This window comes from Phyllobacterium sp. A18/5-2 (assembly GCF_025452215.1).
GTDB classification, from domain to species: domain Bacteria; phylum Pseudomonadota; class Alphaproteobacteria; order Rhizobiales; family Rhizobiaceae; genus Phyllobacterium; species Phyllobacterium sophorae.
Genome location: NZ_CP104966.1, coordinates 815,001 through 929,096, shown reverse-complemented (window position 1 = coordinate 929,096; position 114,096 = coordinate 815,001). Strand labels below are relative to the sequence as shown.

Genomic DNA, 114,096 nt, shown 5'->3' with positions numbered 1-114,096 from the left:
TCTGCAGCAAAATGCAGGGCGCTTCCAGGCGGCTGTCACAAGCACCTTTACGGGTCTGAAGGCAGACATGATAGACCTGTTACCTGCAGTTGAAATCGTTTCTTCCTTTGGCGTCGGCACCGATTCCCTGGATGTGGCCTATGCAAACAAGAAGGGGATCAAGGTTGCCAATACACCGGACGTGCTTAATGAGGACACCGCGAACATGGCGATCTCGTTGTTGCTCGCCACGACCCGGGACATTGCCGCCAATGATCGTTTCGTGCGGGATGGGCGTTGGGCCAAAGGCGAAACGCCGCCGCTAGCGCAGGGAATTGAAGGCAAAAGGGTCGGGCTCGTCGGGCTCGGGCGTATCGGTAGCGTTATTGCGGAAAAACTCCTGGCCTTCGGCTGTGAGGTGACCTACCACACTCGCAACAAAAAGCCGGACGTTTCCTACGCTTACTACCCTGATCTGGTTGCTATGGCCCGTGATTGCGCCGCCTTGATCGCGATCCTGCCGGGCGGCGAGCGCAACCCAGGGCATTGTTTCCCGCGAAGTGCTAAAGGCTCTTGGACCGCAGGGCACATTTATCAATATCGCACGCGGAACCGTGGTTGATGAGGTGGCGCTGGTGGAACTGCTGCAATCGGGTGAGCTCGGCCGTGCCGGACTCGACGTATTTGTAGACGAGCCGAATGTTCCCGAAGCTTTATTTGCATTGAGTAACGTTGTTCTGCAACCGCATATGGGCAGCGCGACGGTCGAAACCCGGAAGGCCATGGCCGACCGGGTTGTCTCCAATCTCGAAAAATATTTCGCAGGTCGATAGGACTGCAATGCCGTGATGTTTATCCGAACACCACGGTCTTGTGGCCGTTGAGCATGACGCGGGATTCGAGGTGCTTCTTCACCGCCCGTGCCAGCACCCGGCTTTCGATATCGCGGCCGGTGGCCACAAAATCCTCGGCGCTCATCGCGTGACTGACCCGTTCGGTCTCCTGCTCGATGATCGGACCTTCGTCGAGGTCCGGGGTGACATAATGCGCGGTGGCACCGATCAGCTTGACACCGCGCTCATGCGCCTGGTGATAGGGCTTGGCGCCCTTGAAGCTGGGCAGGAACGAATGGTGGATGTTGATCACCTTGCCGAACAGCCGCTTCGACAGATTGTCGGACAGCACCTGCATGTAGCGGGCGAGGATGACGAGGTCGGCACCGGTGTCCTTGACGATCTGCAGCAGCGCCTCTTCCTGTTCCTTCTTGTTGTCCCTGGATACCGGCAGCACATGATAAGGGATGCCCTCATGCTCGGCAAAGCGGCGGCTGTCCTCGTGGTTGGAGACGATGGCGGCGACATCGGCATCGAGCCAGCCAACCTTGATCTGGTAGAACAGATGCAACAGGGCATGGTCGAACTTCGACACCATGATGATGATCTTCGGCTTCTTCGCCTGATCGACCAAAGTGGTCTTCATGTCGAAGCGGTCGATGGCGGGCTTGAGGGCACGTTCCACATCGTCTTTGGTCGTGCCTTCAGCTGCAGTGAAGGCGATGCGCATGAAGAAGCGGTTGGTCTGCCGGTCCCAGAACTGGTTGCTCTCCGCAATATTGGCGTCCATGCCGGCAAGCTCGGTCGTCACCGAGGCAACGATGCCGGGCTTGTCTTCGCAGGAGAGGGTGAGGACGTAATTCTTGTCTGGCATGGGAACTCCGGATGCAGGCGATCTGATCTCGCTGGATCATAATGAGCAGCGTTGAAACGCGTCGACACAAAAACGAAGCGCTCAGTCCTTTTTCCGGCATCCGTCCGCCCGGTCAAATGATCTTCCTTCAACCGGTGGTGAGTTTTTGACCTCAGACCTCCGGCTTGGTCCCATACCAGCGCGGCGTATAGACCCATTTGCCACCGTCGATACGGTCAAAACTGCGGGTGAGGGAGGAACCAACGATGATCACGGTTCGCATGTCGACCTGTTGCGGGGTCAGCTCTGCGAGTGGAATGACCCGCAAGGATGCCCCGGGCCGGCCGATATCCCGTCCGAGTACGATCGGCGTTTCCGGGCTGCGATACTGGCGCAGGATTTCGATGGCACGTGGCAGTTGCCACGGACGCGGCTTGGAGATCGGGTTGTAGAAGGCCATGGCGAAGTCTGCTTCGGCAGCCAGTGCTAGGCGCTTTTCGATAATGTCCCATGGCTTAAGGTTGTCGGATAGCGACAGGATGCAGAAATCATGACCAAGCGGTGCGCCACTATGACTGGCTGCGGCGAGCGCAGCAGAAACACCTGGCAGGATCTCGAGGTGCACATTGTGCCAGGTGGGATCGTCGGAGTCGTGCAGAGCCTCGATCACAGCCGCCGCCATGGCAAAAACGCCCGGATCGCCGGAAGAAATCATCACGACCGAGCGGCCGGTTGCCGCAAGTTCGAAGGCATGACGTGCGCGCTGCATCTCCTCGCGATTATCGGTCATGTGCACAGTCTGGTCGGGGCGGAAAGGCCCCGCCATACGGACATAGGTCTCGTAGCCAAGGATAATTTCGGCGCGGGCAATCTCCTGTTTGACAACGGGAATCATGAAATCGGGATCGCCGGGACCAAGTCCCACAACTGCAAGTCTGCCCCGCTTGGGTGCGCCAGCGCCGATATCCTCTGAGGTGGCGGCATTGATGACCGGGTCTTTCCTCGGCTGAAAGATCAGCTCGCCTTCTTGTGGTGCAGCATCGGAAGTGGTCACGCGAATGAGAAGTTCGCCACTATCATCCAACGGTAGCCGCGCTTCCTTGAGCCACGGTGCATCTCCTTCAATTCGGACCGTTTTACCCGCAAGCAGATCAGAGATGAAAGTCTTGGCATCCTCTGGATTTTTCAAGATGAATTCCGGAGGCGGATTAAGCAGGCATGTGCCGAAGCGAAGCTCTCCCGACGTCGTGATAGCCGGCGCAACATCGAGAATCTGAGCAATCTGGCGCGCAAGAACGTTAACTCCCGCTGTGCCGCCCAGAAGCGGAACCACGGCGCTCCCATCATCCGCCACTGCAAGAACGGGCGGTTCTGCACCCTTGTTGTCGAGAATCAAAGCCAGTGAGCGAATGGTGATGCCGGCGGCACAAAGTGCAATGATCGTCTGTCCGCTTTGGTAACGCTCACGGATCGTTTCACCAAAATTGCTGAAGCTCACATCGGCGCCCTCGACACGACCCTCAAACCCGTAGATGGCCGCACCGGGTAGGCCTGCCTTGATGCGTAGCGCGGTTTTCATGCCGAGCGCCGAAAGAACCAGAATTACGGTCATTCGCTACCGCCTTGCCATTTTTCACCTGGTACGAGAATGAGCGAAAAATAGGGAGAAGTGTCCGGATCCACCTCGGCAAGCGGAACTATGCGCTGCGCATCCATTGTTGCGCGTTCGACATAGAGCGCCCGGTCCATCAGACCGAGTTCCTCGATCACACCGCGTACCTTTGCAAGATTCTTGCCGAGCTTCATGATAGCGGCCGCTTCCGTGGCCCCTAGCCGTACCTTCAAGTCTTCTGAAGGCAGGACTCCGGAAAGGACGGTCAGCGTCTGATTGCGATAGACAAGGGGCGCGCCGAGCACGGCGGCGCCGCCCAGAATGGAGCACACGCCCGGCACGACTTCGGTTTGATAATCTTCGGCCAGCCGGTCATGGATATACATGAACGAGCCATAGAAGAAGGGATCACCTTCTGCGATTACCGCCACATCCTGCCCCGCATCGAGATGCGCACGCAGGACGCCGGTGATCTCACCATAGAAATCGCTGACAATGGCTTCGTAATTCATGTGTGCAGGCAATATTTCGGTTGTGACCGGATAGATGAGGGGCACCAGCAACTGATTATCGTTGAGATAGCGCTCGACGATGGTCAGTGCATTGCCCTTCTTGCCCTTGGCGGCATGATAGGCGACGACGGGCGCAGCTTGCAGCAGCCGCAACGCCTTCAATGTGATGAGTTCAGGGTCGCCGGGGCCAACGCCCAGCCCGAAAAGCCGGCCTGGTTGCGGCATCATTCTTTCTCCGAAGCAAGCGCGTTGATCGCGGCCGCGGCCATGGCACTGCCGCCGCGCCGTCCATGCACCACGACATAGGGAATGCCTCGGCTGTTTTCGGCAAGCGCGGCCTTGGATTCCATGGCGCCGACGAAGCCGACGGGAAAGCCGAGAATGAGCGCGGGCTTTGGAGCACCTTCATCAATCATTTCCAGCAGGCGAAAGAGAGCAGTCGGGGCGTTGCCAAATGCGACAACCGCTCCGCGCAGACGCGGACGCCACAGCTCCAGCGCCGCGGCCGAGCGAGTATTGCCCATGCCGCGAGCCAACGCCGCAACCGAGGGATCGCTCAATGTGCATATCACATCGTTGTTGGCGGGCAAGCGGGCTCTTGTCACCCCTTCTGCAACCATGTGGGCATCGCAAAGAACAGGTGCGCCGTTCAGCAAAGCGTTGCGGCCCGCCGTGGCTGCATCTTCGGAAAATGCCAGATCCTGGATCACATCCACCATGCCGCAGGCATGGGCGACGCGCACGGCGAGTTTTTCAAGATCGGCCGGAATACGGCTGAGATCGGCTTCGGAACGGATAATGGCGAAGGAGCGATCATAGATCGCCTGACCGTCGCGAATATAGTCAAGCATTGAATGGCCCCCCAGAGCCGGAATTTTTGCCGATCAGTTCGGCGGCTTCCTCGATAGTGACGTTCGCAGCCAATAGCTTGCCAAAACGCGACGGTCCATTGGTCGCGCGCAAAAAGATATCATAATGCCCGGCTGACGTTGCTACCAGTGTAACCGGCGTTGCGGATGGCGAGGCGCAGGATTTGCTGCAACCACTCATGTGAATCTGCGGGACGGCGGTTCTATCGCTTAGCAGTGTAGCGAGCTTCAGCCCGTCCGCTTGGGTCGCCGCCAATCCGGAACCGCATCCCGCGGAACCGGAACAACTCACCATCGTCGCAAGAGGCAGCCGCGGATCGGCGTTAAGACCAAGCGATTCGAGATCGACCAAGGCGCTTGTTGCGCGGTCGCTACGGACCTGAGGCAAGAGAATGCTCTGCCAAGGGGTCAGGCGCAATTTGCCGTTGCTGGATCTGTCGGCGACATCCGCAAGCGATCGCAAAAGATCCGGACCGAGCCGGCCAAGTCGGGGCATGGCACCGACGAGGCAGTTTGAACCATCGAATTCGGGCAGGATGCCAAGATGCCCGTTCTGCCGGGGCAGCGCCCTGCGCCAGCCGGCAGGTTCTTCGCTCGCAACCGGAAAACCAAGGCGTTTTTCAAGCTGCTCGACGAGACCATCGCTCCCGGCATCAGCAACCAGATGGCGCAGGCGGGAAGCGGCAGGATGCGACCTGTTCCAGTCGATAAACAGATCGAGAATCGTGGTGACGAGTTCGTATGCATTCTCGGCAGGGATGATCCCGAGGGCTGGCTGATCGCAGGTCGCCGTTGGCGGCACGCCAGCAACGCCAAAGGCGTAGCGCGGCGATTGGTTGCCGGGATCGATTGGGCTCAACCACAGATCATGGGGGTGTTCAACCATCGCCAGCCACTCGCCACCATCGATGAGCATGCAGAATTTTGGTGACAAAGTTTGGTATGACGGGTTCGTTTGCAGCGTTGACAGCAAACGGGCTGCCATAGGCTTCACATCGACCTTATTCTTGTCGAATCCGGCGATCGGGCTGATCATGATGTTGCGAACGTCGTCCCCCTTGTCGGTCAATGGCCCGAGGCCAGCGTCCAGCAGGGCGGCAATCAATGAATTGCCGGTTTCAGGACGAACACCCCTAATCTGCAGGTTGGCGCGATTGGTAATTTCGATGACGCCACTGCCGAAACGCTTTGCCGCATCAGCCACGCCCCTTGCCTGATCGGCGCTAAGGTCGCCGAAGGTCAGCTTGACCCTGCAAATTGAACCATCGAGCGCATTGGCCATGCGAAACAGCCCTGGACAGGCGGAGCGCCGGTCTTCAATCCTTGATGGCAAGATATGTTTGGATAACAGGTCCATGGTATTCACGGTTTTACAGGATGGCTTGGTGTGTGCCAACCTTCTGATTGCGAGTGGCTTCGTTGACCGATCGAATGCTTTCGGGCATGCATAACACTAAGAATTCATGGAATGATAATGGCGCAGTGGCTGACAATCATTGGGATTGGCGAAGACGGATATGGCGGGCTCGGCCAGAACGCCCGGGAGGCGCTGGGTCGGGCTGAAACCGTTTTTGGCGGTAAACGGCATCTTGAGCTCCTGCCGTCAGATATAATGGCGGAACGCATTGCCTGGCCGATGCCGTTTTCAGATGCCTACCCCATGTTGCGCGCCCTGCGCGGGCAACCTGTTGTTGTACTTGCTAGTGGCGATCCGATGCATTTCGGTATGGGCGCGACGCTGACGCGCTTTATCGAACATGATGAAATGCAGATACTTTCGGCACCCTCGTCATTTTCATTGGCAGCAGCTGCAATGGGCTGGCCGATCCAGGACTTGCAACTTCTGAGTGTTCACGGCAGGCCAGTTGAGTCCCTGTTCAAGGCGTTTGTGCCTGGCGCAAGGCTGCTTGTTCTCAGCAATGACGGGGACACGCCAACGCAAGTGGCGCGAATGCTAAGCCAAAGCGGCTTCCAGTCAGCGCATTTGACCGTATTGGAGCACATGGGCGGTGGCGCTGAACGACGTATCGAGGGCGTTTCCGGTACTTGGAATCATCCGCGCTGCGCCGACCTCAATGTGTTGGCGGTGGATTGCGGTGTGCCCACATCATCCGCTCGCGCCTATTCAGTATTGGCTGGTCTGCCAGATGAGGCTTTTGAAAATGATGGGCAATTGACAAAACGGGATATTCGCGCCGTCACTCTGGCGCATCTTGGGCCGCTACCGGGCGAGTTGCTCTGGGACGTTGGTGCAGGCTGTGGATCGATCAGTATTGAGTGGATGCGGACGCATGCGGCATGCAGGGCACTTGCCATCGAGGCCAATGAAAATCGTCAGGGTCTGATCTTGCGCAACAGCCGGGCCCTCGGCGTGCCGGATCTCCAGATCGTCTGCGGCGAAGCCCCGGCGGCACTGACCGGTCTCGCGGTGCCCGACGCAATTTTCATTGGTGGGGGCGTCACCGATGAAGGCGTGATGCAAACATGCTGGCAAAGTCTGAAGCCCGGCGGCAGGCTCGTGGCCAATGCCGTGACGATCCAGAGTGAAGTGGCGCTGGTCGGCTGGCGGGAGGTCTTTGGCGGCGATCTCACCAAGCTCACGGTGTCGCACGCGCAGCCGCTGGGTAGTTTTGATGCGTGGCGAGCCGCTTTGCCAGTGACGATCTATTCCGTTCGCAAACCGGATTGATCTGATTGTTGATGTCGAGCGCGCGACAGGATGGCGACAGGTTTATGTCGTCTAAGGAGTGCGGGAGATTGCAATTTGATGCGAATTCATATTCAAACGGCGCATAAACCTCGGCCGTCCGAGAGTTATCGCTGCCCTGAATCCCCATCTTCTAAAGCAATCAGGGAGTCTCAAGCAGGATTTAAGTATGGCAACCTATAAATATTTCATCTGGCCGTTTCTTTTTACGTTTGTGGGACTGGCGCTCGGCACATGGATCGGTTTCGTATATTCCGGAACTGTGCAGGGGGCGCTTTCGGTACTGTTTATCTGCGCGGTCCTGGGAATTCTCGAAATCTCACTTTCTTTTGACAATGCGATCGTCAACGCCAAGATATTGCGTGATATGACGCCTGTCTGGCAGCATCGCTTCCTGACCTGGGGTATCATCATTGCTGTATTCGGCATGCGAATCATTTTTCCCCTTGCGATCGTGGCGATCGCCGCCTGGATTGATCCCATATCCGCGCTAAAGCTGGCCATATCCAATCCGGCGGAATATGCCCGCATCATGCAGGAGGCACATGTCGCCATTGCCGCCTTTGGCGGGACGTTCCTGCTGATGGTGGGGCTCAAGTTCTTCTTTGATCATGAAAAGGACGTGCACTGGATCAAGGTGGTTGAAAGCCACGCTTCGCGGTTTGCTTCTGTGCAAGGCATCGAAGTCGCTGTAGCGCTTAGCCTGATCATTTTCTTCTCGCAGCAATTGGAAGGTGAAGAATCCATTACATTCCTGACCTCAGCGATCTATGGACTTCTTACATTCCTCATTGTTGAAGGCTTGGGCGCCATCCTCGATGCGACGCAGGAACAGATGGATTCTATTCACAAGGGCGGCCTTGGGGCGTTCCTCTATCTGGAAATGCTGGATGCCAGCTTCTCATTCGATGGTGTTATCGGCGCATTCGCGCTTTCGACCAATCTGTTCGTGATTGCCATCGGCCTTGGCATTGGGGCATTCTACGTGCGTGCGCTGACTATCATGATGGTGGACAAGGAAACGCTCGGCCAGTACCGCTATCTGGAACACGGCGCTTTTTATGCGATCCTTGTTCTGGCAGTGATCATGTATTGCCAGACGCTCTTCCATATTCCGGAAGTGATAACAGGCGTTATCGGTGCCGCTTTGATCTTTCTCTCGCTTTGGTCGTCGATCGTCTACCGGCGACGCAACGGGGAAACACAGGAGGCTTGAAGAGCTGCCAACGGGATGCAATGAAAAATACGTGATTAGATCCGGAACGCCTTCTAACGGTTGAATTTTCCTGCCGAGAGGAGAATTGTCTTATGGAACTCGATCCCCAGAACGCGTTATCTGCTATCCAGGCGGGCATTCGTCAGGCCAGTGCCCTTATCGTGACCTATTCGTTTTCGGTACTTGGGGCAGTTCTCCTGCTGGTCATCGGATTTGTCGTCGCCGGCCTCGTGGAGCGGTGGATATATGCCGGGCTTGGACAGGTCAGCGGTTTCGACCTGACATTGCGACGCTTCTTCTCGAAGATTGCCCGCTACGTCGTGCTTGGGCTCGTCGTTGTCATGGTACTTGGGCAGTTTGGTATCCAGACAGCTTCCGTTATTGCCGCCATCGGTGCGGTCGGCCTTGCAATCGGTCTGGCGCTGCAGGGCACGCTGCAGAATATCGCAGCCGGGATCATGCTGCTGGCGCTGCGGCCACTTCGGATAGGCGAATATGTGGAAGTGGGCAGTATTACCGGAACGGTTGAAGAGATCGGACTTTTCGCTACGCGATTGCGCGCTGCCGACGGCATCTACGTTCTTGCTCCCAATTCGACCCTGTGGACGCAACCAGTCAAAAACTTCACGCGAAATGGAGTCCGTCGCAACGACATCACGATTACGGTTCCAAACGCCGACAATATTGACGGAATTCAGAAATCCCTGCTCGGCTTGGCGGAACGGGATGTACGGGTTCGGAAGGAGCCGGCCCCGACAGCTTTCGTCGCGGAACTTGGCGATAGCACCATGGACATCACATTGCGCTACTGGACGTCTGTAAGTGATTTCCTGTCAGCCAAAGTGGAATTGAACAAGAGCGTGAGGAACATTCTCAACGGCAGTGCGAAATGAACGGCCAGTGGGCCGCCGGTTCAAAGGCGGATTTCTTCCACTGTGGCTGAATGTAGCATTGCACAATATTCATGCATGCGCAAAAATAAGGCATGAAGGCTGCCTTATCCATCATGATCTTTGACGAAAACCGCATACGCGCCTCCATCATCGAAGAGGGGTTGCGGGAGGCGGGGCATGATCAAGTGGTGGTCCTCAACGATATCGTTGGACTGGCACGCCAGATCGAAGTGATCAGCCCGGATGTCATTGTCATCGATATCGAAACGCCAAACCGCGACATGCTGGAGCATTTGTTTCAGCTGACGCGTTCTGTGCGTAAACCCATCGCCATGTTTGTCGATCGTTCCGATAGTTCGTCTATTGAAGCCGCGGTGGAGGCGGGCGTTTCGGCCTATGTGGTCGATGGCCTGAAGAAAGAGCGCGTAAAGCCCATTCTCGATATGGCCGTTAGCCGCTTCAAGGCATTCAGCCGGCTGCAGCAGGAACTGGCAGATGCCAAAAGCGCGCTTGAAGAGCGGAAAATCATCGAACGCGCCAAGGGCATTCTGATGAAGTCGCGAAAATTGTCGGAAGACGAGGCCTATGCGCTCTTGCGCCAGACAGCAATGAACGAGAAGAAAAAACTTGCCGATATTGCGCAAAGCGTCGTCATGGCCGCGGCAATTCTGGGAAGTTAGGAGCAGTCATGAGTTTCATCCGTACTGGGATTGAAAGAAGCGATGGGGCCCGGCTCGCAATGCCAGCTGCGATACGCAGCGAAGGAACGCGGCTGGTTCGTGCAGGATTCATTCCGCTTGTCGACGCCTCGGTGCTCATAGCAGCCGCGGAATTCGGCTTCGCTGCACGTGAAGGCATTCAGCTTGACCTGGTCAAGGATGTCTCCTGGGCCAATATACGCGACCGGCTGGCGTTCCGGCAGTTCGATATCGCACATATGCTCGCACCCATGCCCGTTGCGTCGGCGCTTGGACTTGGTTCCAACCCCTCGCCGGTGATCACACCCTTTTCCCTTGGCCGTGGTGGCAACGCCATTACACTATCGGTGCAGCTCTATCGCCGCATGCAAGCCAAGGCTGGTTTGACCGGGCATGAGGATGCGCTTGCCAATGCCAAGGCGCTCAAGCTGGTAATCGAGGAAATGCGGGAAAAGTGCGAGGCCCTACCGGTTCTGGGCATGACGTATCCATTTTCGTCGCACAATTACGAATTGCGGTACTGGCTGGCGGCGGGGGCATTCATCCTGATCATGATGTGAAACTCGTCGTCGTTCCGCCGCCGATGACATCGGATGCTTTGTCGGCCGGTGCAATCGATGGGTTCTGCGTGGGAGCGCCGTGGAACATGGTGGCGGTAGCGCGGGATGTCGGCCGGATCGTTGCGGTCAAGGAAGACATCTGGCCATCAAGTCCGGAAAAAGTCATCGGAATGCGGCCCGAATGGGCCGCGCAGAATCCGGAGATCTTGTCACGGTTGCTCGTCGCGCTCGATCGCGCGGCAGCCTGGTGCGATGTTTCCGATAATCGGAGCGAACTGGGGCACGTACTCGCTGAACCGCGCTATCTGGATGCGCCATTCGACATTGTGCACCGCGTCTTGCTCGGCAGATTTACAACAGATCCTGATGGAACCGATCGGACCGTTCCGGAGTATTTTTCCTTCCATCGTGAAGGTGCCAATTTCCCCTGGATCAGTCAGGCGCAATGGATATTCAGCCAGATGGTGCGGTGGGGGCAGGTGGCCTATTCGCCGGAGACCAGCCAGCAAGTGTCCTCAGCCTTTCGTCCAGACCTGTATCGGCATGCTTTGGGCCCGCGTTCCGATATTCCATCCGATGATCTGCGGATCGAGGGCAATGCGACCGATGACGGATTTATCGACGGTGCTGTATTCGATCCGCAGCGTATTGCCGGTTATCTGCAGGGGTTTGATATCGCCAGCCTGGATACACGTTCGGTTGCCCCAAATGAGATTTGAGCGTGGCAAAAAATTGTGCTCTGCACAATAAATTGGCATGGCTTTGATGCAATTGCACAAATGGCTCGCTTTGGATTCCCGACTACGCCACTTAGCCTGACGGCTACTTAGTTAAATAACCATTGAATAACAACAAGTTATATTTTCTCCGTCAAACTGGCACGCGGTTTGCATAACTATTTCTGTTCCGTCAATGATGACAGGAACCGCAGGCACCGGCATCGGGTGCTTCAAAGACATCGACGTCGCTTGGCAAGTTCGTTCCACCAGTCTGGTTCTGGGGAATACGCTTCATCCAGCGGCGTTTTTTTATTGGCTGAACCGGCTGCAAAAGGCCGAAGCGTTTGAGGATCACGATGAAAGACAATCTGCCAATTGGTATTGAAGCAGGAGAGTCGCAGCGAGCCCTGTGGATATCAACTACTGCATTCACGATCTGTTTTGCCGTGTGGACGATCTTTTCGATCATCGGCATTCGTATCAAACAGGAACTCAATCTCAGCGAAGCGGAGTTTGGACTTCTTGTCGGCATGCCGATCTTGACGGGATCGGTCATCCGCGTCGTGCTGGGTGTGTGGACCAGCCGTTATGGTGGACGGGTTGTCTACACGGTAACGATGCTGGCGGCCGCGCTCGCTACGTTCCTCCTCGCCTACGCAAGAACCTATCCAGAAATGCTGATTGCCGGTCTCGGCGTCGGCATTGCGGGTGGGTCATTTGCCGTTGGTGTTGCTTATGTATCTCCCTTCTTTCCGCCGAATAAACAAGGCACCGCGCTTGGCATCTTCGGTGCTGGCAATGTTGGTGCCGCTGTCACCAAGTTTCTCGCCCCACTTGTCCTTGTTGCTTTCGGATGGCAAGCGGTCGCCGAAATATGGGCTGCTGCTCTTGTCGTCATGGCAATCGTATTCTGGTTCACGACGACAGACGATCCGGCTTACCGGGCGCGCGCGCGTGGTAAAGACCGGCCAAAGAGTTTTCTCCATGAGCTGGCACCCCTGAAAGATCTTCGTGTCTGGCGTTTCTCGCTCTATTACTTCTTTGCCTTTGGGGGCTTTGTCGCCCTTGCGCTCTGGCTCCCGCGCTACCTCGTCGGCGTCTATGGATTTGGAATCGAAGCAGCAGGCATGCTCGCTGCAGCCTATTCGATCCCTGGCAGCATTTTCCGCGCCTATGGCGGTGTCCTCTCCGACAAGATCGGCGCGCGCAAGGTTATGTATATGACACTTGCCGCCGGGGGCGTAGCCACTCTCATTCTCTCGCTGCCGGCCGCGCAAGCCTCGCAACCAGTGCCTCTGGCCATAACGCCAACTGTGTTCGTTGCCGTGATCTTTGTCCTCGGCTTTTTCATGAGCCTCGGCAAGGCTGCGGTCTACAAGCATATCCCGGCCTACTACCCCAACAGTGTGGGCGCTGTCGGCGGTGTCGTTGGCATGGTTGGTGGGCTTGGAGGCTTCATCCTCCCGATCGCGTTCGGGCTAATGAAAGACCTGACGGGCCTGTGGTCGAGCTGCTTCATGCTGCTCTTCCTTATCGTCGCGATCTCTCTCATCTGGATGCATGTCTCCATCCGGCAAATGCAACGCCCTGCCTTCGCTTGAATATCGGTATCGGAAACATACTCATGAAAAAACAGAAGCTCATCATTGTCGGCAATGGCATGGCGCCGGGCCGTGCGCTCGAACACCTGTTCGAGCTGGCGCCCGACGCCTATGACGTCACGATTTTCAACGCCGAACCGCGTGTCAATTATGATCGGATCATGCTGTCGCCCGTGCTTTCCGGCGAAAAGGAATTCGAGGAAATCATCATCCACGGGGATGGCTGGTACATCAAGCACGGGATCATGCTGTATAAGGGCCATAAAGTCGTCAATATCGACCGTGCGGCCAAAACGGTTACTTCCGACGCGGGTACAACCGAATCCTACGACAAGCTGCTGATTGCCACCGGTTCTTCTCCCTTTATCCTGCCGGTGCCCGGCAACAATCTCCCCGGTGTTCTGACCTATCGCGATCTCGACGACGTCAGGGCCATGCTGCTCGCTGCGCAGTCGCGGGCTCGGGCCATTGTAATCGGCGGCGGATTGCTTGGCCTCGAAGCGGCTGCGGGCCTCAAATCCCGCGATATGGATGTCACGGTCCTGCACGTCATGCCGACATTGATGGAGCGCCAGCTCGATCCGGCAGCGGGCTACCTCCTGGAAAAGGCAGTCGAACAACGCGGCATCCGAGTCATGACCAAGGCCAGCACCAAGGAGATTATTGGTGAGAAGAAGGTCGAGGGGGTGTTGCTTGCCGATGGCACGGTGCTGCCTGCAGATCTTGTAGTAATGGCCGTCGGTATCCGGCCCAATGGCGCGCTTGCCAAGGAAGCTGGGCTTGAATTCAATCGCGGCATTGTCACCGATGCCGGCATGCGCACTTCCGATCCGGATATCTTTGCCATCGGAGAATGCGCAGAAGTGGGCGGGCAATGCTACGGCCTCGTCGCGCCGCTCTATGAAATGGCGCGAGTCGTGGCGGCGCAGCTTGCAGGAAACGGCGACGCCGCCTTTGTTCATAGCGAGACGCCGACCAAGCTGAAGGTTACCGGCATCAACGTCTTTTCGGTCGGCGATCTCGGCGAGGGCGACGATCGTCAGGAAATCGTATTGCGCGATGCTTCTGCAGGCATTTACAAGCGTCTTGTCCTCAAGGACGACCGTATTATCGGCACTGTCCTTTACGGCGAAACCTCCGATGGTGCATGGTTCCATGATCTCACCAAGAAGCGTACCGATATTTCGGAGATGCGCGACACCCTGATTTTCGGCCAGTCCTATCAGGGAGGGTCCCCACTGGACCCTATGGCGGCCGTTGCAGCCTTGCCAGATGATGCAGAAATCTGCGGTTGCAACGGCGTTTGTAAAGGTAAAATAACCGGTGCAATCACCGGAAAAGGGCTGACGTCGCTCGACGATGTACGCGCCCATACCAAGGCTTCCGCTTCGTGCGGTAGTTGTACGGGTCTCGTCGAGCAGCTTCTGTCGCTCACACTCGGCGATACCTACAATCCCGCTGCAGTCACACCGATGTGCAGTTGCACGAGCCTCAGCCATGACGATGTTCGCCGTTTGATCAAGGCCAAGCAGCTGAAATCGATTCCGGAAGTCATGCAGGAACTTGAATGGAAAACCTCCTGCGGCTGCGCCAAGTGCCGTCCGGCATTGAACTACTATCTTGTGGCTGATTGGCCGGATGAATATGCGGATGATTATCAGTCACGCTTCATCAATGAGCGGGTTCACGCCAATATCCAGAAGGATGGCACTTATTCCGTGGTGCCGCGCATGTGGGGCGGTGTGACCAACTCCAAGGAACTCCGCGCCATAGCCGATGTCGTCGACAAGTTCGACATACCTGCGGTGAAGGTGACGGGCGGTCAGCGTATCGACATGCTGGGCATCAAGAAAGAAGACTTGCCCGCCGTCTGGGCTGATCTCGGCAAGGCCGGATTCGTGTCGGGTCAGGCCTATGCCAAGGGCCTGCGTACCGTGAAGACCTGCGTCGGCACGGACTGGTGCCGTTTCGGTACACAGGATTCTACCGGCCTTGGTATCCGCATAGAGAAGTTCATGTGGGGATCCTGGACGCCAGCCAAGGTCAAGATGGCTGTCTCCGGCTGTCCACGCAATTGCGCCGAAGCTACTTGCAAGGACGTCGGCATTATCTGTGTCGATCTCGGGCTACGAGATCCATTTCGCTGGAGCCGCCGGTCTCGATATCAAGGGGACCGAGGTTCTCGGTCTGGTGAAAACCGAGGATGAGGCCCTGGAGCATGTCGTGGCGTTGACGCAGATGTACCGCGAGCAGGGCCGCTATCTTGAGCGCATCTACAAATGGGCGAAGCGTGTCGGCCTTGATGAAATTCGCCGCCAGATCATGGGTGATGCGCAAAAGCGCAAGGCCTATTTTGACCGGTTTGTTTTCAGCCAGAAGTTCGCCCAGGTCGACCCATGGTCGGAGCGTGTGTCGGGTGTCGACAAACACGAATTCCAGCCCATGGCCACCATCGGCTTTCACCAGGCAGCGGAGTGAGCGTCATGAATGACTGGATTGAAATCGGATCGATTAACGATATTCCGCGCCGGGGCGCGCGCTGCGTAAAGACGCCGCAAGGCAAGATCGCCGTCTTTCGGACCATGGAAGATCAGATTTTCGCCATTGACGACCATTGTCCGCACAAGGGTGGACCACTCAGCCAAGGCATTGTGCACGGAGCCGCCGTGACGTGTCCACTGCACAATTGGGTGATTTCGCTAGAAACCGGCAAGGCTCTCGGCGCCGACGAGGGAAGCGTCAGGACCATTGCCATCAAGCTCGATGGTGACCGGATCCTTGCACTGCTCGAACTTGCCGCCGTAGCGGCGGAATAGACCTTATGGAAAGCGATTCTCCCACCAGCGTTCGCACCACCTGCCCTTATTGCGGGGTAGGCTGCGGCGTTCTCGCCACCAGGGAGGAGAGCGGAGTCATTGGCATTGCGGGCGACCCCCATCACCCCGCCAATTTCGGGCGTCTTTGCTCGAAAGGCTCCGCTCTTGGCGAGACCGTCGATCTGGAAGGAAGGCTGCTCGAACCGCGGATAGACGGCGAGCCTGCAAGCTGGGACACGGCGCTTGATCTGGTAGCAGGCCGTTTCGCCGAAACAATCAGGGAGCATGGGCCGGACAGCGTGGCATTCTACGTTTCCGGCCAGCTTTTGACGGAAGACTACTATGTTGCCAACAAGCTGATGAAAGGTTTCATCGGCTCCGCCAATATCGACACCAACTCGCGTCTGTGCATGTCGTCTTCCGTGGCCGGTCATCGCCGTGCCTTCGGTTCGGATACCGTTCCCGGCACCTATGAGGACTTGGAACTGGCCGATCTCATCGTGCTCACCGGTTCGAATTTGGCCTGGTGTCATCCGGTGCTTTACCAGCGTATCGCGGCAGCCAAGGCCAGGCGTCCGCACATGCGCATTGTACTCATCGATCCACGCCGGACCATGACCGCAGATATTGCGGACATGCATTTGAAGATCAAGCCGGACGGGGATACGGCCCTCTTCGTCGGGTTGCTCGGTTACCTCGCCGCGCAAGGCGCAGTGGATCGAACTTATCTGGACAGGTACACCTCAGGTTTCGACGCAGCGCTGGCAATTGCCAAGAACCATGATCTGCGTAGCATCTCCGCACGCACGGGGCTTTCCCCGGAGGAACTGCGCGAGTTCTTCGCGCTGGTCACGCGGACCGAGCGCTGCGTGACGATCTATAGTCAGGGTGTGAACCAGTCCACAAGTGGAACAGACAAGGTCAACGCCATCATCAACTGTCATCTGGCGACAGGCCGCATCGGCCGTCCGGGCATGGGGCCGTTTTCGGTTACCGGCCAGCCCAATGCCATGGGCGGCCGCGAGGTTGGCGGCCTCGCCAATATGCTGGCAAGCCATATGCATCTGGAAGACGAAGATCACCGTCAGCTGGTTCAGGATTTCTGGGCGTCGCCAACGATAGCCTGCAGGCCGGGGCTGAAGGCCGTCGATCTCTTCGATGCGGTGCGGGAAGGAAAGGTGAAGGCGCTGTGGATCATGGCGACCAATCCCGTCGATTCAATGCCGGAAGCCGATCTCATCGTTGAAGCATTGAAGGCCTGTCCTTTCGTTGTGGTATCTGACATCAACGCGGTGACTGATACGACGCGCCATGGGCATGTGCTTCTCCCCGCAGCCGCTTGGGGCGAAAAGGACGGTACGGTCACCAACTCCGAACGGCGGATCAGCCGGCAGCGTCCCTTCCTGCCGCTACCGGGCGAGGCGAAGCCGGATTGGTGGATCGTCACACAGGTCGCCAGGCGCATGGGTTTTGCGACTAGCTTTGCCTATGAAAACCCCTCGCAGATTTTCGCAGAACATGCGGCACTGTCGGGAACCGGCAATCGTGGCGGTCGTGATTTCGACATCAGCGCACATGCTGCCATATCGGGAGAGGGTTATAATGCTCTGCAGCCATTTCAGTGGCCGCAAGAACGTGGGAAATCAGCATCGGAGCAACGGTTCTTCGCTGACGGGGACTTCTACACGCCGGACCGTCGCGCGCGTCTTGTCGCGGTGCATCCTGCGAATGATGAAGCATCCGACCCCCGATACCCGTTTGTCCTGAATACGGGGCGTGTCAGGGATCACTGGCACACGATGACGCGCACAGGAAAGAGCGCGCGTCTTTCCGGTCATTTCGCCGAGCCCTTTGCCGAAATACACCCCCTCGACGCAGCGGAGCTGGGTATTGGCGACGCGACCCTGGTAAGGCTCGCAAACGACCATGGCGCAATTATCGTCCGGGCTTTGCTTACCGACCGGCAGGCGCGGGGCAATGTCTTCGTGCCAATGCACTGGACCGGGCAATTTGCCAGCAAGGCGCGCGTGGATACGTTGGTGACCGCAAACCTTGATCCGGTATCCGGTCAACCTGCGCTCAAAATGGCAAATGTTGCTGTCAGGTCATTTCAGGCTCGCTGGTATGGCTTTGCAGTCATGCGCGAAAAGCCTGCATCCGTCGAAGACTATTGGGCGCTCGCACGAACACAGGCGGGTTTCCGGCTCGAGCTGGCAAGCTGCGAGCAGCCCAGGGATTGGAGTTCATTCGCTCAGCAACTATTCCAGACCGAGGCCGATGTTCCGCTGCTCGCCTATCACGATCATCGTCAGGGTCAGCACCGCATCGCGGCGTTCGAAGGTGAGACACTTGCAGGTGTGCTCTATGTAGCGCGCGAACCGGTCACCGTTTCGCGTAGTTGGGCGAGCGAACAGTTGATGCAGCAATTCGCTGACGCACACCAGCGGTATCAGCTTCTGGCAGGAAAGCCTGGCAAGAACATGCCTGACAAGGGCGCAATCGTCTGCGCGTGTTTTTCGGTTGGAAAGAACGAGATTGCGGCCGCCGCCCGCGGGGGTTGCCATACGGTGGAAGCCATCGGACAGACGTTGAAGGCCGGAACCAATTGCGGCTCCTGCCGTGCGGAAATCAGGGGTATCATCGATGCAAATATTGTCGAAGCAGCAGAGTAATACCTTACCGGCCAGCATTGGCAGCCTGGCGGTGCTGCCGGTCTTCTTCAATCTTAAAGGCAGGCGCGCGCTTGTCGCTGGCGGCAGTGCGGCCGCGACATGGAAAGCCGAATTGCTGGCGGCTGCAGGCGCAGAGGTTCACGTGTATGCGCGGGTGTTGAGCGAAGAAATGTCAGCGCTGATATCGGCATTGCCGCTCGTTTATCATCCGTGCGGCTGGTCCGCGGCCAGCTTTGAGGATGTGGCAATTGCCGTTGCCGATACGCAGACGGAGGCGAAGCGCATGCCTTTCTTACTGCAGCCATTCAAAGCGGCGTTCCGTGCAACGTGATCGACCGTCCTGAATTTTGCCAGTTCCAATTTGGCTCGATCGTTAGTCGTTCGCCGGTGGTGATCGGTATCTCGACCGGCGGAGCAGCGCCTATTCTCGGTCAGGCAATCAGACGGCGCATTGAAGCACTTTTGCCGGCCTCACTTTCGAGTTGGGCGCAGCTGGCAAAAGCCGTCCGCGGTCAAATCGGTGATCTGTTGAAACCAGGCGCGCAACGCCGCCGCTTCTGGGAAGAATTTGTCGATCGCGCCTTCGCTTCGGCCGATGCACCGGATGAAGTGTCGCTGATGCATTCTGCGGAGAAGATCGCCGCCAGCCCCGCAATTGCGGCCGTGACTGAAATTACGATCGAATCCGATGATCCGGAACTTTTGACGCTAAAATCAGTACGGGTCATGCAGATGGCCGATGCGATACTGTTCGATGCGTCCATCGCTCCTGCAGTCCTGCAGCTTGGCCGTCGCGAAGCGGCAAAGATCAGTCTTACCGGCGACAGGCAGAACGATGAGGGCTTGGCAGAGCAACTGCGGGCTGAAGGCAAAAATATCGTCGTGCTGAAAAGTGGTGATCCCGACTGGATTCTGAACCAGTGGCCTACAGATTAGGAATCTGTCGCTCTATCCTACTGAGCTACGGGACCATATGCCCTGACATACTGTTTTTCGGCGCCGCCGCCAAGTCTGAAGATGCGCAGAAATTTCTGCGTTTTGCCCACAGTCAGGACGAGGGCGGCAGTGCGCTTTCCGCCAATTGAACCCAGTAGCTGATACCGTGCGGGATCGCGTCATCGTTGAAATCGTAGGCGGGATTGTGCAGTGATGCGGTGTCTCCATTGCCGATGAAGATGAAAGCGCCGGGGCGTGCTTCCAGCATATAGGAGAAATCCTCGCCCGCCATCATTGGCGCGACCTCGTCGTTGACTGCGTTAATTCCAGCAACGTTCCGAGCCGTTTGTGCCGCAAAGTCCGTCTCACGACTGTGGTTGAATGTCACCGGGTAGTTGCGCGTATAGTGGACAGTTGCGCTCGCCCCCAGTGCGCCCGCGACACCTTCGGAAACTTCGATCAAGCGCCGTTCGGCAAAATCACGCATTTCCGGGCGCAGGGTGCGGACGGTGCCGGCAAGCTCAGCCCTCTGCGGGATGATGTTATGGGCGTCACCGGAGTGAAACCTGGTGACGGAGAGAACGACAGAATCCAGTGGATCCGTGCCTCGAGAGACGATTGTTTGTAGCGCGTTGACCACCTGGGCACCAATGACAACCGGATCGATTGTCCGGTGCGGCTGTGCCGCATGCCCGCCCCGTCCTTCCACCGTTATCGTGAACTCGTCAGTGGCAGCCATGATCGGCCCTTTGCGAATGGCAAACTCGCCGATCGGCAGGCCGGGGATATTGTGCATCCCATAGATTTCCGAGATGGAAAAGCGTTCCATCAGGCCGTCCGCAACCATTTCGCGGCCACCGCCGCCACCTTCTTCGGCAGGCTGGAAGATCACGGCGACAGACCCCTTGAATTTGCGTGTCTGTGCCAGGTATTGCGCGGCGCCCAATAGCATTGCCGTGTGACCATCATGACCGCAGGCGTGCATCGCGCCGGTTATATGGGAGGCCCAGGGCTTGCCAGTGACTTCCGTCAATGGCAGGGCATCCATGTCGGAGCGAAGGCCGACTGTCTGGCCCTCGCCGTGGCGTCCGCGTATGATGCCGACGACGCCGGTCCGGCCAATACCGGTTTCGACGACGTCACAACCGAACTGGCGAAGTTTGTCAGTGACAAACCGGGCTGTCTCATGCACATCGAACATCAATTCCGGATTCTGATGCAGATGGCGCCGCCATCCGGAAACTTCGTCTTGCATTTCGATCGCGCGATTGAGCAAAGGCATTTCGAAACCAACTCCAATCCAAGCCTAACAATTCGGTGAACAGAATAAAGGTGTTTTGCCTTTTGCCTGCCACATAAGATAGATAAAGGCATTGCCGCCCGGCGTGAAGCGCGGCTTAATGCCTTTCCAGGTTCTTTATACAGACAGGTCGGATTTCAGGAATGCGGAAAACTGTAGCACTCTTTCTTTCGAGCTGCGTGATATCGACAATTGCAGGTCTACCGGCGGCGCTTGCCGGTGCGAACATTACGGTAGACGTCGGTAACGGCGAAATCCTGTCGCAAGAAGATGCTTTCCAGCGCTGGTATCCCGCGTCGACGACCAAATTGATGACGGCCTATGTTGCGTTCCGCATGATTGAGTCTGGACAAGTTACACTCGATACACCGATAAAGATCACCGCTCTTGCTGCCAAACAACCGCCGAGCAAGATGGGATACAAAGTTGGTTCCGAACTCACCCTCGATAATGCATTGAAAATCATGCTCGTGAAATCTACCAATGATATCGCAATGGCAGTTGGCGAGACTTTGGGCGGCTCGGCTGACAAATTTTCGATGCTGATGAATGAGGAAGCCAGGCGCCTTGGCATGTATGGCTCACACTTCGTCAATCCCAATGGGCTTCATTCGGATGATCACTATACGACGGCACGGGACATGGCGATATTAACGCTGCAGCTGCGCCGCGAATTTCCGCAATATGCGCACTACTTTGACATTGAGGCCATCGACTATGGCGGCAAGAAGCCCCAACCGGATCTGAACGCGCTGATTGGCCGCTTCCAGGGCGCCGACGGCATGAAGACCGGCTTTGTCTGCCCGTCCGGCTATAATCTCATTGGTTCTGCGACCCGCAACGGCAGGACGATTGTTACGGTCGTATTCGGCGAACTAAAGCTGACGACACGCGCGACAAAGGCTGCAGAGTTGCTTGCCAAGGGCTTCGACACCCGTGATACCGGCACAACGATCGACGCGCTGCGGCCCTATGGTGCGCCGACCCGGGATGTGGCGGTCAACATGCGTCCCACGGTCTGTCCGAAGGAAGTTTCGGGGTCCGATACGTGGGACGGGAAAGATTTGGAAGGGCATATCGTTCAAGGTTCGCCCTACATGAACCGGATGGATCATGAACCGGCCGTGGAAAAGGTGGCATTGCTGCCCGCCAAGATCAATTCCCTTGGAATGGAAATGAACCGGATACCGATTCCGATGCCGAGGCCGGACCGTTCATCCCTGACCGACGCCAGCAGTGCATTGAAGGCGGTAAACTAGTGGTCGACGCTCCCATTCCAGTCTCTGTGTTGACGGGCTTTCTGGGCTCGGGAAAAACTACATTGCTCAACCGGCTGCTAAAGGATCCGGCTCTCGCGGACACGGCCGTTATCATCAACGAATTTGGCGATGTCGGTATCGATCATCTGCTTGTTGAGAAAGCCAGCGAGGGCATTATCGAACTCTCCGATGGCTGCCTGTGCTGTACAGTGCGAGGCGAACTGGTGGACACGCTGGCCGATCTGATTGACCGGCTGCAGACGGGCAAATTGCAACGTCTGAAACGGGTAATCATTGAGACCACCGGACTCGCTGACCCGGCGCCGGTTCTGCACGCCATCATGGGACATCCGGTGTTGATTCAGGCATTTCGTGTCGACGGCGTCATCACAACGGTTGATGCGATCAACGGCATGGCGACGCTCGATGGGCATGAGGAGTCGGTCAAACAGGCCGCTGTTGCTGATCGCATCGTCATTACAAAAACGGATTTGCCGGGAGCCAAGCAGGGCCTTCCCGCGCTGCGGGCGCGTCTGTCCGCGCTCAATCCCGGTGCCGATCTCGTCGACGTCGGTGACCGGCGTACCGGCTATGCGGCACTGTTCGAGTGCGGCGTCTACAATCCCGAGACAAAGACAGTTGACGTGCAGCGCTGGCTGAGAGCCGAAGCCTATCGCGAGCACGAACGCGGTGATATCGATCACCATCACCACGCGCATGACCACGATCACCATCATCACGGCCACCATCATCACGATGTCAACCGGCACGATGCGTCGATACGCTCATTCTCGCTGAAGCATGACGCGCCGGTGCCGCTATCCAGCTTTGATATGTTTCTCGACCTGTTGCGCTCGGCGCATGGTGAGAAACTGCTGCGGGTCAAAGGCATCGTGCAATTGGCGGATGATCCGGAGCGCCCGTTGGTCATTCACGGCGTGCAACAGATCTTTCACCCGCCCGCACGGCTTGCTGCCTGGCCGAATGGTATCCGCGAGACCCGGCTTGTCATGATAGTCAAGGATTTGCCGGAGAGTTACGTAACGCAGCTCTTCAATGCATTTCTGGGGCAGCAGCCGCAGATCGACACGCCAGATCGCACAGCATTGTTCCACAACCCTTTGGCAATTTCTGGTGTGAAACTAGGGTGAATCAGCCGCGCTCGATGTGAAAGCGGTGTCCGCCGGCGAGACTAAGGGTTTCAATCAGCCGGTGGCCGTCGGTCAGGCAAAAATTCGGCATGTCGATCACAGCGAGAGGGTCGCTCGTCTCGACCCATAACCGGCTGCCCGCCACCATGTCCTGCAGTTTCCTACGCGTTTTCAGAACGGGCAACGGACAATTCAGACCGCGAAGATTGTAAAGCTCGGCATCCATACAGTGCTCTTTCTGCAGTCTAGTTGCCAATTATCTTCCACCAGGCCTTTTTGGCAGGGGCTGGCTGTTCGGCCGCGGCCGCGGGCGCGCCTGATGTCAGAGCTGCCGTGGTTTGCGGAGCTGATGCCGGCTGCTGAACGGCAGGTGCAGGGGTCGTGGTGGGGATGGACATTGGCGCGGCCGAAGCCGTCATTCTCGTCATGCGAGACCTTTTGGAAGCTTCGCGCTCTTCCTTTGCCTTGTCCGCTGCAACTGCTGAAGCAAGCCGAACCATGACCTGCGGCTTCGACGCCGCATCCTTGTCTTGCGGTGACAGGGAAGGCGGCTCCTGCGTAACGCGCTCACCACGGGCACGACGAGCGCTCCAGTCCGCAATGATCTTTGCCTCGGTAAGACCTTGAATGGAGCGGCTCGGCGGCTGGATCCTGCCCTTGCCTACCATGGATGAGAACGCTGTCTCGTAGCTGGACTGGTAGGACTGGTAGGCCATTTTCAATGATTCGGGCTGATCGGCGGGCGGGCAAGCGCTTGTTGCAGCAATTGGCGCATTGGGATCAGAGGTATGATTGAAGACATATTTCTTCTCGCACACATCCACCTTCGGCGGCACCTTCGTGATTTCGAAGTGATCATAGCCCTCCTTCAGGTTCTTCCAGAAAGCGTAGTTGGGATCATCGCGATACCGCGCCATATTGGCGGCCGTCATGCGGAAGGGAAAGGCCTCAAGCTGGATCGACTCCTGACCGCCCTTGAAGGCATCGCGTGCGAAAGCATAAATCTGTGCAACTTGCCCATCGGTCATCGAATAGCACCCCGACGACGAGCAGGCGCCGTGCACCATAAGATTGGCCCCGGTGCGACCCAGCGTACGGTCCAGGGCATTGGGAAAACCGGTGTTGAACGACAGATAGTAGCTTGATTTCGGGTTCATTTGCGCAGGGCGCACTGCATAGAAGCCTTCCGGCGCCTGGCGATCCCCCCTCGATAAACTTTGGACCAAGCTTGCCGGACCATTTGCAGATCTGGTAGCTCGTGACCATGTCGTAACGGCCATTGTCCTTGCGCTTCCATACTTCAAGGACGTTCTCCTCCTTGAATATTCTGAACATGACGGGCGAGGTCGTGCTCATGCCCTTTGCTTTCATGCTCTTGACGAGCTTCTCGGGCAGCTGCGTTCCGGCGCCATTCGGAGAAAGGTCGTCGATCGACGAACCCTGGCATGCCGCAAGGAACAGAGTGAGCATCAATGGCGCAAGAATATGTGTTGGTATTTTCATCGCTGCAGCTACTACCGGTTTGCCAATCTCATTCGCCAAGGTCCAAATCGCGCGGATTTGGCACCCGCAAGTTCATAAATGCATCCGCTATAGTTGATAAAGCCTTACCGCACTTGCGCAAATTGCTCAATCACGCAAACGTCTCCTGCAACAAAGACAGGGCGGATTTATGGCAATTGTTCGAAAACGCCGCTGCGAGACCATGGTAGGGTCAGGACCTAATCAGGCCAATAAAAAAGGCGGTGCATTGCACCGCCCTTTTTTGAATTCACAACGAACGGGTATCAGCCGTTCAGCGCGTCCTTCAGAGCCTTTGCAGGCTGGAAGGCAACCTTCTTCGAAGCGGCGATTTTGATCGTTGCGCCGGTTGCAGGGTTACGGCCTTCGCGAGCGGCGCGCGACTGTACCTTGAACTTGCCGAAACCTGGCAGCGATACTTCATCGCCGGCTACGACGGAATCGGTGATACCTTTAAGAACGCTGTCAACAATCGCCTTGGACTGAACTTTTGTAAGACCCTGATCAGCAACGAGCTTCTCGATAAGATCGGACGTATTCATGTTGGCGGTTTCCTCAGTATATTCGTTGATCGGAGGCGTCTGTATGGCACGCGATTTCCGCCCTGTCATCAGGGATAGCGCCCAAAAAGCTGGTTTATACCCAGTGTTTACAGGGTTTTTTGCGAAACCGGCTATGAAAGTCAGGATTACACTCCCGTGAGGCAGGCAAACGGCGAAAGGTGATTCGGTTGGATGGGGGCCGGAATCAGATGCGTTCCGCGCGAAGAATATCTGTCATATGCCAGATGGGGGGATCGCCGATGTGACGGACGAGATGATCGACGAAGGCACGCACCTTCGCCGATACATGCCGTGTCGGCGGATAGACAGCGTATATTTTATAGGGAAGCGGCCTGGCCTCAGACAAGACGGAAACAAGGGTTCCAGCACGCAAAGCATCTGCCGCGATAAACATAGGCAGCAGGACCAAGCCTAAACCGGCGATTGCCATATCGCGCATTGCCTCGCCATTATTGGCAACGATACGTCCGTGCATCGCTACAGAAATCGGCTCGGCCGGGGAGGCCGGATTCTCGAATTGCCACAACTGGCTGGTGTTGACGTTGGAATAGTCGATACAGGCGAACAAACTTAATTCGTCAATGTTCGTTGGCAGACCGTTGGCGGCGGCAAAGTCCGGACTACAGCAAATGACACGATCATCTGTACAGAGCTTTCGAGCAATCAGGCTTGAATCCCGAAGGATCCCGATGCGGATGCCGACATCGTAACCGCCACGGACCAAATCTACCATGCGGTCCTCAAACTCAACGGCGATTTCCAGATCAGGATACTGACGGGCGAAATCCGCGATCATTCGACCGAGATAGAGTGTGCCGAATGTCATTGGAGCGGCAATACGCAGACTACCGCGAACGGCACTGTTCCGTTCCCCAACCTTGTCGGCGCTCTCCATGAGTTCGCGAACCAGCGGCCTGACGCGCTCGACAAAATCGAGAGCATTGTCCGAAGCAAGCAGTTTTCGCGGTGAGCGCTGGAACAATTCTATGCCAAGTGCACCTTCCAGATCAGAGATGCGTTTGCTGACCACTGATTTCGATAGATTGAGGCGCGCTGCAGTCGCTGTGATACTGCCGGTTTCCATCACATCCAAAAAAGTGAGAAGATCGTCAAAGCGCCACTTCATAGTTCTACCATAGTGCACAAAGTGGCGATTTGGAAGGCTATGTTCACCCATCTGTTCGTTTTTATCGAACGTGGGTTGCAAAGAACCGCTCTTTATTGAGGAGGGAGCAGCGCAGATATTGGGCCCAACGGCGATTAGGCCGCAACAAACCAAATCAGGAGGCTTCAATGACCTTACAGCTAACAGGCATTCATCACCTGACTGCCATAACGGCGAATGCGCCGGAAAATCTTCGCTTCTACACGCAGACTCTTGGCTTGCGACTAGTCAAGAAGACCGTCAATCAGGATGATACAAGCGCCTACCATCTGTTCTACGCGGATGGCGAAGCGACCCCAGGCACCGATCTGACATTCTTCGACTGGCCAGTTGGTCCAGAGCGTCGTGGCACGCATAGCATCGCGCGCACCGGCTTGCGCGTTGGAAGCAAGTCGAGTCTCGACTGGTGGAAAGCCCGATTTGTCGAGCTTGGCGTGAAATCTGGCGATGTTGCGGAGATTGGCGGCTATGATTCGCTCGATTTCGAGGATGCTGAAGGACAGCGCTTCCGTCTGATCAATGATGGCGGCGCCGAGCCATCTTATCCGTGGGACCGAAGCCCTGTTCCGGCAGAGCATCAGATCCGCGGTCTTGGCCCGATCACGATCAGCGTGCCTGACATCACCAATACCGAGGCTATCCTCCTGCGTGTAATGAACATGCGTCACGTCAATACCTACCCGTCTCCGGATGGCGCGGGCCATGTTCACGTGTTCGCAATGGGTGAGGGCGGTCCGGCAGCTGAGTTGCATGTGGCAGTTCAACCAGACCTTCCTGTTGCAAGGCAGGGCGCAGGAGCCGTGCACCATGTGGCGTTTCGCGCACCGGACGTGCAACAGCTGCATGAATGGACGGAACGGTTGAAGGAGTTCCGTATGCCGTCAAGCGGCGAGGTCGAACGCTACTACTTCCGTTCGCTGTATTTCCGCGAACCGAATGGCATTCTATTCGAAATCGCGACGGACGGTCCGGGATTCACAGTCGATGAACCTCTGGCGACTCTGGGCGAGGGTCTGTCGCTGCCGCCCTTCCTTGAGAGCAAGCGTGCTTCGATCGAAGCGGGACTTAAGCCGCTTGTATAAGAAATGACAGAAGACAGGCTGGATCAATTCTGGCCTGTCTTCGACATCAACCATTGGCGGACGACCTCGATGTCATGCGCTCCCGTTTCGTGCCCTGCAGGTACGCTTGCGGTCGTAATGTCGGCGCCGGCTTTCTTTAATTCCGCTTCGAGCGCGGGCGAGTGTGCCCCAAAGAGGTCGTGGTCGCCGGTGACGGCAAGAATTCTCGTGCCGCTCAGATCAGCTTCTGGCGCTTCTTCCAGAACTTTCGTTGCGCGGAGCAAAACCGCGTTGCGGACCAGGTGCGGATGCAACTGCATCATTGCTGCAAGCAGATTTGCGCCATTGGAATAGCCGAGAAATATCGTTTGGTCGAGATCGAGCCCATAAGACTCTACCGCGCCCCCGATGAAGGCAGCAAGTGCGCCGGCTTCGGAGCGAATATCCTTCTGGTCAAAGCTGAGTGGCCCAAAACGCCGAAACCAGCGGGCCGAGCCTTCTTCATTGCTGCGCCCGCGCAGACCGATCAGCGTTGCATCGGGCGCTACCTTTGCGGCGAGAGGCATGAGGCTGGCCTCATTGCCGCCAGTTCCATGCAGAAGCACGATGGTTTGCCGATCTGGACGGTCTGGCTCGTAGACGCGGTGAATGAACGGAAGCTCGCGATAGATGAAGCGTTCTTCCTTGGGCATGCCGAATTGCGGCAGCATGACTTTCAGATTTTCCGCTTCCTCCGCGAAATGTGGCGGGATGAATAATCCGGAGCCGAGCGCCTCCGAGGTCTCGTCGATCAGCATGCCGGGTCCATCCGTTGCCATTTCGAACAGCGTACCGCCGGGCTCGCGCACATAGATTGAATGGAAATATTTGCGGTCATGCATCGCTGTCGCATCTGCACCATTCGATATCAGATGATCATAGGTCGCGGTTACTTCGGAAATATCCCCAGCGCGAAACGCGATGTGGTCAATAGTTCCGGTCCCGGGTGCGGAGCTCCAGAAGCCCGTTGCATCGCGAACGTCGACACAATCACCGGATGCCGAGACCATTCTTGTGACCGTCTCGCTTTGATCGCCGGCGGTATATGAGAAATAACTTTCGAGGAAAGCACGTGTTTCCTGGGGTTTTTCAGTGAGGACCGTTGCACCCCGGATGCGACGCACCGCATCGTTTGCAGGAATTCCGTCACTGCTCCATGCATGACCTGGTTGGACACTTTCTGAGCCCACGAGCTTCACAATGACACCGTCAGGATCGAAAAGGCGCAGGACGGGCTCGCCGAATTCCTGGACAGGGCCTGATGCCGCGATGTTGAATTGCAGGGCGCGGGTCAACCAGAACCCAATGCTCTCGGGGGCGATGGCCAACGATATCTCACTGGACTGCCCATAACCGACACGGCCCGGGGCGCCGTCTTCCCACACGAGAAAGGTAATGAGCGATCCAGGTGTGCCCGACGCATCGCCATATAGCAGGTGGAGCTGGGTCGCGTCCTCAAAACCACCCGTTTTCTTGACGAGACGCAGCCCAAGGAACCCGACGTAAAAGTCGACGTTTGCCTGCACCTTGCGCGTGATCAGGGTGATGTGGTGGATACCGCCCGCCATAAGTGTCTCCCGACTGTCCGTCTCCGACTGTTACGAGGAAAGGGCGAAGGGCGCAATGCTGCCGTGCGGCAAACGATGTTGCTCAAAAAACAACACCCACCGCGGGAGGAGGTGCGGTGGGTGCTATTTGTAAAGACCGGCTGGGAGGGAGGAGTGCCGGTCTTTATACGTCCGTGGCTTGGGAGGAGGAGAGCCCCGGACGTGAACCATATTTCGATTACTGAGCCGAAGCGGCCTTCTTGGCGACGAAGGAGATATCGCCGCGGGAGATGCCGAGGTCATTCAGTTCACGTGCAGACAGGCGGTTCAGTTCCGTGACGGTGTCACGATAGCGGCGCCAGTTGTTGTAAGAGCGGATCAGATTCATTTCACTCACCTATAAGTTCTTGTTTGTTGGATCATTTCTCGATCGGTGAGCTGGATATAGTGAACGGCTCGCGAAACTTGCAGTGACAGTTTTGCATAGCTGCTTTGCAACGAAATGATGGGTCAATCAGGCGAAATCTGGGCGTTCAAACTTATGCCGCAATCAGGCTCGCGCTTTCGCCCTCGACGTTCTCGATGGAGAGACGCGCTGCGTCTTTTTTGCAGCCCGTTGGGCAAGCTCCTTGTCCGCCTTCTTGGCCGCTGCTTCGCATTGCTTGCGAAACTTTTCCACTTCTTCCTCGGTCAGATGCTCGATGCCGATGAAGGTGTTTTTGGCTTCCGATACGCGTACGAGCTCATCGAGTTTTGCCTGAATCGCAATGCCGTCGCGATTTTGGGTGTTCTGAATGAGGAAGACCATCAGAAAGGTGATGATGGTGGTGCCGGTATTGATGATCAGTTGCCAGGTGTCGGAAAAACCGAAGATCGGACCGCTAATACCCCACACGACGACGATCAGGCAACATAGGATGAAGGCAATGGGTTTACCGGCTGCAAATGCGATTTCATTGGCAATGCGAGTGAATAATTTGCCTGACATCATCTGGCTCCGCGCGTGAACCGGCGTCGATGCCGGCCCTCGATAACTGCGGGACGGCTCGAATAGTTCCACAAGCTATCGGACGTGGATCATCGATAGCCGGTAGCGTCGGCATGCTTGCCGGCATCTTGCACCTCCGGAACATACCGCCACGCATCGGGACGGGAGCCGTCAAGGTCGGTAAAGCCATAGACCTGTGCCAATCCACCGCTCGAAAGTGATTGTCCGTTCCAGCGCGAGCGATCCGGGTCAGACGCGAGGGCGGCCACGGCACGCCCGACGAACCTCGGTGTCTCAGAAATCACAAAGTGCGGTATCCTCGCCGTCGCATCGCGCCAGTTTTCTTCTGTCACGCCAAATGCTTCCAGCATCATTTCCGAACGTAACCACCCTGGCGTTACGCAGACCGAGGTAGCGCCATGCGGTGCGAGATCTTTGGCGTGCGCCCAGGCCAAGCGATTTACTGACACTTTCGCCAGATCATAGAAGGGCGAAAGGCGGTAGTGATCCGCGTTGTATTCGGCCGTTCCATCCGTCACCTCCACCAGTAGGCCTCCCGGGCGCTCGATCAGCAGAGGGAGCGCATAATGCGCCGTGATCAGATGCGTATCAATTCCGAGTCTCAGCATACGCAGCCCGTTCTGAAGATTGTGTTCCCAGACCGGCTTGTTCCATTCGAACAGCTTCTCTCCGCCCCATATATCGTTGACGAGGACGTCAAGACGACCCTGTTCGTCCCGGATGCGCTCAACCAGCCTTTGGACCTCATCGGCAACGAGGTGGTCAACCCGAACGGCAATGCCCTTGCCGCCAGATGATGTTACCAGTTCTGCCGTTTCCTCAATGGTTTCGGGGCGTGCATATTCGGATTGGCGCTCGTGCGTCGTCCGGCCAGTCACATAGACCGTTGCGCCGGCGGCTCCCAATTCCACCGCGATACCTCGACCCGCACCGCGCGTTCCGCCGGCAACCAAAGCGACTTTTCCTTCAAGCGTCATCGAACTCTCCCAAAGTTGGAACTTTCCCGTTAACGGACTGGTATCGGCCTCGGAATGATATATAAATGATTATTCGGTTATAAATGGATGTCAAGATGACTCGACCTAAAACGCTATCTGACGAGAGCGTATTGAAGATCGCTCACCAGCTGATACACGAGCACGGACCGGAGGCACTCACCTTTGCGCGACTGGCAAAGGCGTGCGGTCTTTCTCCTGCAACGCTCGTTCAGCGCTTCGAGAACATCGCTGGACTCAAGCAAAAGACATTGCTTTATGCTTGGGATCGACTGGATGAAAAGACCGTGGCGCTCGCGGCTATCGTTCCAAAAACCGCCGAGGGTGCAATCGCACTCCTGGTAGCCCTTTCCAACGACTATGGGGGAATCGAGTCCTACGCGGAGGGCCTCCTCGTTTTGCGCGAAGATCTCCGCGATCCCGCCCTTCGATCGCGGGGAGCAGGCTGGAAGGTTGCATTGTCGAGTGCTCTTGAAGATTGTTTTGCCGGGGTGCCGAATACCCCTCCGGGCATAGGGCTGCTGATGGCTTCGCAATGGCAAGGCTCACTGCTTTGGTGGAGTTTCGATCCGCAGGAAAAGGTGGAACGCTGCGTCGAGGACAGCCTCATTCGTTTTGTTGACGCGATCATCCCGTCCAGACTAGCGGCTAAGGGTCGACCATATTGACAGGTCCTGACCCTAACGGTTGCTGTGCAAGTGCATGCGGAGGCGGCGACCGCAGCATTTCTTGAACTTCTTGCCGGAACCGCAAGGGCACGGATCATTGCCGCTGCGCTGTAGCCGGCCGATCAGGGGCAGCATCATCGCGGCAGGCAAAAAATTTGCGGCAAGAACTGCCAGCTTTGCCGAGATGCCTGGCACGACCAGGCGCCGGCCGGATTTGAACCCTCGCCATGCGTGCTCGGCCACGTCCTGTGGATCCAGCTTGGGCAAAAGGCTGAAGAGCGATGCATGTTTGGCGCCGGCGCGTTCGTAAAACTCTGTCGACACCGGTCCCGGCGCTACGCATGTAACCGTGACACCGGTGCGGCGCAGTTCCTGATGAAGCGCTTCCGAAAAAGATCGAACGAAACTCTTACTGGCGTAGTACAACGCCATGTAGGGCCCAGGAACGAGATCCAGCGACGGAACTGAGATTGAGCACTCCACCCCGCCCGCGTGTTACCATTGCCGGCAGGAAATGCAGCGTAAGTTCCGTAAGGGCGCGAATGTTGAGATCAATGATGCCAAGCTGATCATCCATAGGAAGCGCTGTCGCTGCGCCTCGCAGGCCGTAGCCGGCGCTGTTGACCAAGACATCGCAGATCAAGCCATGCGCGGATAGAAACTCTTCGAGAAGCGCCGGCGCATCGCGCGCCAGGAGATCCAGCTCGAGCGTGAATGCCTCGCCACCTGCCTCCCGCACCTCGACCGCCGCAGCGCTCAAGCCCCCCGGTGAGCGCGCGATAAGCACCACCGCCCCGCGTTCCCGGGCGGCGACTCTGGCAATTGCCCGTCCAATACCGCCCGATGCGCCAATCACGACGACAGCCGGACGGAGCTCACTTGACGAAATCATGACGTTTTCCCCGAGGCTGCCGTTTTCGATGGAGCGGGCCCTTCTTTCGCTTGGCCAACCCTGAGCGCATCCACTATCGCGCTTTCAAACATGTTCTCACCATAAAAATGCGTCTCGGCAACTCACCCTGTTTGGTCTTCCTGCTTTTCAATAACAGTAGCATTTTGAGCCCGCCCGCCCAGCTCGTCGGCGACAGGGCCGTTCAGAATTTTTTCGAACCTCTCCAGTGCCCGCGCGACGTTGGCTCCATCCATGACCCGGTGGTCATAGTGGATGCGGACCCTCACCGACCCTTCATCGCCGATCAGACCGTAATTGAGGAGCGTGGTCAAAGGCGTAAGCGGATTGAGCGACTCTGCCCCAAGGCCCGAATATACGGACAGCTGGAATGTGCCGAAACGGTTTGCTCTCTGCCGTCCAATGTTCAGTCCGAGCCACATCAGCGTCCGCCTGATTGGTGTCGGGAGGCGCGCAACGCCCAAGGCCCGACGAAACTCCTTCACCTCAAGGACGGGACGTGTCCGTGCAGCTTGGACCAGCGCCTCAAGTTCTGCGACAGATCGGTGTTCAGGGTCCTTGATAAGGCTTAAAAGTACGACCCGCTCACCGTCATGCTCCCGCTCATGGGCAATTGAGGCAACGCTGAGGGGATATTCGTAAAGCTGGGGCCAAGGAAACTTTACGTAGGCGCGCCGTAGCTCCGGGGTTTCCGCAGCGAGAAGCGCGTACCCTTTCAAAAAGAGTACCGTCCAGGAGGGCTTGGTATGCAGCGCCTTTCTGGCCTTTAAGAGAGAGCCAAGGTCCATTTGGCGCTGCACGGTGACTCGCGGCACACCGATCGAAAATCTCATCAGGTCGTTGACCAGGCGCCGGGGCGCTGAAAGCTTGAGAGCACGGCCTCGCATCGTATGACCTCTAATAGATATAAGGGATAATTCTTTTGGTCCTCTCCATATACGTACGGTACTGCGGGCCGAAATTCTCCAGCATCATACGTTCTTCCTTGCTTACCCGCAGAAAAAAAGGACTGCAAAGCCGATCAATCCTGCCAGACCGGCAACCCAATTGGCCAGCAGAAAGGCTTGACCGAGCCCCATGAGAAGGAAAGAAGTGTACATCGGGTGACGGACAAAGGCATACGGTCCGGAGGAAACCAGTCTATGCTGCTCGCGAATTTCCAGTGTGATCGACCAATTCCGGCCCAATTCCTTATGGGATCTGCGAAAAACCCAAAGCGCTAAGGCGAAAATGACCGTTCCCAGTGCAACGGCCCAAGCGCTGGCGGCATAGTCTGCTGATCCAGGTATGCCGGTAGCGACATAAAATCCGGGCAAGATCGCGAGGCCAAAGAGAGCCGAGACAAGCCCGATGATTTCGGAGCGCGAGCGAACGTCACTTACGACGCGCACGCGCTTGGCGCGACGGCTCGAACGGGTACCGGATGACATACCAAGCGACGATGCCGAGCACCCATACGATCTCGCCAACTGAACCCACTGATATGTTCACTCTATTTCACCAAAGCCTTTTCTGCGATCTGAATCGCCATGAGCCGTGCTCAAGATGCTTGAGGCTTTGTCGGCTGAGAGCCGCTTAGGAACAGCGATTCTCTCAAAATCTAACCTGCAGGCCCGGTGTACCCGATCGCATTCGGCCCTCCGTTCATCTCTCGAAGCTTGGTTACATATTGTTGCGGACGGAGCCAGATGCCGGGTGTTTCATACCCCATGGAGCGCGCGATTTCCCCTACGAAGGCATTACAGTTATATATCGTTGCCTGCCAAAATCGGGATTTGGCTTGCAGCTTGCGTATGTAAGCGACAACTTTATTGTACTCGGCTTCGCTCAGTGTGACGCGCCAGCTTGCCGATCTGTACCTGTCGTCCAGGTCGCCGTCACTCTCACCGGTTTCAGCGGGTACTGGTATGTAGTGGCCGAGAACATAAGGAACGGCACTATTTGAAGCCGGGTGGAGGCCGGCTACTTCGCGGTCGACCACTTTTCCCGATTTGTCCAGACGGCCAAAAATCACGTAGGTGTGCCCATAGCTAAGGGCGTAGCGGGAGCGGAACTCGATATAGTAGCGCGCGGCCCTTTGTTGAGGTGATTTCACCGTTGCCGAGGTAACTGCGACGGCTGCTCCACCATTGCTGACACTCGATTCGGTAGCTCCGCGCGACTGACACGCCGCCAGCGCCAGTGCCAGCGAAACTACGAGCAATAGACGACCACTCATGAGCGTCATCCTATTCACGAACTCCGAAAAAGCGCAGACCTAAAGCCAGTTCATGCCCGATACCAATAAACAGGCAGCCGCACCATAAGTTGTGAAGCAGACCAAAGTCCGGGTCTTGTCGTGGAAGGGCCATTCGGCCCTTCCACATCCTGACTAAAGCAAGTGCTTATTTGTATACTGGCGCCGCTGCGGGCTCTTCAGCGACTGGCGGCGGAGCTTTCCCCTTACCGATCGACCCACAGGCGCTTAGACTGGCAACAGCTAACGTGGCAACTACAACAAATAGAATCCGGCTCATCAGACAATCCTTTCCCTCAAAGGCGAGTAGGCTACCGATGGTAGAGTACTACCAATGGTAGAGTACCATAAATGGTAGTGATGGCTAGGGCCCGGTGCAGGAAAGGCAAAAATTGTGTCCGGTTTGCAACAGCCCGGCGATTCACCCCACGGACGGCGCGGCGCGGCGGCTCTCACCGCGCTGCGAGCAGATGATGGCGTGACGCGAAAATGTCAGATGATCACCACCGGCGTTCCCAAAGGGGTGCGGTTATAGAGATCAACGATGTCCTCGTTCGTCAAACGGATGCACCCGTTCGACACTGCTTGGCCAATCAACCAGGGCTCATTTGTACCATGTAGCCGGAACAAGGTGTCACGCCCGTCGCGGTAGAGGTAAAGTCCCCGCGCACCAAGCGGGTTGTCTGGACCGCCGGGAACACCGTTTGCGTACTGCAGAAGGCGCGGCTTGCGCTTCATCATACTTGCTGTGGGCCTCCACGAGGGCCATTCTTCTTTGCGGCCGATCGTTGCTCTCCCCTTGAGCGTTAGTCCCTCCTCGCCGACGGCAATGCCATAGCGTGTCGCCCATCCGTTTCCCTCAACCGAATAGAGGAAACGCTCTGATGTATTGACGACGAGGGTCCCAGGCGGCTCGCTTCCCTCATAGGGGACTTCCTGCCGCCTCAGACGAGGGTCCATGCCTGATGGCACAGCAAAGGCAGATGAAATAGGCGCGAAAGTCTGGCGGACGGCTGGCGTGCAACCGGACGTTATCAGTGCCAGGCCACCCAGCATGAGTCCCCGACGTGTGATCTTCTCATTATTCATATTTGCCCTGCCCAGGTGAACCGCATTGCGTTCTTCTTAACATTCCAGCGCCTGCTGGCCAAGCCTTGCTCGTGGCTTGGGTGCGGAGATGCAAAAAACGCCGGTTGGTCCGATGTTGTGGTATTGTAATGTGAGTGGATTGCCTTGCAGGAGCCCCAAGCACTATCCGGTGTTTCAGGCTTGGGCTGGGCGAAGTAAATGGCGCGCCCGAAAGGATTCTGAACCTCTGACCCCCAGATTCTGTAGTCTGGTGCTCTATCCAGCTGAGCTACGGGCGCGTGCCACAATTGCGCGTTAGTCTGCGCAGCGCGGTTCGTAATGGGTTGAGAACTGAATTGCAAGCTGCTTCGGTAAAAAAACCGCAACTATTTTCCACGCGATGATTGGCCTGTGGATTCTTCGGTGGCTTATCTGTTGGTACGGCCACTTTGCTGCGGCTGGTGTCATATGAAGCAAAGGCCCGGACTTTGCCGGGCCTAATGATCGGATCAAAGATTGCGGCCGATCGCCAGATATTTGTCGCGCCGGTCCTGTCGCAATGTGTCACCGTCCATGTTGCCCATGGATTTGAGGGCAACGTTTATAATGTTGCCGGTCGCCTCGATTGCAGCTTCCTTGCCCCGATGGGCGCCGCCTACGGGTTCGGGAATGATGCCATCGATGATTTTTAGCTCGTATAGATCCTGAGCGGTGATGCGCATCGATGTGGCGGCATCCTTGGCGCGGGTGGAATCGTGCCAAAGGATAGATGCAGCACCTTCCGGAGAGATTACAGAATAGATCGAATGCTCAAGCATATAAACGCGATTGGCGGTAGCGATGGCGATAGCGCCACCCGAGCCACCTTCACCGATGATGACAGATACGATCGGTACTTTCAGACTAAGGCACGCCGCCGTCGAACGAGCAATGGCTTCGGCCTGGCCGCGTTCCTCGGCAGCGATCCCGGGAAACGCGCCTGCCGTATCGACAAGGGTCAACACCGGCAGTTTGAAACGGTCTGCGAGTTCCATCACGCGCACGGCTTTGCGGTAGCCTTCGGGCATGGCCATTCCAAAATTGTGCTTGAGGCGGGTCTTCGTGTCGTTGCCTTTTTCCTGACCGATCACCGCAACAGCTTGGCCATTAAAGCGGGCAAGCCCTGCCTGGACTGCATCATCGTCGGCATAATTGCGATCGCCGGCAAGCGGGGTGAAGTCAGTAAAGAGCTTGGAGATGTAGTCCACGCAATGCGGGCGGTCTGGATGGCGGGCGATCTGGGCCTTCTGCCAGGGAGTGAGCTTGCGGTAAAGATCCCGCAGCGCTTCGGCAGACCTTTTTTCCAGCCGGACGATCTCTTCATTGGTATCGAGTGCGTCGCCTTCTTCCGCGAGCTTTTTCAGTTCGAGAATCTTGCCATCGAGATCGGCAACCGGCTTTTCAAAATCAAGGTAGTTGTACATGGACGAGGTGTCTGCCTGCAAAACGGTGGATTTTTCATGGTCTAACTGGCTGTTGCCGAAGCGCATGTCAAGGAAGCAAGCCGAGATGGCGCCTTGGCCGCGCAACTTATGCGGGGAATTCCGGCGAACGTGTGGTGGCTATTTGGCTCTGCTCGCGCGTTTTGCTGTTTTTGCAGGCGCTGGTATCTTGGCCACGCGCCGTCGCCTTTTCGGTTTCGTACGTTGCCAGCCGATCCATCTTCCTTCGCCTTCATAATTGTGGAAACCCACTGCCGCTGCATCAAGCCCGCGCCGCAATTCATCAAGATCAAGCCCTGGCATCTGCTGGAGGAAGGCGTCCGGCAGGCGATTGATATCAAGGCAGTCAATGTCGAAATAGATATGCTCCGGTCCGTTTTGGCCTGCTACCGTAATGAACCACTGACTTTCCATATAGTCTCCAAACCAAGGATCCGGGAACATTGACGGCGAAAAGGCAAAACCAAACGCGGTGATTTCCTCCCAGCGCCAGTGCTGCCGCCAGCCCATGGTCCGTATCAGGTGGCTGGAACGGGTAAATCCGGCGGCGTCAAAACGGATTACTTCGCCGTCGGGTTCAACAGGCGGTGGCTCAGGTCCGGAAAATATCTTTTTCAACAGTTGCCACATGGACATTCCGCCAGAAGCTTCAGGGTCCTGACCCTAGTCTGCCAGAGGGTGGTGCTCCGTTACAAGCCTATGTAGCCGTTCTTCCATGACGTGAGTGTAGATCTGTGTTGTCGATATATCGGAATGACCAAGCAATTGCTGTACGGCACGCAAGTCGGCACCGTTCTGCAGCAGGTGGCTGGCAAAGGCATGGCGAAGGACATGAGGAGAAATTGCAGATGTTTTCAATCCAGCCCGCGCAGCCAAACCCTTCAGTTCCCGTGCAAACACCTGTCGCGCCAGGAAGCCGCTTTCCGATAGGGCCGGGAACAGCCAGGGACTTTCCGACAGGTTGGGCTGCCTGTCCCGCACCGCCAGATATATCGCCATGCTATCCCGCGCCTTTCCCGAAAGCGGAACCATGCGATCTTTCGAACCCTTACCGCGCACAATCAGGAACCGATTATCTGATCTTGCTACCGTAACCGGCAAGCCCACGAGTTCGGAGACGCGAAGGCCCGTTGCATAGAGAATTTCAAGAAGCGCATGCAGTCGAAGGGCGTTAAAATGCATTGCACTGGACGAATTCGCATCCTTGGTCTCTAATTCGGCACGCGAGAGCAGTTTCTCCACATCGGCTTCACTGAGAATTTTGGGCAGAGAGCGATCTTTTTTAGGTGTGTCCAGAGTACTGGTGGGATCATCGGCACGGATATTCTCCGTATAAAGAAAACGAAAGAACTGACGCAATGCCGAAAGGCGCCGAGCCTGTGATGTCGCGGCAAAGCCACGGCCGGCGATATCGTCGAGATAGGAGCGGATGAGAGTGGGGTGCGCCTGGGTCAGTTGCAGACCCCTCGCGGCACTGAAGGCAGCGGCATCTTCGAGATCGCGGCGATAGGAATCCAACGTGTTCTGTGCCGCTCCCCGTTCTGCACTCATCATCTCAAGGAAAGTCTCAATAGCAGCGGCTGCGCGCATCGGCTTACTTCGGCTTATCGGGTTTGGGATTAAGCTTTTCTGCTGGAATACGAATGGTCATTTCCGTCTGTGTCGGATGCACGAATGTCACCAGCACAATCATTCCCGCATAGACAAGCCCGGCGAGAACCGCGAGCATTATGATCAATCGTGTAAGCGTCGGCATTTGCTATTCAGAATCGTTTGGCGGCCTTCATTGTAGGTTCCATAATCCTGCAATCAAAACCCTTATGATTTGATGAAGCTGGCGAGACCGTGTCTAACGCTATAGTTTGCTTGACGACAGCACGGTTTTCCTGTCGAAACGCAGTCATGAGCACACCTGAAGACATCGTTGTTGCAACACAGATACCGGAGTTGGCAAAATCCATTCGTGAGCGTCTTGGACATAGGTCGATCGTGCTCGTCGGATTGATGGGAGCGGGCAAATCCACGGTTGGCAAAAAGCTCGCGACGATGGTTGAATTGCCATTTTTCGATGCTGATCATGAGATCGAAAAAGTGTCGACCATGACCATTCCGGAACTCTTCGAAGCCTATGGCGAGGCAGAGTTTCGCGATCTGGAGCGCCGTGTCATCGCGCGCATGCTGGAGGATGGACCGATTGTGCTGGCCACCGGCGGGGGCGCCTACATGAACGATCAGACGCGCCAGGCCATTGCCTCGGAAGGTATCTCGCTTTGGCTAAAGGCAGAGCTTGATGTGCTGATGGGGCGCGTTGTCCGGAAACAAAACAGACCGCTGTTAAAAAATGACAATCCGCGGGGTGTGATGGAACGGCTTATGTCTGAGCGCTATCCTGTCTATGCCCTTGCCGATCTGACGATAAATTCTCGCGAAGAGAAGAAAGAAATCATTGCCTTGGAAGCAATGCAGGCTATTGCCAATCACCTGGATGGCATTGCCATGACCAATGAGGAAACCGGTTCATGACCGAGATGACTGCCCCGCGCGCAACCACCACCGTTCCGGTCAAGCTCGGCGACCGTTCCTATGACATCCTCATCGGATCAGGCCTGATCGAGCGGGCCGGGCACGAGATTGCCAGACGAGCCAACTCCGTGCGCGTCGCCATAGTCAGCGATGAGACGGTTGCCGGATTGCATCTTGATCGCCTCACCCAAAGCCTTGACGCTGCCGGCATCGACTCCACCCCGATCCTTGTCGCGCCCGGCGAGAAATCCAAAGGGTTTGCGACACTGGAAACCGTGACCAATGCAATCCTTGCTGCACGGCTTGAGCGTGGCGATATCGTGGTCGCATTCGGTGGCGGTGTCGTTGGTGACCTGGCCGGTTTTGCGGCGGGGATTGCCCGCCGTGGCATGGGGTTCATTCAGATGCCAACGTCACTATTGGCGCAGGTCGATTCTTCCGTTGGCGGCAAGACCGGGATTAACACCGGACATGGCAAGAATCTCGTTGGCGTATTCTATCAGCCACTCCTGGTTCTGGCCGATACGGATGTTCTGGATACGCTTTCCCCGCGTGAATTCCGGGCGGGTTATGCTGAAGTTGCCAAATATGGCCTGATCGACAGGCCGGATTTCTTTGCATGGCTGGAAAAAAACTGGCGCGGGATCTTTGCTGGCGGCCCGGAGCGGACCGAGGCAATCGCGATATCATGCCAGTCCAAGGCGGACGTAGTGGCAAGAGATGAGCGCGAGACGGGAGATCGCGCGCTGCTCAATCTTGGCCACACTTTCGGTCATGCCTTGGAAACCGCCACGAATTATGATTCCACGCGGCTCGTGCATGGCGAAGGCGTCTCGATAGGCATGGTTCTCGCTCACCAGTTTTCCGCCAAGATGAACCTGGCGAGTCCTGATGACGCACGCCGCGTCGAAACACATCTGCGTGGTGTGGGGCTTCCGGTATCAATTGCTGACATTCCCGGCGATTTGCCACCCGCAGAACAATTGATGGACTATATTGCACAGGACAAGAAGGTAGCGCGCGGGGCGCTAACTTTTATTCTCACGCGCGGCATCGGTCAGTCCTTTATTGCAAAAGACGTACCGCCATCAGCCGTATTGAGCTTCCTGCTGGAGAAACATCCAAAATGAACCTGGAAATCTGGATCTTTTGCGGAATTATATTCGTTTTGATCCTGATGTCTGCCCTGTTCTCGGGGTCTGAAACCGCTCTGACCGCTGTATCGCGGGCTCGAATGCACCGCCTGGCAAAGCGCGGCGACGAACGGGCCGCCGTGGTGGAGGCCCTGATCGAAAAGCGCGATCGACTGATCGGCGTCATGTTGATCGGCAACAACCTCATCAACATCCTGGCATCGTCGCTCACGACAAGCATGCTGCTTACCCTGTTCGGTCAGGCCGGTGTTGCCTACGCAACCGCGATCATGACTGTCCTTCTCGTTATTTTTGCAGAAGTCCTACCCAAATCCTGGGCCATCTCCGGCCCCGACCGCAATGCACTCGCACTTGTTAGGTTTGCTCAGATTGTCGTCATTCTGTTCGGTCCTCTTTCCGATTTCGTCAACTGGATTGTCCGGAAGATTCTGGGCTTGTTTGGTATCAACCTCGCTGCGGGCGCTTCCATGCTCTCGGCGCAAGAAGAGTTGCGCGGTGCAGTAGACCTGCTGCACAAGGAGGGCTCTGTGGTTAAGCGTGATCGCGACCAGATCGGCGGGCTGCTCGATCTGCGCGAGCTTGAGGTCTATGACGTCATGATCCATCGGACCAATATGGATTCGGTCAATGCCGATGATCCGATCGAAACCATCATCAACCAGATCCTGGCGAGCCATCACACCCGGATCCCGGTTTGGAAGGACGCCAATGACAATATTGTCGGGGTTGTGCATGCCAAGGATCTCGTGCGGGCGATCCGTGATGCGGACCGGGATTTCTCCAAGATCAACATCATGAAAGTGGCAACGAAGCCATGGTTCGTGCCTGACACGACAACGCTTCAGGATCAGCTCAATGCGTTTCTGCGGCGCAAGGCGCATATCGCAATCGTTGTTGATGAGTATGGCGATGTGCAGGGCCTGATCACACTCGAAGACATCCTGGAGGAGATCGTCGGTGAAATCGCCGATGAGCATGATATCGACGTGCAAGGCTGCCGCCCGCAGCCGGATGGCTCGGTTCTAGTGGATGGCTCCGTGCCGATCCGCGATCTTAACCGTGCCCTCGACTGGCATCTGCCTGACGCCGAGGCAACGACCATAGCCGGACTTGTCATCCACGAAACGCAGAGCATTCCCAAGGAGAAGCAGGCGTTTACCTTTCACGGTAAGCGCTTCACGATCCTGCGGCGGGAAAAAAATCGCATTACGCGTTTGCGCATTCGACCGATCGAGGACGAAGACAAGGCAAAGTTGACCTGAGTTCGGTCTCAGACCGGAACATTCTTCAGCGCCGTGTTTCCTCGCCCGGTGCAGCGGGTTCCAGCGCCAGCGCGTGCACGCTGCCCTTCAGTTCGTCCTGCAGAACTTCGTTGATGGCGCGGTGTCGCGCAACACGCGACATGCCGGCAAAAGCCGCCGCGACAATCCGCACGCGAAAATGCGTTTCGCCTGAACCATCAAATGTGCCATGATGATCGCTGTCAGAATGATGGTGACCAGCGTGGAGGTGGCTTTCATTGATGACTGCCAAAGAAACGGGATGAAAAGCCTGCGTCAGTTTGTTTTCGATCGCTGACTGAGTGGACATTTCGTTCTCCTGCGCCCATATGGTAGTTTCACTTGGCAAATCCGTACATGATCACAAATTTACCGCCATTTCAGGCGTTAGGTCGATCCATGGGTAAATGTCAATTCATGCTTAGATCAGATAACTTGACTCGATGACCTCAAATTCGAAATATTTTGACAGCATCCGCATCCGGCCCAAGAAGGCGGAAGAGGAAAAATCGCGCACTCCGGTGTGCCAGTGGGATGGGTGCGACAAGCCCGGCCCGCATCGTGCACCTGTGGGCCGCATGAAGGAAGGCGAGTTTTTTCACTTCTGCATCGATCATGTGCGTGAGTACAACAAGGGCTACAATTATTTCTCGGGCCTTTCCGACGCCGAGGTGGCACGCTATCAAAAAGAGGCGTTGACGGGCGACCGCCCGACCTGGACGATCGCCGGCTTGCCGGGAAGCGGTGCCGGCGCCAGTGCGCAAGCTGCAACCGCTGGCGGATCCAGGACATCGCCTGATTTTTCGAAACTGCGCTCGGGCCGCGCTGCCTACCAGAACCGGTTCCGAGATCCCAACAGCGTCTTCAACGAAGCGAGGGTGCATGTCCGCAAGCCCAAGCCCCTGGAAGCAAAAGCGCTGGATACGCTTGGACTTGGTGCAAAAGCCAGTGGCGAAGATATCAAGTCGCGCTATAAAGAACTGGTGAAGCGCCACCACCCCGACGCAAACGGCGGTGATCGGGCTTCCGAGGATCGTTTCCGTGACGTAATCCAGGCCTATCAATTGCTCAAACAGGCAGGTTTCTGCTAACCACGGTTGAGCCGAATTCGAGACCCTTCCGGGTTTCAAGACTGTGACTATCTTTATGCGTCTGCGCGTGCAGTCGCGCTGGAGGCATGATGAACAAGGTTGATCGCGATATTGCGAATTTGCCGGATACAACGGTTTCAGTTTCAAAGCTTTTCGGGTTTGAATCCGACATGATGGTTCCTGCCTATAAGGCAGGCGACGCCTACGTACCCGAAATCGATACTGACTATTTGTTCGACAAACAGACGACGCTCGCCATTCTTGCGGGCTTTGCCTACAACCGCCGCGTCATGGTTTCCGGTTATCACGGCACAGGCAAATCAACCCACATCGAACAAGTCGCGGCACGTCTCAATTGGCCCTGCGTTCGGGTCAATCTCGACAGTCATGTCAGCCGTATCGATCTGGTCGGCAAAGATGCGATCGTCGTCAAGGAAGGCATGCAGATCACGGAATTCCGCGATGGTATCCTGCCCTGGGCCTATCAGCACAACGTCGCCCTGGTTTTCGACGAATATGACGCGGGCCGTCCGGACGTAATGTTCGTGATCCAGCGCGTTCTCGAATCATCTGGTCGTCTGACGTTGCTCGACCAGAGCCGCGTTATTCGGCCGCACCCGGCCTTCCGCCTATTTGCAACGGCCAACACCGTGGGCCTCGGAGATACGACGGGTCTTTACCATGGGACACAACAGATTAACCAGGCGCAGATGGACCGCTGGTCCATCGTGACGACGCTCAACTACCTGCCGCACGACAATGAGGCGGCTATCGTTGCGGCAAAGGCCAAGCATTACCAGAACAAGGAAGGCAAGGAAATCATCTCCAAGATGGTCCGCGTTGCCGACATGACGCGCTCCGCTTTCATCAATGGTGATTTGTCGACAGTCATGAGCCCTCGTACGGTTATCACCTGGGCGGAAAATGCCGATATCTTCAAGGATGTCGGTTTTGCCTTCCGTTTGACCTTCCTCAACAAGTGCGATGAACTGGAACGCCCGATCGTTGCCGAATTTTATCAGCGCGCCTTTGGCAAGGAACTGCCTGAATCAACGGCCAACGTCGTCATAAGCTGAGCATCACCAAAAAATGGCTGGTCCGGGAGATAACTCACGTGCAAATCCGAAAGGTCCGGTTGATTCTGAGCCTTTCAAGCGTGCCGTTACTGCGTGCATGCGCGCGATCGCGGGCGACCATGAGATGGAAGTCAGTTTCGGCAACGATAAGCCTGCGCTGACCGGGCACCGTGCAAGGCTTCTCGATTTGCCGAAGCGCCCCTCGGCCAATGACATCGCGATTACCCGCGGCATGGGCGATTCAATGGCGCTGCGCAAGGCATGCCATAATGATCGCATTCATGCCACGTTGGCACCCGAAGGCAAACAGGCGCGGGCGATCTTCGATGCCGTAGAACAGGCACGTGTTGAGGCGATCGGGGCTCTGCGCATGGATGGCGTTGCCGAGAACCTGACCTCGATGCTGGCGGACAAATACGCCCGCGCGAATTTCCCGGCAATTACGGACAAGGCTGAAGCTCCGCTCGAAGAAGCGGTGGCGCTGCTGGTTCGCGAAAAACTGACCGGACGCAAAGCGCCCGAATCGGCTGGCAATGTGCTTGATCTCTGGCGCGACTGGATCGAGGAAAAAGCTGCGGCCGATCTCGATCATTTGACGTCAAAAATTAACGATCAGAATGCCTTTGCCCGGGTCGTACGCGAAATGCTGGCTTCGATGGAGATGGCAGAGGAGCTCTCCCAGGAGAGCGAACAGGACGAGAGCCAGGATAACGAGGACGCGCCGGAGCCCGAAGAGAACAACGAAGGCGGGTCGGAAGAGGATCAGGGCAGCGATCTCGTCGGAGAGCGATGATTCCGATACATCCAGCGATGACAGTCAGGCCGGCGAGACGGAAGCTGCAGATGCATCTTCCGATGATATGGATGAGGATTCGGACGCTGATGCGGAAATACCGGGTGAGGCGCGCCGCCCCAATCCGCCGTTCTCCAATCTTGGCAGTGAAAGCGGATACAAGATTTTCACCCAGGAGTTTGACGAGACGACCGATGCGGAAGAACTCTGCGACGCGGCCGAACTGGAACGCCTGCGCTCTTTCCTCGATAAACAGCTTGCCAATCTTTCCGGTGTCGTCGGCCGGCTGGCAAACAGGCTGCAGCGCCGCTTGATGGCGCAACAGAACCGCTCGTGGGATTTCGATCTTGAGGAGGGGTATCTCGATTCTGCCCGTCTGGTGCGCATCGTGATCGACCCGACGCAGCCGCTTTCCTACAAGCAGGAACGCGATACCGATTTCCGCGATACGGTCGTGACTCTTCTCATCGACAATTCCGGCTCGATGCGCGGTCGCCCGATTACGGTGGCGGCCACATGCGCCGACATTCTGGCACGCACGCTAGAGCGTTGCGGCGTGAAGGTGGAAATTCTTGGCTTCACCACGAAAGCGTGGAAGGGAGGGCAAGCGCGCGAGGCATGGCTGGAGCGCGGCAAGCAAGCCAATCCCGGGCGCCTCAACGATTTGCGCCATATCGTCTACAAGCGCGCCGATGCCCCTTGGCGGCGCGCCCGTCGCAATCTCGGCCTGATGATGCGCGAGGGCCTTCTGAAAGAGAATATCGACGGTGAGGCACTGATTTGGGCACACCAGCGCCTGCTTGGACGCCCAGAGCAGCGACGGATCTCTGATGATGATCTCCGATGGTGCGCCAGTTGACGACTCTACCCTGTCAGTCAATCCTGGCAATTATCTCGAACGGCATTTGCGTGCGGTGATCGAAGAGATTGAAACACGCTCGCCGGTAGAACTGATTGCTATCGGCATCGGGCACGACGTGACTCGCTACTATCGCCGTGCGGTGACGATTGTCGATGCCGAAGAGCTTGCGGGCGCCATGACCGAGCAGCTGGCCTCGTTGTTCGAAGAGCCGGAGCGACAGACTGCAAAAAAGTCGGCGCGGCGATAACATGAATCGTATCGCGCTGCTATCCAGGCGCGTTCTCGTACTATTTGCAGTTCAATTTTTCCTGGCCGCACCTGCCATGGCTGAGGATAGTGGGGTTGTGCCCGCAGTCATCACCTCCCGGCCTATCTCAAATTTCCGTATTGGATCATCAGAAACGCATTTCGGGTCCCTTGAGTTTGTGGGCGGCTTGGAAATGACCTCTACCAACCGCGAATTCGGCGGCCTTTCCGCATTTCGCTATCTGGATTCTGGGGAAAGAATTTCTCGGTATTACCGACACCGGTCTCTGGTATGCGGGCAAGATGTTGCGCGACGAAAAAGGCAGACCCGCGTCGATTGGTGATTTTCGACTGGCGCCGATCCAGAGCGAAGAGGGAATGCCGGTCGAGGGCAAGTGGAATTCGGACGCAGAGGGCATGAGTGTTTCGGGCAGGACCGTTACGGTGTCGTTCGAACGGATCCACCGCATCGCCGAGTTTGCGCTCGACCTCGAAAACTTTGCGTCAAAGCCACGCGACCTTCCGCTGCCGATGCCGAAGGACGAACTGCGCAACAATCGCGGCATTGAAACCATTGCCTATGCGCCAGCCGCTGGTTCGCTGTTGGGTGCTCGCGTTGCGGTAACCGAGAAGAGTATCAACGAGTCGGGCGATATGTTCGCGGCAGTGCTTGAGGGACCGCGGAAAGGAATTTTCTACGTCAGGCGGCTCGATGATTTTGATATCAGCGACGGTGACTTTCTTCCCAGCGGTGACTTGCTGCTGCTGGAGCGGCGGTTCAGCATCGCCAGCGGCGTGACATTGCGCATTCGCCGTATTGCGGCGGAGGATATCCGGCCCGGAGCTACGGTGGACGGGCCATTCATCCTGCAAGCGGATATGCGCGATCAGATCGACAATATGGAAGGGCTGGATGTGTGGCAGGCCGAAGATGGGAGCACCCGCCTCTCGATGGTGTCAGACGACAACCATTCGATCGTCCAGCGTAATCTTTATCTCGAATTCCGGTTGGCTGAGTAGATCGCCGGAGCGAAGATAGCGAGGATGGCGCCGTAGGGCACAAGCATCACGATTGCCATCACCATCTTGACCATCAGGTCGCCAAAGCCGAGCGACATCCACAACGGTATCTCCTTACCGAAGAACGGTACGAGCATGGCGAGCGATGAGTCCGCCTGACCAGTTGCCGCATCGATCCAGGCGAAGTTCGCGGCAAAGGCAATCGAGAAAAACAGCAGCGTATCGAGAAGCGATCCGAAAATGGCCGAGGCGAACGGCGCCTTCCACCACGTCAGCTGCCGCAATTTGTTGAAGACAGTGATATCGAGAAGCTGAGCTGTCAGAAATGCCGTCCCGGAGGCAATCGCAATGCGGGGTGTCGCCAGCCAGATCGACAGGATGACGGCGATTGTAAAACCGACATAGACGACCTTGCGCGCGAAGGCGGGTCCATAACTGCGATTGGCTAAGTCATTGACCAGAAACGCTATGGGATAAGTGAAGGCGCCATAGGTGAGTATATCTCCCAATCCGAAGTGATTGAAAGGGTACTGAACCAGGACATTCGACGCAGCGACGACCCCGCACATGGCGAGCACTGGAAGGACAAAATCCGACGGAGAATAAGCGCTTTTGAGCGGCATTTTTTTATCCTGGGTAATGGAACCAGCAGCGGCGATGACGACAGCAATAAGGCCAGCCGAAGCTGGCCTTAACCACAAATGAACCGCGTACCCGCTATTTAAGCAGCAACCGGTGCTTCGAGAAGCTTCTTGGCAATCTGCCGCTTCAGGAGGCGAGCGCGCTGTGACAGTTCCTTTTCGTCAGCCTTGACAAGGAACGCATCCAGACCACCGCGATGCTCCACGCTACGCAGGGCATGAGCCGATACGCGCAGACGGAAGCTCTGACCGAGGGCTTCGGAGATCAGCGTTACGTGGCAGAGGTTCGGCAAAAAGCGGCGGCGCGTTCTGTTGTTCGCGTGGCTCACATTGTTACCGTACTGTACCGATTTAGCGGTCAATTCACATGTGCGGGACATTGGGTCTCACCTTCAAATTTCATTACCTATAGCCCGAATGTTTCTCGTTACCATCACACGTCGCCGTGCAGCGGCGCGCTTATCGGACAGGCGGCCTATTGGGAAGTCGCGTTTCTATAGTGATATGAGCTGCGCGCGTCAAGTGCGCTTATATGAAGTTTGGCACGGCTTTTGCGTAATAGCGGCGGCTTTCCTATGTTTATCACAACTTTGCCTGCTTTATACAGTCGAAGCCTTAGGACAGGCGCAGCATTGGACGGGATTGACAGAAAATGAGAGCCAACCGGCATTATGCCAGTCGAACAGTTTGGACAGTTCCCTTGGCCATGGTCGCCATGATGACTGCCGCACCAGCTCAGGCTGCTCAATCCTATCAGACGGACTATCGTGTTTCGCTGTTTGGCCTGTCGATCGCCAGAGCGAATTTCTCGACCAATGTCTCGGATGATGGGGCCTACAAAGTCACCGGGGATCTTTCGAGTTCGGGGCTTGCCAGTCTGTTCGACGACACCAAAGGCAAGCTCGATGTGACAGGTCAGTTGGCCAAAAGCGGCCCGGTACCGATTTCCTATGTGGTCAAGTACAGGCATGGGAAGCGCGACAAGAGCACATCAATTACCTTTGCCAATGGGAATGTGACCAATACGACCAATGTTCCACCCATCAACAAGAAGAAGAACTGGGTGGAGCTATCGCCTGCCGATCTTCAATCGGTTGCCGATCCGATTTCTGGGGTGATGGTTTCGGCTACCAGTCCTGAGCAGGTTTGTGCGCAGACACTGCACCTCTACGACGGTCAGACTCGCGTCGATCTGAAACTTTCTCCCGCTGGGGGAGCGCGGCCCTTCTCTACCAAAGGTTTCAAGGGCAACGCCATCACCTGTACGGCCAAATTCGTGCCCATCGCCGGCTATCAGTCGGGTCGAAAAGCCATTGAATACCTTAAAAACTCCAGCAAGATCAGTCTCACCTTTGCATCGCTCGGCAAGTCCGCTATCTATTCGCCCGTGCAGGCGAAGATCGGCACGCAGATCGGGACGGTGACCGTCTACGCGACACGTTTCGAGAAGACTAGATAAGCGGCTGGGGCGGCCAAAGCGTTGGGGGCGGTGTGGCTACATTTATCGGGTTTCTTGCGATCATCATGTGGGCGATGCTCGCGCTTTTCACCGATGTGTCTGGCAAGGTTCCACCATTTCAGCTGACAGCCATGACCTTTGCCATTGGCGCGAGCCTCGGATTGGTTTCGTGGCTCTGGCGACCGGGTGCCGCGCGGCACCTGCGCCAGCCGGCCAGGGTCTGGCTGCTCGGTGTCGTCGGGCTCTTCGGGTATCATTTCCTCTATTTCACGGCGCTGCGCAACGCCCCCGCAGTTGACGCCAGCCTGATCGCCTACCTCTGGCCGCTGTTCATCGTGGTCGGATCGGCGCTGATGCCGGGCGAAAAGCTGCGCTGGTTCCACATTGTAGGCACGCTGCTGGGGCTGTCCGGCACGGTGTTGATCATCACCAAGGGCGGTGGTGTTGGCTTCGATCCCCAGTACAGTTTCGGTTACGCGATGGCAGGGCTGTGTGCGCTGACCTGGGCAGCCTATTCGCTACTGTCCCGACGCTTCGCCAACGTCCCAACCGACGCGGTTACGGGGTTCTGTGTGGCGACATCGGCACTATCGCTGATTTCGCATCTGCTGCTGGAGCAGACTGTCTGGCCTGAAGGGATCATCCAATGGCTCGCCGTGCTGGGCCTGGGTCTCTTTCCGGTCGGCGCCGCGTTCTATGTCTGGGACTACGGTGTCAAGCGCGGCAATATTCAGGTCTTGGGTGCTTCGAGCTATGCGGCACCGCTATTGTCGACGCTTGTACTGATCATCGCCGGCGTGACCGAACCGACGACACGCGTCTTGCTTGCCTGCCTGCTGATCACACTTGGCGCGGTTCTGGCCGCCAAGGATATGCTGCTCAAACGGCGTTAGGGTTCCCAACCGGGCTCTGCCAGCTCGAACTGAGCGAAATCAAAGCCGGGTGCAACAGTGCAACCGACAAGTGTCCAATCGCCAAGACTCGTCGCTGTCTGCCATTGCCCAGCTGGAACAATGGCTTGCGGGCGCTCTCCGGCTGCAAGATCGAGACCTAGCCTGTGCGTCACGTGCGGAGAGCCTTCGGACGCGATGGTCAGGAGCAGGGGTGCCCCGCCATACCAGTGCCAGACCTCCGCCGCATCCTTTACCCGGTGCCAGGCCGACACTTCGCCCTTTTCGAGAAGAAAATAGATCGCGGTGGAGTGGCCGCGCCCGCCGACCGGCCAGCCGCTTTCATTGTCCCGGAACGTCTGTACGTAGGAGCCGCCTTCGGGATGCGGCGCAAGCCCGAGATGCTGGCATATTTCGTCTGGTGTCAACGTCATCAGAAGTTGTCCTTGCGCTTGCGGATCTCGGCGAAGACGGCTTCATCACTGGCCTTCTCCATGTTCAAGTTCTTGCGGATCGAGGGGTCATACCAGCGAAGAAACGGATTGGTTGCCATTTCACGCAGCAGCGTCGTCGGCAAGGTCGGCAGGCCGGCTTCACGCAACGCCGTGATTTGTCTGGCGCGTTCCTTGAGCGCCGAGTTTTCCGGATCGATCGTCAGCGCAAACCTGGCATTGCTCTCGCTATATTCATGGCCGCAATAGATCTCCGTCTCACCCGGCAATGCGACCAGCCGCTGCAGCGACTTGAACATCATGGCCGGAGTTCCTTCGAACAAGCGGCCGCAACCAAGCGAAAACAGGGTGTCACCCGTAAAGGCGATCTTGGCTGCGGGTATATGAAACGAGATTTCACCAGCGGTATGGCCCGGCGTGGAGATGACATCCACATCGAAATTGCCGAATTTAAACCGCTCGCCGTGGCCGACAGCGCGATCGATGCCCGGTATTTGGGCTTTCTCGTCCTCAGGTCCGATAATCTCGACGCCGAATCGTTTCTTCAGCGCGGCATTTGCCTCGACATGATCCATATGGTGGTGCGTGGTAAAGATATGCGTCAGCGTCCAGCCGCGGCGACCCAGCGCATCGAGAATCGGTTTCTCTTCGGGTGCGTCGATAGAGGCCGTCAGATTGGCATCCGGATCGTGGATCAGCACGCCGAAATTGTCGGTCCGCGCGGTAAATTGTTCGATTTGCAGATTGGACATGGTCATTCTCTTCATGCTTGCTACGTGCAGGATAGTCCGCCCTCACACGGGCGCAACCCATGTTACAGGCATTTCTTGATGTTCTTGATTGCCGTGTTAGGTTGCCCGCCATGCATCTCGACATCATCGATCTTCGCGCTTTCTACGCTTCAACACTCGGCCACCTGACCGAACGCTCCATTACCATGGCACTGGCGTCCATCTGGCCCAAGTTGCCGGGCGAACGGCTGGTGGGTCTCGGCTATGCCGTTCCCTACCTCGATCGCTTTCGCGGCGATACGGAGCGAACCTTCGCCTTCATGCCCGCCGGGCAGGGCGCCGCAAGCTGGCCGCCGGCCGAGCCGTCCGCTACCGCGTTGATTTTCGAAGAAGATTTGCCCTTGCCGGATCTCGGCTGTCGACAGAGTGTTGATGGTCCATGCGCTGGAACATGCCGAGGATCCGCGCGAAACTTTGAAGGAAATGTGGCGCGTGCTGGCACCGAACGGGCGGCTGGTTATCGTCGTTCCCAACAGGCGTGGGCTTTGGGCGCGTTTCGAGCACACGCCATTCGGCAGTGGGCGGCCTTATAGCCGGGGGCAGCTAATCCGTATTTTGCGCGAGGCGAATTTCACCCCGGGTCCCTGGGCCGAGGCTTTGTTCTTCCCGCCGTCGTCGCGCCGCTGGATGATGCGCCCCTCAGGCCTGCTGGAGCGGATGGGCCGGCGCTTTTGGCCGATGTTTTCCGGTGTACTGATCGTCGAGGCTCAGAAGCGGATCTATCAGGGGCTGCCGGTGGCCAAGCGGTCGTCGCGACGTGTCTTTGTGCCGGTCCTCTCGCCGCAGGGTACGGCGAGCGCCAGTTCGCGTTGACACAACCAAATTGCCCGCGCTGGTTTCGTTTCGTGAGCCAGATCTCGAGGTTTCTTGAGCCAGAACCATCAGGTTCTGAGCGAGTTTTGAAAGTTCCTGTGCGTTCTTCTGTTCGGGGAAGCTGGTTCAGCGTTTGAGCAGGAACACCGCCTGCTGGCCGAAGAGGTTCCAGAAGCCCCAAGGCATGTTGAAGCCGAGGCGGCCGCCGAAGGCGTTGAGCGCGACCGCCGATTCCACATGCGCACCGACTTCCTTGGTCATGTCGACAAAGTCATTGATCGTGCAGAAGTGGATGTTGGGCGTGTCGTACCAGCTATAGGGCAGATCCTTGGTCACGGGCATACGCCCGTTGATGGCGAGCGACGCGCGTACCCGCCAATGACCGAAATTCGGAAACGAGACGATGGCCTTTTCGCCGATGCGCAGAAGCTCCGTCAGAACATTCTTCGGATTGCGGGTGGCCTGCAAGGTCTGCGACAGGATCACATAGTCGAAGCCGGCATCGGGGTAGTATTTCAGATCACTGTCAGCGTCGCCCTGAATGACCGACAGACCACGCGCGACCGAATCGTTGACGCCTTTTTGCGACAGCTCGACGCCGCGGCCGTCAACACCCTTGGTGGTTTGCAGAAGCTCCAGAAGTTCGCCGTCGCCGCAGCCAACGTCAAGCACTCGTGAGCCGGGCTCCACCAGCGAGGCGATGACATCAAAGTCGACGCGAGGATGGACGTTGACGCTCATGACGGTAGAAGACCCTTGGCACGGGCTGCTGACCGGATGAACCCGTTAATGGCGGAGAACATCTCCGGCTCATCCAGCAGGAAAGCATCGTGGCCGCGATCGGATCTCGATCTCGACAAAGGAAACGGAGGCTCCCGCCGCGTTCAGCGCATGGGCGACGGTGCGGCTCTCGCTGGTGGGGAACAGCCAGTCACTGGTGAAGGAGACGATGCAGAAGCGAGTCTTCGATCCGGCGAAGGCATCGGCCAGCCGGCCTTCATGCTCCGCCGCAAGATCGAAGTAGTCCATGGCGCGGGTCATGTAGAGATAGGAGTTGGGATCGAAACGCTCGACGAAACTCATGCCCTGATAGCGCAGATAGCTCTCGATCTGGAAATCCGCATCGAAGCCGAAGGTCACATTCTGCCGGTCCTGCAGATTGCGCCCGAACTTGCGGTGCAAGGCGGTCTCGGACAGATAGGTGATATGTGCCGCCATGCGGGCGACGGAGAGCCCTTTGCGCGGGACGGTGCCATGTTCGAGATAGCGGCCTTCCTTCCACTCCGGGTCAGCCATGACCGCCTGACGGCCCACTTCATGAAAGGCGATATTCTGCGAGGAGTGACGCGCACCGGTCGCGATGGCCACCGCGGCAAACACCTTGTCGGAATGGCTCGACGCCCATTCGAGGACCTGCATACCGCCCATTGAGCCGCCGATAACCGCAAAGAGCTGTTCGATGCCAAAATGGCTGACGAGCATTGCCTGGGCGCGAACCATGTCGGCGATGGTGATGACGGGAAGGTCAAGCGCATAGGCCTTGCCGGTCTCAGGATTGATCGAGGCGGGACCAGTCGAACCAAGGCATCCGCCAAGCACATTGGAACAAATGACAAAATAGCGGTCCGTATCGACGGGCTTGCCCGGGCCGACCAGCGTTTCCCACCAGCCGGGCTTGCCGGTCACGGGATGCAGATTGGCGACATGCTGGTCGCCGGTCAGGGCATGACAGATCAGGATGGCATTGGATTTGTCAGCATTGAGCTCGCCATAGGCCTGGTAGGCGATTCGGAACGGCGACAGCGAAACGCCGCTATCGAGATGCAGCGGCTTGTCCGCCCCAAACTCCACCACAGGACTATGGGGATTTGTTGCTTCCTGGCTTTTCTGATCATTCTTGGACGTTGATCGGCTGGTTCTGGTCATGGTTACGCAGTTTGGAGCGAGGTGCCGGGTAGGTATGGTTGCAGCGCATACAAAGTCAATGGTTTCTTTACATTCAAGGGCTCTCAAACCCAAGTGGATCAACTTGTTCTCGACATGAGGCTCTTTGGCGGCTATGTCCGCACGGTTGCTTGACAGCAAAGACCATCGACCGAACGATGTTACGGATCAATCATGACAACGACAGTGAAAGACATGCGCCCAACCCCGAAAGCCGGTGTGCTTGACATAGCCCCCTATGTCCCCGGCAAGGAACATGCTCCTGGTGTCGCAAAGGTCTACAAGCTGTCTTCCAATGAGACGCCGATCGGCGCCAGCAAACACGCGATCGAAGCCTATCGGGCGGCAGCGGAGCGCCTGGAAATCTATCCGGATGGACAGGCAACGGCGCTGAAAAAGGCTATTGCCGATGTGCATGGCCTGAATGCCGATAATATTCTGTGCGGCAATGGCTCTGACGAGTTGCTAGGCCTTTTGTGCCAGACCTATCTTTCTCCGGGAGACGAGGCCATCTACACCGAACACGGCTTCATGGTGTACAAAATCTACATCATGGCTGCCGGGGCGACTCCAGTCGTCGCCAAGGAAAATAATGAGCGCGCCGAAGTCGACTCCATCCTGGGGTCGATCACACCGCACACAAAGATTGTTTTCCTTGCCAATCCAAACAATCCGACCGGCACATATCTGCCTTTCGAAGAAGTGCGCCGCCTCCACGCCGCTCTGCCGAGAAACGTATTGCTGGTGCTGGATGCCGCCTATGCGGAATATGTGCGCCGCAATGACTATGAGGCCGGTGTCGAGCTGGTGTCGTCATGTGAAAACGTCGTCATGACGCGGACCTTTTCGAAGATCCATGGCCTTGCTGCGCTTCGCATCGGCTGGATGTTCGCTCCCGCCCACATCATCGATGCTGTCAATCGTATTCGCGGCCCGTTCAATCTGAACTCCGCAGCCATCGTTGCCGGAGCTGCGGCAATCCGCGATCGTGCGCATGTCGATCAGGCGATTGCCTTCAATGAGAAATGGCTGCCCTGGTTGACCGAACAGCTGACGGCTCTTGGTCTGCGTGTTACGCCGTCAGTCGGCAACTTCCTGCTGGTTCACTTCCCCGACAATGTGGCGAAGTCCGCCGAGAAAGCCGACAGCTACCTCACGAGCAAGGGCTATATTTTGCGCCGCGTCACGGGATACGGATTTCCGAACGCGTTGCGCCTTACCGTTGGATCCGAGGAAGCCAATCGCGGCGTAGTCGCTGCACTCTCCGAATTCCTGAAGTAGAACATGTCCAAGATCCATTTCGATACAATCGCACTGATCGGCATAGGCCTCATCGGTTCGTCGCTGGCGCGCGTCATCAAGCGCGAGGGCCTTGCCGGTCATACCGTCGTCTCCACCCGCAGCGAAAGTACGCTGGCTCGGGCTCAGCAGCTGGGCCTCGGTGACAGCTACACGCTCGACAGCGCCGAGGCGGTAAAGAGTGCGGATCTTGTTATCGTCTCGGTGCCGGTCGGTTCATCCGGGGCGATTGCCCGGCAGATTGCCGGTTCGCTGAAACCGGGCGCAATCGTAACCGATGTGGGCTCTACCAAAGGCTCGGTCATTGCGCAGATGCAGCCCGAACTTCCGGCAAACGTGCATTTTATTCCGGGCCACCCGCTCGCTGGAACAGAATATTCCGGCCCCGACGCGGGTTTTGCCGAACTCTTTGCCAATCGATGGTGCATCCTGACGCCATTGGAAGGAACCGATCCCGCTGCCTTGAGCCGGCTGACCAAGTTCTGGCAAGCCTGCGGTTCGCGGCTCGATACGATGGACCCGGTGCATCATGACCGGGTTCTCGCCATCGTCTCGCACCTGCCGCACCTCATAGCCTACAACATCGTCGGTACGGCCAGTGATCTCGAAGAAGTGACGAATTCCGAAGTCATCAAATATTCAGCTTCGGGTTTTCGCGATTTCACCCGCCTGGCCGCATCGGATCCGACCATGTGGCGCGATGTCTGCCTGCACAACAAGGAAGCGATCCTTGAAATGCTGGCGAGGTTTTCAGAAGACCTCGCGTCGCTCCAGCGCTCAGTCCGCTGGGGTGATGGCGATGCGCTGTTCGACCTGTTCACGCGCACGCGTGCGGTGCGCAGGGGCATCATCGATGCCGGTCAGGAAGTGGATGCTCCGGATTTCGGCCGCCAGCAAGCCAGCCATCCTTCCAAGTGATGTGACGCTGCCTGCCCCTCCCGCCAGGGGAGGTAACTGGCGGCGCCCTACAACGCCGGCAACCGGCCAATATTGATGAAGCCCACCGACATCTTTCCTTTCTTGACCGTGATGGGGAGTGTCGGCGCGCCTGTCTCGTCTTTCGGGACGAAGGCCATCGCCTGAAGCACCGAGGCAATCGTATTGCCGGCCTCAGGGAATATGCCCTGGAGTGCCTTGGCAACGCCTTCGGGGTTGCGCATCGTCACTTTGAAGTCGCCGCTGACGCGGCCGTCATCAGCGATTGAAAACGGGCCAGAGATTCCGATCCCGCTACCATCGTCAAACGCCACGTCGACTCTGCGCAATGTGCCCGACTGCCCGCGCAGCACCGTCAAATCCCGTTCCGGTTTGCCGAGCAATGCGAAGCCGTTGGCGAGTTGGACATCGGCGACGCCAGTCAATTCAGGCAGCGGCCTGTCGTAAATGACGTTGTCGGCGATTTTCAGCTTGTTGAAAGAGAGGACGACGTCCATTTGCGGGTCTTGAGTAGCGAAATGCAGCTCACCTTCCTGCACGACGGCCACCGGCGCATCGCCGGGTGCTGCGTTGCGTTGATTGACGATGACATTGCTGCCTTCGATCTCTATTTGTTTTGGAAGGGGTTTGTCGAGCCGAATGCTGGATGTGAGATTGTCCCATTTCGCATCGAGCGGCATGATGCCCGGCACATTGATAGCAGCGGGCCCGTCGATCCTGCTGACGATCTGCAATGGGTCATAGATCTGCGCCGCGGAGCGGAAAGTTCCGGCGGTAACCGACAGGTTCTTGGCCGGATCCGCCCAGCCTACCTTGGTGCAGTCGAGGCCGACCCGCAAGGGAAAGCCGCTTGCCGTGGCGTTCTCACAGGTGGCGTCTATGCCTTTTTCCTTGAAAGCCGCGATATTCGTCGCGACGCGGTTTTCCAGCTCGTTAGCCAGATAATACCAGCCGCCACTGTAGAGCACGCCGAGCAGTATAATACCGCCGCCGCCATATTTCAGAAGTCTTCCGCGTCTTGTTGTGTTTTTGGGGGTGCTTGACGGCATGGTCCGGCTCTCGCTATCCATCAGGGGAAGATGCTTCAGAGCCCTGTTGCAAACTCTACTGCGGCTGTCACCTGACGCGGTTTTCTGCGCTTCCGGTGCACACGTACTCAAAGTACGTTGCGCTCCGGTTCTCGAAAACCACGCCACATGCCTTGCCGCAGCGATCTTTCAAACGGGCTCTCACAGTTCTCTAACTGCTATCAGGACGGATATGGGCGATTTTTGGGTCTTTGGCTACGGCTCTTTGATGTGGAAGCCTGGCTTTGCACATGTCGAGACGATGCACGCCCGATTATTTGGTTATCGCCGCGCGCTTTGCGTTCGCTCCTATGTGCACCGGGGAACGCCGGAGCGGCCCGGCCTGGTGCTCGGCCTGGACCTTGGCGGATCCTGCCTTGGGATGGCGTTTCGCGTGCCTGGCGAACTTGCGGACGAGGTGGTCGACTATCTGCGGGCGCGCGAGCTGGTCACGCATGTCTATCTCGAACGGAGGTTGGGGATCCGGCTGGAGGACGGGCGCAAGGTCGAGGCGCTGACCTACATCGTCGACCGCAGCCATGTGCAATATGCGGGTGCGCTCTCGGTGAACGATGCCGCTACGGCCGTGCGCGGTTCGGTCGGTCAGTCAGGCCGCAACGAGGACTATGTGCACAACACGCTGGAACACCTGCGAAAGATGAATATTCGCGACCACTGGATGGAAGCAGTTGTCGCGGCAGTCGATGGTTCTAGATCTTGACGCCAAGTTCCTTCAACCGCTCGATAGCGGTCGGGGGCATGGGGGGTGGGTTATCCGATTTGGCAGCTTCGATCAGGAGCTCGTCGCACGCCGCTTCGGTCACTTCTTCGAGCTTTTTCAAGAACGCATCATTGTCCAGGCCGGGCTCTATCGGCGGCAGGATGCGGCAGCGAATGACACCGGGATAACGCATGAACTTGCGGCGGGGCCAATAGAGCCCGGCATTATGCGCGATCGGGACTACAGGAATGCCGAGTTCCCCGTAGATGTGAGCGACGCCATATTTGTAGCGGGGCGGGGCTCCCGGAGCCGTGCGCGTGCCCTCGGGATAGATCATCAGCTGCCTGTTCCCGGCAACGGCCTGACGCGCGCCCCTGACCGCGGTCTTCATGGCGGCCGAGCGCTTGCCGCGATCGATCGGCACCATCTTCATCTTCTGGATGTACCAGCCGAACAGCGGAATCCACGTCAACTCACGCTTGAGGATGTAGACCGGATCGGCAATGTGGGGAAGGAAAGCATAGGTATCCCAGAATGACTGGTGCTTCGCCGCGCAGATATAGGGCCCGTCGGGGATATTCTCGAGCCCATCAATGTGGTGGTCGGCACCGACAATGATTTTTTGCAGCCACAGGTTGGACTTTGCCCAGTTTTTCGGAACACTCCACGCCTGTTTGCGCGGGCTGAGAAAATAATAGGGCGTGAAGATGATCATCTGGATGATCAGGTTGAGATAGAACGCGGCATTGAAAACAAGTGATCGGATGATCGTCATTGGGATCCCGGATGGCATCGATTGGTCTGCGCCTTCGTTATACTAAATGGGAGGCGCGGTGAACTGGCGAAAGACACTAGCCCTTTATTCTGTGGAGCAGGGCGGCCGTCGCCTCCGACAGGCTGTCGGGTAGCTCCGAGCGGATCACGGCTCCGAGATATTTGACATATTCGACCAGAAGGACGCGGACGATAAGTCCGCGTGTGATCCAGTCGCCGTCCCGCAGATTGCTGTTGACGATGGGATAGGGGATGAATTCAATATCCCGCGATGCGCGTTTGAGTTCAACCATCGTGCGGGGAATATGATAATTGTTGGTAACGACAATGACCCGGGCATAGTGGTTCGCCTTGGCCCATTTGACGCTTTCGGCAGCATTGCCAATCGTGTCCATGGCGGATCGGTCTATATCAACACAGCATTCGAACAGAGTGGCGTCGCCGCCGGTGACCCGCTGCAACTCGCTGCGGTTGGTGGAGGAATGGACGCCGCTGATGAATAGCCGCTCGCCCCGCTTGTTCTTGAGAAGTTCGAGAGCCCCTTCGATACGCGAGTAGCCACCGGTCAGAACGACTATGCCGTCGGCGGGTTCGACCAGATCGGGTGTCTCCAATGTGCTGACATGGTCGCTGAACACAATGAAGCCGCCGATAAACAGGCCCAGTGCGAGAATGCAAAGCAGGAACAATGGCAGCACAATCCGCGTGCGGATCAACGAGGCCAATCGCTCGCCGCGGTTCTGATCACCGGTGCCCGGCTTCTGGTTGCTGTCGTTCACGCCGTCCATTTTGCGTCGCAAATGCCTTGTTTGGGTTTCGTTTTTAAAGAGGGGTTCAACAGCAGCTTTGCAGGAGCTTTTGTAAAATCCATATTATCAATAGATGGAATAAGCTTAGGTTTCGTGACCTGTCCCGGTCCGTCCGTCCACCTGCCTCAAATGCGCTATGACTGTCATTCTTGTTGTAATCATCGTCAAGACGCTGACCGCCAGAATGATGAGGACCACACCCGAATAACCGCCTGATCCAATGGAAAAATTGCCGAAAAGCGCTGTAGCCTGATCGGCCTCGGGGGTTGCCAGGTTGCGCGAGGACCACCAGGCAACGGCCAGGAAAATGACCATGGCGAGCGCCCCGCCGCAAAGTGCGCCTTTCAAGGCTGTCCAGAAGAAGTGCCGCTCGAATTGGCGGGCGACGAACTTCTGTTCCGCGCCAATAAAATGCAGCACCTCGATGATATGCTCATTGCCAGCCATGGCACCGCGGGTGGCAAAGATGACCGTCAGGACAGTTGCGGCAATGACCAGACCGAGAACGGCCATGCCGATGAGAACGGTCGAACGCGCCATCGAAACAAGCCGGTCGACCCAGGTGCGGTGATCATCGAAACTGGCGCCAGGAACGTCCTTGACCAGCGCGTTGCGTATGGCGGAAAAATCCGGTGGGGAGGCTTCGTCGAGGGTGACAATCACCAGACGGGGCACGGGTAGTTCATCGATGTCGAGACCGGTGCCAAGCCAAGGCTCCAACAGGCGTGCGGTCGCGGCACGATCGATGATACGGGTGGATTTCACCCCGGAAAAGCCCTGTGCGATCGCGCTGGCCTGCGCCAGCAGAGCTTCCATGTCCTGCCCCTCGACAGGCCGGACCTGGATCGTAGCCTCCGTCGAAATCTGGCTCTGCCATGTGGCGGCCGTCGATTGAACAAGGCTGACCGCGCCTATGGTAAGGCAAGCGAGGAAGGTCATGATGGCGATGACGATCATCAGTGCATGGCCAACAACATTGCCGGCCGGAACGATGGGCGCCTGGCCGCTTTTTCCGCGCGCCATTTGCACGGCCTTCGCAATCAGGACCAGCGCCTGCTCCTTGAGTTGGGCCGCTCTAATCATAGATGTCGAGCCTTCCCTGGTCGAGGATCATGCGCCTTGCATTGATCTGGTCCATCAGCGTCAGATCGTGGGTCGCGATGACCACGGCCGTGCCGGAACGGTTCAATTCGCCGAAAAGCCGCAGCAACCGCCTTGCCAGCGGCGGATCGACGTTGCCCGTCGGTTCGTCCGCCAGAAGGATTTCGGGCTGGTCGATCAAGGCGCGGGCGATAGCGGCACGCTGCTTCTCTCCGCCGGACAGGACGGGCGGCAGCACATGCATGCGCTCACCAAGCCCGACCCAATGCAACAGCTCTTCCACCTCGGCTCGATAAGTGGCCTCCTCCTTGCCGCGCACGCGGAGCGGAAGGGCAACGTTCTGATAGGTCGTCATGTGGTCCAGCAAGCGGAAATCCTGGAAAACGACACCGATCCGGCGGCGAAGCAGCGGCATTTCCTTGGAGGAGATGGTCGCGATATCCTTGCCGAACACGGTGATCAGGCCGCGCGTCGGTCTCAGCGTCATGAACAGCAGGCGCAACAGCGAAGTCTTGCCGGCCCCGGAAGGACCGGTCAGGAACTGAAACGACCTGGGTGCAATGTGGAGGCTGACATCACGCAGAACCTCCGGGCCCATCCCATAGCGCAAACCGACATTCTCAAAACGAGATCAAGCGTAATTTTCCAATCTCATGTCCACGTGTGTTTTATTCAGCGCCGACAGGTTTGGCCACACCAATCACGGCTGAAGATCAGCCGAAACGTTAATTTTTGTGCAGTAGCCTCACCCCATGATTCGGAGGAACATGACTGCAACATGGCGGGATGATCGGAAAACCGTGTAATGGCGCAAATCAGGCCAGTAATTGCCGAATGCGATCTGAATTTTCTTGGCGCAGGGCCGTTCGACAGAGGCGTTGCGGAGGACATTCATTTCGAAACCGTCATGCCGCCAGAGTATACGGCGGCCGGTGGTGTGCCAAACCATGCCCCCGGCCGGTCTTCTGAGCGTTCACTTTCTGACAATGACGGTATCTCGATTCTCCAACCCGCCGGAAATGGGCAAGGCAAGATGCCAGGGTTCGGCTACTGGCTGTTCGTTACGCTGGTTGCCGCTTCGGTGTTCTGGATTTGCGGCGGGCACACGCTGTTCGTGGCGCTGCGATAATCTCGATTAGGCTTTTGCTTTTGGAACCGGGTTTGGGCTATAGCAACCCCTTCAATCACTGCTGCCCAGTACAGGAAGACGTGCATGCCAAAAGTCGGCGGAAAAAACATCGACATCCTCTTCAGCGCTCAGACGATTGCTGACCGAAATCTCGAACTTGCCAAGGCTATCGTCGCACGCAATTTCGAGAATCTGCTGGTGATATCAATTCTCAAGGGGTCGTTCATTTTCGCGGCCGACCTGATCCGGGCCATGCATGACGCGGGAGCGGAGCCCGATGTCGAGTTCATCACCGTTTCGAGCTATGGCAAGGGAACAGAAAGTGGCGAGGTACGTCTGTTGCGCGATATCGACAGCGATGTCCATGGACGCGATGTTCTGCTGATCGACGATATTCTCGAATCGGGCAGGACGCTAAAGTTCACCCGCGAATTGATGCTGGAGCGCGGCGCCCGCAGCGTTTCCATTGCGGTGCTGCTCGACAAGAGCGTGAAGCGCAAGACCGACATCGAAGCCGATTTCAAGGGTTTTGAATGCCCCGACTATTTTGTGGTGGGATATGGCATGGATGTCGGGCACTCGTTCCGGCAACTGCCCTATGTCGGCGTTGTCACGGACTAGTCGAATTTCAACAGCCGCTCGAGATAATCCTTCTCTACCTGCGGGCTGAGTGCATTGCCAAGACGGCGACGGATTTCGTCAAGGATCTGGCGCGCGCGCTGGATGTCGATTTCACCGGGCAGCATATTGCCGGGCTCAGGCGCCAGTCCTTCCGGGCCCCGTTGCGGGCGCCCCAATGGATCGCGGCGGCCATTCTGTTGCTGACCGCCCGGGCCCGTCTGTCCGTCCTGGCCCATCGCTTGCTGCCACTGCTTCATCATGTCCTGACCGCCGCGGCGCAGCGCATCGAGTGCGTTGCCTTGCTGGTCAAGGGCTTGACCGCCATCGGCTTCGCCGAGCGATTTTCCTGCCTCACCCATGGACTTCCCTGCTTCGCCGAAATCCTTGCCGGGATTGATCCCCAATCCTCGCAGATCCTTCATCATTTGCTCGAGGTCTGACTGAAGCTTGTCCTGTCCTTCCTGCAGGCCACGCAGCGCCTTGGCGATGTCCTCTTCGGACATCTGGCCCTGGTTGCCTTGCTGACCCTGCTCGTTCTGCCCGTAATCCTGCTGCATGCCGTTCTGGCGCTGCTGCTCGAGCCGATGGGTCTCGTTCATCATTTGCTTCTGGCGCCGCATCAGATCACCAAGCTTGTCCATCTGCTGCCGCATCTGACCTTGCTGACCGTTCTGCCCCTGCTGGTTTTGACCCATCTGCAGATTATTCAGCATGTTTTCCAGTTCAGACAACAGCTGCTGTGCCTGATCCTTCGAACCCTGCTTGGCCAGATCCTCGATCCGGTCCAGCATGCGATCGATATCTTCCTGCCGCAACTCCATCATGTTGGGGTTTGGCGCCTGTGCCATATTGGGGCTCTTCTGGGCCTTCTCGGCAAATTCACGCAAATACTCGTTCATGGCGCTGCGCAATTCGGCCATGCGCTTTTCGATTTCTTCCTGGCTCGCACCCCGTTCGATCGCTTGCTTCAGTGCTTCCTGTGCCTGGCGCAGGCGGCGCTCGGCGTCGGACAGTGCGCCATCCTCGATCCCGCGTGCAACCTGCCACATATAGGCGACCACATCACGCAATTGATCGTCGCTGCGAGCAAGGTTGAGGCGTGAACGAACGCTGCGCAGAGCGAGATAGTGCGAGGCATTCTTGATTGTTTCTTCCGGCCAGATGGTGATGGCATCAAGCGTATTCAGCACATCGGGCTTGGCATTGGCATTGAGCGCCAGCACACGGCGTTGTTCCACGACGGCCCGCGCCAGGGGGTTGGCAAAGGGACGTTCCGGCATCACCAGGGTTTTGGTTTCGCTTCGAGCCTCCTGCTTTGCGTCGTCAGTCGCGGCGAGGGTCATGCGGACTTCGGAACCCGCCCATGGATGCTCGGTGAGATCCTTTGTGGTCTTCATTTCCCTGGGTTGCTCACCGCGCCGGGGCAGCGAGAGGGGCAGATCCGGTGCGTTGTAAAGCGGCCGCGCGTCCTTGCCGGAGACCACGGCCTGCTCAATTTTCGCAAGGGCACTCACGGCACCGTAATCGTCCTTCAGCTCGTACGACACTTCCATCGTGCCGTTGGCGGCGCTCGAAGGGTCTTTGGTGAAGCGGATAGAGGGGGGCTGGTCCGGAATAACGGAGAACGACCACGCGGAGTTCGCAGTACCATCGCCTGAAAGCGCAACTGTGCTGTTGGCACCAAGCAGGATTTCGAAGTTGCGCGGTTTGCTCTTGGCGGCTGCGGCATCGTCCGCCTTGCCCTGGTCTTTTGCTTCTATATTGGCGGCTTTGCCATCAATCGATGTCAGTGTGACCTTCTCGGACCCGCTACCGCCGATGATCCGGATGATGAGGGTGCTATCCTGCGGGACAGTAAACTGTTTTTCTTCGGCATTGGCTGCCGATGTCAGGAAAAGCGGCGCCCGCCCGGTATAGCGGGGGGCGTTACCCACGCATCAATCCGCGGCGGCACAACGTTACTACCGCTATGGCTGCGGAAAGCATCGCTGATGCGACCGCCGAGCGGTCCGCCGGAAAAAGCAAAAGCGACCACGAAAAAGAAGTCCGACGACAGCCCTCAACGCCCAGGGATCACGTTCCGGGATACGCGTTTGCGGCAATCCGCTCTTCAAATCCCGGAGACGCTCAGCCATGCGTTTTCGGTGTTCGTTCCACAACGCCTGCGCAAATGGATCATTCGCGTTGGTGGCGAGTTCTTCCGACTGCACGGTAATCGGCTGATGATCGAGCGTATTGACGCTCTCCAGCCGCCGGCTGATTTCCGTATGACCTGGCAAGCGGAACTTCGACAGAAGGTAGAGGCAGGCTGGAAGCGAAAGAGCAAACAATCCGAGAACGGCGAACCGCACTAAATCCGGAATCATCCGGAAAATACCGAACCACGACAGGCAAAGGAATATTGCGATAACAAGCAGAAGCGGTAGCAAAAGCGGCCACAGGCGTTCCAGTACCACCGTCAGCCAAGTCGACAAACGGAGGCGATCGATACTCCTGAAAATATCGAACGTGAGCCTTGTCTCGTCCCGTTCATCGGGGTGTTGACCGGTCATCTTCACTCCATCTCGCTGGCATGAATGGTGTCAGCCTCGACAACAATACCATTCATCATGGCAAACGCGAGGCCTTAGGGGCAATTTTGCGATCATAGTTTTGTGTAAAGACGAAAGCCCCAGTTACCCAGTCCGACTGAAATCGCAATGGGTCTCCTAAGATCTACAGCCACTCCGGGACAGAATCGAGCGCGATCAGCTCTTCATAGGTCGTACGCGGGCGCACGACATGGAACCGGTCGCCATTGACCAGCACCTCCGGCACCAGCAAACGCGTATTGTAGGTGCCGGCCTGAACAGCGCCATAGGCGCCCGCCGTTCCAATGGCGATGAGATCGCCGGGAGCAGGGCGCGGCAGGTCACGGTCAAGTCCAAGATAGTCGCCGGTTTCACATACTGGACCAACAACGTCGCCGCGGATGCGTGGATGGGTGGCAGCAGGCTCGATGACCGGGCGGATCATGTGAAACGCATCATAGAGCGTTGGCCGGATGAGATCGTTCATTGCCGCATCGACAATGATGAAATTCCGGGCATCGCCTTCCTTGAGGTAAATGACCTCGGTGACGAGAATTCCGGCATTGCCAATAATGAGGCGGCCCGGCTCGAAGATGGTCTTCAGGCCAAGCGGTTTGATATGCTTGGCGACAATCTGCGCATAAGCGTCGGGCAATGGCGGCGGATTGTTGTCGAAGTGATAGGGAATGCCGAGCCCGCCACCAAGATCGACATGTTTGATGTCATGGCCGTCCGCTTTCAGCTGCGCTACAAATTCTGCGAGAAGCCGGAAGGCATTGTCGAAGGGTTCGAGGTCGGTGATCTGGCTGCCGATATGCATGTCGACGCCGACGATTCGGAGGCCGGGCAGCTTGGCAGCATGCGCATAGACCGTGCTGGCCTTGGCCAGAGGAATGCCGAACTTGTTCTCGGATTTTCCGGTCGAGATCTTCTTGTGGGTCTTGGCGTCAACATCCGGATTGATACGCAGGGACACCGGCGCAACCTTGCCCGCGGCCACAGCGCGGGCCGACAGAAGTTCAAGCTCGGGTTCAGAACTCGACATTGAAGCAATGGATGCCAGCTGCCAGGGCATAGTCCATTTCGGCGGGCTTCTTGCCGACGCCAGAAAAGACGATCTTGTTTGCAGGAATTCCCGCGGCAAGCGCCCGGCGCAGCTCGCCCTCGGACACCACATCGGCGCCGGATCCCAGCTGGGCCAGGGTCTTCAGGACCGCCTGATTGGAATTGGCTTTGAGCGCGTAGCAGACAAGCGCGTCCATTTCGGCAAAAGCGGCCGAGAAAACCTTGAAATGGCGTTCAATCGTCGCTGTCGAATAGCAATAGAACGGCGTTCCGACCGCCTTGGCGATATCGGGAATGCTGACGCCCTCGGCGTGAAGGACGCCGTCCTTGTAATCGAAATGGTTCACGTAAGATCAGCCTAGATCAATGGGTCGAGTATGAAACGCTTGTCGGGCGCAGCTGGCGTTGCGGTTTTCGGTTCGCCGGGCATCGAGGTAACCGAAGCCGGTGGCGGTTCAAGCGGGCCCTTGCGGCCACAGGCCGAAACAGCGCTTACAATCGCGATCGACATCAGAATTGTCGTCAGAATAGAACGGCTTGTCATCAATTTGATCCTGTCGTCCGAATAGGCGTTTGTCTTTGTCTAGAGCATGACGGGATCATATGGAAGGGTCTCGCTCTGACATCCGATGCCGATTATCTCTGCCCTAGATGGGGGAGATCAGTGAAGCCTTACAGCTTCCCGATGCGCTTTTGCCAGAATTTGATCTGCCGGCGAACCTGTTCGGGGGCCGTGCCGCCATAGGATTTGCGGCTGCGCACCGACTTGTCGACAGTCAGATAGCCGAACACTGCATCGGTGACGCCGGTATGGATCTGCTGCAGGTCCTCAAGCGACAATTTGCCGAGATCGACTTTTTTCTGCTCGGCCAGCGCGACGGCGCGTCCGGTCACGTGATGTGCCTCGCGGAAGGGCAGGCCGAGTTCGCGCACGAGCCAGTCGGCAAGGTCGGTCGCGGTGGAATAGCCGGAGCCGGCGGCCTTTTTCATCGCCGCCGTGTTGATCGTCATGTCACCGACCATGCCGGTCATCGCGGCAATTGCGAGTTCCAGGGTTTCCGCCGCGTCGAAGACCGCCTCCTTGTCTTCCTGCATGTCCTTGGAATAGGTGAGCGGCAAGCCCTTCATCACCGTGAGAAGCCCGACGAGTGACCCGGTAATGCGCCCGGTCTTGGCGCGGACCAGCTCGGCCGCGTCAGGATTTTTCTTCTGCGGCATGATGGAGGAGCCTGTCGAGAAGGAATCGGACAGGCGCACGAAGCCGAACTGCGGCGTCGACCAGATGACGATTTCTTCCGCCAGACGCGACAGATGCGTGGCGGTGATGGCCGCAGCCGAGAGGAATTCGAGCGCATAGTCGCGATCGGAAACGCTGTCGAGCGAATTACGCGTCGGTTCGCGAAAGCCAAGAGCCTTGGCCGTCATGTGCCTATCAATGGGGAATCCGGTGCCGGCAAGCGCCGCAGCGCCGAGCGGCGACTCATCCATGCGCTCGATGGCGTCCTTGACGCGGCCCAGATCGCGGCCGAACATTTCCACATAGGCCATGCAGTGGTGGCCGAACGTCACCGGCTGCGCCGTCTGGAGATGGGTAAAGCCGGGCATCAATGTCGCAGCATGTTCTTCGGCGCGCTTCAGAAACGCTGCGATCAGCTGCTTGAGCGCGACGGCGGTCTTTTCGAATTCCGCTTTCACCCAGAGGCGGAAATCGACGGCGACCTGGTCGTTGCGCGAACGGGCCGTGTGCAACCGGCCGGCGGAGGCGCCGATCAGTTCCGCAAGGCGGGATTCGACATTCATGTGAATGTCTTCAAGTTTGCGTGAGAACGTGAACTTTCCCTGTTCGATCTCTGACAATATCGTGTTCAGACCCTTTGCGATCTTGTCGTGATCCTCCGCCGCAATTATGCCGGTCTTCGCAAGCATGGCAGCATGGGCAAGCGAACCCTGAATGTCCTGGGCGTAGAGTTTCTGGTCAAAGCCGATGGAAGCATTGATTTCTTCCATGATCGCGGCGGGACCGGAGGCAAAACGGCCTCCCCACATTTCATTGCTGTTCTTCTTGTCGGACATGGAAAGCGCCTTGGGTGAGAAGCGAAAGAGTAGAAATGACTGACGACAACCGAACACAGAAATCGCCACGGAACGCGAGCAGAAAGATCATTCTTCTTGCAGGCCTGGCGGGCATCGTTGCCGGTGCGGTTGCGGTATACGTGATGGAGCGGCCTTCTGGCAATATTGTCGCCAGCACAAACCCGTCCGATCAGTGCGCAATGAAAACCGACGCCGCCAAGAAGCTCGATGCGGTCGCGACGGGCGCAGTTGCGGCCATGCGCGGTGCGGACGCGCCGCAGTCCATGTCGGAATTGGCGTTCACAGCGCCAGACGGCAAGCCGACGCGGCTTTCGGATTTCAAGGGCAAGACGCTGCTGGTCAATCTCTGGGCGACATGGTGCCTGCCGTGCCGCGAGGAAATGCCGGCGCTCGATGCGCTGGAGACGAAAAAGGGCGGGGATGACTTTCAGGTCGTGACGATCAATATCGATACGGGTGACGATGAAAAGCCTAAGGCGTTCCTGAGCGAGATCGGCGTCAAATCGCTGCAGCTCTACCGCGATGTCTCGATGGGCGTGTTCAACGACCTGAAGCGCAAGAACCTGGCATTTGGGCTGCCGGTAACAGTGCTTGTTGACAAGGATGGCTGCCAGATCGCCGCCATGAACGGGCCCGCGGACTGGTCGAGCGACGATGCCGCCCGGTTCATCGACGCGGCGATATCGGGGCAGTGATCAATAAAAAAAGCCTCACCCGAGGGCGAGGCCTTTTCAGCTTTTGCCGAACGCGCTGAATTACTCAGCTCCTCCCGCAGCGGCCTTTTTTGCCTTCTTGGCTTTGTACTTGTCAAAGCCATGCAGTTCGCCTGGTTTGCGTTCTTTAGGTGTTTTCTTCGGTTTTTCAGGCTTTTCTGTGGTCCAGCCTTCCGGCTTCGCCTTGGCCGGCTTGGCAGCCCAGTCGGATTTCGGCTTGTCATCACGGAAACGGGGCTTGCGGTCGTCAAAATCCCGCTTCTCGCCAAAGCTCTTCTTGCCCTTGTAATCGCCACCTTCACGACGCGGCGATGAGGGGCCAGCGCCTTCGCTGCGCGTGATGTTCACGCCCTTTTCGCCCGTGCCAAATTGCTTGATCCGCGCCATGAAATCGTCGGCCTTGCTGGCGGTGATTTCAAAACGGGTTTCCGTCTCGAGAATCTTGATCGAACCGACATCGGTCTTGGTGATATCACCGGCCTTGCAGATCAGCGGCAGGAGCCAGCGCGGTTCGGCTCGCTGCTTGCGGCCGACGCTCAAGGAGAACCAGGCACCGCTCTCGAACTGTTCGAAGCGTTCGGAACGTGGTGCGCGTTCACCGCGTCCAGGCCTGTCGTCGAAGCTGCCCTTGCGGCCAGAATCGCGCATCGGCTCAAGCACATGCGACGGTGTGCCTGACAATTCTTCGGGGGCAGGGCGTGCAGCCATCTGCTGGCGCAGATAGGCAGCGGCGATCTGCTCGGCTGAATGCATGCCCAGCAACTCACGAACATAATCGCCCTCTTCCTCGGTCATGACTTCGGTCAGCGAAGGATCATTGAGAATGCGATCATGGTTGCGCTTGTTGATTGCGTCCGCATCGGGGGGCGGCACCATCGTCGTTGCGAGCTTTGCGCCTTGAAGCAGGCGCTCGGCGGTGCGGCGGCGTGATGGCGGTACGATCAGAACGCAGATGCCCTTACGGCCTGCACGTCCTGTTCGGCCGCTGCGGTGCAGGAGCGTCTCGGAATTGTTCGGTAGGTCGGCGTGAATGACGAGATCAAGATTGGGCAGATCGATACCGCGCGCGGCAACGTCGGTCGCCACGCAAACCCGGGCACGGCCGTCGCGCATTGCCTGGAGTGCATTGGTGCGTTCGGCCTGGCTCAACTCACCAGAAAGCGAAACAACCGAGAAGCCGCGATTGGACAAGCGGCTGGTCAGGTGCTTCACCGCCTCGCGGGTCGAACCAAAGATGATTGTGTTCTGCGCGTCGTAGAAAAGCAGCGCATTGATGATTGCATTTTCGCGCTCGCGCGGCGCTACCGGCATGATGTGGTATTCGATGTCGCTATGCTGCTCGCGGTCGCTTGTGGCGGTAATGCGCAGCGCATCCTTCTGGAACTGCTTGGCAAGCATGGCGATCGGTTTAGGCACTGTCGCCGAGAACATCAGCGTGCGCCGGTCCGCCGGCGCTTCGCCGAGGATGAATTCGAGGTCCTCGCGGAAGCCGAGATCAAGCATTTCATCGGCTTCGTCGAGCACGACCGCGCGCAGTTCCTTCATGTCGAGAGAACCGCGGGTGATGTGGTCGCGCAAACGGCCAGGTGTGCCGACGACGATATGGGCGCCCTGGCTGAGCGAACGGCGCTCCTTTGTCATGTCCATGCCGCCGACGCAGGAGGCAATGCGCGCGCCAGTCTTCTCGTAGAGCCATTCCAGCTCGCGCCGCACCTGCAGGGCGAGCTCGCGGGTCGGAGCGATGACGAGCGCGTAGGGCGCGCCAATGGAAGTGAAGCGGTCGGCGCCATCGAGCAGGGTTGGCGCAATGGCAATACCGAACGCGACGGTCTTGCCGGAACCGGTCTGCGCGGAGACCAGAAGATCGGCGCCGCCGGCTTCGGGAGCAAGGACGGCGGTCTGCACCGGCGTCAGCGTCTCGTAGCCACGGGCAGCCAATGCACCGGACAGCGCCGGAGCGATAGAATCGAATATGGTCATTAATGAACTTTCAAGTACGTGTTTGGGCTGGTGTTTTGGGCTCGGCGTTTAGAGCGAATTGTAGTCATATTGAATAAGTTCTGTTTCTCGGATGGCGAGACAATCCACGAGGAAGGTGGCGAGGCCGATGTTCGCGCATCGGACGATGCCGCCTGACAAAGTGGTTGGCCGCCAGCCGGAAACCCGAAGGGCCGGATGAATTCGGGCCAAATCCTTCGGGCTTCGGCGTCGTCCGATGGAAAGGCATCGGCCTCGCCAAATCCCTTGACCTTGTCCGCGAATTCCCGCCGGCAGAACTATTCAATAAGACTACAACTCGCTCTTTGGAGCACGAGCGGCACGCAAATAGCTTTGTTGCGCTCTCGTAGAGCCTGCGACGCGTTCCGTCAATGCCAAGAAACGCATAGCTCCTATCCGCATTACCCTCAGGTGGTGAAGCCCGCACGTTTCAAACGCACAATAGCGAGGTCGAGAGCGGAAAGAAAGCTCGAACGATCTTTCGGGGAAAATGGGCGCGGACCGCCGGTGATTTGCCCTGCGGAACGCAATTCATCCATAAGGTTGCGTGTTGCGAGCGCATTGCCGATGGAGGCTTCCGTGAAGGCTCTTCCTGTTGGCGAAATGGCATCGGCTCCGGCTTTGACGCAGCGGCTGGCAAGCGGGATATCGGCTGTCACAACGACATCGCCGCGAGAAACGCGCTCGGCGATCCAGTCATCGGCGGCATCGAACCCGTCGCTGACGATCACCCTTTCGATCATCGGGTCGCGGGGAATTGCCATCATGGAATTGGAAACAACGAAGACTTTTACCCCATACCGTTCGGCAACGCGGTAGATTTCAGCTTTGACCGGGCAGGCGTCGGCGTCGACGTAGATGGTGATTGTCTTGGCGTTCATCGCGCTCAACCGAAAATATGCAGGGCCGCGAGACCAACCGATGCGCCGAGGCCAATGGCGATGCCCGCGGCAAGAGCGGCAACCAGAAGACCGGTACCAAGCCAGACACCATCCTGTTCGCCAAGACCAATGGAGAGCAGGATAATGCTGAGCGCCGGCATCTGGTTGATCAGCGGGATAGGCAGGATGACGATCAGGGACATCAGCAATGCGACGATACTGACGACGCGCTCGACCAGCATTTGCGGTACGAGCCAGTAGCGCGGACGCGCCAGTTTTTCAAAACGCGTGAGAACCGGTTCGAGTCTGGAGATGAAAGAGCGGTAGCTTTCAATGCGGATGGACTTTTGCCGGATAAACGCGGGAAACCAGGGCTTTTCGAAGCCCATCAGCAGCTGGATCGATAGCAGGACAAGGGGAATACCGAATATGGTCGATGTGCCTGGTGGCAGGGGCAAGAGATTGAGCGCTGAAAAGAGAATCATCAGCGCTCCAAAACCGCGTTCGGACAAGGCGGACAGGATGTCGTTGAACGAAATCCTGTCCGCCGGTGTTTCGCCGAGCTGGACAAGAACGCTGGACAGGCGCCGCGTATGTTGCGAACCCAGCGGGTCCCAATCAGGCGGTGTTCCATCCGCGTTCATTTTGTCCTCCCTTTTGATGGAATTATGCCTTTCCAGTGCTTTCGGCGCTAGAGGCCGGTTGGGCGTCAATCAATAATACCGGCGCTGTTTGCTCATGCCGCGTTTTCCAGAGCGAACTCAGAATTCCGGCAAGCAGGATGCCAAGCGTGATCGACAGTGACCACATTGGCGGTATCTTTGCCAGTCCCAAAGCATCTGCGACGAAAATCTTTCCGCCGATGAAAACCAGCACCAGGGACAATGCGTATTTCAGGTAGACGAAGCGATGAATAAGGCTTGCGAGCGCGAAATACAGCGCACGCAGGCCAAGAATGGCGAAGATATTCGATGTGAAGACAAGATAGGGGTCGGTGGTGATGGCGAAAATCGCCGGGATCGAATCCACCGCAAAGATCACGTCGGCCAGTTCGACCATGACGAGGGCGAGCAGCAGCGGGGTGATCCAGGTTTGCCGCTTCATTGTCAGGGGATCGGTCCGCCTGACGATGAATTTCTCGCCATGCAGTTCTTTCGTGACGCGGAATCGTTTGCTCATGAACTTGAAGACGGGATTGGCGGAAACGTCGAAGTCGCCCTCTCCGGCCATGAGCATGCGAATGCCGGTGAAAATCAGGAATGCCGCGAAGAGGTAGAGCACCCATTCATATTCTTCGACGATAGCGGCACCCGCCGCGATCATGATGCCGCGAAGGATGACGACACCAAGGATGCCGTAAACCAGCACCCGGTGCTGGAACTGCTTGGGGATGGCGAAGTAGCCGAAAATCATGGCAATGACGAAGATATTGTCCATCGCCAGGCTTTTCTCGACAACGAAGCCGGTCAGATACTGCATCCCGGCTTCAGACCCGAGTTCCCACCAGATGAAGCCGCCGAAGGCAACGCCAAGACTGATGTAGAACGCCGAGAGCAGGAGGCTCTGGCGCATGCCTATGTCATGATTTTTACGGTTGAGGACGCCCAGATCGAGGACGAGGAGAACAAGAACAAGGGCAAAAAAGCCAAGCCACATCCATAGGGGCTTGCCCATGGCATCAATAAACAGAAGCTCCATGTTGAAAAAGATCCGCCGGCATCGGTTCCAGATTACAGCTCCGACATCACGAGAGAGCCGGTAACAATCGCCAGAGGGGCCCGGTGCTGCAATTCTGCTTCAGTTGGGGAGAGGCACAGACCAATGCAAGGGTTTGATTAGAAATAAAATATTGACGATGCACGCCATAACGTGCCCGTCCCGTCACCGTGTCGGAACGGGATGTTCGCCGCGATAATCGTAGAAACCGCGGCCGGCCTTGCGTCCCAGCCAGCCGGCTTCGACATATTTGACAAGAAGCGGGCAGGGCCGGTACTTCGAATCCGCAAGACCGTCATAGAGCACCTGCATGATCGAAAGGCAGGTGTCTAGCCCGATGAAATCGGCAAGCTGCAGCGGCCCCATCGGGTGATTGGCGCCCAGTTTCATCGCCGTATCGATGGCTTCGACCGAACCCACGCCCTCATAAAGCACATAGATCGCTTCGTTGATCATTGGCAACAGAATGCGGTTGACGATGAAGGCCGGAAAATCTTCGGCAACGGTGATCGTCTTGTCGAGGCTGGCGACGAATTGGCGTGCGCTCTCGAAAGTCACATTTTCGGTGGCAATGCCGCGAATGAGCTCGACAAGCTTCATTACCGGAACCGGGTTCATGAAGTGGATGCCGATGAAACGTTCGGGCCGGTCAGTGGTCGCCGCAAGGCGCGTGATCGAAATGGACGAAGTGTTGGTGGCGAGGATCGCTTCGGGATTGAGATTGGGGCAAAGCTGCGCAAAAATCTTGCGCTTGACGGTCTCGTCTTCCGTTGCGGCCTCAATGGCAAGATCGACTCCGGACAGATCTTCCATCCGCAAAGCTGGGCGGATATGCGCCATTGCCTTGACGCGCTCCGGTTCCTCCAGTTTGCCGTGGGAAACCTGACGGGCCATGTTGCCGTTGACGGTGGCGATGGCCTTTTCCAGCTGTTCGGCAGATTGGTCGTGGATCAAAACATTATATCCGGCCACGGCGCAGACGTGGGCAATGCCCGAGCCCATTTGCCCTGCGCCAATAATGCCTACAGTCTTGATCGTACCAGCCATGTTTCCATCCGTTTTGCTTTATTTATATCACACAAACTAAATGGCCGGAGTAGCGTTCGTCTACCCCGGCCAGATAATTTCATTTCAAAACATGGATTAAATTCAAAGTGCCTTTTCAAGCTCCGGCAGGATGGTGAAGAGGTCACCGACGAGACCGTAATCGGCGACCTGGAAGATGGGGGCCTCTTCGTCCTTGTTGATGGCGACGATCACTTTCGAGATCCTTCATGCCGGCAAGATGCTGAATGGCACCGGAGATACCGACGGCGATGTAAAGGTCCGGCGCGACCACTTTGCCGGTCTGGCCAACCTGCCAATCGTTCGGGGCGTAACCAGCATCAACCGCAGCACGCGACGCACCGACGGCAGCGCCGAGCTTGTCTGCGACCGGAAGGATCACTTCCTTGAATTTTTCGCTCGAGCCGAGGGCACGCCCGCCGGAGATGATGATCTTCGCGGAAGTGAGTTCCGGACGATCGCCGCCGGAAAGCTTGGCTTCGACGAACTTCGACAGGCCCGGGTCGGTCGCGGCGGAGACAGTCTCTACCGAAGCCGAACCGCCTTCGGCGGCCGCGGCAAAGGTTGCGGTACGAACCGTGATGACTTTCTTGGCGTCGGTCGCCTGCACGGTCTGAAGCGCATTGCCGGCGTAGATCGGACGTTTGAACGTGTCGGGTGAGATCACCTCGATGATGTCCGAAACCTGCATGACGTCGAGCAAGGCGGCGACGCGCGGCAGGATATTCTTGCCGTTGGTCGTGGCCGCAGCAATGATCGTGTCATAATTTCCGGCAAGCGAAACGATGAGCGCTGCGCTGGCCTCGGCAAGACGGTTTTCGAGGTCAGGACTGTCGGCAAGCAGGACTTTCTTGACGCCCGCGAGCTTTGCGGCCTGATCGGCGACGCCCTTTGCGCCCTTGCCGGCCACCAGCACATGCACATCGGAACCGATGGCAAGCGCCGCCGTCAGCGCCTTGGCGGTCTGGTCGGAAAGGGTCTCGTTGTCATGTTCGGCAAAAAGAAGAATAGCCATGTTGTGTTCCTTTCCTGATCCTAGAGAACGCCGGCTTCGTTCTTCAGCCTGCTGACGAGTTCAGCAACATCCTTGACCTTGACGCCCGCCTTGCGGCCGCCTGGCTCTTCGGTTTTCAACACCTTGAGGCGCGGCTTGGTGTCGACGCCATAATCGGCAGCGGACTTTTCATCCAGCGGCTTCTTCTTGGCCTTCATGATGTTCGGCAGCGAGGCATAACGCGGCTGATTGAGGCGAAGATCGGTGGTGACGATCGCAGGCAGCTTGATTTCGATGGTCTGCAGGCCGCCGTCGACTTCGCGGGTGACCTTGGCAGTGTCGCCGCCGAGCTCCACTTTCGAAGCGAAGGTGCCCTGGCTCCAGCCAAGCAGAGCAGAGAGCATCTGGCCGGTCTGGTTGGCATCATCGTCGATCGCCTGCTTGCCGAGAATGACCAGCTGCGGCTGTTCTGCTTCGACAACGCCCTTGAGGATCTTGGCGACGGCCAGCGGCTCAACGATATCGTCGACCTTGACGAGAATGCCGCGATCGGCACCCATGGCCAGCGCGGTGCGGATGGTTTCCTGAGCCTGCGCCGGTCCGATCGATACGACGATCACTTCCTCGACCTTGCCGGCTTCCTTCAGACGAAGCGCTTCCTCGACCGCGATTTCGTCGAACGGGTTCATCGACATCTTCACATTGGCAAGTTCAACGCCGGAGCCGTCGCCCTTTACCCTGATCTTCACGTTGTAATCGACTACCCGCTTTACCGGTACGAGGACTTTCATGGGGACTCCCTCTTATAAAAACGAAAGGCAGATTTAACCGCCTCGATAACACACCCGCTTGCCGGATGCCGACATTGAGGTGAAAAAAACGACACTCTGGCTCTATGTTGCGCGGGACCGTAATTATGAGTGACGTAAAGGTCAATCACCGTCGCGTCTCATATGGAACTTCAACCGATTGAATGGCCGGGGGCTATCGTCCCCACTTGATCGGTTCTGTTTGAGAGGTTGCCGGTTCGGTAGGTTTGTCGGTCACCACGGCGCGCGGCGAGACGATGGCCCGGTCAAACAGCGGCACGCTTCGTCGCTTGAGGATGACGATGAGCAAGACACCGGCGATGATGCCGCCAACATGGGCAGGCCAAGAGACCTGCTCCCCGCCACCCCAAACGAGCATCAGGAACTGCGTCGCCACCCACAAGATGAGCGGATAGATGGCCGGGATACGCAAGGGTATGCGTCCAAAGGCGAGCACCCATACTTTCACACGCGGGTGCAGCAGCAGATAGGCAGAGACGATGCCCGCAATGGCACCCGATGCACCGATCAGCGGCGCCTCGGAATCAGGCAGGATCACCCCGTGCAGGAATGCTCCGGCGGCAGCGCAGAGAAGGTAGAAGATCAGGAACTTGATGTGCCCAAGCGCATCTTCGATATTGTCGCCGAAAACCCAGAGGAACAGCATGTTACCGCCGAGGTGGAAGATGTCGGCATGAAGAAACGCGTAGGTGACATAGGTGAAATCCCGCGGCACGAAATAATAGCTTGCGGGTAAAATCGCCAGATCGTGGATGACCGCAGGTATATAGCCGAGGCCGACGGCGGCGGCTTGCGCGTAATCACCCGAGACGCTCATCAGCAGGAAGACAAGCACATTGATCGCAATCAGCGACAGCGTGACATATTGCAGCTTGATGTATTTGAGGCTGTTGGCGTCATGCAATGGAATGAACATCGGCGCCGGGTTCCTGCCTCTGCGGGTTTTTGCGTCTCAGCGATTGTGACCCGGCACCCATAACACGTCCCTCGAGCCATTGTCATTGACCACGCGGGCGGCGACAAAGAGAAAATCCGAGACACGGTTGATGTATTTCAGTGCGGCGGGGGTGACCGCCTCGTGCGGCTTTTGCGCGAGTTCCACCATATACCGTTCGGCACGGCGGGCGACGGTGCGGGCAAGGTGCAGCGCGGCGGAGGCGGGGGAACCTCCTGGGAGGACGAAGGAGCGCAAGGGCGCGAGGTTTGCGTTCAATTGGTCAATGTCGGCCTCAAGCCGCGAAACCTGGCTGTCGATGATCCGCAGCGGCTCGTAAGGCAGCGTCTGGCCCGTGTCCGGGGTTGCGAGATCAGCCCCGAGATCGAAGAGATCGTTCTGGATGCGCATGAGCATGGCATCGAAGTTCCGGAAAGGCTTTTTCCGTATGCAGCCGGGCGAGGCCGATGCAGGAGTTGGCTTCGTCCACAGTGCCATAGGCTTCCACGCGGAGATCATGCTTGAGGCGCCGTTCGCCGTTGCCGAGGCCGGTGGTGCCGTCATCGCCCGTGCGGGTGTAGATCTTGTTCAGCTTGACCATGGGGGTTCTATCCTCGGGACTAGCCCGCCGAGCGGTGGAAATAGATAGCGCCGACGATAAGTATGATGGCGATAAGCTGCAGGAAGATGCGCAATTGCATCATCTTGTTGGAGAAGTTGGCATCGCCGCCCTTCATCATGTTGCGCAGGCCAATGAGAAGGACAATCGTGACTGCGGCAATGGCGACGACCGCCAGAAACTTGAAGATGATATCCATGGGTCTTTCCTTTCAGATCAGCCGCCGTTGCTGACTGATCCTATCATGATTGGCTCGCAAGCATGCGGTATAGCGCACGTTTTGACAGAAATCTGCGGGCAAAGACTGTAAATTTTGCCGGACGCGTTACCAGATAATGGGGCCGCGGACGAGGATTTTCCAATGCGTCCTTCAGCACCGCATAGACCGCATCTGGACCGAGTTTGAATTTCGACTTTGTCCCCCCACCCGATAATCGTGCGATCAATCGGCGATAGTCGTCGCGGTGCGCGGAGTTTTCCACGTCGATGTGGCTTTCGAACTGCTTGAGTGCGTTGTAGGTGAATTGCGTCGCGATAGGCCCAGGCTCGATCATCGACACATGAACGCCAGATCCTTCCAGCTCCATGCGCTGCACCAGCATCAGGCCTTCCAGCGCGAACTTGGATGCGACATAGGCACCGCGCCATTTCATCGGCACGAGGCCAAGGATCGATGAGCAGTGAACGATCCTGCCGTACCCCTGCTTGCGCATGACGGGAACAAGGTGCTGCGTCAGTTCATGCCAACCGAAGAAATTGGCGTCGAACTGTTCGCGCAGGCCGGCGATAGGCAAATCCTCTACCGCGCCGGGCAGGGCATAGGCGCCATTGTTGAAAAGTGCATCGAGCCTCCCGCCGGTTTCGTCCAGTACGGTGTTCACGAGCGCGGCAATGGAATCCGGTTCGCGATAGTCGAGATAGTGGGCGGACAGACCATCCGCTTTCAACGCATCGATATCCGATGCCTGCCGCGCTGTGGCGAAGACGGTCCATCCATCGGTTTTCAACACCCGCGCACAGTGGGCACCTATCCCGCTGGAACATCCTGTGATCAAAATCGTTCTGGAACGGGCCATGTTTACCGCATGTTTCAAATCAATCGATTGAGTAAGAAAAGACTTCACATATTCGCCAACGCCTTGCAATCTCACGGATCAAGGGGGCAAAACATCATTGATGCGTAAATTATATGGTTTTCTCCGGCGTGTGATCGCCGACGCGCTGGGGCATTTCCTTACGGATGATGGTTGGGCGCTGGCCAGCCACGTCGCACTTTCCGGCATCATGGCACTGTTCCCGTTCCTGATCTTCGCAACCGCGCTTGCCAGTTTTCTCGGTGCGAGCGCTTTCACGGATACGGCCGTCCATGTGATCTTCGATACCTGGCCCGACGTTATCGCAACGCCGATTGCGCGGGAAGTACGCAATGTCCTCAACGTGCAGCGCAGCGGCCTGTTGACGATCAGCGTGATCGCAGCGGCTTACTTCGCCTCCAATGGCATCGAAGCACTGCGCGTCGCCCTCAACCGGGCCTACCGGGTGATCGATACACGTTCGATCATCTATTGCCGCCTGCAAAGTCTGGGTTATGTCATCGTCGCGACAGTCGGCATCATGGCAATCAGCTTTCTGCTGGTCCTGGCGCCGCTTGCCGTCCGCATTGCCGAAAAATGGATCCCTGAGATTGCGCTCGTGTCCGGGACGATCGGCTTTTGGCGCTATGTCATCGCGACGACTGTGCTTGTCGTCGGACTTCTGGTTGTGCATTTGTGGCTGCCGGCGGGGCGCCGCAGGCTGATCGATATCCTTCCGGGTATTTTGCTGACGCTCATCGCCTGGACCGCGGGTGCCACGATCTTTGCCAACTATCTTGAAACGTTCGCCACTTACGTGTCGACCTATGCGGGTCTTGCCTCGATCATGGCAGCGATCGTTTTTCTCTATATCATCGCGGCAATTTTCATCATCGGCGCCGAGATCAATGCTGCAATCATCCGCTATTGGGAAGGCAAGGCGGCCGAACGTCTTTGACCGGTCGACAGGGCGACCCCAAGCCGCCGCGATAAACATCCCAACCAGTTGGAACAATGTCAGCGTTTCACCGAAAAGCGCGTAGGCCATCAGGGCGGTGACACCCGGTACCAGGTAAAACAGCGACGCGACCTTAGACACTGCGCCCTGATTGATGAGAATCATCAGGAGCAGCACTGCACCGATGGAAAGGACGAACACCAGCCAGAACATGGCAAATACCAATGGGCCTGACCAGATGATGATGTGCGTCTCGAACAGCAGCGAGAATATGCCGGTGAGTACCGCGGCACCGAGATATTGCAGTGCCGTCCCCGCCTTCAGGTCGATCGCACCGACATAGCGTTTCTGCCAGACCGTGCCGGCGCTGATGGCAAGCACGGACACGATCGATGCCGTGACGGTCGCGGGTGTGATGCCGTCAGCGGAAATCGACAGCTTTGGCCAAAGGACCATGGCGACGCCGCTGAACCCGACGGCCAGTCCGGCCCAATGACGCGGCTGAATTGTCTCGCCAAGAGCCAGGCCGGCAATCAACGCCGTGATCAATGGCTGCAACCCGACAACGAGAGCGGACATACCCGCCGGCAGTCCATTGTGGATGGCCCAGAAGACTGCGCCCAGATAGACGCCGTGTATGAGGCAACCGGCGACGATCGCATGCATGGCGCCGCGCTTGTTCGGCCAGTGGCTGCCGGCCAGGACTACCCAGATGCCGAGGATAGCGCCAGCAATGACAAACCGCGCCGTCAGGAACAGGAACGGCTCCATATAAGGCATGGCATAACGCGCGCCAATGAAGCCGGTGGCCCAGAGGATGACGAACAAGGCGGGGAAATAGCGGACAGACATGAGTGGGGAACCGGGCAGGAATGATTTGTCGAGATCATGTATACCGAATTGGTCACAACAACCAGACGTCGTTTGAAGGCCAGGCGGCGCACCACGCACGATAATTGTTGCGTTTGAACTCACAACCCAACCAAACCACGTATCTCCTGGGGCGTCTTACCCTGTTCGCGCAATTCGCGCAGGGCCGTATCCTTGCGGCTTTTCGAGAGTTTCTGGCCGTCGCGGTCGAGCACCAGCGCGTGATGGTGGTAGACAGGAGGATCGATATCGAACAGCCGCTGCAGGAGACGATGTACGCTGGTGGCGTGAAAGAGGTCCGTGCCGCGGACGACATGGGTGATGCCCTGCAGGGCATCGTCGATGACGACGGACAAGTGATAGCTCGTCGGCATGTCCTTGCGCGCGATGATGACGTCGCCCCAATCCTGCGGCCGCGCCTCGACCAGATGTCTGTCAGGTGCGGTTTCGCTCCACGAGAGTTTCTCGCCAACATGTTCAAGCGCGCGCTGCATATTCAAGCGCCAGGAGAAAGGTTGTCCTTCGCCGATCTCGCCGGTCGCGCTCGCTTTTTGAAAGCATCCGGTCGTTTGGCGGGTAGTGAAGCGCCCCATCGGGATCACGCGGCCAGTGATCCCTGTCTCCGGGCATCGCTTCAATTGCCCGCTTGATATCACTGCGGCTAAGGAATGCCGGATAGACAAGTTCCATGCCGATCAGCTTGCTCAATGCTTTGTGGTAGACGGCAAAGTGCTCGGACTGGCGGCGAACGGGTGTTTCCCAGTCGAGTCCTATCCACCGCAGGTCCTCAAGCATGGCCCGTTCCAAATCTGGGGTGCAGCGCTCGCGGTCGATGTCTTCCATGCGCAGGAGCAACCTTCCGCCCGTATTGCGTGCCATTTGCTGGTTTAGCAAAGCCGAATAGGCATGGCCAAGGTGCAGATGGCCATTGGGACTTGGAGCAAATCGGAATACCGGAACTGTCATGAGTGATGAGTGGCGTTCTTGCGTGGGTATCGCAGCAATTGATACGGTGTTTGCGAAACGATGCAAAGCGAACGGTTGAAGACATATGCGCAGGATAGATACACTCGACGATATCGCCGAAGGCCTGGAAGCCTTGCTGCAAACCCATCCGGAGCTTGGCGTCATCGCTGAGCGGGCAGGGCCGTTGCCGTTACGCCGCTCCGAGCCGGGTTTTGAAAGTCTTGCTTCGGTGATTGTATCGCAGCAGGTCTCCAAGGCGAGTGCTGCTTCGATTTGGGACCGCCTCGTCCGGCTTATCGATCCGCTCACCCCGGAAAACTATCTGGCGGGCGGTGAGGAGGCGTGGCGGCTCGCCGGTCTGTCGCGTGCCAAGCAGGCGACGCTTGCCCGCATCAGCGAGGCGATCATTGCCGGCGAGCTCGATCTTTTCGACCTGTGCGACCGGCCGATCGATGAGGCCATGCAGGTGATGACAAGCGTGAAGGGCATTGGCCCATGGACGGCGGAAGTCTATCTCCTGTTCTCGGCCGGACATGCGGATGTCTTCCCGTCGGGCGATGTCGCGCTCCAGCATGCCTATGCCCATGCCTACTGCGAATCAGTCCGGCCGGACTCAAAAGCGCTGCGGCTTTTTGCCGAGCGCTGGTCGCCCTGGCGCGGTGTTGCAGCCCGACTTTTCTGGGCTTACTACGCCGCAACCCGTGGCCGCGATGGCACACCAATCGCATGAAGTTGAAATAACGGGGTTTTTCCTCAACAATCACAGCAATTCGCTTCACATTCCTGTCACGTCCAGCTTACAATAATGGGGCCTGATGGTTGGATTGGGAGTTGATTCCTTGACAATAGCCGTCTCGCCGGACGGGTTACCGGCTTTGGTGCTCAATGCGGACTATCGTCCGCTCAGTTATTACCCCTTGTCGCTCTGGTCCTGGCAGGACGCGATCAAGGCGGTCTTTCTCGACCGTGTGAACATCGTCGCGGAATATGAGCACGAGGTATCTTCGCCCTCCTTCGCCATGCGGCTGCCCAGCGTGGTTTCGCTCAAGACCTACATCAAGCCATCGCGAAACCCCGCTTTTACCCGGTTCAATGTTTTCCTGCGCGACCGGTTCGAGTGCCAGTACTGCGGCTCCGAGGAAGACCTCACATTCGATCACGTTATTCCGCGTTGTGCCGGCGGCGAGACGATCTGGGAGAATGTCGTGGCCGCCTGTTCGCCCTGCAATCTTCGCAAGGGCGGCTTGATGCCCAACCGGGCGAAAATGTGGCCGCGGCAAAAGCCTTATCAGCCGACGGTGCACGACCTGCACAATAATGGCCGCCTGTTTCCCCCAAACCACCTGCACGAAAGCTGGATGGATTATCTCTACTGGGATGTCGAGCTGGAACCTTAGAGACCTTCAGCCAATCCACCCCGGTGGCCATCTGATGCGATTTTCTGTGCTTCCGGTGCTCACGTACTATACGTACGCTGCGCTCCGGTTCTCGAAAACCACACCAGCTGACTCACCGGGCTGAATTGTCAGAAGGTCTCAACTACGCTCTTGAGATTCAAGAAAGCGTATCTAGGCTTTTCTAGCCCCCCGGAAAGCGACTGTCATCAGAACAAGGCTCGCGATTGCGTTCCAGCCGGCAAAGGAAAGGCCGAGCACACGCAGCGCCGCGGTATCGCATGCGGGCGGATGAACGGCATTCATGTCATTGAGCAGATTGCCTGCGTCTGTCGTGATCGACATGGAAACCGCAGTACAATCCGTCGGGCCGGCCCAGAACTTCCACTCCACGCCAGCGTGGAAAATCGCCAGTCCCAGTCCGATGAGCATCAGGATTCCGCCGAGTGCCAGCAGAAGACGTGTGAGACCGGCAGGCCATTTCAAGCTTGACGAAGCCACCGCGAGCGCCATCAGCGGGATTCCGGCATAGTAGGGATAGCGCTGTTCCAGGCACAATTTGCAGGGAAGATAGCCGCCGATATATTGAAAACCGAGTGCAGATCCGACTGTGACGATCATGGCCAGCAAGAGGAAGATGGCGGTCTTGAGGTGGGCGGAGGTACTGGTGGTAGCCATGATGTATTTGACGTCCTCATTCATGATCTGAATCACAGGTGATAATAATGGAACAAGGCATAGAGCAAAATTAGGACGGCTGCGGCCGCGCTTGCGATCAGGCCCAGCCGCTTCTCGATGAAGTGACGAATTGGTTCGCCATAGCGGCGCAGCAGCCAGGCGAGGAAAAAGAAGCGTGCGCCGCGCGCGATGATCGCCGAGGCGATGAACAGCCAGATATTGATCGCGGCGGCTCCGGAAAGGATGGTCACGACCTTGATGGGCGGCAGATGGGCAAGCCCCGATGTAACCAGCAGAAGGAGGATCGCATCGGCGCTGGTAGAACCGCGCAACTGCTCGAAAGCGTCCAGCTTGCCGTACATTTCAAGAATGGGTTTTGCCAATGTCTCATAGGCGTAATAGCCGAGAAGCCAGCCGGCTATGCCACCGAGGACCGACGCGAGGGTTGCCACGAGTGCATAGCGATAGGCGCGATCGGGCCGTGCCAGCGCCATAGGAAGGTAAAGCACATCGGCCGGGACGAGAAACACCGAACTTTCGACGAAGGCGATGATTGCGAGCCAGACTTCCGCCGATTTGCGCGCGGCAAGAGACATCGTCCAATCGTAAAGTCTGCGCAGCATAAGTGGGTTCCTGTCGGGGGAGTTGTTTGGAAAAGGCCGGTGATCTTTAGAGCAAACTTCGCCCGAATGGAATCGTTTCGCTCAAATTTAGCGGCCCGGCGTTGCACTTTTGCCCGATCCCGCGTGTCGCCTTTAGTGGTCCGCTGCCAGTGCAGCAACACACGAGTGCGTTATCATCGAGAAAACGTCTTATTGGTGTTGACCGAAGGCCGCCTCTGCATGTATTTGGCTTTACGGATTTGGTTCGCCCAGATCGACGCCTGTCTGGCGGCCCCCTTGGCGGAATTGGTAGACGCGCCTGACTCAAAATCAGGTTCCGAAAGGAGTGCTGGTTCGATTCCGGCAGGGGGCACCACTAGCAGGGCAAAAGCCCGATTTCTGGTTGCTCGCGGAAATTCAGTAGTCGTTCACGCGGTAGGTGCAATTGGTGAACACCTTGGCACCAAAGTCGCTTGGCCGATCACAGAATACCAGTGGGCTAACGTTGCCGGACGAAGTGCAGCCGGGCAAAATCATCAACAAGGCTGCCAAAAGCATCGCAATACGTGTCATGTGTTCAACCCTTTCAGACCGGATACGCGGCAGGCGACGTCTTAGTATTTGTGGCCGAGCCGCGGCGTGCAGTGGGTAGTTGCCGTGGATTTAAAAGAACCGGGGGTGTCGCAGAACACCAGCGGACTGACATTTCCTGATGAAGCGCAGCCAGTTAATATCATCAAAACCGTTGCCGCTAACAGCGCGATACGCATGATGGATCAACCCTCCAGCAATGGTGGCCGGTTCCCGTGCGGGACAGCCATCAATGATGATGAAAGTCGGTTTCTAGCAGGATAGCCTACCACACTGCGGCGGCTCAGGTGTAATTTTCCGGAAAGCCCCTATTTCCGCCGCGTCAGATCGCGCAGACGTTCCCGGACGACACGCGCAAGATTTTGCGTGCGCCGGTAGAGGTGAAGCTGCGACGCTGCCTGCCGTGCAGCGCGATCCGCCGCCGGCGTCAATCCGATCACGAGCGTGCCGATGGGCTCCCGTTCCTGAAACAGCCGCGAGGCGACGGGGTGGTCGGGCACGGCGCAGGAATCGGTCCGGTCGATGTTCGGGTCATCAAGGTGGTTCTTGAGCATCTCGATCATCAGGAGAACGCCGGGTGAATAGGCCGCCAGACTCTCGTCATAAGCGGTCTTCCAGGTCCAGGCCTCGCCGGCTTCGACAAAGACGACGAGCACGGCGATGGTCTTGCCCTCAAGTTCGAGCGTGTGAATGCGGGCCAGATCGCGGGCGGCGAGGTTATTGACGGCTTCGCGGGCAAAGGCGGCGCGGAAACGATCGACGGCCATCGCCGAGCCGCGCTGGCCCTTCCAGCCGCTGGCTTCCAGCGCCAGAAACTCTTCCAGCTTGAGGCGGATATCCTCACCGCTGCGGCTCACTGTATAGGTCAGCTTGCCCTTTTCTGAAAGACGGCGCCAAAGCCTGCGATATTCCTTGGCGTGGCGCGGGCCGATCGCATCACGCAGGTATTCCTCGCCTTCCTTGGCGCTTTCGAGGAACGGGCGTTCGACCTGATTGACGGACACGAGCGGAAGATTGCGGTCCATGGCAACCGAGCGGATCAGCTGCGCCACCGGACGGTTCAGCAATACATCGGGAAGGACGAGAATATCGGGGAATTTGAGGTGCTTGCGCGCCAGCATATCGAACAGATCGTTGAGTACGCCGACAGGATCGTCCCTGTCGATCAGCGGTGTGCCCTGGGGGCCAAAGGGTGTGGCCCAGGCGCGCAGGATCGAGGCCGACACGGTGAAGCCGGGCCGTTCGATTGTATAGGGCATGAGGAAGCGCAGACGGCTTTTCACGTCATTTTCGTCGCGCATGACCATGAAACGGACTTGCCGGTCATCGAGACGCGGCATGGCCGGCGCCAGGAAGCGCGGATTGAAGAAGATATTGGGCTCGACGGTTCTGTAGGTCAGGTATTCGAGTTCATCGAGCAGTTCGAAGCCGGCAGAGGCCGAGTAGACGGAGAGCTTGCGCGGTACGCCGCGATTTCCCAGGGTCTCCTCTATCTGCTTTGCCGCATCGTGCGGGTGATCGAATCCCGAGAGCTGTGCAATGATCTGCGAGGAGGGACCCCCGGCCAATTCTTCGAGAAGCGGTATGGCTGCCATCAGATTTCTTCCTTGGCAGGACTTGCATTCGTCCTGCCGGCAAACACGAACATGGTGATGTTCAGACGATTGTAAACAGTCAGCGCGAGTGTCACCGCCTCAAATACCATCGAGAAGGCAGTGGCGAATGCGGCGCCAGCGAGGCCATAAACCGGTATCAATACAATGCTGAGACAGATGTTAACAATCAGTGTGACGGCATAGACCATGGCGCAGATTTTTTGCTTGCCGGCCATGTTGAGGAGGCTCTCCGCCGGGCCGACCGAAGCGCGGGCGACAACGCCGATCACCAGAACGAACAGCAATGGATAGCCATCGGTGAACTGGGCGCCGAAGAGGTAGAGCAGTGGTTTTCCAAGCAGCAGCAGGACGATTGCCATCCCGAGTGACGGCCAGAAGGTCCAGCGCGCAGTGTCCCGTGCGAATTGCGCCAATTGAACATTGTCATGGCTGTGCATCAGTTCCGAATAACGCTGCGCAGCGCCTGCCTTCACTGAAAAATAGACGAAATGCACCAATGCGAGCAGCTTCACCGTGGCGAAATAGGTCGCGACCTTGTCGGGGTCCATGAAGCGCCCGACCATCAGGACGTCGGCATTGGTGAGCAGGAAGAAAAATCCTTCGACCAGGAAGATGGGCAGCGAGACGGCAAACCACTCGCCAAAACGGATTTGCCTCGCGCCGGGCGCGACGACGGTGCGGAACCTGTGGTTGACGACAAGCAACTGAAACAGCGTTGTCGTATAGGTTGCGATGATCGCCGAGGATACGGCCGTTACCGCAGTTGGAGCGAAGCCGGTAATATGCAGGATGCTCATCACCAGCAAGGTGAGAACCGGCCGGATGATGTAGGTTGGCGTGAGGGCGACGAACGCCCACGACCGCGATCGCGCCGTTCCATCGAGCGTGTCGCCAAGCGCAATCATCGGCAGGCAGATGAAGCCGATCATGAATGGCACGACGTAGTAGGATTCTGATCGTTTCGCGGAAGAAGTAGACGCCAGCAGCGCCCGCCAGCGCAATGCACGTGGTCAGGCCCAGTGCAAAGGCCTTGCTGGTAAACAGCATGCCGCGCAAGTGATCCAGTTGCTGGCGCTCGAGATATTCCGGCACGAAGCGGATGATGCTGGTCTGGAATCCCAGGCACGACAGATTGCCGAGAATGACGACCGTTACCCACACCAGGACAAAGATGCCGTATTCGAACTGGCCCATCCAGCGTGCGAAAATCACCTGCGAGACGAGGGCAATGGCTGCGCTGACAATGCGCACGAAAAACGCGATCAGCGAAACACGCTGTGCAACGGCGTGCTCGGTTGATCCGTCAAGCATCTGATCCACGCGCAAGAGCCACGGATTAAGCTGCTGTGACAATTTTTCCGGCAAAAACCGGACCGCAGCTCCGACCGCAGAAATTCGCAAGGGCAGCTCCAATCGTTCCAATGCCAGACGCTATAACCCGTAAACCTTTAGAAACGGTTCGAAAAGTCAACGGGTTCTGCTTTGGAAACCATGCAAAAAGGCCGCATCATGAGTGCGGCCTTTTCGGTGATTGTCAGTGATTGTCAGACGAAGGCGCCGTGACAGTGCTTGTATTTCTTGCCGGAGCCGCAGGGGCAGGCCTCGTTGCGGCCAATCTTGCCCCAGGTCTGCGGATTGTCGGGGTCGCGGTCCGCCGGATCGACGACACGCAAATCTTCCTGCACCGCAAGAACACTGCCCTCGCCGAAATCATCCTCACCAGTAAAGCCATCGATGTGGTGACCTTCCATCACCGGCAGGGCCGGCTCCGGGGCACTTGCCGCTTCGCGCACGATTTCGACGCGCATCAGCTGCGTCGTCACGTTCTGGCGCAGATTGATCAGCATCGTCTGGAAGAGCTCGAAACCTTCCGTCTTGTACTCGTTCAGCGGGTCACGCTGGGCATAACCACGGAAGCCGACAACGGAACGGAGATGATCCAGATTGACGAGATGTTCGCGCCACAAGGCATCCAGGGTCTGAAGGATGACCGATTTCTCGACATAGGCCATGATCTCCGGGCCGAAACGTTCGGCACGATCCGCGGCTGCCTTCTCCACTGCATCCGTCAGGCGTTCACGAATATCATCCGGTGTAATGCCGTCTTCGAGTGCCCATTCGGTGATCGGCAGATCGAGGTTGAGAATATTGCGTACGTCCTCGTCGAGCTGCTTGATATTCCACTGCTCCGCGTAGGCACCTTCAGGCGTATGCCGCGAAATCAGGTCATCGACCACATCTTCGCGCATTTCCTTGGTCGTTTCGCTGAGGTTGGTGCTGTCCATCAGCTCGATGCGCTGCTCGAAGATCACCTTGCGCTGATCATTCATCACGTCGTCATATTTGAGAAGGTTCTTGCGGATGTCGAAATTTCGCGCTTCCACCTTCTTCTGCGCCTTTTCCAGCGCCTTGTTGATCCAGGGATGGACGATGGCTTCGTCTTCCTTCAGGCCGAGCTTCTGCAGCATGCCGTCCATGCGTTCTGAGCCGAAAATACGCATCAGATCATCCTGAAGCGACAGGAAGAATTTCGAACGCCCCGGATCACCCTGACGGCCCGAACGGCCGCGCAACTGGTTGTCAATGCGGCGGCTTTCGTGCCGCTCGGTCGCCAGGACGTAAAGACCGCCGGCGGCCAGCGCCTTCTCTTTCAGACGGGCAATATCATCGCGAATGGCAGCTTCCTTGGCCTTGCGCTCTTCACCATGCGGCATATCGTCGAGTTCCCGCGCGATACGCATTTCCACATTGCCGCCGAGCTGAATATCGGTGCCGCGGCCAGCCATGTTCGTGGCGATGGTGATTGCGCCGGGTACGCCGGCCTGGGCGACGATATAGGCTTCTTGCTCATGGTAACGGGCGTTGAGAACCTGGAAGTCCTTGAAGCCCTCCTTGCGCAGGCGCTCTGCAAGCTGTTCGGATTTTTCGATCGACGTGGTGCCAACGAGGATAGGCTGGCCCTTGGCGGTTGCCTCGCGGATATCGCGAACGATCGCCTTGTATTTCTCCTCGACAGTCCGGTAGACCTCATCGTCCTCGTCGGCCCGCTGAACAGGAAGATTGGTCGGGATTTCCGTGACCTCGAGGCCATAAATATTGCCGAACTCTTCCGCTTCGGTGGAGGCGGTGCCGGTCATGCCGGCAAGCTTCTTGTACATGCGGAAATAGTTCTGGAACGTGATCGAGGCCAGTGTCTGATTTTCCGGCTGGATCGTCACGTGTTCCTTGGCTTCGAGTGCCTGATGCAGGCCTTCAGAAAAGCGGCGGCCCGGCATCATGCGGCCGGTGAACTCATCGATAATGACGATCTCGTCATTGCGGACGATGTAGTCCTTGTCCTTCTGGAAAAGCTTGTGGGCGCGCAGCGCATTGTTGACGTGATGCACGACAGCAACATTCTCGATGTCGTATAGACCTTCGCCCTTGAGGTGCCCGGCTGCCTTGAGCAGGTTCTCAAGCTTCTCGGTACCTTCCTCGGTGAAGATGGCCGTCTTCTGCTTTTCGTCGATCTCGTAATCTTCCGGTCTCAGCGGCAGGATAAACGTATCGATGAGATTGTAGAAGTCGGAGCGGTCATCCAGCGGGCCGGAAATGATCAGCGGCGTGCGGGCTTCATCGACGAGGATCGAGTCAACTTCGTCGACGATCGCGTAATGATGCGGCCGCTGCACCATCTGGGCGCGCTCATATTTCATGTTATCGCGCAGGTAGTCAAAGCCGAGTTCATTATTTGTGGCGTACGTGATGTCCGCACGATAGGCGGTGGCACGTTCCTCGTCATCGAGTCCGTGGACAATAATGCCGTAGGTGAGGCCGAGGAAATTATAGACCTGGCCCATCCAGTGCGCATCGCGGGTCGCGAGGTAGTCGTTGACGGTCACGACATGCACGCCCTTGCCCTCAAGCGCGTTGAGGTAGACTGGCAAGGTCGCAACGAGCGTCTTGCCTTCGCCGGTACGCATTTCAGAAATGCCACCATTGTGCAGGACCATGCCGCCGATCAGCTGTACGTCAAAGGGACGCATGCCGAGGACACGCTTGGCCGCCTCGCGCACCACGGCAAAAGCCGGGACGAGCAGATCGTCAAGTTTTGTCCCTTCGGCAAGTTTCGCGCGGAATTCAGCGGTCTTTGCCTTCAACTGTTCATCGGTAAGTGATGAAATTTCCGCTTCAAGCGCATTGATTGCATCAACGCGGGGTTTGAAGCTCTTGACACGGCGCTCATTGGAAGAGCCGAAAATCTTGCGGGCAAGGCCGCCGAAACTGACCATCCCTGGTCCTCTCTAATTCGTTTTGTCAGAAAAATCTGACATTTAATTACCCGCCGCCCGGCTTTTGAAACAGCTGATACGGTGCAGGCATCATGCCCCATGTACCAAGCATATCCGTTGCCAAGCTATCTGGACGCAAAGCCGTTGGACAGATAAGAGGGGGCTTGAATGATGTCAATGTTGAAGCAGCACGCTGTTATTGCTGCATCGTGGCAAAATTCTGCCGTATTCATAGCCCGTACCGGTCCTCCCAAGGAGAAATTGACCCATGAACCAATTGCGCAAAACCCTTTCATTTATGACTGCTGCCGTATTTTTGACCGGTATTTCCTCTGTGGCAATAGCCCAGGACACCGGCAAGACGGACCCTGCCAAGCCGGACGCCGCTCAGGCGGATGCTGCGAAGGCGGATCCCAACAAGGTATTGGCAACAATCAACGGCACCAAGATCACGCAGAAGGATGTCGATCAGATTTCCACGGACCTCGATCCCCAATTTGCGCGTCTGCCCGACGATCAGCGGCGTTTGGCCGCTCTGGCCGCGATTATTGACATCAAGTCGCTTTCGGCCAAGGCCGAGACCGAGAAGCTGGATCAGACCCGGAATTCAAGGCTCGCATGGAATTCCTGAAAGACCGCGCTCTGCACAACGACTACTTCAAGCAGCAGGTCGTCGACAAGATCACTGACGCCGACGTGCGCGCCCGCTACGACAAGGAAATGGCAGCAATGCCAGCCCAGAACGAAGTTCGCGCCCGTCACATTCTGGTAAAGACGAAGGAAGAAGCGGAAGCAATCATCAAGCAGCTCGATGGCGGAGCCTCCTTCGAAGATGTTGCCAAGGAAAAGTCGACGGACGGTTCGGCCGCCCAGGGCGGCGATCTCGGTTATTTCGGTCCCGGCCAGATGGTGCCGGAATTCGACAAGGCAGCCAATGCCCTCGAAATCGGCAAGTACACCAAGGAACCGGTTCAGACACAGTTCGGATTCCACGTGATCAAACTGGAAGACAAGCGCCCGCAGCAGCCGCCGGCGTTCGATCAGGTGAAGGACCAGGTCAAGTCCATCCTCATTCGTGAGCGCTACATGGAATTGGTCAAGAAGGACCGTGCTGACCTGAAGATCGAATATACCGATCCGGAAACGGAAAAGGCGATCAAGGCCGCGACCGAGGCACAGCAGTAACATTGGAATGGGCCCGGTCTTCACCGGGCCTTTCTTTCAGCCCTAACCCAACCTTGCGAAACGCTCTTTTCGAGGTAACCAATGTCGACGACTGTCTCTCCACTGGCTCCGAAACATTATCCGGCCATGCCGGAAATCCATGGGGTGAGGATCGCAACCGCTGAAGCCGGTATCAAATACAAAGGCCGAACCGATGTTCTGCTTATCGTGTTTGACAAGCCGGCCGCGGTGGCGGGGGTATTCACCAGGTCAAAGTGTCCTTCGGCAGCCGTGGATTTCTGCCGTAGCAGCCTTGGTGGCGGTAAGGCACGGGCCGTCGTGGTCAATTCCGGCAATGCCAATGCGTTCACGGGCAAAAAAGGCAGGGAATCGACCAAATTGACTGCAGCGGCTGCGGCAAAGGCCGTCGACTGCCAGCCGGGCGAAGTTTTCCTCGCTTCAACGGGCGTTATTGGCGAGCCGCTTGACGCTGGAAAGTTCAGTCATCTCTTGGCCGACATGACCAGGAACGCCGTCACGAGCCGCTGGCAGGAAGCCGCCAGTGCCATCATGACGACGGACACCTTTCCGAAGGTTGCAACGGAAACGGTTCTGCTGGGCGGAGTGCCGGTTACAATAAACGGTATTGCCAAGGGCGCAGGCATGATCGCGCCGGACATGGCGACGATGCTTTCCTTTGTTGCCACGGACGCACCGATCGATCTCGGATGTCCTGCAAGCGCTGTTGTCGAAATCCGTCGGCAAGAGTTTCAATTCCGTGACCGTCGACAGTGATACTTCGACGTCAGACACACTGCTGCTCTTTGCAACGGGCTCCGCTGCCGAACGCGGTGCTGAGCGGGTAACCAAGGTCAAGGACAAGCGGCTGAAGGATTTCAGCAAGGCGCTTGACCGGGTGCTGAAAAGCCTCGCCTTGCAGGTGGTGCGCGATGGCGAGGGCGCGCGCAAGATGCTGGAGATCACGGTGACCGGAGCGACCTCGACACGGTCGGCCAAGCGCATCGCCCTTTCCATTGCCAATTCGCCGCTGGTCAAGACGGCCGCGGCGGGCGAAGACGCCAATTGGGGCCGTATCGTCATGGCCGTCGGCAAGGCAGGTGAACCGGCAGACCGGGATCGCCTGGCGATCTGGTTCGGCGATATCCGCGTTGCCCGAGAAGGCGAACGCGATCCGGACTACTCGGAAGAAGCAACTTCCGCTTACATGAAGAATGACGATATCAAAATCCGTGTCGATATCGGTCTCGGCAAAGGCAAGGCAACTGTCTGGACTTGCGACCTGACCAAGGAATATGTGGCGATCAACGGTGATTACCGTAGCTGACAAGGATTACGGATGCAGTTAGCCCAAATCAGGCAGATTGAGGCGGTTGGGTTTCGGGCCTGGCCCGCTTCCTCCGTCCACTACGACGGAAGTTGGGCCATTCGCATGACGGCAAGCCATCCTTCCAAGCGCTTGAACTCGGTCAATCCCCTCGACCCTGGCGATATCGCCAACATGGAGCAGCGGGTGACCCGCGCCGCTCAGCGGTTTCGCGCCTATGGCAGGCCGCCTGTTTTCCGCCTGTCGCCGCTCGCGCCAAAAGAACTGGACCAGTATCTGGACGATCTCGGTTGGGCGCGTTTCGATGAATCGATGGTCATGACCGTGGATCTGGCAAATGTCGATCTCTCCGGTGCGCTCGACCAGATACCGCTGAAGGATATCGGCCGGTTCATTGACGCGGCGTTGCAGGTGCAGGGTGAAAATTCTGCCCTGAAGCCGGGACTGTTCGAAGTCATCAATGCGATACGGCCCTCCAAGGGCCTGTTTGTCATCGAAGAGGGTGCGGTGCCGGTATCAACCGCGATTTGCGTCCATGATGGCACGCTGGCGGGGCTGTTCAATATTGGCACGGCAGCAAATCGCCGCCGTGCGGGGCTCGGCCGGGCCATCATCAAGTCTGCCCTGAAGTGGGCCGTGCAGCACGGTGCCAGGAGGGCCTGGCTGCAGGTGGAGGTGGCGAATACCGGTGCCATCAAATTGTACGAGCACATGGGCTTCAACGAAGCCTATCGCTATGCTTACCGTCAGGCTCCAGACACATGAGCGAACATCCGATCCTGCTGGTGACCGCTTGCGCGCTGGTTGATGCCGACGGCAGGGTACTGCTGACGCAACGTCCTGAAGGCAAGTCACTTGCCGGCCTGTGGGAATTCCCGGGCGGCAAGGTCGATCCGGGCGAAACGCCGGAAGAGAGCTTGATCCGCGAACTGCACGAAGAACTCGGCATTACCGTTAAACCCGCCTGCCTCGCACCGCTGACCTTTGCCAGCCATACCTATGAAACGTTTCATCTGCTGATGCCGCTTTTCATATGCAGGCGTTATGAGGGCATCCCGCGTTCGATGGAAGGGCAGGTTTTGAAATGGGTGAAACCGAAGGATATGCGCGATTATCCGATGCCGCCTGCCGACATCCCGCTCATTCCGTTTCTCATCGATCTGCTGTAATTCTTTGCCAATTGTTAATGACTCCTTCACCTGATTGAGCGACTTTTAGTCAATTCTGAAGGCGTATTTTCAGGTGGGGCATGGGGCGCAAGAACGACTATCGTGACGACGAGCTGTTGCTGTCGAGAACTCTCTCGGGCGCAGGGATGGGTCTGTTGCGGATCACGCTGTTGTTCGGTTCGGCGGCTATCGCATTGGCGCTGATTATTGCGCCGCTTGCCGACCGCGGATCGCAAGCGGTGGTCGACTACTCAACAGGGCGTTCCATTGACGAAATCGCGACGGGATCGATCAAAAAGGCCGATCCGGCTGCATCCACCTATACCGTTCGCCGCAGCGTGCTGCAAAGATCGCCGAATGCCGTCTGCATCCTCAACAGCGACGGGTCGAAAAGCGGCGACTGCTGAGAACCTATTTCTTTTCGAGCGATTCCACATCCTTGAGAAAATCGGCAAGCGACGCCTTGGCCGAGCCCGGCTTCAGCGGCTTCTGCTGCGATTCGTGCGCGGCCCAGCCGGACATCCAGATGAACGAGAATGTCGCTCTGATCCGGCCATCGGGGTCGCTGAAGCGGTCCGCATAGATCTCTGCGACCCGCGCAAAGAAGTGCCGTGTCAACGGCCGCCGCGACCGGCCGGTCAACGCGTTCTGCATGCCCATGGCGCGCAAGTCGCGCATCAATGCGAAGGCCGAATCATAGCGTACCGTATAGCTCTCGATATCTGTGACCGGCAAGGTGAACCCGGCACGCTGCAGCAGGCCTCCGGCATCGCGGACATCGGCAAAGGGTGCAACCCGTGGCGCGGCGCCACCAAATATCTCGCTCTCTGCCACGAGCAGGCATTCGCGCAATTCCGCCAGGGTGTTTTCACCCGCCATCGCCCCGAGAAACAGGCCGTCAGGTCTCAACGCGCGACGGATTTGCAAGAGCGTGCCAGGCGTATCGTTGGTCAGGTGCAGCGAAAGCAACGAGACGATCAGGTCTGCACCGGCGGGTTTGAGCGGCAGTGCTTCCTCATCGGCGACAACCGCCGGAAATGCTCCGGTGAAAAACCGCGCATCCTGCTCGACACGGACGATCGTCGCGGCCTTGCCGGACCGTTGCAGCGCCTGTGCCGCAAGATCCGTATGGCTTGCAAGATCGACTGCAATTTCGAACTTGCGCTCAACGGCGGAAAGACGCTCTTCCAGGTCGGCGGCAGCGCGCGCAAGCAGAAAATCCGCAGAATGCCCGTGTTGCTTCAGAGCGCGCAAGCGCCGGGCCAGAAGCAAATTTCGATCGAAGACCTGATGCATTCCGAATTTCTCTGATCTCTGTATAGTTCTCACGGTAGATGCGTCGCCTCGGGTGAAATTGCAATGAAAACCGTTGGAACAACAGCAGCTCTTTTGACACGCTCGGCGACAAATCAGCTGTTCAGGCTGTTGTTTCCACCGATTTGCGCTGGCTGCGACATACACGTGGCTGAGCCAGGAACCTTGTGTGGCGCCTGCTGGTCAAGGGTGCGCTTCATCGAAAAACCTTGCTGCCCGGTGCTTGGCATTCCGTTCAGCCACGACCTCGGCGCCGAGATTCTTTCCGCCGAGGCGATTGCTGATCCGCCGCCATTCCGGCGCGCGCGATCGGTTGCGGCGCATGAGGGCGTCATCCGCGATATGGTGCACCGGCTCAAATACAATGACCGCACCGACCTTGGCCCCTGGATGGCGCGCTGGATGCTGCGGGCCGGCAGGGAGTTGCTGAATGATTGCGATATCATAGTCCCTGTGCCGTTGCATGCGCGGCGCTTCTGGTTGCGAAGATTCAACCAGTCCGCAGAACTGGCCCGCCATCTGGCAAGCTTGAGCGGCAAGACATTCGACCCGGATGCGCTGAAACGCATCAAGCAGACAAGACAGCAGGTTGGCCTCGGGGCAAACGAGCGGACGGCCAATGTGCGTGGGGCCTTCAAGGTGCCGGAGACGCAGGCGATCAAGGTGCGCGGACGCAATGTCCTTCTGATCGACGATGTCTATACTACCGGCGCCACTGTGAAAGCGGCTTCGCGTGCCTTACTCAGAGGCGGTGCGTCAAGTGTAGATATTCTCACTTTTGGCCGGGTTCTGGGACAGGAATTATCGGTCTGAGGGCGTTCTCGCGCAAAGAACAGGTCTTTTCGGCAGAATATTTGATGCCTATATAGGAGGACAAAGCGGAGTATCTGAATGGTTGATGTAACAATCTATACGCGTAACGGTTGCGGTTATTGTACTGCCGCCAAGGGTCTTCTTTCAGACAAAGGCGTTGCGTTCGTCGAGCATAATGCGACGATCGAACCTACGGCGCGACAGGACATGGTGGCACGCGCTAATGGCCGCACGACATTTCCGCAAATATTCATTGGCGAAACTCATGTCGGCGGCTGCGACGATCTGTATGCGCTGGAAAATCAGGGCCGCCTCGACACATTGTTGAAAACCGGCGAACTCGCTTGAGGATAATGACATGAGTGCATTTCGTGCCGCCGCTATCCAGATGCGCTCGGGCGTAGACCCGCAACGCAATGCCGCCGATCTTGCTGGTTATGTTGCAGACGCGGTGGGGAAGGGCGCTGTTTACGTCCAGACGCCGGAAATGACCGGTGCCCTGCAGCGGGATCGCAAGGGGCTCCAGAGTGTCTTGAAGGCCGAGAACGATGATGTCATCGTCCGCACCGCTTCAGAACTTGCCGCCAAGCATGGAATTCACCTGCATATTGGCTCAACGGCGATCGCCCGTGACGATGGCAAGATTGCCAACCGGGCATTTTTATTTGGACCGGACGGTAATATCCTCACGCGCTACGACAAGATTCACATGTTCGATGTCGATCTCGACAATGGCGAGAGTTGGCGTGAGTCGGCCGTTTATGCGCCTGGTGCCGATACGGTGGTGATCGACCTGCCCTTCACGCGCCTCGGTTTCGCAATTTGTTACGACGTCCGCTTCCCGCAATTGTTCCGCGCGCAGGCTTTGGCTGGCGCAGCCGTCATCACGGCACCTGCCGCCTTCACCCGCCAGACGGGCGAGGCGCATTGGCACGTGCTCCAGCGCGCCCGTGCCATCGAAAACGGTGCCTTTATGATTTCAGCAGCTCAGGGCGGTGTTCATGAAGATGGCCGCGAGACCTATGGCCACTCGATGATAGTCGCGCCATGGGGTGAGGTCCTGGCGGAAGCTGATCATGCGGATCCTGGCGTTGTCGTCGCGGATATCGATCCTGCCTTAAGCGCCGCTGCCCGCGCAAAGGTGCCAAACCTCAAGAACGCACGTCCATTTGGACTGGTCGTTGAGAACGGCGGCCAGAGTGAAAGGCTTGTCGTGGCATCATGATCCGTTTTTCCCTTCATTGCGACAATGAGCACGACTTTGAAGGCTGGTTTCGAAGCAATGATGATTTTGATACGCAGGCCCAACAGCGGCTTGTGATGTGCCCTGTTTGCGGCTCGCACAAGATCGGGAAAGCATTGATGGCGCCTTCCGTGACCACCGGCCGGCAAAAAGAAAAAATTGCCGTTGCCATGAGCAAAATGGTCACGGAGTTGAAGGAGATTGCTCAGAAGGTCCGCGAGAATGCCGACTATGTCGGCAGCGACTTTGCCGAGGAGGCCCGCAAGATCCATTTCGGCGAAGTGGAGAAGCGCGGCATTTACGGGGAGGCCACTGGGGAGGAGGTCAAGTCCCTGCTGGAGGACGGCGTCGATGTCATGCCGCTACCAGTCTTTCCTGAGGATCACAATTGATCTTGCCCGGTTAAAGCGGATGTCTATGGTGGTCCAACTGAACCCCATCGGATGATTCCCCATGCCATTTCTGAATTCTGCCGCCGTGCTGCTTGTCTTGACAGGCACGTTTCTCGGATTGACGCTGCCGTTCGGCAAGCTGGCATTCGCTGCGGGCGTAGCGCCGTCGCTATGGGCATTCGTCATCTCCACGGGAGCAGGGACCGTGCTGCTTGTAGCGTTCCTCATCATGGGGAAACGGCCGCGCTTCGACGCTCACATGATGAGGTACTATCTTGTGGCTGCGCTTGTATCCTATGCCATTCCCAATCTCATGACGCTCTCAGCGATCCCACATCTGGGGTCCGGCTATACCGGGATCATGTACACGCTGTCGCCCGTGTTTACCCTGATGCTTTCGATATTGTTCAAAATGCGAAGGCCCAATCTTCTCGGCCTTCTCGGGATATTCGTGGGGTTTGCCGGGGCGGTCCTCGTCGGCTTTACCCGCGGTCAGGTCGGCCAGCCGGCCGAACCCCTGTGGGTGGGGATTGGGCTGCTTATTCCGGTGCTTCTGGCATTGGGCAATGTCTATCGCACGATCGACTGGCCGGAAGGCGCCGATCCGACCGAGCTTGCGGCCGGTAGTCATTTAACGACAGCCGTTGTCCTCATTCCGGTGATTTTCTACATGACTGGAGCATTCCCGGTCGAACCGCTTGGCACTGTGCCATGGCTGGTTTTCTTCCAGGTTCTGGCATCTGCCTGCATGTTTGCGTTGTATTTCCGGCTTCAGGCCGTCGGGGGTCCCGTGTATCTCAGCCAGATCGGATATGTGGGCGCGGCCGTTGCTCTTCTCGCCGGAACGCTGTTCCTGGGCGAAGTCTACCAGCTCGCGACCTGGGTAGGGGCTGTCATCATCACGATCGGCGTTCTGATGACCACGAAGGCCCAGCGTATGGCGGCAAAGGCCGCTTAGAGCGCTTCAAGGCTCTAGGGCCTTGTTGCCAGAACCATGTAGTTGACATTGGTATCGCGCGAGCGGCTCCAGCTGTCGGCAAGCGGGTTATAGGTAACGCCGACCTTTTCAACGACCTCAAGTCCGGCACGCGATAGCGCCGTTTCCAGTTCTTCGGGACGGACCAGCTTGTCATATTGATGCGTGCCGCGCGGCAGCCAGCGCAAGACATACTCGGCGCCAAAAATCGCGAGGCCGAGCGCCTTCAATGTCCGATTGATCGTGGCGACAAAGGTCATGCCGCCGGGTTTGACCATTTGCGAGCATGCCGACATGTAGAGATCGACATCGGCGACGTGTTCGACGACTTCCATGTTGAGAACGATGTCGAATTGTTCTCCGGCTTCGGCGAGGGCTTCCGCGGTGGTTGCACGGTAGTCGATGGAAAGGCCGCTTTGCGCGGCATGGATCTTGGCCACTTCGATATTGGTTTCGCCGGCGTCGGCGCCAACGACCGTTGCGCCAAGGCGGGCCATGGGTTCGCAAAGAAGGCCGCCACCGCAACCAATATCGAGTATACGCAGGCCGGCAAATGGCAACGGCCCGTTTGGATCGATGCCGTAGTGGGCGCACACCTTTTCCTTGATATAGGCAAGGCGCGTCGGGTTGAACTTGTGCAGGGGACGGAACTTGCCCTGCGGGTTCCACCACTCGGCCGCCATGCGCGAAAAGCGCTCGACTTCCGCCGCATCGATTGTACTGCGCTGTGTTGTCGCCATCGGCCTGTCCTCACTGTTGTTTCCGAGAGGCCCCGTCCGCCAAAAAATGTCAAGACGCAAATCGTTCCGCGTTCTTGCAGTCACGTCATAATTTCGTTATGGGAGGCCGCATTCATTTGGCGAAGGGTGGTTTCATTTCCAGCGGCTCTTTTCCGACCCAATTTCAGGCATTCCAGAACGGTACCTTTCCATGGCACGCATTGTGATGAAATTCGGTGGCACTTCGGTGGCCGATATCGACCGCATCCGTAATGTGGCCAGGCACGTCAAACGTGAAGTCGATGCCGGACACGAGGTTGCCGTCGTCGTCTCTGCCATGGCCGGAAAAACCAATGAGCTGGTGGCTTGGACCCGCCAGACCTCGCCGATGCACGATGCGCGCGAGTATGATGCCATTGTTGCCTCCGGCGAGCAGGTAACTGCCGGCCTGCTGGCGATCGCGTTGCAGGCTATGGGCGTGCATGCGCGTTCCTGGCAAGGCTGGCAGATCCCGATCAAGACCGACAACGCGCATGGCGCGGCCCGTATCCTCGAAATCGACGGTTCGTTCCTGATCGAGCGGTTCGAGGAAGGGCAGGTCGCTGTCATTTCCGGCTTTCAGGGCATTGGACCGGACAACCGCATCTCGACGCTCGGACGTGGCGGCTCGGATACCAGCGCGGTTGCCATCGCGGCAGCCGTCAAAGCCGATCGATGCGACATATATACGGATGTCGATGGTGTCTACACCACCGATCCGCGCGTGGAACCCAAGGCTCGCCGCCTGTCGCGGATATCATTTGAAGAAATGCTTGAAATGGCCTCGCTTGGCGCCAAAGTGCTACAGGTGCGGTCCGTCGAGCTTGCCATGGTGCACAAAGTGCGCACATTTGTCAGGTCCAGTTTCGAAGACCCCGATGCGCCGGGCATGGGTGATTTGATCAATCCGCCCGGAACACTTATTTGCGACGAGGAAGAAATCGTGGAACAGCAGGTTGTCACAGGAATTGCCTACGCCAAGGACGAAGCCCAGATTTCGCTGCGTCGCGTTGCTGATCGCCCCGGCATATCCGCCGCCATATTTGGCCCGCTCGCCGAGTCGCATATCAACGTTGATATGATCGTACAGAATGTCTCGGAAGATGGCACCAAGACCGATATGACCTTCACGGTACCGTCGGGTGATCTCGACAAGGCGCTGGTTGTCCTGGAAAAGGTCAAGGCGGAGATTGGCTGCGACATCATCCAGTCGGAAGCTGGTATGGTCAAGGTCTCGGTCATTGGAATCGGCATGCGCAGTCATGCGGGCGTTGCCGCGACGGCTTTCCGCGCGCTCGCCGACAAGGGCATCAATATCCGCGCCATCACCACTTCGGAAATCAAGATTTCCATTCTTATTGATGGTCCCTATGCGGAACTTGCAGTACGCACTTTGCATTCCGTCTACGGTCTGGATAAGCATTAGCAAGCCAGATTCTATTTGTCGGCATCTTCGACGGCTGACATGATGGATTGACTGATTTGGTGAGGCCATTCCGGCCTTGCCAATATTGTTATGGAGAAAGGCTCCAAGTGCCCACGCGCGAGCAGATAAGCGGCCCCCGTGTCATGCTGAAGCGCCTCCGCGAATTGATGGCGGAGGCTCTTGAGCCACAGGAGAGGCTTGACCGCATTGTTCGCGAAATCGCGCAGAACATGGTCGCGGAAGTGTGCTCATTCTATGTGCTGCGCTCCGATGGCGTCCTCGAACTCTATGCTACCGAGGGTTTGAATCCGTCCGCCGTCCATCTGGCGCAGCTGAGACTTGGACAGGGCCTTGTCGGTACCATTGCCGCCAGCGCCCGCCCGCTCAACTTGACCGATGCACAGACCCACCCGGCTTTCGCCTATCTGCCGGAAACGGGCGAGGAGATCTACAATTCCTTCCTCGGCGTCCCGATCCTGAGGGCGGGGCGAACGCTCGGCGTTCTTGTCGTCCAGAACAAGACCAAGCGCGTCTATCGCGAGGACGAGGTTGAGGCGCTGGAAACCACGGCGATGGTCTTGGCCGAAATGGTTGCGGCCGGCGAGATACCGAGGCTCGCCCGTCCGGGCGTCGAACTTGATCTCGGGAAGCCGATGAGCTTCAGCGGCAACGCCTTCAATGATGGCGTCGGGCTCGGCCATGTCGTGCTCCATGAGCCGCGCATTGTCGTCACCAATCTCTTCAACGAGAACATCGATACGGAAATCGACAGGCTCGAAAGTTCGCTTGGTTCCTTGCGTATCTCGATCGACGATATGCTGTCGCGCCGTGATGTGGCGTTCGAGGGCGAGCATCGCGAGGTGCTGGAAGCCTACCGGATGTTTGCGCATGATACCGGCTGGGTGCGGCGTCTCGAAGAGGCAATCCGCAACGGGCTGACTGCGGAAGCGGCGGTCGAGAAGGTGCAGAGCGACACACGCGCCCGCATGATGCATCTGACTGATCCCTACATGCGCGAGCGCCTCAGCGATTTCGATGATCTGGCAAACCGGCTGTTGCGTCAGCTGATGGGTCGCGACGTCAAGACCATGGCCGGGTCGCTTGCCAAGGATGCCATCATCATCGCCCGCTCCATGGGCGCGGCGGAACTGCTGGACTATCCGCGCGAACGCCTGCGTGGCCTGGTGCTGGAAGATGGCGCCGCGACCAGCCATGTGGTGATCGTTGCCAGAGCGATGGGCATTCCGGTTGCGGGTCAGGTCAAGGGCGTCGTGTCCATGGCGGAAAACAATGATGCGGTGATCGTCGATGGCGATGATGGCCGCGTTCACCTTCGTCCGCAGTCGGACGTGGAAGCGGCCTATTCGGAAAAGGTCAAGTTTCGCGCCAAGCGCCAGGCGCTCTACAGGGAATTGCGCGACAAGCCTTCGGTGACGAAAGACGGCCTGCAGATCTCGCTGCTGATGAATGCCGGCCTGTTGGTCGACCTGCCGCAATTGATGGAGGCGGGTGCTGCCGGCATTGGCCTGTTCAGGACCGAATTGCAATTCATGGTGGCTTCGACGTTCCCTCGTGCCGAACAACAGGAACGTCTCTATCGCTCCGTGCTCGAGGCTGCCGGTGACCGGCCGGTTACGTTCCGCACACTCGATATCGGCGGCGACAAGGTTCTTCCCTATTTCCGCAGCAATGTGAACGAGGAAAACCCGGCAATGGGCTGGCGGGCGATCCGGTTGACGCTCGATCGTCCGGGATTGCTGCGCACGCAGGTCCGCGCCTTGCTCAAGGCTGCAGGTGGCCGCGAGCTCCGGCTGATGCTGCCGATGGTCACGGAAGTCGCGGAAGTGCGCAAGGCGAGCGAACTGATCAATCGCGAGGTTCAACACCTGTCGCGCTTTGCCTATGATCTGCCAACGCGGGTCAAGATCGGCGCAATGGTCGAGGTTCCGTCGCTGCTCTGGCAGCTCGACGAGCTGATGTCGGTTGTGGATTTCGTCTCTGTCGGCTCAAATGACCTGTTCCAGTTCATCATGGCCGTTGATCGAGGCAATTCGATCATTACCAATCGCTTCGATAACCTGTCGGTGCCCTTCCTGCGCGTTTTGCGTCAGATCGCCGAGGCCGGTGAGCGCAACAATACCGATGTCACCCTCTGCGGTGAAATGGCTGGCAAGCCGCTTTCGGCCATGGCGTTGCTCGGCCTTGGATTCCGGTCCATATCCATGTCGCCGGCTTCAATCGGTCCGGTCAAAGCCATGCTTGGCACGCTCGACGTCAGCGAACTCAGCGCGCAGCTGAACGACGCAATCGACAATCACGGTGAAACGGGTTCGTTGCGCCATGTTCTCACCAAGTTTGCAGAGCGAGCAGGCGTTACACTGTGAGGTTTGCATGAATTCCATTCCGCAGGATCGTATGGATCAACTGCTGAAGCGCTTCTCCATGATGGAGACGCAGATGGCAAGCAACCCCGATTCCGACACTTACGTCAGGCTTGCGTCGGAGTATTCCGAGCTGGAGCCGGTCGTTGCTAAAATTCGCGACCTCGTCAGCGCCCGCAGTGAAGCGGCCGATCTGAAATCCATGCTCAATGACGCATCGACCGACAAGGACATGCGCGAGCTGGCGGAAGCCGAATTGCCGGAAATCGATGCGCGCATCGAGGAACTGGAGAAGGATATCCAGGTCCTGCTGTTGCCGAAGGACGTTGCCGACCAGCGCAACGCCATTCTCGAAATTCGCGCCGGTACCGGCGGTTCGGAAGCGGCGCTGTTCGGCGGCGATCTGTTCCGCATGTATGAGCGCTATGCGGCATCCAATGGCTGGCGCGTCGAGCTGATTTCAGCGAGCGATGGCGAAGCTGGCGGCTACAAGGAAGTCATCGCCATGGTTTCGGGCAAGGGTGTCTTTGCCAAGCTGAAATTCGAGATCGGGCGTGCACCGTGTGCAGCGCGTTCCCGACACGGAAGCGAGCGGCCGTATCCACACTTCGGCCGCAACCGTCGCAGTCCTCCCGGAGGCCGAAGAGATCGACATCGATATCCGGCCGGATGACATCCGCATTGATACGATGCGCGCATCGGGATCTGGCGGTCAGCACGTCAACACCACCGATTCCGCAGTGCGTATCACGCATATCCCCTCGGGCATCGTCGTTGTGCAGGCGGAAAAATCGCAGCACCAGAACCGCGCCCGCGCCATGCAGGTCCTGCGTTCACGCCTGTTCGACATGCAGCGGCAGAAAGCCGATAGCGAGCGTTCCGAGGCCCGGCGCAGCCAGGTCGGTTCAGGCGATCGTTCAGAGCGCATCCGCACCTATAATTTCCCGCAGGGGCGCGTCACGGATCACCGCATCAATTTGACGCTCTACAAGCTCGATCGCATCATGGAAGGCGATCTGGATGAGCTTATCAGTGCGCTGATTTCGGACTATCAGACAGCTTTGCTTGCCCAGATGAATGAAGGGTTTTGACAGCAATGGCTGAGGACGGGTCATTGACCCTCGCCGATGTGCACCGGGAAGCCCGGACTCGCCTGATCGCAGCTGGAATAGACACTCCGGATCTCGATGCACGTCTCCTGGTCGAGTGGGTCACCGGGTGCGACCGGCTTGAAATGGTCCGCAACCCGAATCGCCCCGTCGAAAATGCGGTTGTCGGCCAGCTGGAGGCGGTGCTTAACCGGCGTATCAATGGCGAATCAGTGCATCGCATCATCGGCAAGCGCGCTTTCTACGGCGTTGAGCTTGCCTTATCTGCTGATACGCTCGAGCCGCGTCCTGACACCGAGGCCCTTGTCGAACTGGTGGTGCCGTTCCTGCGTCAACGCATTGAAAAGCATGGTGTCGCCGACCTCATCGATCTTGGTACCGGCACCGGTGCAATCGCGCTGGCGCTGCTCGACCAGTTCAAGCAATTGCGGGCGGTGGGCGTTGATATTTCCCAGGGTGCCCTTGAAACGGCCCGTCACAACGCCCATATGGCAGGTGTATCGGAGCGTTTCGCAGCCCTCCATTCGGATTGGTTTTCCGGGGTAACTGGCTGCTATGACCTGATTATTTCCAATCCGCCCTATATACCGTCCATTGACATAGCCAGCTTGCAGCGCGAAGTCGTGCTGCACGATCCGCTCAGGGCTTTGGATGGCGGCCAGGATGGACTCACTGCGTACCGGATAATTGCCGGTCGGTCCCGGCAGCATCTGAGACAAGGCGGTGCGGTCGCATTGGAAATCGGGTATGGACAACGCGGTGATGTCACGGCGATTTTCTCCGGAGAAAATTTCGCCCTGACGGGTGTCCAGAAGGATATTGGCGGGCACGAAAGAGCAATATTGTTCTCGCCAATGTAAAAATCTTGAAAAAGGGCTTGGAATTTGCAGCGAAGACGGCTAGTTTCGCCTTACCGCTCTAAACCGAACAAATCTGGTTCTGCCTATCAAGAGATTGATACGGGAATTTCCGGGTGTTTGATTTCTCTTTGGAAATAGCTTTGGAGAAATGGTTTTTGCGGCAGCACAAAAGTTTTATGAACTTTGGATGCGATTGAAGCGCGGGGCGCGCTTCAGGTCGGCACTTGAGAAGCGAAGCTTTTTGACTCAAATGGTGAGCAAATTAGCGCCCCTGATTTTCTGAAAAGAGATAAGTATGAGGCCAGTACAGCAGAATAGGCGCATGCGCGGACGCGGTAACAACAATAACCGCAACAAAGGTCCCAACCCACTTTCCCGCAACTATGAGAGCAACGGCCCCGATGTTAAAATCCGGGGGAACGCTCAGCACATCGCCGAAAAATACACTACGCTTGCACGTGATGCACAGAGCGCCGGTGATCGCGTGATAGCTGAAAACTATCTCCAGCACGCCGAGCACTACAATCGAATCATTCTCGCTGCTCAGGCTCAGGCGCCTGTCCAGTATCAGCGCGACGATCGTGATGACCGCGACGAGCAGGATGAAGATATTGGCTATGACGATGAGGGCAATAACGGCAACGGCAACGATTCCGATCGTCAAGAGCTGCCGGAACGCCAGCAGGAGTTCTCCCAACGTCAAGAACGTCCCCAGCGCCAGGAGCCTCAGGAACGTCCAGAGCGCCAGGAGAGGCAAGAACGCTCCGAGCGTCATGAGCGTCCAGAACGTGTGATGCATCAGCCAATCAATGGCAGCGGCCCACAGCCCATCATTGAAGGTACTCCCGCAGAAGTCGCCTATGACGACGACACGGTAAGCCAGCGCCAGCCGCATGTTCAACCCGTCGAAAGCGCTCCCGAGGCATCCGAAGAGGCGGCCGAGGCCAAGCCGGCACGTCGCGCACCGCGCGGCCGTCGTCCTGCCCGTCCGCGTGAACCGCGGGTGACGGAAGAAAGCGCCGCTGAACCAGTTGCGCCTGATACCGCCAATGATCTTTCACCGGCAGGTATTGTCGCCCAAGTGAAGAAGCGCCGGGCGGCGGTAGAATCCGACGTTTGATCTGAGTGTGATTGAATTTTACGCCACCTGCGGGGAAACCTGCGGGTGGCGTAATGCGTTGAATGACCTTGACACGGGTGCATTGTCCCGAGGGACCGCGAGGAACTTTGCCGGAACCACGGCCTTTACATGGTGCGCGCAAGAGCGCTGTGTCCCCACGGCCCTTTAAAAAAATGCGCTGATATGTCGGCCAGACGCTCGCTCAACCGTCCTTCGGTAGTCCTGAGCCTCGCAGTTGCGGGTCAGGAAAAAAGAGGAGAAACGAAATGCGAAAAGTCATTGCTTCAACTTTCCTGAGTGTCGATGGGGTCATGCAAGCTCCTGGCGGGCCCGACGAGGACCCAACCGGCGGTTTCACCCATGGCGGCTGGACCGTCAATTATTGGGACGAGCCAATGGGCAAGGTCATGGACGGGATCATGACAGCGCCCTTCGATCTGCTGCTTGGCCGCAAGACCTATGAAATATTTGCCGCCTATTGGCCTTATGCGGAGAGCGGCCTTATTGCAGATAAGTTCAATGCGGTGACCAAATATGTGGCAACCTCATCGACAGAGCCGCTTACCTGGAATAATTCGGTGGCCATTCACGGTGACGTGGCGGCAGAAATCGCGCAATTGAAGCAGCGGGACGGATCGGATCTGCTCATTCAGGGCAGCAGCCAGCTTATCCAGACGCTGCTGGCAAACGACCTGATCGACCAATTCAATCTTTTTGTCTTTCCACTCTTGCTGGGTTCCGGCAAACGCATGTTTGGCCAAGGCGGCGTACCTGCCGGGTTGAAGCTCGTCGAGACGAAAGTTTCGACGACCGGTGTCACGATGAGCACCTATCTGCGCTCCGGATCTGTCAGCACTGGATCATTCGCCCTCGAGGAACCAAGCGAAGCCGAACTCGCACGCCGCGACAAGATGAAACGCGAGGGCTAGAGGCAAGATTGTCTATGGTGACGCTTCCTCAGCTTCCCCTTGCGAACCACGCACAGCAGGCACCATACGGCAGTCAGCGCCGTCCAGATCAGAAAATTATGCCGCCAATTTATCCAACACCTCCAAACCTCGTTTATTCTGACCCGGTCCTTTCCACGGGGAACTGCTTCCGGAGCCGTTCGAAGCGGGGAAAGGACCGGCGCCTCCGATGGCGGGGAACGGACCCGCTGTCCGGGGACGTTCTGTCCAAGGGTTCCCCCTGCCGGTACTAGGACCGGCGCGTGCTGGACGAGCACTCTAAGGGGCACGCAGGTGACGCATGGAATGCCGCAAATGGTATTCCCCGGTGCCGAAGCCTCCCAAGCGGAAGGGATGAAAAGTCGCCGGACGGGCGGTCTTCGGATCGCATTACTACTTCTACCAAGACGCGCTTCGGCGACCGCCCGTCTTCCCCAGCCACTCAATGGCCAGACTCAGAGAATGAGGGCGTGGCGGGGGGAGGGATGTGCTATACAAAAAACTCCGTGCATGTGGCGCAACAAAACGCCCAACTCCGATCTTGCGCGGCATTGATAATGTTCCCATATTTGGAGGCGAATGAATGGGTTTGCCTCATGAGGGGACCCGTCACCAACACGCCGCACGACGCCTCCAAGAGGGTCGTTCGGGAAAAGGAGACATACGATGAACATTGAAAAATATACGGAGCGCGTCCGCGGTTTCATCCAGTCGGCGCAGACCTTTGCCCTTTCCTCCAATCATCAGCAGTTTGCCCCCGAACATTTGCTCAAAGTCCTGGTTGACGATGAGGAAGGTCTTGCCGCGTCGCTGATCGAGCGGGCAGGCGGGCGCGTAGAAGATGTACGCCTCGGTTTGCAGGCTGCTCTCGATGCGCTGCCGAAAGTGACAGGTGGCAATGGCCAGCTTTATCTAGCCCAGCCATTGGCCAAGGTTTTTACGACTGCCGAGGAAGTAGCGAAGAAGGCCGGCGACAGTTTCGTAACTGTCGAACGCCTGCTGACGGCCATGGCGATCGAAAAGTCGGCCAAGACTTCCGAAATCCTGAGCCGCGCCGGCGTCACTGCGGCCGGTCTGAACGCGGTTATCAACGATATCCGCAAGGGCCGGACGGCTGACTCGGCATCTGCCGAGAACACGTATGATGCCCTGAAGAAATATGCACGCGACCTGACGGCCGATGCGCGGGCGGGCAAGCTCGACCCCGTCATTGGCCGCGACGACGAGATTCGCCGGACGATCCAGGTTCTGTCGCGGCGTACCAAGAACAATCCGGTGCTCATTGGCGAACCGGGCGTGGGCAAGACGGCAATTGCAGAAGGTCTCGCTCTGCGCATCGTCAATGGCGATGTGCCGGAATCGCTGAAAGACAAACAGCTGATGGCGCTCGACATGGGTGCACTGATCGCCGGTGCGAAATATCGCGGCGAGTTCGAAGAGCGATTGAAGGGCGTGCTTTCCGAAGTCACGTCGGCCAATGGCGACATCATCCTGTTCATTGACGAGATGCACACGCTTGTCGGCGCCGGCAAGAGCGAAGGCGCGATGGATGCTTCAGAATCTTTTGAAGCCCGCGCTGGCTCGCGGCGAGCTGCATTGCGTCGGCGCGACGACGCTTGATGAATATCGCAAGCATGTGGAAAAAGATCCTGCTCTTGCCCGCCGGTTCCAGCCGGTGTTCGTCGACGAGCCGACAGTCGAGGATACGATCTCGATTCTGCGCGGCCTGAAGGAAAAATACGAGCAGCATCACAAGGTCCGCATTTCCGACTCGGCGCTTGTGGCTGCGGCGACATTGTCGAGATCGTTATATCACCGACCGCTTCCTGCCGGACAAGGCGATCGACCTTGTCGACGAAGGCGCCGCGCGGCTTCGTATGCAGGTTGATTCCAAGCCGGAAGAGCTGGATGAAATCGACCGTCGCATCATGCAGCTGAAGATCGAGCGCGAGGCCCTGAAGGTCGAGAAGGATGACGCTTCCCGCGACCGTCTGGAGAGGCTGGAAAAGGAGCTTGCCGATCTTGAGGAACAGTCGACTTCATTGACGAATACCTGGCAGGCGGAAAAGCAGAAGCTCGGACATGCCGCCGATCTGAAGCGCCAGCTTGACGATGCTCGCAACGCTCTCGCTTCGGCTCAGCGAAATGGTGAATTCCAGAAGGCGGGCGAGCTTGCCTATGGAACGATCCCGCAGCTGGAGAAGGAACTGGCGCAGGCCGAGCAGCAGGACAATGCTACCTCGATGGTCGAGGAAACGGTCACGCCGGATCATGTTGCCCAGGTCGTTTCACGCTGGACCGGCATTCCCGTTGACCGGATGCTGGAAGGTGAGCGGGAAAAGCTGCTGCGGATGGAAGACGAACTCGCCAAGCGTGTCGTCGGACAGGGCGAAGCGGTTCAAGCCGTATCGAAAGCCGTTCGCCGTGCGCGCGCTGGGTTGCAGGATCCGAACCGGCCAATCGGCTCGTTCATTTTCCTGGGACCTACAGGCGTCGGCAAAACCGAGCTTACGAAAGCGCTGGCATCATTTCTGTTCTCGGACGAGACGGCGATGGTTCGCCTCGACATGTCCGAATATATGGAGAAACACTCGGTTGCACGTCTGATCGGTGCTCCCCCCGGCTATGTCGGCTATGAGGAAGGCGGCGCTCTGACCGAGGCCGTCCGGCGCAGGCCCTATCAGGTTATCCTCTTCGACGAGATCGAAAAGGCGCATCCCGATGTATTCAATGTGCTGCTGCAGGTTCTCGATGATGGGCGTCTGACCGACGGTCAGGGGCGTACCGTCGATTTCCGCAACACTCTGGTCATCATGACGTCCAATCTCGGCGCGGAATATCTTGTCGGCCTGGCCGAAGGTCAGGATGTCGAGGAAGTTCGGGAAGAGGTGATGAACGTCGTCAAGGCGTCGTTCCGGCCGGAATTCCTCAACCGCGTGGATGAGATCATTCTATTCCATCGCCTGCAGCGCAAGGAAATGGGCAAGATCGTTGCGATCCAGCTCGAGCACCTGCAGAAGCTTCTGGCCGATCGCAAGATCGTTCTCAAGGTCGACGAAGATGCGACGGACTGGCTTGCCGAAAAGGGCTATGACCCTGCCTACGGTGCGCGGCCGCTGAAGCGTGTCATCCAGAAGCAGGTCCAGGACCCGCTTGCGGAGAAGATTCTGCTCGGCGAGATTCTGGATGGCTCGACGGTAAGAATCACCGCGGGTTCGGACAGGCTGAATTTCAAATCGGTCAAGTCAGCTCCCGAACGGGAGAAGAGCGAAGCAGCTTGAGTGCTCACGACATGAAAATAAAGAGAATGGCCGCCATATGGCGGCCATTTTCACGTCCCGTTCATCCGATAGATGCAACGATAAAAGCGCGCAGTCATTAACCATAAAGACAGGAAAATCGGTCAATCATGCTTAATGTTGCGTTACTAGTGAAAACCGGAAGCGATCCGCATGGCGTCTTATCATAATTCAATGTTTGGAATGTTGCTCGTTGCTTCCGCAAGTGCCCTTCCCCCGCGAGCGGGCGTGCGGCTGAAATTGCAGCACCCGCGGCAAGCGATCAGGCTCCTTATGCGGTCGCGCAACTCTTCGAACCAGGTGAACGCCGTCCGCGCCGCGAAGCTTACCGAGCGTATTTTGACGAATATGGCAGGAAAATCACGGTCGACCGTCGCGGCCGCATTGTTTCGGTCGAAGAGCCGCAAAATGATCAATCAAGCGATTACTTTCCCGACGCTCCGCAGGATCCGTACGATACCGGTGCGATTCCGGAAGATCCGTACGCGCGTCCGAACGACCCATACGAACAGCAATCCGCGCTGCCTTCCGAACGCGACTATGGCAGTGTCGATCGTCAGCCCTTGCCGCCTGCTGATGGCGAGATCAAACTTGCAGTCACCCGACCCGAATTATGTTGACCCTGGATTGCCAGGCGATGGGCTGACCGACGCTCCGCAGCAAGAGCAAATACCGGTTCATCCCAATCCGGCACCTACTGTCGAATTGCCCAAGGGGCAGGGGGCGAAGGCCAAGATCGCCGCCATCCAGGTTCTGCTTGATCGGATCGGCGTGTCACCTGGCGTCATCGACGGGCACAAGGGCGGCAATGTCGACAAGGCCGTAGCCGCTTTTGAGGAGATGACCGGGCAGAAATTCGATCCGCTCAACGAGGAAGGTATCAACGCATCGCTGGAACAGACCGGTGGTCCGGCTTTCGTTTCCTACACGATCACGTCGGAAGATGCGGCTTATCCGTTTGTCGCGTCCATCCCCGAGGATTATAGCCACAAGGCACAACTTGAGCGCATGGCGTTCACATCCGTCACGGAAATGTTGGCCGAGCGCTTCCATATGGATGAAAACTATCTGAAGGAAATCAACCCGGGCGTGGATTTCAATACGCCGGGTGTTGCTATCCAGATTGCCAGCACGGGCCAGAATGCCGGCGGTGCTGTGACACAGAATCATTGCCGACAAGGGGCGCAAACAGGTGCGTGGCTACAATGCGGAAGGAAGGTTGATCGTTGCCTACCCCGCAACGATCGGCTCGACGGATACGCCATCGCCATCCGGTACGGTTCAAGTGGAGCGGATCGCGCTCAATCCCAACTATACATACAACCCGAAGATCAACTTCAAGCAGGGTGAAAACAATTCGGTCCTGACTATCCCGCCGGGTCCGAATGGGCCGGTCGGTACGGTCTGGATCGCACTGTCAAAGCCGACCTATGGGATCCACGGTACTCCCGAACCGTCAAAGATAGGCAAGACCAACAGCCATGGCTGTGTGCGATTGACCAACTGGGATGCAACAGAATTGTCGAAATTGGTTCAGAAGGGCGTGACGGTCGAATTTCAGGAGTAGGTCTTAGCCGCTCGCGGCGACTTTCGTTCCGTTCGCGTCTTCTTCCCTCAGCAGCTGATCGATGCGCTCGCGCTCACGCTTGAAAGCGACGAGGTCATCGCCATCGAGAGCGCCGCCGCTTGGCAAGCGAATGCGCATTGGATCGACCTTCGAGCCATTGACGATGACTTCATAATGAAGATGCGGCCCTGTCGAAAGCCCTGTCGAACCGAGATAGCCAATCACCTGACCTTGCCGGATACGGGCTCCCGGTGTAACGCCACTCGCAATTGCATTCTGGTGAGAATAGCTGCTCTCGTAACCATTTGAATGGCGAATAATGGTTTGATTGCCATAACCATTTGTCCAGCCCGCGCGCTCAACCACGCCATTTCCTGCGGCTATGATCGGTGTGCCGCGCGGCGCAGACCAGTCGACGCCGGTATGCATGCGGGAATAGCCGAGAATCGGATGCCTGCGCATGCCGAAGGGCGAACGAAAGACGCCGTTCGGAACGGGTTTGCGCAGCAGGAACTGTTTGGAGCTCTTGCCGTTCTCATCGTAATAGTCCGTCGTTCCGTCCTCACCATGGAATCGATAGAATTTCTTGAGGTCGCCGCCAAAATTCGCGGCTACATAAAGAATCTCCGATTCGTCGCCAGCCTTATCCAGAATCAGCCGGGAGCGAAAAGAGCGCTTCCAGATGATCGGTCGGGCTGAGTTGAGACTGGAAGTCGACGTCGGATGCCAGCATGCGGATGAGCTGCTGGATCATTGAATCCGTCATGCCATAGG

97 protein-coding genes, 3 tRNA genes and 21 pseudogenes (2 of these 121 running past the window's edge) are annotated in these 114,096 nt (G+C 57.5%); 56 read left to right on the top strand and 65 right to left on the bottom strand.

The features are described 5' to 3' along the window. Positions 1–601: the 3' portion of an NAD(P)-dependent oxidoreductase gene (locus N8E89_RS04630; RefSeq protein WP_262261265.1), read on the top strand. 158 nt of this gene lie to the left of the window's left edge; the window shows 601 of its 759 coding nt (coding positions 159–759); its start codon lies beyond the left edge, outside the window; its stop codon occupies positions 599–601. Then, positions 540–812, top strand: coding sequence for an NAD(P)-dependent oxidoreductase (locus tag N8E89_RS04625; protein ID WP_262261263.1), 273 nt, complete (start codon positions 540–542; stop codon positions 810–812). Before N8E89_RS04630 ends, N8E89_RS04625 begins: the two co-directional genes overlap by 62 nt. Before the next feature lie 19 nt (positions 813–831). Here the strand turns inward: N8E89_RS04625 and purU are convergent, their stop codons facing one another. The 5 genes from purU to cobG form a co-directional block, all read right to left on the bottom strand. Then, on the bottom strand, positions 832–1,686 hold the full coding sequence (gene purU / locus N8E89_RS04620; protein ID WP_106666985.1) for a formyltetrahydrofolate deformylase: 855 nt from the start codon (positions 1,684–1,686) through the stop codon (positions 832–834). A gap of 151 nt (positions 1,687–1,837) precedes the next feature. Continuing rightward, entirely contained in the window at positions 1,838–3,277 is a 1,440-nt protein-coding gene (gene cobJ, locus N8E89_RS04615; RefSeq protein ID WP_262261260.1) for a precorrin-3B C(17)-methyltransferase, read from the bottom strand. Then, on the bottom strand, positions 3,274–4,014 hold the full coding sequence (locus tag N8E89_RS04610; protein ID WP_113172245.1) for a precorrin-2 C(20)-methyltransferase: 741 nt from the start codon (positions 4,012–4,014) through the stop codon (positions 3,274–3,276). Before N8E89_RS04610 ends, cobJ begins: the two co-directional genes overlap by 4 nt. Further along, the gene (locus tag N8E89_RS04605) at positions 4,014–4,640 is read right to left on the bottom strand and encodes a precorrin-8X methylmutase (protein ID WP_262261258.1); all 627 of its coding nucleotides are present in this window, start codon (positions 4,638–4,640) and stop codon (positions 4,014–4,016) included. Before N8E89_RS04605 ends, N8E89_RS04610 begins: the two co-directional genes overlap by 1 nt. Then, positions 4,633–5,940, bottom strand: coding sequence for a precorrin-3B synthase (cobG, locus tag N8E89_RS04600; RefSeq protein WP_262261256.1), 1,308 nt, complete (start codon positions 5,938–5,940; stop codon positions 4,633–4,635). Before cobG ends, N8E89_RS04605 begins: the two co-directional genes overlap by 8 nt. Before the next feature lie 192 nt (positions 5,941–6,132). On the opposite strand from cobG, the gene cbiE reads away from it, so the two are divergent. The 5 genes and pseudogenes from cbiE to N8E89_RS04575 all read left to right on the top strand — a co-directional run bounded on the left by cbiE (position 6,133) and on the right by N8E89_RS04575 (position 11,451). Continuing rightward, the gene (gene cbiE / locus N8E89_RS04595; RefSeq protein WP_262261254.1) at positions 6,133–7,347 is read left to right on the top strand and encodes a precorrin-6y C5,15-methyltransferase (decarboxylating) subunit CbiE; all 1,215 of its coding nucleotides are present in this window, start codon (positions 6,133–6,135) and stop codon (positions 7,345–7,347) included. A 187-nt stretch (positions 7,348–7,534) separates the two neighbouring features. Beyond that, entirely contained in the window at positions 7,535–8,581 is a 1,047-nt protein-coding gene (locus tag N8E89_RS04590; RefSeq protein WP_113172231.1) for a DUF475 domain-containing protein, read from the top strand. 92 nt (positions 8,582–8,673) lie between these two features. Continuing rightward, on the top strand, positions 8,674–9,474 hold the full coding sequence (locus tag N8E89_RS04585; protein WP_113172230.1) for a mechanosensitive ion channel family protein: 801 nt from the start codon (positions 8,674–8,676) through the stop codon (positions 9,472–9,474). A 92-nt stretch (positions 9,475–9,566) separates the two neighbouring features. After that, positions 9,567–10,154 carry an ANTAR domain-containing response regulator gene (locus N8E89_RS04580; protein WP_106666978.1) on the top strand — a complete coding sequence of 196 codons (588 nt, stop codon included), beginning with the start codon at positions 9,567–9,569 and terminating at the stop codon, positions 10,152–10,154. Positions 10,155–10,162: 8 nt separating this feature from the next. Next, positions 10,163–11,451, top strand: a pseudogene (locus N8E89_RS04575) (CmpA/NrtA family ABC transporter substrate-binding protein). Positions 11,452–11,641: 190 nt separating this feature from the next. On the opposite strand, the gene N8E89_RS04570 reads toward N8E89_RS04575, so the two are convergent. Next, on the bottom strand, positions 11,642–11,920 hold the full coding sequence (locus tag N8E89_RS04570) for a hypothetical protein (protein ID WP_162739707.1): 279 nt from the start codon (positions 11,918–11,920) through the stop codon (positions 11,642–11,644). On the opposite strand from N8E89_RS04570, the gene N8E89_RS04565 reads away from it, so the two are divergent. The 6 genes and pseudogenes from N8E89_RS04565 (at position 11,808) to N8E89_RS29255 (ending at position 19,476) form a co-directional block, all read left to right on the top strand. Then, positions 11,808–13,052: an MFS transporter gene (locus N8E89_RS04565; RefSeq protein ID WP_262261250.1), complete on the top strand. Its 1,245-nt coding sequence runs from the start codon at positions 11,808–11,810 to the stop codon at positions 13,050–13,052. The two genes, N8E89_RS04570 and N8E89_RS04565, sit on opposite strands and share 113 nt — an antisense overlap. Positions 13,053–13,075: 23 nt before the next feature. Continuing rightward, positions 13,076–15,530 (top strand): annotated as a pseudogene (gene nirB, locus N8E89_RS04560) (nitrite reductase large subunit NirB). A gap of 5 nt (positions 15,531–15,535) precedes the next feature. Beyond that, entirely contained in the window at positions 15,536–15,868 is a 333-nt protein-coding gene (gene nirD, locus N8E89_RS04555; protein ID WP_106666974.1) for a nitrite reductase small subunit NirD, read from the top strand. Between the two features lie 5 nt (positions 15,869–15,873). Beyond that, entirely contained in the window at positions 15,874–18,540 is a 2,667-nt protein-coding gene (locus N8E89_RS04550; protein ID WP_262261248.1) for a nitrate reductase, read from the top strand. Next, the gene (locus N8E89_RS04545; RefSeq protein ID WP_262261247.1) at positions 18,512–18,871 is read left to right on the top strand and encodes a siroheme synthase domain-containing protein; all 360 of its coding nucleotides are present in this window, start codon (positions 18,512–18,514) and stop codon (positions 18,869–18,871) included. Before N8E89_RS04550 ends, N8E89_RS04545 begins: the two co-directional genes overlap by 29 nt. Further along, the gene (locus N8E89_RS29255) at positions 18,868–19,476 is read left to right on the top strand and encodes a siroheme synthase domain-containing protein (RefSeq protein ID WP_410010357.1); all 609 of its coding nucleotides are present in this window, start codon (positions 18,868–18,870) and stop codon (positions 19,474–19,476) included. Before N8E89_RS04545 ends, N8E89_RS29255 begins: the two co-directional genes overlap by 4 nt. On the opposite strand, the gene N8E89_RS04540 is transcribed toward N8E89_RS29255, so the two are convergent. Beyond that, a tRNA-Arg gene (locus tag N8E89_RS04540) sits at positions 19,434–19,511 on the bottom strand. The two genes, N8E89_RS29255 and N8E89_RS04540, sit on opposite strands and share 43 nt — an antisense overlap. Before the next feature lie 77 nt (positions 19,512–19,588). Then, positions 19,589–20,758 (bottom strand): M20 aminoacylase family protein, encoded by a 1,170-nt coding sequence (locus N8E89_RS04535; protein ID WP_262261246.1) that lies wholly within the window; start codon positions 20,756–20,758, stop codon positions 19,589–19,591. Between the two features lie 161 nt (positions 20,759–20,919). Here N8E89_RS04535 and N8E89_RS04530 point away from each other — a divergent pair, with 161 nt between their 5' ends. Further along, on the top strand, positions 20,920–22,035 hold the full coding sequence (locus N8E89_RS04530; RefSeq protein ID WP_262261245.1) for a D-alanyl-D-alanine carboxypeptidase family protein: 1,116 nt from the start codon (positions 20,920–20,922) through the stop codon (positions 22,033–22,035). Further along, a complete protein-coding gene (locus tag N8E89_RS04525) occupies positions 22,035–23,186 on the top strand; it encodes a CobW family GTP-binding protein (protein ID WP_262261244.1) in 1,152 nt (383 codons plus the stop codon). Before N8E89_RS04530 ends, N8E89_RS04525 begins: the two co-directional genes overlap by 1 nt. 1 nt (position 23,187) lies before the next feature. Here the strand turns inward: N8E89_RS04525 and N8E89_RS04520 are convergent, their stop codons facing one another. From N8E89_RS04520 to N8E89_RS04505, 4 genes and pseudogenes are all read right to left on the bottom strand, one after another. Next, positions 23,188–23,412, bottom strand: a complete 225-nt coding sequence (locus N8E89_RS04520) for a sulfurtransferase TusA family protein (protein WP_106666969.1) — start codon at positions 23,410–23,412, stop codon at positions 23,188–23,190. Between the two features lie 19 nt (positions 23,413–23,431). Beyond that, positions 23,432–24,689, bottom strand: a pseudogene (locus N8E89_RS04515) (hypothetical protein). A gap of 284 nt (positions 24,690–24,973) precedes the next feature. Continuing rightward, positions 24,974–25,249, bottom strand: coding sequence for an HU family DNA-binding protein (locus tag N8E89_RS04510; protein WP_099997835.1), 276 nt, complete (start codon positions 25,247–25,249; stop codon positions 24,974–24,976). A gap of 205 nt (positions 25,250–25,454) precedes the next feature. Beyond that, complete coding sequence (locus N8E89_RS04505) at positions 25,455–26,396, bottom strand: LysR family transcriptional regulator (RefSeq protein ID WP_113172223.1); 942 nt, start codon at positions 26,394–26,396, stop codon at positions 25,455–25,457. Positions 26,397–26,563: 167 nt separating this feature from the next. Here N8E89_RS04505 and N8E89_RS04500 point away from each other — a divergent pair, with 167 nt between their 5' ends. After that, the gene (locus N8E89_RS04500; RefSeq protein ID WP_113172222.1) at positions 26,564–27,517 is read left to right on the top strand and encodes a ring-cleaving dioxygenase; all 954 of its coding nucleotides are present in this window, start codon (positions 26,564–26,566) and stop codon (positions 27,515–27,517) included. Positions 27,518–27,540: 23 nt separating this feature from the next. Here the strand turns inward: N8E89_RS04500 and N8E89_RS04495 are convergent, their stop codons facing one another. The 4 genes from N8E89_RS04495 to N8E89_RS04480 form a co-directional block, all read right to left on the bottom strand. Beyond that, positions 27,541–29,103 carry a VOC family protein gene (locus tag N8E89_RS04495; protein WP_262261242.1) on the bottom strand — a complete coding sequence of 521 codons (1,563 nt, stop codon included), beginning with the start codon at positions 29,101–29,103 and terminating at the stop codon, positions 27,541–27,543. A gap of 217 nt (positions 29,104–29,320) precedes the next feature. Beyond that, positions 29,321–29,470, bottom strand: a complete 150-nt coding sequence (locus N8E89_RS04490; RefSeq protein ID WP_106666964.1) for a DUF1127 domain-containing protein — start codon at positions 29,468–29,470, stop codon at positions 29,321–29,323. Between the two features lie 162 nt (positions 29,471–29,632). After that, entirely contained in the window at positions 29,633–30,070 is a 438-nt protein-coding gene (locus N8E89_RS04485) for a low affinity iron permease family protein (protein WP_106666963.1), read from the bottom strand. A gap of 89 nt (positions 30,071–30,159) precedes the next feature. Continuing rightward, the gene (locus N8E89_RS04480) at positions 30,160–31,068 is read right to left on the bottom strand and encodes an SDR family oxidoreductase (protein WP_106666962.1); all 909 of its coding nucleotides are present in this window, start codon (positions 31,066–31,068) and stop codon (positions 30,160–30,162) included. Positions 31,069–31,163: 95 nt separating this feature from the next. Between N8E89_RS04480 and N8E89_RS04475 the strand changes: the two genes are divergently transcribed. Then, positions 31,164–31,754, top strand: a complete 591-nt coding sequence (locus N8E89_RS04475; protein WP_262261240.1) for a TetR family transcriptional regulator — start codon at positions 31,164–31,166, stop codon at positions 31,752–31,754. 12 nt (positions 31,755–31,766) lie between these two features. Here the strand turns inward: N8E89_RS04475 and N8E89_RS04470 are convergent. The 11 genes and pseudogenes from N8E89_RS04470 to N8E89_RS04420 form a co-directional block, all read right to left on the bottom strand. Continuing rightward, positions 31,767–32,646, bottom strand: a pseudogene (locus tag N8E89_RS04470) (SDR family NAD(P)-dependent oxidoreductase). A 122-nt stretch (positions 32,647–32,768) separates the two neighbouring features. Further along, the gene (locus N8E89_RS04465) at positions 32,769–33,551 is read right to left on the bottom strand and encodes a 2-oxo acid dehydrogenase subunit E2 (RefSeq protein WP_262261239.1); all 783 of its coding nucleotides are present in this window, start codon (positions 33,549–33,551) and stop codon (positions 32,769–32,771) included. A gap of 10 nt (positions 33,552–33,561) precedes the next feature. Continuing rightward, positions 33,562–34,149 (bottom strand): annotated as a pseudogene (locus N8E89_RS04460) (protein-S-isoprenylcysteine O-methyltransferase). Positions 34,150–34,264: 115 nt separating this feature from the next. After that, complete coding sequence (locus tag N8E89_RS04455) at positions 34,265–34,891, bottom strand: hypothetical protein (protein ID WP_106666959.1); 627 nt, start codon at positions 34,889–34,891, stop codon at positions 34,265–34,267. Positions 34,892–35,048: 157 nt separating this feature from the next. Then, on the bottom strand, positions 35,049–35,180 hold the full coding sequence (locus N8E89_RS04450) for an ABC transporter (protein WP_106666958.1): 132 nt from the start codon (positions 35,178–35,180) through the stop codon (positions 35,049–35,051). Between the two features lie 212 nt (positions 35,181–35,392). Further along, positions 35,393–35,989, bottom strand: coding sequence for a L,D-transpeptidase (locus N8E89_RS04445; RefSeq protein ID WP_262261238.1), 597 nt, complete (start codon positions 35,987–35,989; stop codon positions 35,393–35,395). A gap of 199 nt (positions 35,990–36,188) precedes the next feature. Next, positions 36,189–36,267, bottom strand: a tRNA-Cys gene (locus N8E89_RS04440). A 210-nt stretch (positions 36,268–36,477) separates the two neighbouring features. Then, positions 36,478–37,431, bottom strand: coding sequence for an acetyl-CoA carboxylase carboxyltransferase subunit alpha (locus tag N8E89_RS04435; protein WP_106667048.1), 954 nt, complete (start codon positions 37,429–37,431; stop codon positions 36,478–36,480). Positions 37,432–37,569: 138 nt separating this feature from the next. Beyond that, entirely contained in the window at positions 37,570–38,079 is a 510-nt protein-coding gene (locus N8E89_RS04430; protein WP_106666956.1) for a hypothetical protein, read from the bottom strand. Positions 38,080–38,112: 33 nt separating this feature from the next. Beyond that, positions 38,113–39,039 (bottom strand): site-specific tyrosine recombinase XerD, encoded by a 927-nt coding sequence (gene xerD, locus N8E89_RS04425; RefSeq protein WP_106666955.1) that lies wholly within the window; start codon positions 39,037–39,039, stop codon positions 38,113–38,115. Between the two features lie 4 nt (positions 39,040–39,043). Then, a complete protein-coding gene (locus tag N8E89_RS04420) occupies positions 39,044–39,205 on the bottom strand; it encodes a histidine kinase (protein WP_106666954.1) in 162 nt (53 codons plus the stop codon). 146 nt (positions 39,206–39,351) lie between these two features. Between N8E89_RS04420 and N8E89_RS04415 the strand changes: the two genes are divergently transcribed. From N8E89_RS04415 to N8E89_RS04405, 3 genes are read left to right on the top strand one after another with little or no spacing between them, the layout of a single operon-like run. Continuing rightward, complete coding sequence (locus N8E89_RS04415) at positions 39,352–39,972, top strand: shikimate kinase (RefSeq protein WP_106666953.1); 621 nt, start codon at positions 39,352–39,354, stop codon at positions 39,970–39,972. Next, complete coding sequence (gene aroB, locus N8E89_RS04410) at positions 39,969–41,102, top strand: 3-dehydroquinate synthase (RefSeq protein WP_410010337.1); 1,134 nt, start codon at positions 39,969–39,971, stop codon at positions 41,100–41,102. Before N8E89_RS04415 ends, aroB begins: the two co-directional genes overlap by 4 nt. Continuing rightward, on the top strand, positions 41,099–42,388 hold the full coding sequence (locus tag N8E89_RS04405) for an HlyC/CorC family transporter (RefSeq protein WP_113172215.1): 1,290 nt from the start codon (positions 41,099–41,101) through the stop codon (positions 42,386–42,388). Before aroB ends, N8E89_RS04405 begins: the two co-directional genes overlap by 4 nt. A 25-nt stretch (positions 42,389–42,413) precedes the next feature. Here N8E89_RS04405 and N8E89_RS04400 read toward each other — a convergent pair whose 3' ends face one another. Further along, on the bottom strand, positions 42,414–42,716 hold the full coding sequence (locus tag N8E89_RS04400) for a BolA family protein (RefSeq protein WP_113172214.1): 303 nt from the start codon (positions 42,714–42,716) through the stop codon (positions 42,414–42,416). A 133-nt stretch (positions 42,717–42,849) separates the two neighbouring features. Between N8E89_RS04400 and N8E89_RS04395 the strand changes: the two genes are divergently transcribed. The 4 genes and pseudogenes from N8E89_RS04395 (at position 42,850) to N8E89_RS04380 (ending at position 47,494) form a co-directional block, all read left to right on the top strand. Then, positions 42,850–43,497 carry a J domain-containing protein gene (locus tag N8E89_RS04395; RefSeq protein ID WP_106666950.1) on the top strand — a complete coding sequence of 216 codons (648 nt, stop codon included), beginning with the start codon at positions 42,850–42,852 and terminating at the stop codon, positions 43,495–43,497. Between the two features lie 89 nt (positions 43,498–43,586). After that, entirely contained in the window at positions 43,587–44,573 is a 987-nt protein-coding gene (gene cobS / locus N8E89_RS04390) for a cobaltochelatase subunit CobS (protein WP_112760895.1), read from the top strand. 13 nt (positions 44,574–44,586) lie between these two features. Next, positions 44,587–46,475: pseudogene (cobT, locus tag N8E89_RS04385) on the top strand (cobaltochelatase subunit CobT). 302 nt (positions 46,476–46,777) lie between these two features. Next, positions 46,778–47,494 (top strand): esterase-like activity of phytase family protein, encoded by a 717-nt coding sequence (locus tag N8E89_RS04380; protein ID WP_262261237.1) that lies wholly within the window; start codon positions 46,778–46,780, stop codon positions 47,492–47,494. Here the strand turns inward: N8E89_RS04380 and N8E89_RS04375 are convergent. Beyond that, on the bottom strand, positions 47,467–48,117 hold the full coding sequence (locus N8E89_RS04375) for a VUT family protein (protein ID WP_106666946.1): 651 nt from the start codon (positions 48,115–48,117) through the stop codon (positions 47,467–47,469). The genes N8E89_RS04380 and N8E89_RS04375 overlap by 28 nt on opposite strands. A gap of 98 nt (positions 48,118–48,215) precedes the next feature. Then, positions 48,216–48,515, bottom strand: a complete 300-nt coding sequence (rpmB, locus tag N8E89_RS04370; protein WP_099997886.1) for a 50S ribosomal protein L28 — start codon at positions 48,513–48,515, stop codon at positions 48,216–48,218. Between the two features lie 272 nt (positions 48,516–48,787). On the opposite strand from rpmB, the gene N8E89_RS04365 reads away from it, so the two are divergent. After that, positions 48,788–49,594, top strand: a complete 807-nt coding sequence (locus tag N8E89_RS04365) for a DUF3108 domain-containing protein (protein WP_262261235.1) — start codon at positions 48,788–48,790, stop codon at positions 49,592–49,594. A 65-nt stretch (positions 49,595–49,659) separates the two neighbouring features. Next, complete coding sequence (locus N8E89_RS04360; RefSeq protein WP_245449012.1) at positions 49,660–50,487, top strand: aromatic amino acid exporter YddG; 828 nt, start codon at positions 49,660–49,662, stop codon at positions 50,485–50,487. On the opposite strand, the gene N8E89_RS04355 is transcribed toward N8E89_RS04360, so the two are convergent. Continuing rightward, the gene (locus N8E89_RS04355) at positions 50,484–50,918 is read right to left on the bottom strand and encodes a cupin domain-containing protein (protein ID WP_262261234.1); all 435 of its coding nucleotides are present in this window, start codon (positions 50,916–50,918) and stop codon (positions 50,484–50,486) included. The genes N8E89_RS04360 and N8E89_RS04355 overlap by 4 nt on opposite strands. Then, entirely contained in the window at positions 50,918–51,703 is a 786-nt protein-coding gene (gene gloB, locus N8E89_RS04350; protein WP_410010336.1) for a hydroxyacylglutathione hydrolase, read from the bottom strand. Before gloB ends, N8E89_RS04355 begins: the two co-directional genes overlap by 1 nt. Before the next feature lie 95 nt (positions 51,704–51,798). On the opposite strand from gloB, the pseudogene N8E89_RS04345 reads away from it, so the two are divergent. Then, positions 51,799–52,540, top strand: a pseudogene (locus N8E89_RS04345) (class I SAM-dependent methyltransferase). 126 nt (positions 52,541–52,666) lie between these two features. On the opposite strand, the gene metW reads toward N8E89_RS04345, so the two are convergent. Both metW and N8E89_RS04335 read right to left on the bottom strand, forming a co-directional pair. Next, the gene (gene metW / locus N8E89_RS04340) at positions 52,667–53,281 is read right to left on the bottom strand and encodes a methionine biosynthesis protein MetW (protein WP_106666942.1); all 615 of its coding nucleotides are present in this window, start codon (positions 53,279–53,281) and stop codon (positions 52,667–52,669) included. Beyond that, positions 53,278–54,466: pseudogene (locus N8E89_RS04335) on the bottom strand (homoserine O-acetyltransferase). The gene metW and the pseudogene N8E89_RS04335 overlap by 4 nt, the downstream one beginning before the upstream one ends. A gap of 192 nt (positions 54,467–54,658) precedes the next feature. Here N8E89_RS04335 and hisC point away from each other — a divergent pair. Then, on the top strand, positions 54,659–55,765 hold the full coding sequence (gene hisC / locus N8E89_RS04330; RefSeq protein ID WP_262261233.1) for a histidinol-phosphate transaminase: 1,107 nt from the start codon (positions 54,659–54,661) through the stop codon (positions 55,763–55,765). Positions 55,766–55,768: 3 nt separating this feature from the next. After that, positions 55,769–56,701, top strand: coding sequence for a prephenate/arogenate dehydrogenase family protein (locus N8E89_RS04325; RefSeq protein WP_262261232.1), 933 nt, complete (start codon positions 55,769–55,771; stop codon positions 56,699–56,701). Between the two features lie 47 nt (positions 56,702–56,748). Here N8E89_RS04325 and N8E89_RS04320 read toward each other — a convergent pair whose 3' ends face one another. Then, positions 56,749–57,768 carry a DUF2125 domain-containing protein gene (locus N8E89_RS04320; protein ID WP_162707287.1) on the bottom strand — a complete coding sequence of 340 codons (1,020 nt, stop codon included), beginning with the start codon at positions 57,766–57,768 and terminating at the stop codon, positions 56,749–56,751. A 211-nt stretch (positions 57,769–57,979) separates the two neighbouring features. Between N8E89_RS04320 and N8E89_RS04315 the strand changes: the two genes are divergently transcribed. After that, positions 57,980–58,507, top strand: coding sequence for a gamma-glutamylcyclotransferase (locus N8E89_RS04315; RefSeq protein WP_113172206.1), 528 nt, complete (start codon positions 57,980–57,982; stop codon positions 58,505–58,507). On the opposite strand, the gene N8E89_RS04310 is transcribed toward N8E89_RS04315, so the two are convergent. The 4 genes from N8E89_RS04310 to ftsE all read right to left on the bottom strand — a co-directional run bounded on the left by N8E89_RS04310 (position 58,497) and on the right by ftsE (position 61,789). Beyond that, entirely contained in the window at positions 58,497–59,282 is a 786-nt protein-coding gene (locus N8E89_RS04310) for a lysophospholipid acyltransferase family protein (protein ID WP_262261231.1), read from the bottom strand. The two genes, N8E89_RS04315 and N8E89_RS04310, sit on opposite strands and share 11 nt — an antisense overlap. Before the next feature lie 76 nt (positions 59,283–59,358). Next, positions 59,359–60,069, bottom strand: coding sequence for a YdcF family protein (locus N8E89_RS04305; protein ID WP_262261229.1), 711 nt, complete (start codon positions 60,067–60,069; stop codon positions 59,359–59,361). Between the two features lie 105 nt (positions 60,070–60,174). Beyond that, positions 60,175–61,173, bottom strand: a complete 999-nt coding sequence (locus N8E89_RS04300) for a cell division protein FtsX (protein WP_410010335.1) — start codon at positions 61,171–61,173, stop codon at positions 60,175–60,177. Next, on the bottom strand, positions 61,166–61,789 hold the full coding sequence (gene ftsE, locus N8E89_RS04295) for a cell division ATP-binding protein FtsE (protein WP_245449011.1): 624 nt from the start codon (positions 61,787–61,789) through the stop codon (positions 61,166–61,168). The genes N8E89_RS04300 and ftsE overlap by 8 nt, the downstream gene beginning before the upstream one ends. A gap of 207 nt (positions 61,790–61,996) precedes the next feature. Here ftsE and N8E89_RS04290 point away from each other — a divergent pair, with 207 nt between their 5' ends. Next, positions 61,997–62,320, top strand: coding sequence for a hypothetical protein (locus tag N8E89_RS04290; protein ID WP_262261227.1), 324 nt, complete (start codon positions 61,997–61,999; stop codon positions 62,318–62,320). Positions 62,321–62,404: 84 nt separating this feature from the next. Next, positions 62,405–62,941, top strand: coding sequence for a hypoxanthine phosphoribosyltransferase (gene hpt, locus N8E89_RS04285; protein WP_106666932.1), 537 nt, complete (start codon positions 62,405–62,407; stop codon positions 62,939–62,941). Here hpt and N8E89_RS04280 read toward each other — a convergent pair. From N8E89_RS04280 to argH, 4 genes and pseudogenes are all read right to left on the bottom strand, one after another. Then, positions 62,938–65,493: pseudogene (locus N8E89_RS04280) on the bottom strand (TIGR02302 family protein). The gene hpt and the pseudogene N8E89_RS04280 overlap by 4 nt on opposite strands. Positions 65,494–65,656: 163 nt before the next feature. Next, positions 65,657–66,923: pseudogene (gene lysA, locus N8E89_RS04275) on the bottom strand (diaminopimelate decarboxylase). 11 nt (positions 66,924–66,934) lie between these two features. After that, positions 66,935–67,087 carry an LPS translocon maturation chaperone LptM gene (lptM, locus tag N8E89_RS04270; RefSeq protein ID WP_262261820.1) on the bottom strand — a complete coding sequence of 51 codons (153 nt, stop codon included), beginning with the start codon at positions 67,085–67,087 and terminating at the stop codon, positions 66,935–66,937. A gap of 161 nt (positions 67,088–67,248) precedes the next feature. Continuing rightward, positions 67,249–68,649: an argininosuccinate lyase gene (argH, locus tag N8E89_RS04265; protein WP_262261225.1), complete on the bottom strand. Its 1,401-nt coding sequence runs from the start codon at positions 68,647–68,649 to the stop codon at positions 67,249–67,251. 35 nt (positions 68,650–68,684) lie between these two features. Here argH and tlpA point away from each other — a divergent pair, with 35 nt between their 5' ends. Next, positions 68,685–69,365 (top strand): thiol:disulfide interchange protein TlpA, encoded by a 681-nt coding sequence (gene tlpA / locus N8E89_RS04260; protein ID WP_262261224.1) that lies wholly within the window; start codon positions 68,685–68,687, stop codon positions 69,363–69,365. Between the two features lie 60 nt (positions 69,366–69,425). Here the strand turns inward: tlpA and N8E89_RS04255 are convergent, their stop codons facing one another. The 11 genes and pseudogenes from N8E89_RS04255 to N8E89_RS04205 all read right to left on the bottom strand — a co-directional run bounded on the left by N8E89_RS04255 (position 69,426) and on the right by N8E89_RS04205 (position 79,496). Continuing rightward, a complete protein-coding gene (locus N8E89_RS04255) occupies positions 69,426–71,363 on the bottom strand; it encodes a DEAD/DEAH box helicase (protein WP_262261223.1) in 1,938 nt (645 codons plus the stop codon). A gap of 425 nt (positions 71,364–71,788) precedes the next feature. Then, positions 71,789–72,262 (bottom strand): YaiI/YqxD family protein, encoded by a 474-nt coding sequence (locus N8E89_RS04250; RefSeq protein WP_262261222.1) that lies wholly within the window; start codon positions 72,260–72,262, stop codon positions 71,789–71,791. Between the two features lie 5 nt (positions 72,263–72,267). Then, positions 72,268–72,906: an exopolysaccharide biosynthesis protein gene (locus N8E89_RS04245; protein WP_262261221.1), complete on the bottom strand. Its 639-nt coding sequence runs from the start codon at positions 72,904–72,906 to the stop codon at positions 72,268–72,270. 22 nt (positions 72,907–72,928) lie between these two features. Then, complete coding sequence (locus N8E89_RS04240; RefSeq protein ID WP_262261220.1) at positions 72,929–73,960, bottom strand: TerC family protein; 1,032 nt, start codon at positions 73,958–73,960, stop codon at positions 72,929–72,931. Between the two features lie 183 nt (positions 73,961–74,143). Further along, a complete protein-coding gene (locus N8E89_RS04235) occupies positions 74,144–75,025 on the bottom strand; it encodes a 3-hydroxybutyryl-CoA dehydrogenase (RefSeq protein ID WP_106666921.1) in 882 nt (293 codons plus the stop codon). Positions 75,026–75,127: 102 nt separating this feature from the next. After that, a pseudogene (locus N8E89_RS04230) lies at positions 75,128–76,058 on the bottom strand (electron transfer flavoprotein subunit alpha/FixB family protein). A gap of 20 nt (positions 76,059–76,078) precedes the next feature. Next, a complete protein-coding gene (locus N8E89_RS04225; protein ID WP_262261218.1) occupies positions 76,079–76,828 on the bottom strand; it encodes an electron transfer flavoprotein subunit beta/FixA family protein in 750 nt (249 codons plus the stop codon). A 193-nt stretch (positions 76,829–77,021) separates the two neighbouring features. Then, positions 77,022–77,783 carry a rhomboid family intramembrane serine protease gene (locus N8E89_RS04220; RefSeq protein WP_262261217.1) on the bottom strand — a complete coding sequence of 254 codons (762 nt, stop codon included), beginning with the start codon at positions 77,781–77,783 and terminating at the stop codon, positions 77,022–77,024. Positions 77,784–77,819: 36 nt separating this feature from the next. Next, a pseudogene (locus N8E89_RS04215) lies at positions 77,820–78,402 on the bottom strand (cob(I)yrinic acid a,c-diamide adenosyltransferase). Positions 78,403–78,421: 19 nt separating this feature from the next. Then, complete coding sequence (locus tag N8E89_RS04210; protein WP_099997916.1) at positions 78,422–78,619, bottom strand: twin transmembrane helix small protein; 198 nt, start codon at positions 78,617–78,619, stop codon at positions 78,422–78,424. A gap of 43 nt (positions 78,620–78,662) precedes the next feature. After that, a complete protein-coding gene (locus N8E89_RS04205) occupies positions 78,663–79,496 on the bottom strand; it encodes an SDR family oxidoreductase (protein ID WP_262261216.1) in 834 nt (277 codons plus the stop codon). A gap of 100 nt (positions 79,497–79,596) precedes the next feature. Between N8E89_RS04205 and N8E89_RS04200 the strand changes: the two genes are divergently transcribed. After that, entirely contained in the window at positions 79,597–80,451 is an 855-nt protein-coding gene (locus N8E89_RS04200; RefSeq protein WP_106666915.1) for a YihY/virulence factor BrkB family protein, read from the top strand. A gap of 84 nt (positions 80,452–80,535) precedes the next feature. Here the strand turns inward: N8E89_RS04200 and N8E89_RS04195 are convergent. Both N8E89_RS04195 and gluQRS read right to left on the bottom strand, forming a co-directional pair. Further along, a pseudogene (locus tag N8E89_RS04195) lies at positions 80,536–81,222 on the bottom strand (DMT family transporter); the annotation flags it as partial. A gap of 200 nt (positions 81,223–81,422) precedes the next feature. After that, positions 81,423–82,287, bottom strand: a pseudogene (gene gluQRS / locus N8E89_RS04190) (tRNA glutamyl-Q(34) synthetase GluQRS). An 85-nt stretch (positions 82,288–82,372) separates the two neighbouring features. On the opposite strand from gluQRS, the gene N8E89_RS04185 reads away from it, so the two are divergent. Further along, positions 82,373–83,017 (top strand): DNA-3-methyladenine glycosylase family protein, encoded by a 645-nt coding sequence (locus N8E89_RS04185; protein WP_262261215.1) that lies wholly within the window; start codon positions 82,373–82,375, stop codon positions 83,015–83,017. 109 nt (positions 83,018–83,126) lie between these two features. Continuing rightward, the gene (locus N8E89_RS04180; protein ID WP_106666912.1) at positions 83,127–83,684 is read left to right on the top strand and encodes an HNH endonuclease; all 558 of its coding nucleotides are present in this window, start codon (positions 83,127–83,129) and stop codon (positions 83,682–83,684) included. A 171-nt stretch (positions 83,685–83,855) separates the two neighbouring features. Here N8E89_RS04180 and N8E89_RS04175 read toward each other — a convergent pair whose 3' ends face one another. Together N8E89_RS04175 and N8E89_RS04170 are read right to left on the bottom strand one after the other, a co-directional pair. Beyond that, positions 83,856–84,383: a disulfide bond formation protein B gene (locus N8E89_RS04175; RefSeq protein WP_410010334.1), complete on the bottom strand. Its 528-nt coding sequence runs from the start codon at positions 84,381–84,383 to the stop codon at positions 83,856–83,858. A gap of 8 nt (positions 84,384–84,391) precedes the next feature. Continuing rightward, positions 84,392–84,982, bottom strand: coding sequence for a YqaA family protein (locus tag N8E89_RS04170; protein ID WP_106666911.1), 591 nt, complete (start codon positions 84,980–84,982; stop codon positions 84,392–84,394). Between the two features lie 270 nt (positions 84,983–85,252). Here N8E89_RS04170 and N8E89_RS04165 point away from each other — a divergent pair. Beyond that, positions 85,253–85,337 (top strand) — tRNA-Leu (locus N8E89_RS04165). 41 nt (positions 85,338–85,378) lie between these two features. Here the strand turns inward: N8E89_RS04165 and N8E89_RS04160 are convergent. Continuing rightward, a complete protein-coding gene (locus N8E89_RS04160; RefSeq protein WP_162707288.1) occupies positions 85,379–85,534 on the bottom strand; it encodes a hypothetical protein in 156 nt (51 codons plus the stop codon). An 84-nt stretch (positions 85,535–85,618) separates the two neighbouring features. On the opposite strand from N8E89_RS04160, the gene N8E89_RS04155 reads away from it, so the two are divergent. Further along, positions 85,619–85,816, top strand: a complete 198-nt coding sequence (locus N8E89_RS04155; protein ID WP_146147873.1) for a hypothetical protein — start codon at positions 85,619–85,621, stop codon at positions 85,814–85,816. Between the two features lie 44 nt (positions 85,817–85,860). On the opposite strand, the gene bspF is transcribed toward N8E89_RS04155, so the two are convergent. The 3 genes and pseudogenes from bspF to secA form a co-directional block, all read right to left on the bottom strand. Further along, the gene (gene bspF, locus N8E89_RS04150) at positions 85,861–87,147 is read right to left on the bottom strand and encodes a type IV secretion system effector crotonyl transferase BspF (protein WP_106666910.1); all 1,287 of its coding nucleotides are present in this window, start codon (positions 87,145–87,147) and stop codon (positions 85,861–85,863) included. Next, positions 87,147–88,569: pseudogene (locus N8E89_RS04145) on the bottom strand (lipopolysaccharide biosynthesis protein). The gene bspF and the pseudogene N8E89_RS04145 overlap by 1 nt, the downstream one beginning before the upstream one ends. A gap of 143 nt (positions 88,570–88,712) precedes the next feature. Further along, positions 88,713–91,439, bottom strand: coding sequence for a preprotein translocase subunit SecA (gene secA, locus N8E89_RS04140; RefSeq protein ID WP_106666909.1), 2,727 nt, complete (start codon positions 91,437–91,439; stop codon positions 88,713–88,715). A gap of 268 nt (positions 91,440–91,707) precedes the next feature. Between secA and N8E89_RS04135 the strand changes: the two are divergent. From N8E89_RS04135 to N8E89_RS04115, 5 genes and pseudogenes are all read left to right on the top strand, one after another. Then, positions 91,708–92,624: pseudogene (locus N8E89_RS04135) on the top strand (peptidylprolyl isomerase). Between the two features lie 81 nt (positions 92,625–92,705). Beyond that, positions 92,706–93,948 (top strand): annotated as a pseudogene (gene argJ, locus N8E89_RS04130) (bifunctional glutamate N-acetyltransferase/amino-acid acetyltransferase ArgJ). Between the two features lie 12 nt (positions 93,949–93,960). Further along, on the top strand, positions 93,961–94,713 hold the full coding sequence (locus N8E89_RS04125; RefSeq protein ID WP_106666906.1) for a GNAT family N-acetyltransferase: 753 nt from the start codon (positions 93,961–93,963) through the stop codon (positions 94,711–94,713). Beyond that, a complete protein-coding gene (locus tag N8E89_RS04120) occupies positions 94,710–95,117 on the top strand; it encodes a (deoxy)nucleoside triphosphate pyrophosphohydrolase (RefSeq protein ID WP_113172188.1) in 408 nt (135 codons plus the stop codon). Before N8E89_RS04125 ends, N8E89_RS04120 begins: the two co-directional genes overlap by 4 nt. Before the next feature lie 80 nt (positions 95,118–95,197). Next, positions 95,198–95,524, top strand: coding sequence for a hypothetical protein (locus N8E89_RS04115; protein ID WP_262261214.1), 327 nt, complete (start codon positions 95,198–95,200; stop codon positions 95,522–95,524). Positions 95,525–95,528: 4 nt separating this feature from the next. Here N8E89_RS04115 and N8E89_RS04110 read toward each other — a convergent pair whose 3' ends face one another. Beyond that, on the bottom strand, positions 95,529–96,413 hold the full coding sequence (locus tag N8E89_RS04110; RefSeq protein WP_262261213.1) for a methyltransferase domain-containing protein: 885 nt from the start codon (positions 96,411–96,413) through the stop codon (positions 95,529–95,531). Between the two features lie 63 nt (positions 96,414–96,476). On the opposite strand from N8E89_RS04110, the gene N8E89_RS04105 reads away from it, so the two are divergent. The 5 genes from N8E89_RS04105 to N8E89_RS04085 all read left to right on the top strand — a co-directional run bounded on the left by N8E89_RS04105 (position 96,477) and on the right by N8E89_RS04085 (position 99,837). Beyond that, positions 96,477–97,244, top strand: coding sequence for a ComF family protein (locus N8E89_RS04105; protein ID WP_113172185.1), 768 nt, complete (start codon positions 96,477–96,479; stop codon positions 97,242–97,244). Positions 97,245–97,322: 78 nt separating this feature from the next. Beyond that, on the top strand, positions 97,323–97,592 hold the full coding sequence (gene grxC / locus N8E89_RS04100; RefSeq protein ID WP_262261212.1) for a glutaredoxin 3: 270 nt from the start codon (positions 97,323–97,325) through the stop codon (positions 97,590–97,592). A gap of 10 nt (positions 97,593–97,602) precedes the next feature. Beyond that, the gene (locus tag N8E89_RS04095) at positions 97,603–98,469 is read left to right on the top strand and encodes a carbon-nitrogen hydrolase family protein (protein ID WP_106666900.1); all 867 of its coding nucleotides are present in this window, start codon (positions 97,603–97,605) and stop codon (positions 98,467–98,469) included. Further along, positions 98,466–98,879, top strand: coding sequence for a DUF1178 family protein (locus tag N8E89_RS04090; protein WP_113172184.1), 414 nt, complete (start codon positions 98,466–98,468; stop codon positions 98,877–98,879). The genes N8E89_RS04095 and N8E89_RS04090 overlap by 4 nt, the downstream gene beginning before the upstream one ends. Before the next feature lie 61 nt (positions 98,880–98,940). Continuing rightward, complete coding sequence (locus N8E89_RS04085; protein WP_262261210.1) at positions 98,941–99,837, top strand: DMT family transporter; 897 nt, start codon at positions 98,941–98,943, stop codon at positions 99,835–99,837. A gap of 14 nt (positions 99,838–99,851) precedes the next feature. Here the strand turns inward: N8E89_RS04085 and ubiG are convergent, their stop codons facing one another. Continuing rightward, positions 99,852–100,595 (bottom strand): bifunctional 2-polyprenyl-6-hydroxyphenol methylase/3-demethylubiquinol 3-O-methyltransferase UbiG, encoded by a 744-nt coding sequence (ubiG, locus tag N8E89_RS04080; RefSeq protein ID WP_262261209.1) that lies wholly within the window; start codon positions 100,593–100,595, stop codon positions 99,852–99,854. A gap of 190 nt (positions 100,596–100,785) precedes the next feature. On the opposite strand from ubiG, the gene N8E89_RS04075 reads away from it, so the two are divergent. The 8 genes and pseudogenes from N8E89_RS04075 (at position 100,786) to N8E89_RS04030 (ending at position 113,322) form a co-directional block, all read left to right on the top strand. Beyond that, positions 100,786–102,039: an aspartate kinase gene (locus tag N8E89_RS04075; RefSeq protein WP_106666896.1), complete on the top strand. Its 1,254-nt coding sequence runs from the start codon at positions 100,786–100,788 to the stop codon at positions 102,037–102,039. A gap of 143 nt (positions 102,040–102,182) precedes the next feature. Then, positions 102,183–104,423 (top strand): phosphoenolpyruvate--protein phosphotransferase, encoded by a 2,241-nt coding sequence (gene ptsP / locus N8E89_RS04070; protein ID WP_113172237.1) that lies wholly within the window; start codon positions 102,183–102,185, stop codon positions 104,421–104,423. 7 nt (positions 104,424–104,430) lie between these two features. Next, positions 104,431–105,511, top strand: a pseudogene (gene prfA / locus N8E89_RS29250) (peptide chain release factor 1). A 5-nt stretch (positions 105,512–105,516) separates the two neighbouring features. Next, entirely contained in the window at positions 105,517–106,389 is an 873-nt protein-coding gene (gene prmC / locus N8E89_RS04055; RefSeq protein WP_262261819.1) for a peptide chain release factor N(5)-glutamine methyltransferase, read from the top strand. 295 nt (positions 106,390–106,684) lie between these two features. Then, complete coding sequence (locus N8E89_RS29245) at positions 106,685–107,509, top strand: DUF4167 domain-containing protein (protein ID WP_410010333.1); 825 nt, start codon at positions 106,685–106,687, stop codon at positions 107,507–107,509. Between the two features lie 266 nt (positions 107,510–107,775). Next, entirely contained in the window at positions 107,776–108,438 is a 663-nt protein-coding gene (locus tag N8E89_RS04040; RefSeq protein WP_262261206.1) for a dihydrofolate reductase family protein, read from the top strand. Between the two features lie 684 nt (positions 108,439–109,122). Further along, positions 109,123–111,737 (top strand): annotated as a pseudogene (clpB, locus tag N8E89_RS04035) (ATP-dependent chaperone ClpB). A 257-nt stretch (positions 111,738–111,994) separates the two neighbouring features. After that, positions 111,995–113,322 (top strand): annotated as a pseudogene (locus N8E89_RS04030) (L,D-transpeptidase). 3 nt (positions 113,323–113,325) lie between these two features. Here the strand turns inward: N8E89_RS04030 and N8E89_RS04025 are convergent. Continuing rightward, a pseudogene (locus N8E89_RS04025) lies at positions 113,326–114,096 on the bottom strand (M23 family metallopeptidase); it runs 1,182 nt beyond the window's last position.

What these genes read in the sequence shown, in the direction of transcription:
- purU (WP_106666985.1), bottom strand. Translation starts at nt 1,686, where the DNA reads ATGCCAGACAAGAATTACGTCCTCACCCTCTCCTGCGAAGACAAGCCC.
- cobJ (WP_262261260.1), bottom strand. Translation starts at nt 3,277, where the DNA reads ATGACCGTAATTCTGGTTCTTTCGGCGCTCGGCATGAAAACCGCGCTA.
- N8E89_RS04610 (WP_113172245.1), bottom strand. Translation starts at nt 4,014, where the DNA reads ATGCCGCAACCAGGCCGGCTTTTCGGGCTGGGCGTTGGCCCCGGCGAC.
- N8E89_RS04605 (WP_262261258.1), bottom strand. Translation starts at nt 4,640, where the DNA reads ATGCTTGACTATATTCGCGACGGTCAGGCGATCTATGATCGCTCCTTC.
- cobG (WP_262261256.1), bottom strand. Translation starts at nt 5,940, where the DNA reads ATGGCCAATGCGCTCGATGGTTCAATTTGCAGGGTCAAGCTGACCTTC.
- cbiE (WP_262261254.1), top strand. Translation starts at nt 6,133, where the DNA reads ATGGCGCAGTGGCTGACAATCATTGGGATTGGCGAAGACGGATATGGC.
- N8E89_RS04590 (WP_113172231.1), top strand. Translation starts at nt 7,535, where the DNA reads ATGGCAACCTATAAATATTTCATCTGGCCGTTTCTTTTTACGTTTGTG.
- N8E89_RS04585 (WP_113172230.1), top strand. Translation starts at nt 8,674, where the DNA reads ATGGAACTCGATCCCCAGAACGCGTTATCTGCTATCCAGGCGGGCATT.
- N8E89_RS04580 (WP_106666978.1), top strand. Translation starts at nt 9,567, where the DNA reads ATGAAGGCTGCCTTATCCATCATGATCTTTGACGAAAACCGCATACGC.
- N8E89_RS04565 (WP_262261250.1), top strand. Translation starts at nt 11,808, where the DNA reads ATGAAAGACAATCTGCCAATTGGTATTGAAGCAGGAGAGTCGCAGCGA.
- N8E89_RS04570 (WP_162739707.1), bottom strand. Translation starts at nt 11,920, where the DNA reads ATGATCGAAAAGATCGTCCACACGGCAAAACAGATCGTGAATGCAGTA.
- nirD (WP_106666974.1), top strand. Translation starts at nt 15,536, where the DNA reads ATGAATGACTGGATTGAAATCGGATCGATTAACGATATTCCGCGCCGG.
- N8E89_RS04550 (WP_262261248.1), top strand. Translation starts at nt 15,874, where the DNA reads ATGGAAAGCGATTCTCCCACCAGCGTTCGCACCACCTGCCCTTATTGC.
- N8E89_RS04545 (WP_262261247.1), top strand. Translation starts at nt 18,512, where the DNA reads ATGCAAATATTGTCGAAGCAGCAGAGTAATACCTTACCGGCCAGCATT.
- N8E89_RS04535 (WP_262261246.1), bottom strand. Translation starts at nt 20,758, where the DNA reads ATGCCTTTGCTCAATCGCGCGATCGAAATGCAAGACGAAGTTTCCGGA.
- N8E89_RS04530 (WP_262261245.1), top strand. Translation starts at nt 20,920, where the DNA reads ATGCGGAAAACTGTAGCACTCTTTCTTTCGAGCTGCGTGATATCGACA.
- N8E89_RS04520 (WP_106666969.1), bottom strand. Translation starts at nt 23,412, where the DNA reads ATGGATGCCGAGCTTTACAATCTTCGCGGTCTGAATTGTCCGTTGCCC.
- N8E89_RS04510 (WP_099997835.1), bottom strand. Translation starts at nt 25,249, where the DNA reads ATGAATACGTCCGATCTTATCGAGAAGCTCGTTGCTGATCAGGGTCTT.
- N8E89_RS04505 (WP_113172223.1), bottom strand. Translation starts at nt 26,396, where the DNA reads ATGAAGTGGCGCTTTGACGATCTTCTCACTTTTTTGGATGTGATGGAA.
- N8E89_RS04500 (WP_113172222.1), top strand. Translation starts at nt 26,564, where the DNA reads ATGACCTTACAGCTAACAGGCATTCATCACCTGACTGCCATAACGGCG.
- N8E89_RS04495 (WP_262261242.1), bottom strand. Translation starts at nt 29,103, where the DNA reads ATGGCGGGCGGTATCCACCACATCACCCTGATCACGCGCAAGGTGCAG.
- N8E89_RS04490 (WP_106666964.1), bottom strand. Translation starts at nt 29,470, where the DNA reads ATGAATCTGATCCGCTCTTACAACAACTGGCGCCGCTATCGTGACACC.
- N8E89_RS04485 (WP_106666963.1), bottom strand. Translation starts at nt 30,070, where the DNA reads ATGTCAGGCAAATTATTCACTCGCATTGCCAATGAAATCGCATTTGCA.
- N8E89_RS04480 (WP_106666962.1), bottom strand. Translation starts at nt 31,068, where the DNA reads ATGACGCTTGAAGGAAAAGTCGCTTTGGTTGCCGGCGGAACGCGCGGT.
- N8E89_RS04475 (WP_262261240.1), top strand. Translation starts at nt 31,164, where the DNA reads ATGACTCGACCTAAAACGCTATCTGACGAGAGCGTATTGAAGATCGCT.
- N8E89_RS04465 (WP_262261239.1), bottom strand. Translation starts at nt 33,551, where the DNA reads ATGCGAGGCCGTGCTCTCAAGCTTTCAGCGCCCCGGCGCCTGGTCAAC.
- N8E89_RS04455 (WP_106666959.1), bottom strand. Translation starts at nt 34,891, where the DNA reads ATGACGCTCATGAGTGGTCGTCTATTGCTCGTAGTTTCGCTGGCACTG.
- N8E89_RS04450 (WP_106666958.1), bottom strand. Translation starts at nt 35,180, where the DNA reads ATGAGCCGGATTCTATTTGTTGTAGTTGCCACGTTAGCTGTTGCCAGT.
- N8E89_RS04445 (WP_262261238.1), bottom strand. Translation starts at nt 35,989, where the DNA reads ATGAATAATGAGAAGATCACACGTCGGGGACTCATGCTGGGTGGCCTG.
- N8E89_RS04435 (WP_106667048.1), bottom strand. Translation starts at nt 37,431, where the DNA reads ATGTACAACTACCTTGATTTTGAAAAGCCGGTTGCCGATCTCGATGGC.
- N8E89_RS04430 (WP_106666956.1), bottom strand. Translation starts at nt 38,079, where the DNA reads ATGTGGCAACTGTTGAAAAAGATATTTTCCGGACCTGAGCCACCGCCT.
- xerD (WP_106666955.1), bottom strand. Translation starts at nt 39,039, where the DNA reads ATGCGCGCAGCCGCTGCTATTGAGACTTTCCTTGAGATGATGAGTGCA.
- N8E89_RS04420 (WP_106666954.1), bottom strand. Translation starts at nt 39,205, where the DNA reads ATGCCGACGCTTACACGATTGATCATAATGCTCGCGGTTCTCGCCGGG.
- N8E89_RS04415 (WP_106666953.1), top strand. Translation starts at nt 39,352, where the DNA reads ATGAGCACACCTGAAGACATCGTTGTTGCAACACAGATACCGGAGTTG.
- aroB (WP_410010337.1), top strand. Translation starts at nt 39,969, where the DNA reads ATGACCGAGATGACTGCCCCGCGCGCAACCACCACCGTTCCGGTCAAG.
- N8E89_RS04405 (WP_113172215.1), top strand. Translation starts at nt 41,099, where the DNA reads ATGAACCTGGAAATCTGGATCTTTTGCGGAATTATATTCGTTTTGATC.
- N8E89_RS04400 (WP_113172214.1), bottom strand. Translation starts at nt 42,716, where the DNA reads ATGTCCACTCAGTCAGCGATCGAAAACAAACTGACGCAGGCTTTTCAT.
- N8E89_RS04395 (WP_106666950.1), top strand. Translation starts at nt 42,850, where the DNA reads ATGACCTCAAATTCGAAATATTTTGACAGCATCCGCATCCGGCCCAAG.
- cobS (WP_112760895.1), top strand. Translation starts at nt 43,587, where the DNA reads ATGAACAAGGTTGATCGCGATATTGCGAATTTGCCGGATACAACGGTT.
- N8E89_RS04380 (WP_262261237.1), top strand. Translation starts at nt 46,778, where the DNA reads ATGTTGCGCGACGAAAAAGGCAGACCCGCGTCGATTGGTGATTTTCGA.
- N8E89_RS04375 (WP_106666946.1), bottom strand. Translation starts at nt 48,117, where the DNA reads ATGCCGCTCAAAAGCGCTTATTCTCCGTCGGATTTTGTCCTTCCAGTG.
- rpmB (WP_099997886.1), bottom strand. Translation starts at nt 48,515, where the DNA reads ATGTCCCGCACATGTGAATTGACCGCTAAATCGGTACAGTACGGTAAC.
- N8E89_RS04365 (WP_262261235.1), top strand. Translation starts at nt 48,788, where the DNA reads ATGAGAGCCAACCGGCATTATGCCAGTCGAACAGTTTGGACAGTTCCC.
- N8E89_RS04360 (WP_245449012.1), top strand. Translation starts at nt 49,660, where the DNA reads ATGTGGGCGATGCTCGCGCTTTTCACCGATGTGTCTGGCAAGGTTCCA.
- N8E89_RS04355 (WP_262261234.1), bottom strand. Translation starts at nt 50,918, where the DNA reads ATGACGTTGACACCAGACGAAATATGCCAGCATCTCGGGCTTGCGCCG.
- gloB (WP_410010336.1), bottom strand. Translation starts at nt 51,703, where the DNA reads ATGAAGAGAATGACCATGTCCAATCTGCAAATCGAACAATTTACCGCG.
- metW (WP_106666942.1), bottom strand. Translation starts at nt 53,281, where the DNA reads ATGAGCGTCAACGTCCATCCTCGCGTCGACTTTGATGTCATCGCCTCG.
- hisC (WP_262261233.1), top strand. Translation starts at nt 54,659, where the DNA reads ATGACAACGACAGTGAAAGACATGCGCCCAACCCCGAAAGCCGGTGTG.
- N8E89_RS04325 (WP_262261232.1), top strand. Translation starts at nt 55,769, where the DNA reads ATGTCCAAGATCCATTTCGATACAATCGCACTGATCGGCATAGGCCTC.
- N8E89_RS04320 (WP_162707287.1), bottom strand. Translation starts at nt 57,768, where the DNA reads ATGCCGTCAAGCACCCCCAAAAACACAACAAGACGCGGAAGACTTCTG.
- N8E89_RS04315 (WP_113172206.1), top strand. Translation starts at nt 57,980, where the DNA reads ATGGGCGATTTTTGGGTCTTTGGCTACGGCTCTTTGATGTGGAAGCCT.
- N8E89_RS04310 (WP_262261231.1), bottom strand. Translation starts at nt 59,282, where the DNA reads ATGACGATCATCCGATCACTTGTTTTCAATGCCGCGTTCTATCTCAAC.
- N8E89_RS04305 (WP_262261229.1), bottom strand. Translation starts at nt 60,069, where the DNA reads ATGGACGGCGTGAACGACAGCAACCAGAAGCCGGGCACCGGTGATCAG.
- N8E89_RS04300 (WP_410010335.1), bottom strand. Translation starts at nt 61,173, where the DNA reads ATGATTAGAGCGGCCCAACTCAAGGAGCAGGCGCTGGTCCTGATTGCG.
- ftsE (WP_245449011.1), bottom strand. Translation starts at nt 61,789, where the DNA reads ATGGGCCCGGAGGTTCTGCGTGATGTCAGCCTCCACATTGCACCCAGG.
- N8E89_RS04290 (WP_262261227.1), top strand. Translation starts at nt 61,997, where the DNA reads ATGGCGCAAATCAGGCCAGTAATTGCCGAATGCGATCTGAATTTTCTT.
- hpt (WP_106666932.1), top strand. Translation starts at nt 62,405, where the DNA reads ATGCCAAAAGTCGGCGGAAAAAACATCGACATCCTCTTCAGCGCTCAG.
- lptM (WP_262261820.1), bottom strand. Translation starts at nt 67,087, where the DNA reads ATGTCGATCGCGATTGTAAGCGCTGTTTCGGCCTGTGGCCGCAAGGGC.
- argH (WP_262261225.1), bottom strand. Translation starts at nt 68,649, where the DNA reads ATGTCCGACAAGAAGAACAGCAATGAAATGTGGGGAGGCCGTTTTGCC.
- tlpA (WP_262261224.1), top strand. Translation starts at nt 68,685, where the DNA reads ATGACTGACGACAACCGAACACAGAAATCGCCACGGAACGCGAGCAGA.
- N8E89_RS04255 (WP_262261223.1), bottom strand. Translation starts at nt 71,363, where the DNA reads ATGACCATATTCGATTCTATCGCTCCGGCGCTGTCCGGTGCATTGGCT.
- N8E89_RS04250 (WP_262261222.1), bottom strand. Translation starts at nt 72,262, where the DNA reads ATGAACGCCAAGACAATCACCATCTACGTCGACGCCGACGCCTGCCCG.
- N8E89_RS04245 (WP_262261221.1), bottom strand. Translation starts at nt 72,906, where the DNA reads ATGAACGCGGATGGAACACCGCCTGATTGGGACCCGCTGGGTTCGCAA.
- N8E89_RS04240 (WP_262261220.1), bottom strand. Translation starts at nt 73,960, where the DNA reads ATGGAGCTTCTGTTTATTGATGCCATGGGCAAGCCCCTATGGATGTGG.
- N8E89_RS04235 (WP_106666921.1), bottom strand. Translation starts at nt 75,025, where the DNA reads ATGGCTGGTACGATCAAGACTGTAGGCATTATTGGCGCAGGGCAAATG.
- N8E89_RS04225 (WP_262261218.1), bottom strand. Translation starts at nt 76,828, where the DNA reads ATGAAAGTCCTCGTACCGGTAAAGCGGGTAGTCGATTACAACGTGAAG.
- N8E89_RS04220 (WP_262261217.1), bottom strand. Translation starts at nt 77,783, where the DNA reads ATGTTCATTCCATTGCATGACGCCAACAGCCTCAAATACATCAAGCTG.
- N8E89_RS04210 (WP_099997916.1), bottom strand. Translation starts at nt 78,619, where the DNA reads ATGGATATCATCTTCAAGTTTCTGGCGGTCGTCGCCATTGCCGCAGTC.
- N8E89_RS04205 (WP_262261216.1), bottom strand. Translation starts at nt 79,496, where the DNA reads ATGGCCCGTTCCAGAACGATTTTGATCACAGGATGTTCCAGCGGGATA.
- N8E89_RS04200 (WP_106666915.1), top strand. Translation starts at nt 79,597, where the DNA reads ATGCGTAAATTATATGGTTTTCTCCGGCGTGTGATCGCCGACGCGCTG.
- N8E89_RS04185 (WP_262261215.1), top strand. Translation starts at nt 82,373, where the DNA reads ATGCGCAGGATAGATACACTCGACGATATCGCCGAAGGCCTGGAAGCC.
- N8E89_RS04175 (WP_410010334.1), bottom strand. Translation starts at nt 84,383, where the DNA reads ATGAATGAGGACGTCAAATACATCATGGCTACCACCAGTACCTCCGCC.
- N8E89_RS04170 (WP_106666911.1), bottom strand. Translation starts at nt 84,982, where the DNA reads ATGCTGCGCAGACTTTACGATTGGACGATGTCTCTTGCCGCGCGCAAA.
- N8E89_RS04160 (WP_162707288.1), bottom strand. Translation starts at nt 85,534, where the DNA reads ATGACACGTATTGCGATGCTTTTGGCAGCCTTGTTGATGATTTTGCCC.
- bspF (WP_106666910.1), bottom strand. Translation starts at nt 87,147, where the DNA reads ATGGCAGCCATACCGCTTCTCGAAGAATTGGCCGGGGGTCCCTCCTCG.
- secA (WP_106666909.1), bottom strand. Translation starts at nt 91,439, where the DNA reads ATGGTCAGTTTCGGCGGCCTTGCCCGCAAGATTTTCGGCTCTTCCAAT.
- N8E89_RS04125 (WP_106666906.1), top strand. Translation starts at nt 93,961, where the DNA reads ATGCAGTTAGCCCAAATCAGGCAGATTGAGGCGGTTGGGTTTCGGGCC.
- N8E89_RS04120 (WP_113172188.1), top strand. Translation starts at nt 94,710, where the DNA reads ATGAGCGAACATCCGATCCTGCTGGTGACCGCTTGCGCGCTGGTTGAT.
- N8E89_RS04115 (WP_262261214.1), top strand. Translation starts at nt 95,198, where the DNA reads ATGGGGCGCAAGAACGACTATCGTGACGACGAGCTGTTGCTGTCGAGA.
- N8E89_RS04110 (WP_262261213.1), bottom strand. Translation starts at nt 96,413, where the DNA reads ATGCATCAGGTCTTCGATCGAAATTTGCTTCTGGCCCGGCGCTTGCGC.
- N8E89_RS04105 (WP_113172185.1), top strand. Translation starts at nt 96,477, where the DNA reads ATGAAAACCGTTGGAACAACAGCAGCTCTTTTGACACGCTCGGCGACA.
- grxC (WP_262261212.1), top strand. Translation starts at nt 97,323, where the DNA reads ATGGTTGATGTAACAATCTATACGCGTAACGGTTGCGGTTATTGTACT.
- N8E89_RS04095 (WP_106666900.1), top strand. Translation starts at nt 97,603, where the DNA reads ATGAGTGCATTTCGTGCCGCCGCTATCCAGATGCGCTCGGGCGTAGAC.
- N8E89_RS04090 (WP_113172184.1), top strand. Translation starts at nt 98,466, where the DNA reads ATGATCCGTTTTTCCCTTCATTGCGACAATGAGCACGACTTTGAAGGC.
- N8E89_RS04085 (WP_262261210.1), top strand. Translation starts at nt 98,941, where the DNA reads ATGCCATTTCTGAATTCTGCCGCCGTGCTGCTTGTCTTGACAGGCACG.
- ubiG (WP_262261209.1), bottom strand. Translation starts at nt 100,595, where the DNA reads ATGGCGACAACACAGCGCAGTACAATCGATGCGGCGGAAGTCGAGCGC.
- N8E89_RS04075 (WP_106666896.1), top strand. Translation starts at nt 100,786, where the DNA reads ATGGCACGCATTGTGATGAAATTCGGTGGCACTTCGGTGGCCGATATC.
- ptsP (WP_113172237.1), top strand. Translation starts at nt 102,183, where the DNA reads ATGCTGAAGCGCCTCCGCGAATTGATGGCGGAGGCTCTTGAGCCACAG.
- prmC (WP_262261819.1), top strand. Translation starts at nt 105,517, where the DNA reads ATGGCTGAGGACGGGTCATTGACCCTCGCCGATGTGCACCGGGAAGCC.
- N8E89_RS29245 (WP_410010333.1), top strand. Translation starts at nt 106,685, where the DNA reads ATGAGGCCAGTACAGCAGAATAGGCGCATGCGCGGACGCGGTAACAAC.
- N8E89_RS04040 (WP_262261206.1), top strand. Translation starts at nt 107,776, where the DNA reads ATGCGAAAAGTCATTGCTTCAACTTTCCTGAGTGTCGATGGGGTCATG.